102 protein-coding genes, 1 tRNA gene and 1 pseudogene (1 of these 104 running past the window's edge) are annotated in these 115,343 nt (G+C 48.8%); 52 read left to right on the top strand and 52 right to left on the bottom strand.

Annotated elements, in window-relative coordinates; all coding sequences use genetic code 11:
- The 11 genes from OI18_RS16195 to OI18_RS23890 form a co-directional block, all read right to left on the bottom strand.
- A protein-coding gene (locus OI18_RS16195; RefSeq protein ID WP_052273296.1) for a PhoX family protein crosses the window boundary here: on the bottom strand, nt 1-128 show its start. It extends 1,333 nt beyond the left edge of the window; the window shows 128 of its 1,461 coding nt (coding positions 1-128); it begins with the start codon at nt 126-128; the stop codon falls past the left edge of the window.
- Between the two features lie 98 nt (nt 129-226).
- A complete protein-coding gene (locus OI18_RS16190; RefSeq protein WP_039141658.1) occupies nt 227-2,386 on the bottom strand; it encodes a TonB-dependent receptor in 2,160 nt (719 codons plus the stop codon).
- Between the two features lie 54 nt (nt 2,387-2,440).
- Nucleotides 2,441-2,740, bottom strand: coding sequence for a hypothetical protein (locus OI18_RS16185; protein ID WP_039141656.1), 300 nt, complete (start codon nt 2,738-2,740; stop codon nt 2,441-2,443).
- 24 nt (nt 2,741-2,764) lie between these two features.
- Nucleotides 2,765-3,337 carry a DUF2911 domain-containing protein gene (locus OI18_RS16180; RefSeq protein WP_039141653.1) on the bottom strand — a complete coding sequence of 191 codons (573 nt, stop codon included), beginning with the start codon at nt 3,335-3,337 and terminating at the stop codon, nt 2,765-2,767.
- A gap of 16 nt (nt 3,338-3,353) precedes the next feature.
- Nucleotides 3,354-4,565 (bottom strand): efflux RND transporter periplasmic adaptor subunit, encoded by a 1,212-nt coding sequence (locus tag OI18_RS16175; protein WP_039141651.1) that lies wholly within the window; start codon nt 4,563-4,565, stop codon nt 3,354-3,356.
- Nucleotides 4,562-5,692, bottom strand: a complete 1,131-nt coding sequence (locus tag OI18_RS16170) for an efflux RND transporter periplasmic adaptor subunit (protein ID WP_039141648.1) — start codon at nt 5,690-5,692, stop codon at nt 4,562-4,564. Before OI18_RS16170 ends, OI18_RS16175 begins: the two co-directional genes overlap by 4 nt.
- A complete protein-coding gene (locus tag OI18_RS16165) occupies nt 5,689-6,957 on the bottom strand; it encodes a TolC family protein (protein WP_039141645.1) in 1,269 nt (422 codons plus the stop codon). The genes OI18_RS16170 and OI18_RS16165 overlap by 4 nt, the downstream gene beginning before the upstream one ends.
- Nucleotides 6,944-8,869 (bottom strand): efflux RND transporter permease subunit, encoded by a 1,926-nt coding sequence (locus tag OI18_RS25100; protein ID WP_039141642.1) that lies wholly within the window; start codon nt 8,867-8,869, stop codon nt 6,944-6,946. The genes OI18_RS16165 and OI18_RS25100 overlap by 14 nt, the downstream gene beginning before the upstream one ends.
- Complete coding sequence (locus OI18_RS25095) at nt 8,866-10,161, bottom strand: efflux RND transporter permease subunit (protein ID WP_039141640.1); 1,296 nt, start codon at nt 10,159-10,161, stop codon at nt 8,866-8,868. Before OI18_RS25095 ends, OI18_RS25100 begins: the two co-directional genes overlap by 4 nt.
- A 24-nt stretch (nt 10,162-10,185) precedes the next feature.
- Complete coding sequence (locus OI18_RS16150) at nt 10,186-10,818, bottom strand: DUF3347 domain-containing protein (protein ID WP_052273295.1); 633 nt, start codon at nt 10,816-10,818, stop codon at nt 10,186-10,188.
- 85 nt (nt 10,819-10,903) lie between these two features.
- A complete protein-coding gene (locus tag OI18_RS23890) occupies nt 10,904-11,302 on the bottom strand; it encodes an HYC_CC_PP family protein (protein WP_052273294.1) in 399 nt (132 codons plus the stop codon).
- A 129-nt stretch (nt 11,303-11,431) separates the two neighbouring features.
- Between OI18_RS23890 and OI18_RS16140 the strand changes: the two genes are divergently transcribed.
- The 7 genes from OI18_RS16140 (at nt 11,432) to OI18_RS16110 (ending at nt 18,612) form a co-directional block, all read left to right on the top strand.
- Nucleotides 11,432-13,459: a copper-translocating P-type ATPase gene (locus tag OI18_RS16140; protein WP_039141639.1), complete on the top strand. Its 2,028-nt coding sequence runs from the start codon at nt 11,432-11,434 to the stop codon at nt 13,457-13,459.
- A 432-nt stretch (nt 13,460-13,891) separates the two neighbouring features.
- On the top strand, nt 13,892-14,755 hold the full coding sequence (locus OI18_RS16135) for an STAS domain-containing protein (protein ID WP_039141636.1): 864 nt from the start codon (nt 13,892-13,894) through the stop codon (nt 14,753-14,755).
- 6 nt (nt 14,756-14,761) lie between these two features.
- A complete protein-coding gene (locus tag OI18_RS16130; RefSeq protein WP_039141635.1) occupies nt 14,762-15,160 on the top strand; it encodes an STAS domain-containing protein in 399 nt (132 codons plus the stop codon).
- Entirely contained in the window at nt 15,141-15,554 is a 414-nt protein-coding gene (locus tag OI18_RS16125; protein ID WP_205410062.1) for an anti-sigma regulatory factor, read from the top strand. The genes OI18_RS16130 and OI18_RS16125 overlap by 20 nt, the downstream gene beginning before the upstream one ends.
- On the top strand, nt 15,547-16,563 hold the full coding sequence (locus OI18_RS16120) for an ATP-binding SpoIIE family protein phosphatase (RefSeq protein ID WP_039141632.1): 1,017 nt from the start codon (nt 15,547-15,549) through the stop codon (nt 16,561-16,563). The genes OI18_RS16125 and OI18_RS16120 overlap by 8 nt, the downstream gene beginning before the upstream one ends.
- Before the next feature lies 1 nt (nt 16,564).
- Complete coding sequence (locus OI18_RS16115; RefSeq protein ID WP_039141631.1) at nt 16,565-18,211, top strand: PAS domain-containing sensor histidine kinase; 1,647 nt, start codon at nt 16,565-16,567, stop codon at nt 18,209-18,211.
- The gene (locus OI18_RS16110; protein ID WP_039141628.1) at nt 18,208-18,612 is read left to right on the top strand and encodes a response regulator; all 405 of its coding nucleotides are present in this window, start codon (nt 18,208-18,210) and stop codon (nt 18,610-18,612) included. The genes OI18_RS16115 and OI18_RS16110 overlap by 4 nt, the downstream gene beginning before the upstream one ends.
- Nucleotides 18,613-18,630: 18 nt before the next feature.
- On the opposite strand, the gene purE is transcribed toward OI18_RS16110, so the two are convergent.
- The 4 genes from purE to OI18_RS16090 all read right to left on the bottom strand — a co-directional run bounded on the left by purE (nt 18,631) and on the right by OI18_RS16090 (nt 23,965).
- Nucleotides 18,631-19,143 (bottom strand): 5-(carboxyamino)imidazole ribonucleotide mutase, encoded by a 513-nt coding sequence (purE, locus tag OI18_RS16105; protein ID WP_039141626.1) that lies wholly within the window; start codon nt 19,141-19,143, stop codon nt 18,631-18,633.
- A gap of 55 nt (nt 19,144-19,198) precedes the next feature.
- Entirely contained in the window at nt 19,199-20,821 is a 1,623-nt protein-coding gene (bshC, locus tag OI18_RS16100; protein ID WP_039141623.1) for a bacillithiol biosynthesis cysteine-adding enzyme BshC, read from the bottom strand.
- A 63-nt stretch (nt 20,822-20,884) separates the two neighbouring features.
- Nucleotides 20,885-22,135, bottom strand: a complete 1,251-nt coding sequence (locus OI18_RS16095; protein ID WP_039141620.1) for an NAD(P)/FAD-dependent oxidoreductase — start codon at nt 22,133-22,135, stop codon at nt 20,885-20,887.
- 72 nt (nt 22,136-22,207) lie between these two features.
- Entirely contained in the window at nt 22,208-23,965 is a 1,758-nt protein-coding gene (locus OI18_RS16090; protein WP_039141619.1) for a DUF885 domain-containing protein, read from the bottom strand.
- Nucleotides 23,966-24,007: 42 nt separating this feature from the next.
- Here OI18_RS16090 and OI18_RS16085 point away from each other — a divergent pair, with 42 nt between their 5' ends.
- The gene (locus OI18_RS16085; RefSeq protein WP_039141616.1) at nt 24,008-25,279 is read left to right on the top strand and encodes a sterol desaturase family protein; all 1,272 of its coding nucleotides are present in this window, start codon (nt 24,008-24,010) and stop codon (nt 25,277-25,279) included.
- Between the two features lie 3 nt (nt 25,280-25,282).
- On the opposite strand, the gene OI18_RS16080 is transcribed toward OI18_RS16085, so the two are convergent.
- Together OI18_RS16080 and OI18_RS16075 are read right to left on the bottom strand one after the other, a co-directional pair.
- Nucleotides 25,283-26,689, bottom strand: coding sequence for a glycoside hydrolase family 140 protein (locus OI18_RS16080; protein ID WP_052273293.1), 1,407 nt, complete (start codon nt 26,687-26,689; stop codon nt 25,283-25,285).
- A 93-nt stretch (nt 26,690-26,782) separates the two neighbouring features.
- On the bottom strand, nt 26,783-27,436 hold the full coding sequence (locus OI18_RS16075) for a DNA alkylation repair protein (RefSeq protein ID WP_082038003.1): 654 nt from the start codon (nt 27,434-27,436) through the stop codon (nt 26,783-26,785).
- 92 nt (nt 27,437-27,528) lie between these two features.
- Here OI18_RS16075 and OI18_RS16070 point away from each other — a divergent pair, with 92 nt between their 5' ends.
- Nucleotides 27,529-30,069: a DUF3857 domain-containing protein gene (locus OI18_RS16070; RefSeq protein ID WP_039141613.1), complete on the top strand. Its 2,541-nt coding sequence runs from the start codon at nt 27,529-27,531 to the stop codon at nt 30,067-30,069.
- Here the strand turns inward: OI18_RS16070 and moaCB are convergent.
- Genes moaCB through OI18_RS16025 form a run of 9 tightly spaced genes read right to left on the bottom strand, consistent with a single transcriptional unit; the run spans nt 30,063 to nt 37,533 of the window.
- A complete protein-coding gene (moaCB, locus tag OI18_RS16065) occupies nt 30,063-31,016 on the bottom strand; it encodes a bifunctional molybdenum cofactor biosynthesis protein MoaC/MoaB (protein ID WP_240312787.1) in 954 nt (317 codons plus the stop codon). The two genes, OI18_RS16070 and moaCB, sit on opposite strands and share 7 nt — an antisense overlap.
- Nucleotides 30,998-31,444 carry a molybdenum cofactor biosynthesis protein MoaE gene (locus tag OI18_RS16060; protein WP_039141610.1) on the bottom strand — a complete coding sequence of 149 codons (447 nt, stop codon included), beginning with the start codon at nt 31,442-31,444 and terminating at the stop codon, nt 30,998-31,000. Before OI18_RS16060 ends, moaCB begins: the two co-directional genes overlap by 19 nt.
- Nucleotides 31,422-32,552, bottom strand: a complete 1,131-nt coding sequence (locus OI18_RS16055; RefSeq protein ID WP_039141609.1) for a HesA/MoeB/ThiF family protein — start codon at nt 32,550-32,552, stop codon at nt 31,422-31,424. Before OI18_RS16055 ends, OI18_RS16060 begins: the two co-directional genes overlap by 23 nt.
- Before the next feature lie 39 nt (nt 32,553-32,591).
- Nucleotides 32,592-32,831 (bottom strand): MoaD/ThiS family protein, encoded by a 240-nt coding sequence (locus OI18_RS16050; RefSeq protein WP_039141606.1) that lies wholly within the window; start codon nt 32,829-32,831, stop codon nt 32,592-32,594.
- 13 nt (nt 32,832-32,844) lie between these two features.
- Entirely contained in the window at nt 32,845-33,576 is a 732-nt protein-coding gene (locus OI18_RS16045) for a sulfite exporter TauE/SafE family protein (RefSeq protein ID WP_039141604.1), read from the bottom strand.
- 10 nt (nt 33,577-33,586) lie between these two features.
- Entirely contained in the window at nt 33,587-34,780 is a 1,194-nt protein-coding gene (locus OI18_RS16040) for a molybdopterin molybdotransferase MoeA (protein ID WP_240312786.1), read from the bottom strand.
- Nucleotides 34,781-35,761 (bottom strand): GTP 3',8-cyclase MoaA, encoded by a 981-nt coding sequence (moaA, locus tag OI18_RS16035; RefSeq protein ID WP_039141601.1) that lies wholly within the window; start codon nt 35,759-35,761, stop codon nt 34,781-34,783. It abuts the gene before it with no gap.
- Nucleotides 35,742-36,359 (bottom strand): nucleotidyltransferase family protein, encoded by a 618-nt coding sequence (locus OI18_RS16030; RefSeq protein ID WP_039141600.1) that lies wholly within the window; start codon nt 36,357-36,359, stop codon nt 35,742-35,744. Before OI18_RS16030 ends, moaA begins: the two co-directional genes overlap by 20 nt.
- Nucleotides 36,349-37,533: an XdhC family protein gene (locus OI18_RS16025; RefSeq protein WP_039141597.1), complete on the bottom strand. Its 1,185-nt coding sequence runs from the start codon at nt 37,531-37,533 to the stop codon at nt 36,349-36,351. Before OI18_RS16025 ends, OI18_RS16030 begins: the two co-directional genes overlap by 11 nt.
- 64 nt (nt 37,534-37,597) lie before the next feature.
- On the opposite strand from OI18_RS16025, the gene OI18_RS16020 reads away from it, so the two are divergent.
- Both OI18_RS16020 and OI18_RS16015 read left to right on the top strand, forming a co-directional pair.
- Nucleotides 37,598-38,062 carry a (2Fe-2S)-binding protein gene (locus OI18_RS16020; protein ID WP_039141595.1) on the top strand — a complete coding sequence of 155 codons (465 nt, stop codon included), beginning with the start codon at nt 37,598-37,600 and terminating at the stop codon, nt 38,060-38,062.
- Between the two features lie 44 nt (nt 38,063-38,106).
- Entirely contained in the window at nt 38,107-40,284 is a 2,178-nt protein-coding gene (locus OI18_RS16015) for a xanthine dehydrogenase family protein molybdopterin-binding subunit (RefSeq protein ID WP_039141593.1), read from the top strand.
- Nucleotides 40,285-40,348: 64 nt separating this feature from the next.
- Here the strand turns inward: OI18_RS16015 and rimO are convergent, their stop codons facing one another.
- Nucleotides 40,349-41,656, bottom strand: coding sequence for a 30S ribosomal protein S12 methylthiotransferase RimO (gene rimO, locus OI18_RS16010; RefSeq protein ID WP_039141591.1), 1,308 nt, complete (start codon nt 41,654-41,656; stop codon nt 40,349-40,351).
- 322 nt (nt 41,657-41,978) lie between these two features.
- On the opposite strand from rimO, the gene OI18_RS16005 reads away from it, so the two are divergent.
- Nucleotides 41,979-42,494 (top strand): hypothetical protein, encoded by a 516-nt coding sequence (locus OI18_RS16005; protein WP_152616854.1) that lies wholly within the window; start codon nt 41,979-41,981, stop codon nt 42,492-42,494.
- A gap of 82 nt (nt 42,495-42,576) precedes the next feature.
- On the opposite strand, the gene ftsY is transcribed toward OI18_RS16005, so the two are convergent.
- The 4 genes from ftsY to rpmB form a co-directional block, all read right to left on the bottom strand.
- The gene (ftsY, locus tag OI18_RS16000) at nt 42,577-43,539 is read right to left on the bottom strand and encodes a signal recognition particle-docking protein FtsY (RefSeq protein WP_039141587.1); all 963 of its coding nucleotides are present in this window, start codon (nt 43,537-43,539) and stop codon (nt 42,577-42,579) included.
- Nucleotides 43,540-43,635: 96 nt separating this feature from the next.
- Complete coding sequence (locus tag OI18_RS24280) at nt 43,636-43,809, bottom strand: DUF4295 family protein (RefSeq protein WP_072039031.1); 174 nt, start codon at nt 43,807-43,809, stop codon at nt 43,636-43,638.
- A 41-nt stretch (nt 43,810-43,850) separates the two neighbouring features.
- Complete coding sequence (rpmG, locus tag OI18_RS15995) at nt 43,851-44,033, bottom strand: 50S ribosomal protein L33 (protein ID WP_039141586.1); 183 nt, start codon at nt 44,031-44,033, stop codon at nt 43,851-43,853.
- A 48-nt stretch (nt 44,034-44,081) separates the two neighbouring features.
- Nucleotides 44,082-44,318: a 50S ribosomal protein L28 gene (gene rpmB, locus OI18_RS15990; RefSeq protein ID WP_039141583.1), complete on the bottom strand. Its 237-nt coding sequence runs from the start codon at nt 44,316-44,318 to the stop codon at nt 44,082-44,084.
- A gap of 236 nt (nt 44,319-44,554) precedes the next feature.
- Here rpmB and ppk1 point away from each other — a divergent pair, with 236 nt between their 5' ends.
- The 5 genes from ppk1 to OI18_RS15965 all read left to right on the top strand — a co-directional run bounded on the left by ppk1 (nt 44,555) and on the right by OI18_RS15965 (nt 51,863).
- Nucleotides 44,555-46,702: a polyphosphate kinase 1 gene (gene ppk1, locus OI18_RS15985; protein ID WP_082038002.1), complete on the top strand. Its 2,148-nt coding sequence runs from the start codon at nt 44,555-44,557 to the stop codon at nt 46,700-46,702.
- Entirely contained in the window at nt 46,699-47,586 is an 888-nt protein-coding gene (locus OI18_RS15980) for a Ppx/GppA phosphatase family protein (RefSeq protein ID WP_039141581.1), read from the top strand. The genes ppk1 and OI18_RS15980 overlap by 4 nt, the downstream gene beginning before the upstream one ends.
- A 23-nt stretch (nt 47,587-47,609) precedes the next feature.
- On the top strand, nt 47,610-48,425 hold the full coding sequence (gene panB / locus OI18_RS15975) for a 3-methyl-2-oxobutanoate hydroxymethyltransferase (protein WP_039141578.1): 816 nt from the start codon (nt 47,610-47,612) through the stop codon (nt 48,423-48,425).
- A gap of 89 nt (nt 48,426-48,514) precedes the next feature.
- Nucleotides 48,515-50,038: an L-piperidine-6-carboxylate dehydrogenase gene (gene amaB, locus OI18_RS15970; RefSeq protein ID WP_039141577.1), complete on the top strand. Its 1,524-nt coding sequence runs from the start codon at nt 48,515-48,517 to the stop codon at nt 50,036-50,038.
- Nucleotides 50,039-50,150: 112 nt separating this feature from the next.
- Entirely contained in the window at nt 50,151-51,863 is a 1,713-nt protein-coding gene (locus OI18_RS15965; protein WP_052273292.1) for a S8 family peptidase, read from the top strand.
- A gap of 76 nt (nt 51,864-51,939) precedes the next feature.
- Here the strand turns inward: OI18_RS15965 and OI18_RS15960 are convergent, their stop codons facing one another.
- Complete coding sequence (locus OI18_RS15960; protein ID WP_039141575.1) at nt 51,940-52,761, bottom strand: hypothetical protein; 822 nt, start codon at nt 52,759-52,761, stop codon at nt 51,940-51,942.
- 72 nt (nt 52,762-52,833) lie between these two features.
- On the opposite strand from OI18_RS15960, the gene OI18_RS15955 reads away from it, so the two are divergent.
- Nucleotides 52,834-53,352: a DinB family protein gene (locus OI18_RS15955; protein ID WP_039141573.1), complete on the top strand. Its 519-nt coding sequence runs from the start codon at nt 52,834-52,836 to the stop codon at nt 53,350-53,352.
- Between the two features lie 70 nt (nt 53,353-53,422).
- Here OI18_RS15955 and OI18_RS15950 read toward each other — a convergent pair whose 3' ends face one another.
- Entirely contained in the window at nt 53,423-55,609 is a 2,187-nt protein-coding gene (locus OI18_RS15950; RefSeq protein WP_039141726.1) for a carboxy terminal-processing peptidase, read from the bottom strand.
- A gap of 168 nt (nt 55,610-55,777) precedes the next feature.
- On the opposite strand from OI18_RS15950, the gene OI18_RS15945 reads away from it, so the two are divergent.
- From OI18_RS15945 to OI18_RS25035, 4 genes are all read left to right on the top strand, one after another.
- A tRNA-His gene (locus OI18_RS15945) sits at nt 55,778-55,851 on the top strand.
- Nucleotides 55,852-55,895: 44 nt separating this feature from the next.
- Nucleotides 55,896-56,501, top strand: a complete 606-nt coding sequence (locus OI18_RS15940; protein WP_039141572.1) for a DUF445 domain-containing protein — start codon at nt 55,896-55,898, stop codon at nt 56,499-56,501.
- 339 nt (nt 56,502-56,840) lie between these two features.
- Nucleotides 56,841-59,474, top strand: coding sequence for a TonB-dependent receptor (locus OI18_RS15935; RefSeq protein ID WP_240312785.1), 2,634 nt, complete (start codon nt 56,841-56,843; stop codon nt 59,472-59,474).
- 24 nt (nt 59,475-59,498) lie between these two features.
- Nucleotides 59,499-60,074: a GNAT family N-acetyltransferase gene (locus tag OI18_RS25035; RefSeq protein ID WP_072039030.1), complete on the top strand. Its 576-nt coding sequence runs from the start codon at nt 59,499-59,501 to the stop codon at nt 60,072-60,074.
- A gap of 28 nt (nt 60,075-60,102) precedes the next feature.
- On the opposite strand, the pseudogene OI18_RS25030 reads toward OI18_RS25035, so the two are convergent.
- The 5 genes and pseudogenes from OI18_RS25030 to OI18_RS15910 all read right to left on the bottom strand — a co-directional run.
- Nucleotides 60,103-60,660: pseudogene (locus OI18_RS25030) on the bottom strand (LysE family translocator); the annotation flags it as partial.
- Between the two features lie 25 nt (nt 60,661-60,685).
- Nucleotides 60,686-61,744, bottom strand: a complete 1,059-nt coding sequence (locus tag OI18_RS15925) for an ATP-grasp domain-containing protein (RefSeq protein WP_152616853.1) — start codon at nt 61,742-61,744, stop codon at nt 60,686-60,688.
- A 29-nt stretch (nt 61,745-61,773) separates the two neighbouring features.
- Nucleotides 61,774-62,487, bottom strand: a complete 714-nt coding sequence (locus tag OI18_RS15920; protein WP_039141570.1) for an NRDE family protein — start codon at nt 62,485-62,487, stop codon at nt 61,774-61,776.
- Complete coding sequence (locus tag OI18_RS15915) at nt 62,475-62,975, bottom strand: DinB family protein (RefSeq protein WP_039141567.1); 501 nt, start codon at nt 62,973-62,975, stop codon at nt 62,475-62,477. Before OI18_RS15915 ends, OI18_RS15920 begins: the two co-directional genes overlap by 13 nt.
- A gap of 28 nt (nt 62,976-63,003) precedes the next feature.
- Nucleotides 63,004-63,546, bottom strand: coding sequence for a YceI family protein (locus OI18_RS15910; RefSeq protein ID WP_039141719.1), 543 nt, complete (start codon nt 63,544-63,546; stop codon nt 63,004-63,006).
- A 126-nt stretch (nt 63,547-63,672) separates the two neighbouring features.
- Between OI18_RS15910 and OI18_RS15905 the strand changes: the two genes are divergently transcribed.
- From OI18_RS15905 to OI18_RS15895, 3 genes are read left to right on the top strand one after another with little or no spacing between them, the layout of a single operon-like run.
- Nucleotides 63,673-64,452 carry a (Fe-S)-binding protein gene (locus OI18_RS15905; protein ID WP_039141564.1) on the top strand — a complete coding sequence of 260 codons (780 nt, stop codon included), beginning with the start codon at nt 63,673-63,675 and terminating at the stop codon, nt 64,450-64,452.
- A gap of 19 nt (nt 64,453-64,471) precedes the next feature.
- Nucleotides 64,472-65,017 (top strand): HdeD family acid-resistance protein, encoded by a 546-nt coding sequence (locus OI18_RS15900; protein WP_039141717.1) that lies wholly within the window; start codon nt 64,472-64,474, stop codon nt 65,015-65,017.
- A 16-nt stretch (nt 65,018-65,033) separates the two neighbouring features.
- Nucleotides 65,034-65,555: a hypothetical protein gene (locus OI18_RS15895; protein ID WP_039141563.1), complete on the top strand. Its 522-nt coding sequence runs from the start codon at nt 65,034-65,036 to the stop codon at nt 65,553-65,555.
- Between the two features lie 4 nt (nt 65,556-65,559).
- Here OI18_RS15895 and OI18_RS15890 read toward each other — a convergent pair whose 3' ends face one another.
- Together OI18_RS15890 and OI18_RS15885 are read right to left on the bottom strand one after the other, a co-directional pair.
- Complete coding sequence (locus OI18_RS15890; protein WP_039141560.1) at nt 65,560-66,903, bottom strand: sensor histidine kinase; 1,344 nt, start codon at nt 66,901-66,903, stop codon at nt 65,560-65,562.
- Nucleotides 66,893-68,251, bottom strand: coding sequence for a sigma-54-dependent transcriptional regulator (locus OI18_RS15885; protein ID WP_039141558.1), 1,359 nt, complete (start codon nt 68,249-68,251; stop codon nt 66,893-66,895). Before OI18_RS15885 ends, OI18_RS15890 begins: the two co-directional genes overlap by 11 nt.
- 198 nt (nt 68,252-68,449) lie before the next feature.
- On the opposite strand from OI18_RS15885, the gene OI18_RS15880 reads away from it, so the two are divergent.
- From OI18_RS15880 to OI18_RS15790, 19 genes are all read left to right on the top strand, one after another.
- Nucleotides 68,450-69,706, top strand: a complete 1,257-nt coding sequence (locus OI18_RS15880) for an efflux RND transporter periplasmic adaptor subunit (RefSeq protein WP_039141556.1) — start codon at nt 68,450-68,452, stop codon at nt 69,704-69,706.
- Between the two features lie 23 nt (nt 69,707-69,729).
- Nucleotides 69,730-69,939: a hypothetical protein gene (locus OI18_RS15875; protein WP_039141554.1), complete on the top strand. Its 210-nt coding sequence runs from the start codon at nt 69,730-69,732 to the stop codon at nt 69,937-69,939.
- Between the two features lie 19 nt (nt 69,940-69,958).
- Nucleotides 69,959-70,636, top strand: a complete 678-nt coding sequence (locus OI18_RS15870) for an ABC transporter ATP-binding protein (protein ID WP_039141551.1) — start codon at nt 69,959-69,961, stop codon at nt 70,634-70,636.
- 21 nt (nt 70,637-70,657) lie between these two features.
- Nucleotides 70,658-73,015 (top strand): ABC transporter permease, encoded by a 2,358-nt coding sequence (locus OI18_RS15865; protein WP_039141549.1) that lies wholly within the window; start codon nt 70,658-70,660, stop codon nt 73,013-73,015.
- A 9-nt stretch (nt 73,016-73,024) separates the two neighbouring features.
- On the top strand, nt 73,025-75,460 hold the full coding sequence (locus OI18_RS15860; RefSeq protein ID WP_039141547.1) for an ABC transporter permease: 2,436 nt from the start codon (nt 73,025-73,027) through the stop codon (nt 75,458-75,460).
- 12 nt (nt 75,461-75,472) lie between these two features.
- Nucleotides 75,473-77,833, top strand: a complete 2,361-nt coding sequence (locus OI18_RS15855) for an ABC transporter permease (RefSeq protein ID WP_039141545.1) — start codon at nt 75,473-75,475, stop codon at nt 77,831-77,833.
- A gap of 12 nt (nt 77,834-77,845) precedes the next feature.
- Nucleotides 77,846-80,215, top strand: a complete 2,370-nt coding sequence (locus tag OI18_RS15850) for an ABC transporter permease (RefSeq protein WP_039141543.1) — start codon at nt 77,846-77,848, stop codon at nt 80,213-80,215.
- Nucleotides 80,216-80,225: 10 nt separating this feature from the next.
- Nucleotides 80,226-82,643 (top strand): ABC transporter permease, encoded by a 2,418-nt coding sequence (locus OI18_RS15845; RefSeq protein WP_039141540.1) that lies wholly within the window; start codon nt 80,226-80,228, stop codon nt 82,641-82,643.
- Nucleotides 82,644-82,661: 18 nt separating this feature from the next.
- Complete coding sequence (locus OI18_RS15840; protein WP_039141538.1) at nt 82,662-85,124, top strand: ABC transporter permease; 2,463 nt, start codon at nt 82,662-82,664, stop codon at nt 85,122-85,124.
- Nucleotides 85,125-85,286: 162 nt separating this feature from the next.
- Complete coding sequence (locus OI18_RS15835) at nt 85,287-85,958, top strand: ABC transporter ATP-binding protein (protein WP_039141535.1); 672 nt, start codon at nt 85,287-85,289, stop codon at nt 85,956-85,958.
- A gap of 12 nt (nt 85,959-85,970) precedes the next feature.
- Nucleotides 85,971-87,440 (top strand): TolC family protein, encoded by a 1,470-nt coding sequence (locus tag OI18_RS15830; protein WP_052273287.1) that lies wholly within the window; start codon nt 85,971-85,973, stop codon nt 87,438-87,440.
- 63 nt (nt 87,441-87,503) lie between these two features.
- Nucleotides 87,504-88,928 carry a tRNA (N6-isopentenyl adenosine(37)-C2)-methylthiotransferase MiaB gene (gene miaB / locus OI18_RS15825; RefSeq protein ID WP_039141533.1) on the top strand — a complete coding sequence of 475 codons (1,425 nt, stop codon included), beginning with the start codon at nt 87,504-87,506 and terminating at the stop codon, nt 88,926-88,928.
- Between the two features lie 42 nt (nt 88,929-88,970).
- Nucleotides 88,971-90,230, top strand: a complete 1,260-nt coding sequence (locus OI18_RS15820) for a sigma-54 interaction domain-containing protein (RefSeq protein ID WP_039141531.1) — start codon at nt 88,971-88,973, stop codon at nt 90,228-90,230.
- A complete protein-coding gene (gene lptE / locus OI18_RS15815; RefSeq protein WP_052273286.1) occupies nt 90,223-90,717 on the top strand; it encodes an LPS assembly lipoprotein LptE in 495 nt (164 codons plus the stop codon). The genes OI18_RS15820 and lptE overlap by 8 nt, the downstream gene beginning before the upstream one ends.
- Nucleotides 90,718-90,746: 29 nt before the next feature.
- Nucleotides 90,747-91,634 (top strand): hypothetical protein, encoded by an 888-nt coding sequence (locus OI18_RS15810; RefSeq protein ID WP_039141528.1) that lies wholly within the window; start codon nt 90,747-90,749, stop codon nt 91,632-91,634.
- A gap of 3 nt (nt 91,635-91,637) precedes the next feature.
- Nucleotides 91,638-92,012 (top strand): preprotein translocase subunit SecG, encoded by a 375-nt coding sequence (gene secG / locus OI18_RS15805; protein ID WP_039141525.1) that lies wholly within the window; start codon nt 91,638-91,640, stop codon nt 92,010-92,012.
- A gap of 76 nt (nt 92,013-92,088) precedes the next feature.
- A complete protein-coding gene (gene mltG, locus OI18_RS15800) occupies nt 92,089-93,129 on the top strand; it encodes an endolytic transglycosylase MltG (RefSeq protein ID WP_039141523.1) in 1,041 nt (346 codons plus the stop codon).
- A 5-nt stretch (nt 93,130-93,134) separates the two neighbouring features.
- Nucleotides 93,135-94,121: a YihY/virulence factor BrkB family protein gene (locus OI18_RS15795; RefSeq protein WP_039141520.1), complete on the top strand. Its 987-nt coding sequence runs from the start codon at nt 93,135-93,137 to the stop codon at nt 94,119-94,121.
- A 31-nt stretch (nt 94,122-94,152) separates the two neighbouring features.
- Nucleotides 94,153-94,755 carry a thioredoxin family protein gene (locus OI18_RS15790; RefSeq protein WP_039141518.1) on the top strand — a complete coding sequence of 201 codons (603 nt, stop codon included), beginning with the start codon at nt 94,153-94,155 and terminating at the stop codon, nt 94,753-94,755.
- A gap of 9 nt (nt 94,756-94,764) precedes the next feature.
- On the opposite strand, the gene OI18_RS15785 is transcribed toward OI18_RS15790, so the two are convergent.
- Nucleotides 94,765-95,253: a TlpA disulfide reductase family protein gene (locus OI18_RS15785; protein ID WP_052273285.1), complete on the bottom strand. Its 489-nt coding sequence runs from the start codon at nt 95,251-95,253 to the stop codon at nt 94,765-94,767.
- A 119-nt stretch (nt 95,254-95,372) separates the two neighbouring features.
- On the opposite strand from OI18_RS15785, the gene OI18_RS15780 reads away from it, so the two are divergent.
- The 4 genes from OI18_RS15780 to OI18_RS15765 all read left to right on the top strand — a co-directional run bounded on the left by OI18_RS15780 (nt 95,373) and on the right by OI18_RS15765 (nt 103,378).
- The gene (locus OI18_RS15780; RefSeq protein WP_039141516.1) at nt 95,373-98,429 is read left to right on the top strand and encodes an AsmA family protein; all 3,057 of its coding nucleotides are present in this window, start codon (nt 95,373-95,375) and stop codon (nt 98,427-98,429) included.
- A 110-nt stretch (nt 98,430-98,539) separates the two neighbouring features.
- Nucleotides 98,540-100,972 (top strand): sodium-translocating pyrophosphatase, encoded by a 2,433-nt coding sequence (locus OI18_RS15775; protein ID WP_052273284.1) that lies wholly within the window; start codon nt 98,540-98,542, stop codon nt 100,970-100,972.
- Between the two features lie 197 nt (nt 100,973-101,169).
- Entirely contained in the window at nt 101,170-101,553 is a 384-nt protein-coding gene (locus OI18_RS15770; RefSeq protein WP_039141515.1) for a BlaI/MecI/CopY family transcriptional regulator, read from the top strand.
- Nucleotide 101,554: 1 nt separating this feature from the next.
- Nucleotides 101,555-103,378 carry a M56 family metallopeptidase gene (locus OI18_RS15765; RefSeq protein WP_039141513.1) on the top strand — a complete coding sequence of 608 codons (1,824 nt, stop codon included), beginning with the start codon at nt 101,555-101,557 and terminating at the stop codon, nt 103,376-103,378.
- Nucleotides 103,379-104,041: 663 nt separating this feature from the next.
- On the opposite strand, the gene OI18_RS15755 is transcribed toward OI18_RS15765, so the two are convergent.
- Nucleotides 104,042-104,704 carry a WbqC family protein gene (locus OI18_RS15755; protein ID WP_152616852.1) on the bottom strand — a complete coding sequence of 221 codons (663 nt, stop codon included), beginning with the start codon at nt 104,702-104,704 and terminating at the stop codon, nt 104,042-104,044.
- Nucleotides 104,705-104,986: 282 nt separating this feature from the next.
- Here OI18_RS15755 and OI18_RS15750 point away from each other — a divergent pair, with 282 nt between their 5' ends.
- Nucleotides 104,987-105,460 (top strand): LEA/WHy family protein, encoded by a 474-nt coding sequence (locus OI18_RS15750; RefSeq protein WP_160290247.1) that lies wholly within the window; start codon nt 104,987-104,989, stop codon nt 105,458-105,460.
- 88 nt (nt 105,461-105,548) lie between these two features.
- Here OI18_RS15750 and OI18_RS15745 read toward each other — a convergent pair whose 3' ends face one another.
- The gene (locus OI18_RS15745) at nt 105,549-105,914 is read right to left on the bottom strand and encodes a heavy-metal-associated domain-containing protein (protein WP_039141506.1); all 366 of its coding nucleotides are present in this window, start codon (nt 105,912-105,914) and stop codon (nt 105,549-105,551) included.
- A 24-nt stretch (nt 105,915-105,938) separates the two neighbouring features.
- On the bottom strand, nt 105,939-106,574 hold the full coding sequence (pyrE, locus tag OI18_RS15740) for an orotate phosphoribosyltransferase (RefSeq protein WP_039141709.1): 636 nt from the start codon (nt 106,572-106,574) through the stop codon (nt 105,939-105,941).
- 58 nt (nt 106,575-106,632) lie between these two features.
- Between pyrE and OI18_RS15735 the strand changes: the two genes are divergently transcribed.
- On the top strand, nt 106,633-107,265 hold the full coding sequence (locus OI18_RS15735; RefSeq protein WP_039141504.1) for an NUDIX hydrolase: 633 nt from the start codon (nt 106,633-106,635) through the stop codon (nt 107,263-107,265).
- Here the strand turns inward: OI18_RS15735 and OI18_RS15730 are convergent.
- The 8 genes from OI18_RS15730 to prfB all read right to left on the bottom strand — a co-directional run bounded on the left by OI18_RS15730 (nt 107,262) and on the right by prfB (nt 114,098).
- Complete coding sequence (locus OI18_RS15730) at nt 107,262-107,705, bottom strand: hotdog fold thioesterase (protein WP_039141502.1); 444 nt, start codon at nt 107,703-107,705, stop codon at nt 107,262-107,264. The genes OI18_RS15735 and OI18_RS15730 overlap by 4 nt on opposite strands.
- Before the next feature lie 18 nt (nt 107,706-107,723).
- Nucleotides 107,724-108,197 (bottom strand): pantetheine-phosphate adenylyltransferase, encoded by a 474-nt coding sequence (gene coaD / locus OI18_RS15725; protein ID WP_039141500.1) that lies wholly within the window; start codon nt 108,195-108,197, stop codon nt 107,724-107,726.
- Nucleotides 108,194-109,135: an aspartate carbamoyltransferase catalytic subunit gene (locus tag OI18_RS15720; protein ID WP_039141499.1), complete on the bottom strand. Its 942-nt coding sequence runs from the start codon at nt 109,133-109,135 to the stop codon at nt 108,194-108,196. The genes coaD and OI18_RS15720 overlap by 4 nt, the downstream gene beginning before the upstream one ends.
- 19 nt (nt 109,136-109,154) lie before the next feature.
- Entirely contained in the window at nt 109,155-109,676 is a 522-nt protein-coding gene (gene pyrR / locus OI18_RS15715; protein ID WP_039141497.1) for a bifunctional pyr operon transcriptional regulator/uracil phosphoribosyltransferase PyrR, read from the bottom strand.
- A gap of 124 nt (nt 109,677-109,800) precedes the next feature.
- A complete protein-coding gene (locus OI18_RS15710) occupies nt 109,801-110,385 on the bottom strand; it encodes a porin family protein (protein WP_039141495.1) in 585 nt (194 codons plus the stop codon).
- A 160-nt stretch (nt 110,386-110,545) separates the two neighbouring features.
- Complete coding sequence (locus OI18_RS15705; protein ID WP_072039029.1) at nt 110,546-111,124, bottom strand: porin family protein; 579 nt, start codon at nt 111,122-111,124, stop codon at nt 110,546-110,548.
- A 117-nt stretch (nt 111,125-111,241) separates the two neighbouring features.
- Complete coding sequence (pruA, locus tag OI18_RS15700) at nt 111,242-112,873, bottom strand: L-glutamate gamma-semialdehyde dehydrogenase (protein ID WP_039141492.1); 1,632 nt, start codon at nt 112,871-112,873, stop codon at nt 111,242-111,244.
- Between the two features lie 129 nt (nt 112,874-113,002).
- Nucleotides 113,003-114,098, bottom strand: a protein-coding gene (gene prfB, locus OI18_RS15695; protein WP_338030055.1) for a peptide chain release factor 2 whose coding sequence is annotated in 2 segments (ribosomal slippage) — nt 113,003-114,037 and nt 114,039-114,098 — 1,095 coding nt in all. Because the reading frame shifts where the segments join, the coding sequence is not laid out codon by codon here.
- Nucleotides 114,099-114,155: 57 nt separating this feature from the next.
- Here prfB and OI18_RS15690 point away from each other — a divergent pair.
- Both OI18_RS15690 and msrA read left to right on the top strand, forming a co-directional pair.
- On the top strand, nt 114,156-114,611 hold the full coding sequence (locus OI18_RS15690) for a YqaE/Pmp3 family membrane protein (protein WP_072039028.1): 456 nt from the start codon (nt 114,156-114,158) through the stop codon (nt 114,609-114,611).
- A gap of 115 nt (nt 114,612-114,726) precedes the next feature.
- On the top strand, nt 114,727-115,343 hold a 617-nt coding region (gene msrA / locus OI18_RS15685; protein ID WP_240312784.1), incomplete at its 3' end, for a peptide-methionine (S)-S-oxide reductase MsrA.

Here is a 115,343-nt window from a genome sequence, read left to right as displayed (position 1 = left end):
AATTCAATCTTTGGGTTGGGCTTTACACCATCCCAATCGCCGAGGTATTCATTCAATTTATTACATCCATAAATACCGGTGATGGAAACCAGGCCTACCATAACGGCCGTGCTGGAACGAAAATTCATAGTGGCTTATTTTCCTAAAAGTAGACGGCCACTGTTACCTTACTGTTACCCTCATGTGAACGTATTGTAACCAGTAATCACAACCAAAATACAGGTAACTACAACCTCAGTTTAATTCCACCATTCAGCACCCGACCTTCGAGTGGTGCATAGATATCATTGAATACAGGATTGTCAATTGGGCCGGTGTAAATCGGCCCAAATTTCGTTTGCCTTGTATTGGTGAAATTCTCCAGGTTAAGGAAGATCGAAAACTTCTCCCAGATCTTCTCTCCCATTATACCGGCCGTCCAATAGGATCTGCCTGTTGTACCGTCGTTCAGACGCTGCGGACTGACATAATACGCTTCCAGGCCAAATTTGAAATTCTCTTCCTTTTCATACATCAGCACATTGTTCAGGCGATGCCGTGCGGTAAGCGGGAACCATGCTTTCGTGCCATCATAATGCGTATTTACATCAGCGAACGTATAGCCGATGAACAACTTGAGGTCTTCGTACCTGAAACGCAGGTTGGTTTCGAGTCCACGCGTATCAAGGCGACCGTTTGCGTTGACAAATTCCTGTTCACCCTGACCTTTATCTGCCAGCACCAGCGGCCTGTTCAGTTGGGTATAAAAGAACATCTGGTTGATCACGAGTTCCACCTCACCAAGGTGAGTACGATAATTCACATCGAGGTTTCCGCCAACGGAACGTTCATTGCGGGCAGTAGATTCATTAATGGGAAGAATACCCTGGAACTGAATTCGCTCTGCCTCTTCGTTGAATACGGTGGGCGTTTTATAACCAAAACCACCTCCAATCCGCGCAGTCAACTGCGATGTAAGTTTCCACATTGCCGACACCCGGGGCAAAAGTTCGAAACCATATTGTTTTACATAATCACCACGCAGGCCGGTTTCGAGTGAGAATGCATCGCCAGGTCGCCAGGTATTCTGGATAAAGCCGCCAAAAGTGGTGTAATCGTAATTCCGGAGTACAGGCGTACTTTGCCTGTCCTCATCGAATTGGTCAGTGAGCACATTGGCACCGATTATCCAGTCCATTTTTTCAGCGCCTGCCGAGTATGTCAATTCAGAATAGGTGCTTTTTTGTGTACCCATGAACGTGTAGCCAGGTACCCTGATTGACCTGTTGAAATGACTGTAGCTATTCTTGAAGTTCAAACTGCCGTTATCGCTTAGCCGGTGTGTGACAGCAAGCTGGGAGGTAAAACGATCCGTGTTATTCTTTTCATAGTAACCGCTCACATCGTTCTTTATGTAATCCATACTTCCGCCAACACGATCTTCGGTGATATAGCTCACACCGAAATTTGCAGTCGTTCGGTCACCATAGTAAAAGATCCGGGGATTGATCGTATAGCGTTGAAACTCCGGGATAGCGGTCAGCCCGATGTCAGCCGGATCGTAAGGCCGGCCGGTATTCCGGGAACCAAATACGGTCACTCCAATCTTGTTGAAGCGTTGTCCATAAAAAGCGCTGAGGTCCAGTCCACCTGCAGATGTAGCATTTGCCAGGAAACTCAGATCACGCTTTTCTGTCGGCGTTTTACTGACCAGGTTAACCAACCCCGCAATTGCCCCACCGCCATAAAGCGTACTGCTTGAACCTTTGATCACTTCCACCTGCTTCAGGTCAAGCGGAACCAGTTGCATGAGGCTCAGTCCACCTGAGAAACCGGCGTATAGCGGGAACCCATCCTTCAATATTTGGGTATACCGGCCATCGAGCCCCTGGATCCGGATACTCGAATTGTAACTGGTAGCAGAGGTCTGCTGTGTCTGGATCCCGGTGCTTTCGCTCAGCAGCATGCGAATTTCCCCTGGTTTCATGTTTGCCTTTTCTGCAAGCTCTTCACCGGAGATCGTTTCCACGCGGGTAGGAATATCCCGGAACGGCCGGGCTGACCGTGTCGCCTGCACCACAACTTCTTCTTCATGTTCCTCTTCCGCTTTGTGTAGCAGGACTTCAAACAGCTGATCCTGCCCCGGCACACTTATCATGGCCTCCTGTTCTTCGAAGCCAATAAACGAGAAGTGTAATGAATACTTACCTGTTGCCAGGTTGGTGATAACAGCCAGTCCGGTACTGTCGGCTACAGCGCTCCTTTTTAATGAACGGATTTCTACAGTTGCCCCGGCGAGTGGCTCCTTACTTTCTTTGTCTCTAATTGAAATACTTAATGTGTGCTGGGCATAGGTGCTGACGCACGCAACCAGCAGCACTATACAAACGGATAGTACTTTTTTCATCTGTTAAAAACGATGGCTTACGCGATTAATAAAATTTACATGCCTATGGAAAAATCAGGCATTCCGCGGGGGTTGCCACGGAATATCGGCGTGTGGCGGAAAAGTTGTTGAATGGTCAATAATGAAATATTCCCGCAGAGCTCCTGGTGGTGTGGAAACATGAATGATTGAAATAGCCGGTGCAAAGCCATGACAGCCACCACAGGCAAAGAAAGGCGAACAATTGCCTTCAAGATTCTTTTTGGCAGCTTCCTGTTGTGTGGTGGCATTTTCCTGGCAATCATCAGTACAGCAGGGTGTAAACACCGCAATTGCAATAACGCTGAACAATATGAAAGCCAGGATTTTTTTCACCGGGCAAAAATAGGCAATTACAAATTATTTCTTCACACTGAACGGAAATCCTACCCGCTGATTTTCCCAGGCAACATAGATCGAGCCTTTACCAGCAGGATCTGTGTCTATGAAGTACTGCAGCCTTTCCGTGTGCGAAACTTTTGCCGGCTTAACCTGGATGCGAATCACATCGTCTTTTTCGTCATATTCTGAAGCCAGGTGCTGTTCCCAGTTTTTATTGATGATGAATGTCCATGTCTTTTTACCCGGGATAGTGAACAGGGCGTATTTGCCAGCGGGAATCTCTTTTCCATTTACAATAAAAGGAAATGGCATTTCAAGAGTAGTTGCATCATGCGCGCCGGTTACCCATACTTCGTCGTAAGGAACCAGTCCGCCCCAGATCACTCTTTTGCGAACGCCAGGCGAATGGTAAACGATCTTAATGCTATCACTCTTTAGAACCGAAAAGGCCATTGACTTAATACTTTTTTTACTGCTGTCCTTCACGAGGTTTGGATTATAACATACCTCACCCGAGGTCTGTGCGCTTGCACTGAAGCCAGCAATAACTAAAATGACAAGAATTAATGATTTCAAAGCAGAGAAGTTCATATGGTTGATTGTTGTTTTAGTGATTGTGGCCCGTCATGGGATCCGATCCTTTCTTAAAAATATATTCACTGTTTAATAAATAGGCCCCGGAAGTTACAACAGCATCACCGGACGAAAGTCCGGAAAGGATCTCAATGCGATCGCCGCTTTCCATTCCAGTCTTTACCATTACATTTTTGAAACTGCTTTTACCGGTGCGCAACCAGACCGTTGCTGCCGTTCCGTCGCGGATCACAGCATCAACGGGAAGACTGAGCGTGTTACGCGCCGGACTTTGCAGGACAACATACACAGGCATCCCGGGTTTGAAACGATTACCGGGGTTAGGTATGGATACCCGTAATAGGTTGATCCGGGTTTCCGGGCTGACCTCCGGGTTGACCAGGTCGATCTTGCCGGTCACCTCTTTGTCTTCGTCCCCAACCAATTGCACAGTAGCAACACTGTTCCTGTCGATCTGTGCAAGTTGTGATGAATACACCTGCGCTTCTGCCCAGAGTTCCGAAAGGTCTACCAGTTTTACAATTGTACCACCCTCCATTACGTAATCCCCCTCTCGTAGCGCCAGCTCTGCTACATAACCTTCTGCAGTGCTGAAGAAAGTGGTTACCGTTCCTGCATTGCGTGTTTTTTCAAGCACGGCAAGCTGGGCATTGGTCATTCCCCATAACTGCAGTTTATTACGGGCACTTTGAAGCAATTGCCCAAAGTCGATGGCTGTCTCATCCTTGAATGCATTCGCCCTGTCGAGGGCGAGCAGGTATTCCTGCTTTGCAGCGTTCAACTCTTCACTATAGATATCCGCCAACGGTGCTCCCTTTTTTACATAGTCTCCCTGGTTGCGGAAGTATAGTTTTTCAATCCTTCCCATAACCCGGGAACTGACCGCCCTGCTTTTCATCTGGTTGAAATTCAGTGTGCCTGTCAACACCATCCTGTCTCCTATTTTACCATTTCGTATGGTGTCCGTAACAATATTTCCCAGCCTGATCTGCTGCTCACTTAACTGGATCTCATCCTTCTTCTCCCCGTTCCGCTTCTTTACCGGTGTCAGGTCCATTTTGCAGATGGGACATTTGCCGGGTTTATATTCAACTACCTGCGGATCCATGGAACAGGTATAATATACATCGGGATCAACCTGCGCGGATTTCTTCTCGCGGCACGAAGCAGCTGTCAACAGGACTGCCACCAGTAAAAATATAAGTTGTATTGACCGTAACATCATTGCTTGATTTTTATGAAGCTTTCGCTGTCCATCAGGTATTGTGCATTTATAGCAACAGAGTCTGTTTCATCCAAACCTTCCAGTACCTGGACATACTGTTTATTGGATATGCCTGTACTGATTGCCTGGGCACGGAAACCATCACCCACCCGGCGGAAGACGACCTGTTTCAGTCCCAGCGAAAGAACAGCTTCCTTAGGCAGCCAGGAGGCATCACGGGTGTTTCCAAAAACAGTTGCCCGCACCTGGCTGCCGATTGGGATCCGGAGTTCACTGTTATCAAAATGGACACGCGCCGTAAGTGTTTTATTTTCCTTCCGGTAAAAGGGTTCAATGAAATCGATCTTCGCCCTGAAATCTTTTCCCGGCACCGTTTCAGGCACAATCCTTACCGTGTTGCCGGTCCTGACCAGGGACTGGCTTTCACCATAAATATTCAACAGCACCCAGGCGCGATCAGGGTTGAAAATGGAGAAGACCGATTGGCCTTTCTGCAGGTACATGCCTTCCTTAACAGACAGTTCTGCTGTTAACAGGGAGATGTCCTTCATCTTCCCTGCTTCGTCCTCCATAGTACCGTTCGCTGCCTCATGAATGTGCCCGCCGTAGCCACTGTACACGGCCACAACCGGTGAAGCCTTGCCAGACCTGATCACCTGCTGCAATTGCTGGCTGCTCATTCCCAGTAGTATCAGCCGCTCTTTGGCTGCTTCAACAAGGCTGTTGTTTGCAGGATCATTCTTTAACAGGAATAAGAGGTTCTGCTGGGCGGTAAGTACCTCGGGACTGTAGATATCCATGATATGCTGGCCTTTCCGGATCTTCTGGTAACGGTAGCGAACATACAGTCTCTCGATCCTGCCGGAAGCCCGGGCAGCAATACTTCCTGTTTCCTTCGTATCATAGGCGATACTTCCTAAAGCTTCGATCTCGATCTGTTCCTCATGCTTTTGCATGGTGGTTACAGCGATTCCTGAGAGCACGAACTCATCCGTCGGACGAACAAGCGCGTCCAGGCCCGAATCCGAAACGGTAACCTGCTCCACGTGACCGGCATGTTCATCATTACTGTCTTTGCAGGAAAGCGCCGTGACAAAAATTGTTAAAGCGATCAATGCTGTTTTCATTTCTGTTCGATTAATCTTTCAATTGAGACCTGTAGTTTCAGTGCCTGGCCGAGCAATTCTAACTGTTCAATCCTTGCCATGTATAATGTCTCCCAGGCATCAAACAACATGAATAATTCTTCCGTGTTCTGTTCATATCCCAGCTGCATGATCTTATAGTTGTTCTGCAATGCCGGAACAATACTGGAATCGTACAACTGCAGCTGTTTCCTTTTAAGCTCCAGTTCATTGCGCATGCCATAGGCCATTCCGCTGTATTCATTCAGCATCATTTCTTTCTGCGATTGAAGTGCAGTTGCTTTCAGGCGGAGACTTTCCATATTCGCGCGGTTCATTTTGGATGACCACCGGGCCATAGGGAGTTTCAGCATTCCCATGACCGAATACTGCATAGGGAGTCCCCCGAAACCGAACATATGCTCGTACCTGACGCCGAATTGCGGACGAAGACTTTGTTTCTCCGTTTCCTGTTTCAGGTATGTGAGGTTGATCTGGTTGTCAACAGCTTTCAGGTCACTCCGGTTCCCGTAAAACAAGGTACTGTCAAAAGCCATGGAAGAATAATCGGTCAATATGTATGCTGTATCGATTTCGAAATCAGTCATAACATTTCGGTTCATCAGCGCGTTGATCCGGATGCGCTTTTCCCGGATGTCATTATCAGCCATCAGCCGCATGTTCTGGATGTTGCCAAGTGCCGCCTTTGCCTTGTAATAGGCATTGATCTTCTCCAGGCCGTTGCGATAACGGATCTCTGCATTCTTAATCATGAAATCCAGCAGCTTTTCATTCTGTTCGAGAATGGACTGTCTTTTTTTCAATACCAGCCATTCATAATACAATTGTTTCGCATCATTAACCAGTTCGTTCAGCGTGGCATTTTTCTTTTCCTTTTCGACGGAGGACATCGTTTCCATATACTTTGCGTCGGCATCAAGTTTTTTCCTGCTAGGAAACATTTGCTGGCCTCCGATCATGTACTGTCCCATCCCCTCTGTTGTTCCGCCCATGCCATCATCCATTTTTTTCCAGCGCGAAGGATCGTAAGGCACCATCCACAGTCCGCTGCTGAATTCAGGTGGCATCCAGCTCCGTGCACCTTTTGCGGCCGCGTCCATCGACCGGATCTCGTAATCATACATCTTTATAACCGGGTGCACAGCCCGGATACTGTCGAGGATGCTTTCCAGTTTCACTACCTGCGCATTTGCCATGTGTGCAGCAAGCAACATAACTGCGAGGCATAAAAGTTTATTCTTTAACATCGATCAGTTCTATTTTACCGTTACGTTTTAATTCTCTTTCCTTGATGATCTCAAAGATCACCGGCGTGATCAGCAGTACATAAATGGTTGATGAAATGGTACCACCGATCAGGGGCACTGTTATGGGTCGCATAATATCACTGCCTACTCCTGTAGCCCACAGAATTGGAATGAGGCCAAAAAGGCTCACGGACACGGTCATGAGTTTTGGCCGTAATCTTTTGGCTGAACCTTCCACTACATATTGCCTGATGATTTTCGGGGTAAGTGTTTCCCTCGAGTTTCCGTGCTCAGCCACCATCTTTTCCATTGCTTCATTCAGGTAGATGGTCATGAGCATGGCAGTTTCTATTGCCATCCCAAACAAAGCGATGAAACCAACCGCAACAGCAACCGATAAATTAATGCCATAGAAATACACCATGAATACGCCGCCGATCAAAGCGAACGGAACGGTTACCATAGTGAGCAATGCTTCCTTGAGCGAATGATAAGTGAAATACAGGACGATAAAAATGATCAGCAACACAATGGGCAGGATCATCTTAAGAGTCTGGTTGGCGCGGATCTGGTTTTCCCACTGCCCGCTCCATTCCAGGAAATATCCTTTTGGCAACCGGCTGATCAACTGGTTCAGTTTACTCCTCGCCTCTTTGACAGTGCTTCCCAGGTCGCGCTCCCGTACGTTGAAGAGCACTGTTCCACGAAGCATGGCGTTTTCAGAATTGATCATGGGTGGACCATCACTCAACCTGACCTCCGCAACCGCGGAAAGCGGGACCGGCCCGAATTCCATTGTCTGCACCTGTAGTCTTTTCAGTGCTTCCAGGTTGTTCCGGAAATCCTGGCCATACCTGGCGTTCACGGAAAACCGTTGCCGCCCTTCGATTGTAGTCGTGAGTTTCATCCCGCCCAATGCTGTTTCAATCACTGCATTCACATCATCAATGCTCAACCCATACCTGCCGATCTCTTCCCGCCTGATGACAATATCAATGTATTTACCACCGGTGATCGGTTCAACATACAGGTCCTTGATTCCATCTATTCCTTCCAGTTGTTTCTTGATGGTTTGAGAGAAGGCATAAATGCTGTCGAGGTTCTGACCATACACCTTCAGTCCCACGTCGGTACGGATGCCCGTCGACAACATATTGATCCGGTTAATGATGGGCTGGGTCCAGCCATTCGTTACGCCCGGGATCTGCAGTTTGGCGTTCAGCTCATTGATGATATCATCCTTGCTGATGCCTTTTCGCCATTTATCTGCCGGCTTCAGCAAAATGATCGTTTCAATCATGCTGATCGGCGAGTTATCCGTTGCGGTATTCGCGCGACCTGCTTTCCCCAGCACATGCTCAACTTCAGGAACAGTACGGATCAGTTTATCCTGAACCTGCAGAAGACGCTTCGCTTCCGAGTTGGAAACGTCGGGAAGGGTTACAGGCATGAATAACAGCGACCCCTCATCGAGCGGCGGCATGAATTCGGATCCCAACCGGGTCATCATAACAATTCCAATTGCAAGAGCCAGGAGATTTATCCCGATGATCGTCTTCCGCCATTTCAGGCACCATTTGAGAATTGGCGTATAAATATTTTCGAGCGTACGAGTTATCGGGTTGGCGCTTTCTGGTTTCAGTCTTCCTTTCAACATCAGGCTGATCAGCACAGGTGTCAACGTTACTGCAAGCACTGCGTCAATCAACAGAATGTATGTTTTTGTCCATGCTAACGGGTGAAATAATTTGCCTTCCATTCCTGTAAGCAGGAAGACCGGGAGAAAGGAAGCCACCACGATAATCGTTGAATAAAATACCCCCGGGCCAACCTGTTTGGAAGACTTTTCTATCACGGCCATTTTTTCCGCTTCGTTAAGCGGATCCTTTTCACGGCTGAACCACTTTGTCATACTGAGTCTTTTAACTGTCCTGAAATCTTTTGTTCCTGTGCTTCGTTCACATGCCTGTACGCGTTTTCCACCATCACAATACCGTCATCGACTACCACCCCGATTGCCAACGCAATACCGGTAAGTGACATGATATTGGACGAGATGCCAAACATTTCCAGCAGGATAAATCCGGCTGCAACGGAAATAGGAAGCTGGATGAGAATGATCAATGCGCTTCGCCAGTGGAACAGGAATAACAGGACAATGAGGGAAACAGCGATGATTTCTTCGATCAGCGTTGCCTTTACTGAAGCGATCGCTTCCTGGATCAGCGTGCTCCTGTCATAGGAAGTTTTGAATGTCACACCTTCCGGCAGCCCCTTCTGCACTTCAGCCATTTTTTCTTTTACGGCTTCGATCACTTTATTCGCATTCTCGTTGTATCGCATTACTACGATACCGCCGACCACTTCCCCTTCCCCATCCATATCGAAAATGCCTAACCGAAGATCTCCTCCCATCTGCACCGTGCCCACGTCGCGCACCCGTACCGGTACACCCTTGTAATTGCCCAGGGCTAAATTCTCCACGTCTTCAAGCGAGCGGATATAACCCAGGCCACGAATGATATAAGCCATCCCCGACATTTCGAATTTTCGTCCTCCTACATCATTGTTGTTGGCCTGGACCTTATTCATCACATCCATCATGGAGATGTTATAGTACTGGAGCTTAACCGGGTCGATCACCAGCTGGTATTGCTTTTCAAAGCCACCGAAAGATGCCACTTCCGCAACGCCGGGAACTGTCTGCAAGGCAAATTTGATGTACCAGTCCTGCAGCGCACGCTGCTCCCCAAGGTCCATTTTCGGGGCATCGAGATGGTACCAGTAGATGTGGCCAACTCCTGTACCATCGGGACCAAGCGTTGGCGTTACACCCTGCGGCAACAGGCGTTGCGCGAAATTCAGTCGCTCCAGTACGCGGGTCCTGGCCCAATAGGTATCGACATCATCGTCGAAGATCACGTAGATGAAGCTCATGCCAAACATGGAAGAACCACGGATGTTGCGCACATTCGGAATTCCCTGCAGGTTGCTCACCAGCGGGTAGGTCACCTGGTCTTCGATCACCTGTGGACTTCGACCCATCCATTCGGTAAACACGATCACCTGGTTCTCGCTGAGGTCAGGAATGGCGTCGATAGGATTCTTCCGGATAGAAAATATGCCGTAGGCGAACATTGCTGCTGCCAGCAACAGGACGATAAGCCTGTTGCGCAGCGCAAGCTCAATGAGTTTGCGAACCATATTAACTGGTTAAAGGGTGAGGCGTTATTTCACTTCTTCCTCTACTGTTCCACAGTTGAGCATTTCAGCGCCGAAATAGGGATTCGTGACTTCCTTGTTTTCGCTCATCCACATGGCGCCCTGGTTGTTGCGGGCCATGGGGCAATGATCGTGGTACATGGTTCGGCCTGCACCGAAGTTCTTTACCAGTTCATATACAGTTTCGCTGAGGGATGCAAAGTGGGTGCGCTGATCGGCGATTTTAGTCCCGCTTTTGGCGATGACCGCGGTATGTTCTTTCAGCGATTGCTCCAGTTTATCGTAAGCACTTTTCTGGTCCGCGCTCAGGTAGGATTTATCGATGCCGGACACCGCTTTCTGCATGGCCTTTGCGCCATTTGCCGCTTCCGCAGCGTTATCGTTCACGAGAGCATTTTTTACATGCAGGTAATGATCAACCACGGCCTTTAAAGAGGCGGCAGCGTTTGGATCCACTGATGTGAACACTACCGGGATAGTCTTTACATCAGTTTCTTTTGTTTCCTGTGTGGCTGCAGGTTCTGTCGGTTGCGCGGTTATGGTATCGTGATTTTCGTGGCCGGATTTTGTTGGTGAATCAGAACAGGCGGCAAATGCCAACGTGGTGAATGCTGAGATAATAATGAATGTCTTTTTCATTTTAATGAGATGAGAGATGGGGAATGATGGGAATGACGATTAGCCCGGCAAACTGAATTACCCGGCACAATTGAAAAAGACTAAATCAAATCAGGAATGTATTGTCCAGTATGTAAATGTCAACCTTGCTGCTTCGGGGCGGAGCATTGCTGTGTGGTAGGATTTCAACCTCATTACTGGTAGCCGGTGCCTGCAAAACAACATAGATAGGATTAACAGGTACTGCAGTCACCAGCATGAGCTGGACACTTTCCACCAGCTTCTGATCGATACTGCCTTTGATGAATTTATGTTCATCCTTGCAGCAGCCATTATCTGATGAAGTGGATTTCTCCATGCCGCAGTTGCTACATTCGCCGGACTTTTCTGCATGTCCGAGACTCCAGTCGGCAATCTTACCCATGCAGTAATGCAGGTGCACCGGGGCACCGGTAATGGAGCCCAGGTAAAGAATGGCGAGTATGGCGACAATGAATTTCTTCATGCTCTGCAAAGGTATAGGGAATTTTTATTCATTACCAACAACTACCAATAAAGTATAACTATTTCCTACAAAAGTGTACTAGTGGAACTATTGAATACTTCTACTTTTATCCTTATAAAGACAGCAGCCATGGAACATCATCATCACCCACAGCCACAGACACAACAACAGCAGGTGCACGATCACACCAACCCACCAATGGGACATGCAGGTCATGACCATCATGCTATGATGATTGATGATTTCAGGAAAAGATTTTTCGTAGTGCTCATCCTGACTATCCCGGTCATGTTGCTTTCTGAAATGATCCAGCACTGGCTGAACATCCATATCAGTTTTCCGGGTTCTGATTATGTGCTGTTCTCTCTCTCTTCAATTGTATTCTTTTACGGAGGCTGGCCATTCCTTAAAGGATGGGGGAACGAAATGAAAGCCCGGAACCCCGGTATGATGACACTGGTCGGTTTTGCGATAACGGTAGCATACGTGTATAGCGTTGTCACAGTGTTTGGTTTGAATGGAATGGATTTTTTCTGGGAACTGGCTACGCTGATCCTCATTATGTTACTGGGACATTGGATTGAAATGAAGTCGATTGCCGGGGCTTCAAAGGAACTGGAGCTATTGGTCCGGTTAATGCCGGATGACGCCCACCTCGTACATGGCCATCATGTAATGGATGTCAAAACAGAAACGTTGAAGGAAAACGATGTTATCCTGGTGAAACCCGGGGAAAAGATCGCCGCCGACGGCGTTATCGTCGATGGACAGAGTTACCTGAATGAAAGCCTGCTTACCGGTGAATCGAAACCGGTAGAGAAGAGCAAAGGCGACAAAGTCATTGCTGGCTCCATCAATGGAAATGGCGCTATAAAGATTTCTGTTCTGCATGGCGCGAAAGATTCCTACCTGTCGCAGGTGATCAAACTGGTGCAGGATGCGCAGCAATCCAGGTCCAGGACTCAATTGCTGGCCGATACAGCAGCACGCTGGCTGACCCTGATCGCCATCGCTGCCGGCATTGCCACATTTCTCGCATGGTATCTTTCAGGAAAGGACCTTGCCTTTGCTATTGAGAGAATGGTGACTGTGATTGTGATCTGTTGTCCGCACGCATTAGGCCTTGCAGTACCATTGGTAGTAGCAAAGTCAACTGCGTTGTCAGCCAAAAACGGGCTGCTGATCAAGAACCGGACAGCCTTTGAAAACTCGAGGAAGATCACTACGCTCGTCTTCGATAAAACAGGAACGTTGACCTACGGTAAATTTGAAGTGACTAAAATAGTTGCCTTACAGGAAGGCGTAAGTGAAAATGAATTGCTGCGTCTGGCTGCGGCGCTGGAACAAAACTCCGAACACCCGATAGCTACAGGCATCATCCAAAAAGTGAAGGACCTTTCCCTCCAGGTTCCGGCTGCACAAAACTTTAACGCGATTACCGGCAAGGGTGTTGAAGCTACTGTTGAAGGCAAACAGGTTAAAGTTGTCAGTCCGGGTTTCCTGAAAGAAAACAATATTTCCCTGCCCGGTAACTTCCGTCCTGATGCCGCTGAAACAACTGTCTTCGTAATTGTCGACTCCACTCCTGCCGGTTATATTTCACTGGCTGACAAAATCCGTCCTGAATCTGCTGATGCGATACGCACCCTGCACACCATCGGGATAAAATCCATCCTGCTAACCGGAGACAATAAGCAGGTGGCCGAAAGCGTGAGTAAGCAACTTGGGATTGACAAATACTATGCGGAGGTACTCCCACACCAGAAACTGGAAAAGATCAAAGAGATCCAGGGCAAGGGAGAGTTTGTAGCAATGACCGGCGATGGTGTAAATGACGCACCTGCACTTGCGCAGGCAGATATCGGCATAGCAGTAGGCTCAGGGTCAGATATCGCAGCGGAAACTGCAGCAATTGTACTGGTAAACAGTAACCCGCGCGACATAGCCAACCTTGTCATGTTTGGAAAGTCAACCTACAAAAAAATGGTGCAGAACCTGGCCTGGGCGACGGGTTATAACGTGATTGCGCTTCCGTTGGCTGCCGGGGTTCTGTATGGCTCCGGGATTTTGTTGAGCCCTGCCACCGGAGCTGTGCTGATGAGTGTCAGTACCGTTGTGGTGGCTATCAATGCAAGTTTGCTTAAGGTAAAGCAATAGTAGACCCAGACAATTAAACTTATCACTATGCACCGCCTTCATAAAGAACTTCCCCTTCTGTTTTTACTATTCACCCGTCAGATTAGTTGGACATACCAGGGTATAGGATAGGGTAAATTTCAAATATCCCATACTTCCTGCCCCTGGTAAATTGGTGACAAACCACCTCATCATGAGTAAATAAATACTCGATATTTCCCCATCAATTGGCGGAGCGCCCAACACTTAGAGGCGCGTGGAGAAAATCCTGCATCGCAGTACCAGCCTGCATTTCCAATGAGAATGGCCATAGGATAACCGTTTCGGCTACGCGAAAACCAGGACAAACAGTAAATCGCTTGCTAATGGCTCATTTATTGTTTTTCTTTCAAACTTATGGCTTTCACAACGGTTTTCACCAACCCATAAGTTAAACCCAAAACAGCAAAACCAATGAAACAAGACATTTCCAGGCTTCTGCAAAAGAAGAAGAAACAACTATTGGAAGACTGGATGAATTTCCAGCTGAAAGATGCAGGTCTCAGAGAAGACCTCATGTCGAATGAAGAGTTAAGAACACAATCTGACGAACTTCTCGACAGTTTGCTGAAATCATTGACTTCAACTAATATAACCGACCCGCAATCCGCCGATTTTGAAGGGGTGAATGAGATCCTCGCAGGAATTTCGATATCCAGGGCAAGGCAGGGTTATTCGCCCAGGGAAACGGGAACCTTTATTTTCAGCCTGAAGGATGCGGTTTTGAAAACATTGCAGGCTGAGCTGAAAGACGACCCCTTAGCATTGGTTGACGCAACGCTGAACATGAATAAACTGATGGACAGCTTTGGCATAACAACTTTTGAAACCTTTATAAAAGGCAGGGAGGAAGTGATCCTGCGCCAGACAGACGAGATCGCGGAAATTTCAACCCCGGTGATCCGCGTCTGGGATGGTATCCTGGCATTGCCTATTATCGGAACCCTCGACAGCGCCCGCACCCAGATAGTGATGGAAAGCCTGCTTGAAGAGATCGTGGAAAGTGGCAGCACAATCGCTATCCTCGACATCAGCGGTGTACCTGCGGTTGACTCACTGGTTGCACAGCATATCATTAAGACAGTAGCGGCTACCCGGCTTATGGGAGCCGAATGCATCATAAGCGGCATCCGCCCCGAAATTGCACAAACTGTCGTGCACCTCGGTATCGATCTCTCCAACATCGTTACAAAAGCATCTCTCGCAAGCGCACTCAAATATGCGTTTACCATGCTCAAACTGGAAGTAAAAAAATCTCAAAGGGAAAAAGCTATCTAATTACATATGGATCGTATTCCAATACTCCGGATGGGGAAATTTTTGCTGGTCACCATCCAGATTGACCTATACGACCGGCTGGCTACTAACCTGGAATCGGATTTGATCCAGGCTGTAAACAAGACTGAAGCAAGGGGAGTGCTGATCGATATTTCGGCACTGTCCATCGTCGATTCTTTCATGGGCAGGATCCTTGGAAATATTGGCAGCATGGCCAAAATTATGGACGCAGAAACTGTGGTTGTAGGTATGCAACCTGCTGTAGCCATTACCCTTATTGAGCTTGGACTTGAATTGAAAGGAGTGCATACCGCGCTCAATGTTGAAAAAGGCATGGATTTATTAAAAGACAGGATCGGGGAAGAACCGGAAGAAACAGAAGACGATGAGAATAGTACTGAATAAGGATACCATGAAAATCGAGAAGGAACAGGATGTGATCCCTTTTCGGAACCGTGTAAAGGAATATGCGGTGAAAATTGGTATGAGCCTTGTCAATCAGACTAAACTCATAACTGCCGCCAGCGAGCTGGTGCGGAACATGCTGAAATATGCCGGTGGCGGTACCGCTTTAATAGAAGTTGTCAGCGATAACAGGAACAGCGGGATCCGTTTGCTTTTCGAAGACAGGGGACCGGGTATTAAGGACGTTGACCTGGCCATGAAAGATGGCTATTCAACAGGAAAGAGCCTGGGACTTGGCTTGCCCGGTGCGAGAAGACTTGTGAACGAATTTGACATTAAAAGTAAACCGGGTGAAGGAACAATCGTCTCCATACTTAAATGGAAAAATGGGTAATGATACCCATATTGTTTTAAAAGCTCCTGACAGGAGTTACCTGGCCATTTTAAAAAAGGAAATACATAATGTTTGTGTATCGGCAGGGTTTTCTGCAAAAAAGATTAGCGAAATCGATATCATAGTCGCGGAACTCGCAAGCAACCTGGTTAAACATGCGGGAGGTGGGGAACTGCTGGTTAAGCTGGTGGAAGAAAATAATATTGCCGGGATTGAGATCATCAGTATCGACAGTGGTCCGGGTATTGCCGATATTAACCGGGTTATGCTGGATGGCGTCTCTTCCAGGCAAACCCTGGGAATCGGGCTGGGGTCCATCAAAAGGTTGTCTGATGTATTCCAGTTGTATTCCCAAAAAGGCTGGGGAACCATTGTACTCGCCAGGATCTTTGAAAAAGAACGGCCGATGTCACTTAAGAAAACAGTTACTGAGATCAGGTCCCTTGTTTTTCCGAAAACCGGTGAAGAGCTAAGTGGTGACGGCTTTGTATACAAAGTCGAAAAAGATAAGGTAAAGATGTTTCTCGGCGACGGACTTGGTCACGGGCCCGAAGCGGCAGAAGCTGTCAGGCAGGCGGGGAATTCTTTCCTGGACTGCAATTCCTGCGATCCTGTCGAGATCATTCGTTCCATGAATACCGCAGTCAAAAAGACCAGGGGACTGGTCGGAACAGTCGTCATATTTGACATGAAATCCAAATCCTGGAAATTGTGCGGCGTCGGAAACATCAGCACAAGGATAACCGGGCCTACGATTTCAAAAAATTATATCGCCTACAACGGTATCATCGGGATGAATTTGCCGCGAACACTTAACGTACAGGAAATCGAGTATGAAAAAGGACAATTGTTACTGTGCTGCAGTGACGGACTGAAATCAAGATGGGACCTGTTAAGGCATAACGGCATTTTGCGCTATGACTTGTCAGTCATATGTGCCTGCCTTGTGAAGGACTTCGCCCGGCATACCGATGATACATCTGTGGCTGGCTGTAAAATAACTCTGTGACATGGACGAGATAGCAAAAATTGCGTTGGACAATGAAATGGACCTGATCCTCGCGCACAAACGCTCAATGAAGCTGGCCGAGCTTTCCGGACTGTCTTTGTCTGCCCAGACATCATTTGCAACCGCTGTTTCTGAAGTGGCACGCACATCTATTGAGTCAGGTAAAAGAAGTTACCTGGTCCTGGGGGTAAAGTCGGACCTTAAAGATGATTTTATTGTGGCATCGCTTACCAACCAACAAACGGGCGAAAATGCAAAAAGGGGATTGGAATATGCGAAGCGACTGGTAAATAAATACCAGGTTCTCAACAACGGCGGATCCACTTCGATTGAATTATATTATGCTGTTCCTGCCTTTTTAAAAGCAGACATCCGTAAACTCGATGAATGGCGCACGCTTTTCCGCAACGAACCTCCTGTTTCACCTTATGAAGAAATCAAACGGAAAAACGAGCAGATGCAGGAAATGTCTGAGCGTCTTCAAAAAAGCGAAAGCCAATATAAGACACTTACCAATTCATTGCCCCTGATCATCTTTTCCCTCGGGTTGGAAGGAAATTTACTGTATGCTAATGAATGGCTTTCCAAATTTACCGGGCAGACCATTGAAAGCCTGAATACCGATGGCTGGAGGTCTATAGTGCATGAAGAAGACTACGATGCATTCTCACATATCCTGAAAAGTCATTCTGCCAGGAATGCAAAAGTGATTCGGACCCAGGCACGATTCCGCAATGGTAATGATGCAGATTATTTCTGGCACATGGTGTCCATTACTCCTTTTCGGGATGACAAAGATGAACTGCAATACTGGATCGGGTACATGGTTGATATCCACGCGCAAAAGGTCTACGAAGAAACACTGAAGGACAATGTCGAATTAAAACAGGCACAGGTTCAGCTCGAATTGAATCAAAAGATGCTTCAGACTTATGTTGACGAACTCAACAGGAGCAACAAAGAACTGCAGCAGTTTGCATTTATAGCATCGCATGATCTCCAGGAGCCAATCAGGAAACTGTTGTTTTACAGCGATTACCTGCTGAACCAATATGAAACGGTGCTGGATAACCGCGGAAGCGACCTGCTCAGGAATATGCATTCCGCTTCAATGCGTATGAGGGCACTGATCCAGGACCTGCTGCTGTTCTCGCACCTTAACAGCAAACCGTTAGAGTTTAAACCTGTCGATCTCAACATAATTGTGAAGGATGCATTGCAGGACCTCGAAATTGCCATTACGGAAAAAAATGCGCAGCTTAATATTTCATCGCTTCCCACTGTTGGCGGGGATGCAGGCATGATGCGCCAGCTATTTGAGAATATACTCGGCAACTCCCTTAAATATTCCAGCACGTCGCGCACCCCTGTAATCAATATCCGATGCACGGAAAGGAATGGCCAATACGAGATTGTGTTTGAAGACAATGGTATCGGGTTCGATGAAAAGTATCTTCCCAAGGTCTTTACGTTGTTCCAGCGCCTGCATAACCGGGAGGCTTATGAAGGCACCGGTCTTGGCCTTGCCATTTGCCAGAAAATTGTTGAATTGCACCAGGGCAGGATCTGGGCGGAAGCAAGGGAAGATGTCGGGGCAAGTTTTTTTATTTCATTACCCAGTCAACTGGTAAAACGGTCAGAGTTATGAAAAGGTGGAAAATCTTACTTGCTGACGATGATCCTGAAGACAAGGAAATCATCAGGGATGCAATGGAAATGATAAATGCAGGCAACACCATAAACTTTGCTGATGATGGTGAACACGCACTGCAACTGCTTTCCGGGGAATATGACCTCGGAAATATCCCCTGTCTCATTGTTCTTGACCTTAACATGCCAAAGTTGAATGGCACCGAAACCTTGCGCAGGCTTAAACTCGACGACCGTTTCAGGGAAGTCCCCGTTATCATCTTTTCCACTTCCATCAATTCCATTGAAATGGAAAAATGTATGCAGCTGGGCGCACACTCCTACATTACCAAACCAATAACCTTCAACGAATGTCTTGAGACCGCACAGGCCTTTCACAAGTTCTGGAAAGCGTATTAATTCACAAAACCAGCCTTGTCACGCATCGAAATCATTCGGTTGCCCGTCAGCCTTAAGCTTGCTTACTTTCTTCAGCACTTCTTCTTCGAGGGAAGTTTTATAGGCTGCTACTTTGTTGCCAACTTCAGCCTCAAACGCACCGATGATCGAAGCAGCGAGAATGCCGGCGTTTTTGGCCGCATTAAGCGCAACTGTCGCAACAGGAATGCCATTGGGCATCTGGAGAATGGACAATACAGAATCCCAGCCGTCGATGGAGTTCGACGACTTAATTGGTACACCTATTACAGGTAAGGGTGTCAGTGAGGCAACCATACCTGGCAAATGCGCGGCGCCGCCGGCGCCGGCTATGATCACTTTGATACCGCGGTCGCGGGCGGTAGTGGCATAATCAACCATCCTTTTCGGGGTGCGGTGCGCGGAAACCACAGTCAGTTCGTAGGAAATCCCAAACTGCTTCAGCATATCTGCCGCAGCCTGCATCACGGGGAGGTCGGAATCAGATCCCATTATTATACCAACAAGACTCATATAATTTAATTGAGGAGCATTAATCAATCAGAGCACAAAAGAACTGATTTTTTGTTCAAACCTCAAACCCGACTTTCTTTTCCTTCAGCTCCAACAGGACAAATTTCTGCTCCAGCACGGGCGAACACTCGTAAATAGTATCGAAGAATGTCTTGCCCAGCCGTGCATAGTAGGGCATGAAATTCTCCACCCGCTCCTGCAGGTTATCGTTGGGGAAGAGGGCCGCGCGAATCGCCGCAATCTGTCGCGATTGGTCGCCAAACTTCCTGCGCTCGGCACGCAGCAGTTTCTTTTCCAGCTCCTGCAACTGTTTCGTCATCCGCTTCTCCAGCGCAGATACATGCACTTCAAGTGTCTTATCTATCTTGCCGCTGACCTTCCGCAAATGATCATAAAAGGCCCTGGTATCGCGCAGCTCATTCGTAAGGTGCACCTGTGCTGCAGAGTCACGCTTCACAAGCTCATCTGTGAGTTGCTGGGTTGACCTGAAGAAATCTTCCACCCGCAGGTCGAGCGAATTCATTTTTTCTTCCCACTTCTGCTCCACCAGCAGGAAGGAATTGCGTAGCACCTGCACGGGGAATGGCACTTTGTAATGTTCGAACAGGTTCTTGAGCTCAAGCCAGTAGGCAAGTTCTCCCCCACCACCGATAAATGCGATGCCGGGTAAAATGGTTTCCTGGTAAAGACCACGCAGGATCACATTCGGACTGAACCGTTCGGGGTATAATTCCAATTCCTGCAACAATTCCGCACGGGTAAAACGCAGGTCAGTATCCACTACAACAAAGTCATTGCCGTCTTTATCTATGCGATTCCTGATATCATCTTTCAGGTAAAAAAGATTGATTTCGCGGGGACTAGCCTGCACTTTATATTTCTTTGCCAGTTGCTCAGTAGTAGCATTTACTATTTCAGAAGGCTTATGCTGCAACAAGTCGTCAGTAAACACCTGGATCATTTTCCTTTTAAGCAAGGGATGATCAGCAATCAATACAACTAGCCCAAATGAAGCAAACAAATTATGCACCAACCTGAATGTTGCAGTCTGGATATCGGGCGACTGCAGGTAGGCTTCCTTTAATAGGCTTACGAGTTCTGCCCCGAAAGGAAGCACAGAGAGTTCCCCTTCAATCCGGTGAACCAGTTTGTCGAGCCCCTTTGTATTCATCCTTCCAACCGCACCGGTCTGCTTGGTATCCCACACAAGTTTCTCGCCGGAGAGCCAGATCTTTCCCAGCTCATCGAGGTCAGCATCTTCACTGCCCATATAATACACAGGCACAAAATCGTATTCAGGAAATTTTCCTTTCAGGTCATCGGCCAGTTTTATGGCATGAATGATCTTATAAATAAAATAAAGGTAGCCGGAGAAAATATTGGGCTGGTGCGCTGTGGTAATAACAAATGTCTTCTGATCACCCAGCTTCCTGATGTTTGCGTCCACAACCGGATCGATCAGCATCGATTTACTGTACTGCTCCGTCAACACTTCAACAATGGTCTGCCTGTCGGTCGGAAAGATTTCACGGTTCCGGATAGCCGCAGCAATGCCCTCATAACTTACCGGGTGTTCGTAAAAGGGGCCGAGGTCGGCTGCACCCTCTACATAATCAGTTACGATCTGGTTAAATGATCCTGTATCCTTATAGCTTAGCAGTGCGCTACTACATTCCATACTGTCGTGGTTGAAACAGTGATAAAGGTATGATGACACCTTATAAATTCTCGTTAAATGACGTTAGCTGAATCGTTCGGGCAGGTAAGGCGCCAGGTCAACTGATGTCCGCCTCTCTCCTGCCACTTCGCTTACCAGTTTACCGGTACCCGCACCAAGGCTCATTCCGATCATGGCATGGCCGGTTGCTACTACCAGGTTCGGAACATTCCGGCATCGCCCTATGTAAGGCATGCCATCTGCAGAACAGGGACGGAATCCGTACCACACATCCTTCTCCGCCGGCATCGGGATCTCAAATTCCGGCAAGTATCTCTTCACCGCATCGATAATTCCCTGCACCCTGCTCATGCGCGGTGGACGGTTGGTATCAGTGATCTCCATTGTACCGCCAAACCTGATCTTGTTGCCATCCATTGGCGTTATCGCCACCCGGCCTTCCATAAGAACAGCGGGATGGTTTAAAAGGTTGGAAGAATTTTCCATCGTTATCGAATAACCACGGCCCGCCACAATCGGGATACGCAATCCCGCTGTTGCTGCCAGCTCACGGCTCCAGGAACCTGTCGCCAGCACAACAGTATCTGCGTCATGCCTTCCCTTATTGGTGATGACGGTTTTAATATGGCCATCCTGCTTTTCAAAACCCGTAACCATTTCATGTGTCACAAACTTCACTCCTTTGTCGCGCAGGTATTGAATGAGCGACTGCATCACTTTATTCGGGTACACATGGGCGTCACACTTAAAATACAGCGCTCCTTTCACATTCACTTTTGTCTGTGGCTCCAGGGTCTGCACTTCCGCAGCACTCAGCATCACGGCATCCAGTCCCAGTGCCCGTGCATCTTCACAGAAATGATGTGCATGCTCTTCCTTTGCAGCAGTCTGGAAATATTCCATCAAACCCTTATGCTCATACGCCATTTCAAACCCCGGAAGATTGTTCCAATCGAGGTAACATTGCTGGCTCAGCAATGCAATATCACGCAATGGCACCGCTGCTGCTTTAACTTTTTCAGGTGTTGCACTTTTGATGAATTTCATTGACCAGTCGATCAGCGACCAGCTGAGCCGTGGCTGGATATAAAACGGGCTGCGTGAATTCAGCATCCATTTCAAGCCCTGCTGTACAATGCCAGGCGTTGCGAGGGGAACAAAATGCGAAGGACAAACATATCCCGCATTTCCATAACTGCAGTTATTCAGGAAATCATCTTTATCTATAACGGTCACCTGCCATCCGTCCTGCTGCAGGTAGAAGGCGGAACTAAGGCCGATAATTCCGCCACCAATTACTATCGCTTTGCTCAAAGTAAAAAGTAAATATTATAAATTAAAAAATGCTTCAGGCACAATTGTCAAAAATATATAAAAGCGCGCATCTTATTGACTGATTGAAGCTGTGTGGGTAAGTTGTTCACTGATGTACCTGTCAGTCATCTGCTCGAGCAGTTTCATGGTTACAGTGCCCCGGGAAAGGATCATATCATGAAAGGATCGAATATTAAAGCGGTTACCCAGGGCCTTTTCTGTTTTCTCCCTGAGGCGGCGGATCGTGAGCTCGCCTATCTTGTAACTGAGTGCCTGCCCGGGCCAGGAAATGTAACGGTCGATCTCGGTATTGCATTCGTGCAGGCTTAATGCTGTATTCGACGAAAGATAATCCACAGCCTGCTGCCTGGTCCACCCCTTCGCATGGATGCCTACATCAATTACCAGCCTGCATGCCCGCCACATCTCGTAAGTGAGCTGGCCGAACCGCGAGTAGGGCGATTGGTACAGGCCCATTTCGCGACCAAGGTATTCGCAATACAGAGCCCAGCCTTCACCGAAAGCATTTACATAAAAGTTCCTTCGGAACGCCGGAATGCTGTCGAGTTCCTGCGTCAGCGAGATCTGCAGGTGATGGCCGGGAACCGCTTCATGCAAGGTCAGGGCCTCTAGGTTGTATAATGGCCTGCTTGGCAGGTTCACGGTATTCACCCAATATTCGCCCGACCGTGTACTGTTTACCGGGGCGCCGGAATAACGGCCCGCAGTATAATTGGGCGCAAGGTGCGCGGGAACAGGCTGCACGGCATACGGCTGCCGGGGAAGCTTGCCGAAGTATGCGGGCAACAATCCATCAATCTTTTTTGCAATAAAAGAGGCTTCCTTCAAAAGTGCTTCAGGAGTCGTAACATAGAACTGCTTGTCAGTCCGTAAAAAACCAATGAATTCCTGTAGACTGCCCCTAAATCCGGTCGCAGTTTTTACCTTTTCCATTTCTGCTTTGATACGGTCCACTTCCTTCAGCCCGGTCTCATACACTTCTTCATAAGAAACGGTAGATGTGGTATAAAAATTCACCCGCTGCTGGTAGTATGCCCTGCCATCGGGGTATTCACTTGCTCCAATACTTTTACGGGTTTTGGGAATATACTCCTGCTCGAAAAATGCCTTGATGATCCGGTATTGAGGCACAATGTTATTATCGATGAGCTGCAGGCAACGTTTACGGTAAGCATTCCACCGCACATTGTCAACCGAAGACGGCCGCTGATCAAAAGGATGAATGAAAATGCTTTGCTCAGCATCGCTCACAATATGCTTGTCATAACTTGCTGCAAAGCCGCGGATAATAAAATCCGGCTGCGAAAGCCCGATCGACAATCCCTTTCTCAACAACGCAATCTGCTGACGTACATAAACCGGGAATGCCTCCAGCCTGCGCAGGTATTTTTCGGCAGTGGAAGCATTGTTTATTGGCGTGTTGGCAAAGCCCGCAAAACCAATATGAAAGCCATAGTCACTCAACACAGTATTGAGGTACCGCTTCATTTCGTATTCCTTCACTTCATCTTCCAGGGAAAACCGCAGCAGTTCCCAACTGATATAATCATTGAAATCAAGCTTTGCCGTATCGATATTTTGCAGGTCGGCAAGCGTTGATTTGCTGAAAGCATAGCGCCTTTTGAAGTCTTCTTCGGCGTACCTGCCGAGCGGGAAACTGTCGCTTTCATTTTCCCTGCGGTCAAAAGCTTCCATCCTGGCGACCAGGCTTTTAAGTGCCGGTGAATTGAATCCCTCCTGTGCAGTCAGGCCAAGGCTGGTTATCATGAAGGTGATCACGGTCAAGATTCGGGCTGGTATTCGTTTCATCGGCTAAAATCTGTTTAAATTCGTACAAAGGATCGCTGCTATATGGAAACCTACGGAAAGATACTACTCATTGCCATGCCGGCATTCCTGTTACTTGTATTGTTCGAAAAATGGTACGGCTGGAGAAAAGGCTTCGATACCGTAAGGAATATGGACATGATCTCCAGTCTCAGCTCCGGCATAACCAATGTTACCAAAGACGTGCTGGGACTTAGCATCGCCATTATCAGTTATGGCTGGCTTGTTGATCGTGTTGCACTCGTAACAGTTCCTGACGGATGGCTTACCTATGCCATTGCGTTCCTTGCACTCGACTTCTCGGGATACTGGACACACCGCATCGCACATGAGTATAATTTCTTCTGGAACAACCATATCATCCATCACAGCAGTGAAGAATTCAACCTGGCATGCGCCCTCAGGCAAAGCATTTCATCGATAGTCAAGATCTTTATCATCTTCCTGCTGCCGGCAGCTGTACTCGGCGTACCTGACAAAGTTATTGCAGTTGTGGCACCACTGCATTTGTTTGCACAGTTCTGGTATCATACCCGTCATATCAATAAGATGGGCTTTCTCGAACATATCATTGTAACTCCTTCGCATCACCGCGTGCACCATGCGCTGAACCCGGAATACCTCGATAAGAACTATTCACAGATCTTTATTTTCTGGGATAAGTTATTCGGGACTTTCCAGGAAGAAAGGGAAGACATTCCACCTGTATATGGAATCACAAGACCGGTGCGGACCTGGAACCCGATCAAGATCAATTTCCAGCACATGTGGCTGCTGACGAAAGATGCATGGCGGGCGGCAGACTGGCGCGATAAATTCCGCATCTGGTTGATGCCTACCGGCTGGCGTCCTGCAGATGTCGCAGAAAAGTTTCCTGTATATAAGATTGACGATCCTTATCACTTCGAGAAATACGATCCGAAAGTGTCTGTCGCCATGCATGTGTGGAGCTGGATCCAGCTAAGCATGTGCCTGCTCTTCATCAGTTATCTTTTTGGGAATATCGCACAGATCGGATCGCCGGGAATCTTTGTTTACGGGCTGTTTGTATTCCTGCAGGTATATGCGTTTACTGACCTGATGGACAGGAACCCCGGGGCATTGGTATGGGAAGGCATGAAAAACCTGTTCGGGATCAGCATCATTATCCAGCAGGGCGACTGGTTTGGAGTAAGCCAGTATTCGCCATTGGTTAAACCGATGCTGATTGGCTATTTCATCCTATCAATTGTTGTTACCGCCTGGTTCGCATATGCATACCTGCGGGAGAACAGGCAACTGAGCGTTACAGTTTAATCATTATTTTCCGGGTGGACGATACTGGTAGTCAGGATTATCTAATACAAGCACCCAGTCCTGCCCCACTCCTTTCGTCGGTGGTGTTAACTCCAGCACGTCCTTGCGATAAAGGGAGATCCCCCTTACCATCAGGCCGATCCGCGGGTCATACCACCACACTTTTATATCGGAGCTTTTCATGAATTTGGTCTTCACCTTGATGGTCTTGCCAACAGGCATATAGATCATCGCATAGTCGTTGTCCTTTCCCCTGAAAGCGGTAATATATTCCCCTTTCTCGCCCTGTCCTTCAACAATGAGCGAGGGATCATAGATCCTGCCGATAAAAGGCCTGCATTCGATCAGTTTGCGCAGATAGCTTACACTGAAAGCCCCCGGACGATCAAGGCCGTTGGTCCAGCTGCGGTCGGCGAAGGTGATCGGCTCTTCCCTTTCGCTATAGAACTGCCACACACCATGGTGGCCATATGTTACCCCGGCAGCGCCTGCAAAAACGGAACGGTAACATTGCCTGCGAACGTCATAATCGTCAAAGTAGCCATCCTTTTGTTCGGTCCACCTGGGAGACGGGTTCACCGGGTAGTCCTCGAAGTTAGGTTCGACATCGATAGTGGGTTTAGGGCTCGGCAGTTTAAAGTCGCGCTCGATATAAGTCCAGACCGGGATGTCTTTTGAGGTATTACCACTTCGGAAAGTGTTCATATTGAGCCAGGGCTCTTTATGAAGTGACTGGCTGGTACTGCTTTTTTCGCCGACAGTGGAATGATAGGTGATGAAAGCCTTGTAGTCGCTTCCCTCCTGGATCCCACGCGCCATTTCGCGCCAGATCGGGCGCCAGTCATTTGTATCCTTTTGGGGAGCGCGGTCACCGCCGAGCATCCAGATGATGTTCTCATCATTCTTATAGCGGTTACCCAGCCATTTTCCATATTTGTAGGCATTCTCCTTGTTGAAGATCGCGGACCCGGGTTTGCCGGTCACCTTATCGCCCCAGGCCGGCGCCAGCGCCATGAACATGTCGTGGGTTGCAGCCAGTCGTACGACCGTATCCACCAGCGCGAAATAATTATTATTGGGTGTTTCAGGCTTGTTCTGGGTCAGCGGGAGCGCACCATATCGGTTTGGCTTTTTAAGCCCTTCATGTTCTGCAATGATTGACGCCTGGATCACATTAAAACCCTTGGCATACCTGTCCTCCAGGTATACCTCGATTTCTTCAAAACTCAGCCGGTGGAACAGCTCCCATCCGGTGTCGCCGAGCCAGAAAAATGGCCTGTCATTGCTCGTTTCCAGGAAATGTGCATCTGCACTTACCCGCAGGCGGCCGTGCTTCCAGGTTTTCTGGGCGGAAAGCGCAGAGGATATTGCCAGCAGCATAATACAGATAAGGTAACGTAACGTCTTCATGGGAATGAATAACGGTTGGCAGACCTCTTTTATTTCCTGTGGGAAGGGCTACTTAAACATATTTTAAATCATAAGGTTTAGGCGGCCTGGCCTCTACGTATGCTTGAGAGCCTCTCGTTTTGCCAGGCCGGTTATTCCGCTTTCTTCGACGAAGTCATTCACAGCGTCGGGGTCAGTCCGGTAGTACTGCCGCAGGCTCCAGCCAATGGCTTTCTGGATGAAGAACTCCTTCTTGTGCTTCAGGGCGGTGAGGGTTTCGAACAGCAGTTCTTTATCTGTCTTATCCTTATAATTTAGCTGGAACAGGATGGCTGTGCGGTTCTGCCAGGTGTTTTCGCTCTTCACCCACTTCAGCATTACCCTTGGCCGGCGCTCCCCCTGGTAAGATTCGCCGATAAGGCGCGTGGCTATAAAGTCAACCGTATCCCACCACGATTTTCGGGTAACCAGGTCCAGGTAGAATGTAACGCTTTTTTCTGTGCGGCTTTTCCTTGCCGCGTACAGCAATTCCATGGCAATATATTGCGCTTCCCTTTCGGACATTTTCCAGAGCTGGTCCGCCAGTCTCAGCACCTGCTTTTCCTCCAGCTTTTTGTTTGCTTTGATAAATTCCGCTGACAGGGCTTTTCGTACGGGTTGCTTGATCCCGAAAAATTCAAAATGCCCCTTCATATAGGCAGCCATAGCTTTGGCGGCATCGTTGTCGCGGTGAAAATCCAGCGCAGATTTTAATTCGTCGATAGTCACGGTTGAAATTAAAAAGTATAAACGGCTTTTTACTTTTTCCCTTTTAAATTCTGAATTAGAAAATTATCTTGGGCCGGAAACCATCCTAAACCATGCTGAGAAAATTGACCCTGGCCCTGTTAACCCTTACCTGTCATCTCGCAGTCTTTGCCCAGCAACCTTCCATTCAGTCCGCCCCATCATGGCTTTTTACCATTGCGCCCGACCATAACCGTAAGGCAAATGATAAAGAGATCAGCGATGGCTTTTATTACGGCCTGATGGACGTACAGGTGAACATACCTGAGCAAACGGAGTACTCTCATTTTATTCGTCACATCATCAATGAAACGGGTGTTCAGCAAGCCTCGGAAGTTTCCGTCACTTATTCACCGGAATACCAGAAGGTCACATTTCATTATATCAACCAGGTGCGTGACGGCAGGATTATCAGCCGGCTTTCACCAAAACAGATCCGCGTAGTGCAGGAGGAAACCGCGGCCGGAAACTACCAGTACAATAACGAGAAAAGAGCGTTTGTAATTCTTGAAGATGTGAGAAAGGATGACCGCATAGATTATGCCTACTCGGTTACCGGCTTCAATCCAGTGTTTGGAAACCACTTTACAACATCGCAGTATTTCACATACGGCACACCCATCACCAATTTCTTCTACAGTGTATTCAGTTCGCCTGCACAACCCCTCCAGTACGCATTATACAACCAGGCGTCACAGCCCGTAGTGAAGGATCACAATAACCTGAAACTGTATCATTGGAGCCAGCCTGAATTGAAGAAATATGAGTCAGTATCCGGGGCCCCGGCATGGTTCGACAAATATCCTTATACCACACTTACCACTTTTAAAAGCTGGGCTGAAGTAGGCAGCTGGGGGGTAAAAGTATTCAGTAACTACCGGTTCCCGCTTGATGCGCCATTGAAGAAAAAGATCGCCGAATTACGGACGCAGTCAAAAGGAAACAAAGACCTGTATGCAGAACTCGCCACAAGGTATGTACAGGATGAGATCCGTTACCTTGGTTTTGAAGTGGGTGTGTACACGCATAAACCGCACGATCCGAATAACATTTTCCGGCAGGGATACGGCGATTGTAAGGACAAGGCACTGTTGCTGGTGTGCATGCTGCGGGAAGAAGGAATTCAATCTTATGTTGCACTGGTAAATACCAGTCTCCGTGCAAAGGTGGAAAATGAATCTCCTGCCGCAATCATGTTCAACCATGCCATCGTTGCCATTGAACGTTCATCTGGATATGTATTCATCGATGCCACAAACCAGCAACAACGCGGAAGCCTCATTAATATTTACATTCCGCCTTACGGCAAATCACTTGTATTGAAAGAAGGCACAGGTGGACTGGAGGACATTGAAGAAGCTGTTGTCAACAACGTGGAAATTGAAGAAGACCTGTCAGTGAAGGCGGCGGACAAAGGCAACAGTACACTGAAAGTAAAAACAATTTATTCCGGTGGCATTGCTGATGATATGAGAAGCTATTTCAGTTCATCAAGCAAGTCGTCCATTGAACAGCAATACACAAACTATTATTCGGCTATTTATGACAGTATAAAACTCAGCGGCGAGATCGGGTTTGAAGATGACAGTATTGAAAATATTGTCACGGTCACTGAAACCTACGAGATCCCCGGGATCTGGGAGGAAACTGACCACGGCAAAAGGTCGTTCTCCGTTTTGGCCAAGGCAATCTATGAGAAACTGCCTTCAGCAAAAAACCTGGCTGCCAATGCGCCGTTGTCGCTTCCGGATCCAGGCTACCTGAGATATAAAATGAACATTCACATGCCGGAGCACTGGAGCTTCCCGCTTAAACCGTTTAACATCGAGAACGACGCTTACCGTTTCTCTTACAAACCTGAGGTCGCGGGCAACACTATAACACTGACGTACCTCTATAAAACAATAAAAGACCATCTTCCCGCCGAAGAAGTTGCAGCGTACCGGAAAGACTATGCCCGCATAGAGGATGTGCTGCAGTTTGAATTATATCAAACGGATGGCTTTGCAGCGGATGATACCGCCAACACATCGTCCGTACAGAGCATCAACTGGCCATCCATGTTGCTGACCCTGTTTTGTGCTGTTATCGGGCTGACCTTCATCCGGTGGTATAACAACAGGCAGTTCATGATGGAATGGACAGACCTGCCGGAAAAACGCTCGGGAGCCACCGGGTTCCTTGGATTTACATTGGTCGGTGGCGGAATTATCCAGTTGTACAACTTCCTCACGTCGGGATACTATACGCCGGGCACTTACCAGGTTTTTGAAGATGCTGGTGGTGAAATTGCAGTGTATGCCATTTATGCTGAGCTCTTCGTCAGCCTTGCATGGCTCATTGGCGTGGGCGCTTTGTGTTACTGGTATTTTATGAAACGGGATATTTTCCCACGGTTCTTTATCGGTTACGCATTAAGCCTGCTGATCGGCAATCTTGTTTTGCTGACTGTATATAACGTCAGCAAGGTTGATGCACTTGTACCGGACGCGATGACAAACCTTTATAAAGCAATCGGGCGTTCCTGCGTGTATTGCCTTGTCTGGATTCCCTACGTAATAAAATCGCAGAATGTGAAACGCGTATTCGTAAAATCGAAGAGCGACCCTTACTGATTTGAATTTCTACTTTCATCGTGTCGCCCGCCCTTGTTAACGCTAAACACATGCAGCACATGCGGAAAGATCGCCCGCATGTTTTCGGTTACTGCTTTGGGTGAGCCTGGTAAGGTGATCAGCAGCGTGTTGCCTGCAAACCCTGCAATACCGCGAGAGAGCATGGAATAGGGCGTGTAGGATTGTCCATATGACCGTGCATGCTCCATAATTCCGGGCATGGGCCGGTCAATGATTGCCGACACTGTTTCGGGCGTAATATCACGTGGACCGGCGCCTGTGCCACCGGAAAGCAGTACAAGATTATAACCGTCATTGACCAGTTTTTCACAGGTAGAAGTTATAGCCTGCGGATCATCAGCGATAACACTATAGTGCGTGGCAGGAATACTGTATTCTTCCAGCAGTGCCATGGCAGTTTTTCCCGAAATATCTTCTGCATCGCCAGCGGCCACCGAATCAGAGCATACTACCACCGCCGTACGGATTGTAACTCCGGGGGCGAATGCCCGGTCCGACTTCCCTCCTTTTTTTTGCTGCAGTTTGATCTCCCCGATCACCACACCCTTATCGATCGGCTTCAGCATATCATACATCGTCAATGCAGCAACGGCGGCGCCATGCATGGCTTCCACTTCCACACCGGTCTTGTAAATGGTATGCACTTCCACTTCGATGCGGATTGCCAGCCCGTCAATGCTGTGCCGGATAGAAGTGTATTCAACGGGTAAGGGATGACAGTCAGGAATTACTGAGCTGGTATTCTTCACACCAAGCAGGCCGGCTACCCTGCTGCATTCCAGTACGTCGCCCTTGGGCACCCGCTTCTCATTAATAGCTGATATTGTTGCCGGTTCGGAAACCCGGACTTCTGCCGTTGCGATCGCGATCCGGTATGTATTCTGCTTATGCGTGATGTTGACCATGTTCAGGTGTTGACTTTCCATTGGTGACCTTCCCCTTCGAAGATCTCTTTTCCCCACACAGGTAATTCTTTTTTTATCCTTTCCACAAGCTCCTCACAGGCATCAATAGCCGCTTTACGGTGAGGAGCCGAAGTGAATACAAAGAGGCAGATCTGGCCTGCTTCCACCGTGCCGAGACTATGGTAAACATGCATGCAGGTAAGCGCATATTTCGCAATTGTTTCTTCGCGGATAAGGTGCATCTGTTCCAGTGCCATTTCCTGGTAGGTAGTATATTCGATCGCGGCTACTGTTTTGCCATTGATCTCGTCGGCCCGAACCTGTCCCAGGAAAATGCTGTGCCCGCCAATACTGGTCTTAGCCTGGTGACTGGCAATAGAACTGCCGATGAATTCAGCGGGAATAGCCCCTTCCCGGAAAATATTCTTAATGGTTTTCTCTTTGCTCATATTGTTGAAATTGACTCCAGCCCAATACACCACCCTGCAAACTATAGAGTTGGCGGGAACCGTCCAAAAGATTCGAGAAGCGCAGCACTGCTGCTTCACTCCGTTTTCCTGACTGGCAAACAAAAACGATCTTTTCTGCTGTGTCGCCGATATGCTTCGGTAAAAGCTCTGCTGAAGGAATGCGCAGATCTGCCAGTCCTTCGCTTCCGGGCAATTCATGCGGCTCACGGATATCGATCACCAGCCATTCGCCTTGTGCGCGCATTGCTTTCAGCTCCGCTGCGGTTATGTTGTTGACTTTGCCTGTGCCGCAGAACCACGAATAGTCGAACGCTTCCAGCTCCGTCCAGTTTCGTGGCCCCACCCGTCGGGCCTCACCCGTCGGGTGCCACCCGTCGGGTGAATTTTCCATGACCATACTGTTATTGGTCAACAGGTTCCAGAGCAACAGCTTTGCGTATAGCGGCTGGCCGATGCCAGTAATGATCTTGATCGCTTCCTGGGCCATCAGTATGCCGATGAGACCGGGTAACACGCCAATCACGCCCGCCTCACTGCAATTCAAAACAGAGCCGGGTGCAGGTGGGTCAGGGAAAAGATCGCGGTAATGAAAGTCGGGCGTGAATACAGACACCTGCCCTTCGTACTGCGAAATGGCGCCATATACCAATGGTTTGCCGGCTATTACACAGGCATCATTTACGAGGTAGCGGGTTTCAAAATTATCCGTACCATCAATGATTAGATCGTAACCTTCCACCAGTTCACGAATATTCTGGTTACTTACCCGCTGTTTATAGGGAACGATGATAACCCCAGGGTTCAGGGCGGAAATGCGTTCAGCCGCAACCGTTACTTTTGCCCTCCCCAGGTCTTCCATGGTATAAATCACCTGGCGGTGCAGGTTATGGATCTCTACTGCATCATCATCCACCAGTCCAATTCTGCCCACGCCGGCTGCAGCGAGATACGATAACACCGGGCAGCCCAGTCCACCCGCCCCTATCACCAGTACGGATGCTTGTTCCAGCAGCATTTGCTTCTGCTCACCAAACCCCGGCAACATCATCTGCCGCTGGTATCGTTCATATAAATCTTCCCTGTTCATGTTGTTCCTTCCTTAAATTCACTATTTGTTTACTCTCTCTCATCCTCCTGAAAAAGGTGGCAGTAAAGCGATGGTGGCGCCTTCCGGGATCTCCGTTATTCCACTGACTACTTTATTGTTTACAGACCTGACATAAGTGAAACCATTCAGTCGGGGGTACCGGGCTTTTAACAGTTCATCAAGTTGAACCGTATCACGGACATGGGCAATTGTTTCCATGCCTGTTCCCACAGCTTCCGCCAGTTGTCCAAAAAAGAGTATCGTCAATTGTGCCTGCATGTCAATTTAATTTTCAGGTGACCAGCAATTTGATCGCGGCCACCAGTAATACGAGCGCCAGTACATTCCTCAGTACAGACTGCCTGAATTTCAGGGCACCCAGCCAGGCGCCGAGTAGTCCCCCGGCAAAGGCCACCGCAACAAACCCGGCCATGCCACTGCTCCATTCTATGCCTCTTGTCATTTGCCCGGTTAGTCCAGCCATTGAATTCACCAGTATAAACAATGCACTGATGGCTGCGGTTTGCTTCTGGTTGGTATAATGTAACAATAATAAAACCGGTGAAAGTATAATGCCGCCGCCAATGCCAATGAGCCCGGACAAAAACCCGATCAAAGCACCGGTGAGGAACAGGATGGCACGGTCGGCCTCTTTTGTTTCCACTACATCAATCTTCTGGAAAAACCAGAACCGGATCACCGGCAACAACAACAACACACCCAGGAATTTTTTATAGATCTCATCATTAACTTCGACCAGTCCACCCAGGAAAGCAAACGGCACCGAAGCCAGCGCCAGTGGCCAGAACAAGTTCCACCTGAAATGTTTGCCGCGGTAATATTGCAGGAAGGCAGTGAGTGACACGAAGAGATTCAGGAGCAATGCCGTTGGCTTCATGACATCAGGCGCCATCCCGAATAAAGCCATAAGAGCCAGGTACCCGCTTGCGCCGCCATGGCCGACTGACGCATAGAGGAAGGCGACAATGAACAACAAACTAAAAAATAACCATTCGTAGCCCATAAGGATCGTATTACATGGGAATAGGATGAACTTCTACCTGCTCTCCCGCAAGATATTCCGTTTTTCCTTCCTCAAGCTTAATGAGTGCATTGGCAACCGCGAAGGAGCGCAACCGGAAAGATTCCTGGGCGTCAAGCGGCATCACACCGCTTTTACCATCGTAACCTGCCTTTACAAAACAAGTGAGATCAGCTGGTTTGGAATATGCACGTTGCAGCACAGCTGTGATAACAGGTTGTTCGAAATCTTTTCCCATCATGGCGCAGATCGCCGGGTACACATATTCATAAAAACAGGTCAGCACGGATCCCGGGTTTCCGGGCAGTCCGAAGACTATCCCTTTGGAGTGGCGTCCGTAGAACAATGGCTTTCCCGGTCGCTGCCGGATCTTGTGAAAGATTGTTTCAATTCCTGCCCGGCCTGCAGCTCCGACCACATAATCATAATCTCCCACGCTTACGCCTCCGGTGAGTAATACCAGGTCCGAACTTCCGATTGCAGAACTGATGGCAGACTCCACCTGGTCGGGATCATCCTTTACAGGGATGATATTAATATCGTTTATCCCTGCACGTTGTAATGCGGCGCGCAGGGTGTAAGAATTACTTTCGTATACCTGTCCGTGTACCAAAGGAATTCCCGGCGTCTGCAATTCATTCCCGGTGATCAGCAGGCTCACCTGTGGACGTTTATATACCGGCACTTCAGTGATGCCCATCGATGCCAGCAGTCCAAGTGCCGCAGGCAGTAAAGTTGTTCCTTTGCCGATCGCCACTACATCCTTATCCACTTCCGACCCTACCTTCCGGACATTCGTGCCTTCAACGAGTTGTTCGTCGGTTATGGTCAGCAGCCCATTATCACGGGTGGTCTTTTCCTGCATTACAACAGTGTCTGCGCCCGCCGGCAATGCAGCACCGGTGAAGATGCGCATAGCGGTTCCTGTTACCAGGGTATTTACAGCCGCAGTGCCTGCAGCCTGCTCGCCTTCGATCTTCATCGGGCTGCCATTCCAATCTGCAAACCGGAATGCATAACCATCCATGGCAGACTGGTCAAACGGCGGCAATGCAAGTGGGGCTTTAATGTCTTCGGCGAGAGTTAAGCCATCAGCGGCCTCCAGTTTTACCTGTCCGGCCGGCATCAGCGGCACATGCTGTTTAACCAAAGCTTTGGCTGTCGATACGCTTATGATGTTTTTCATTTATCCTCCGATTGTGATCATGCTCCTGTTTTCGAGTTTGCTGGCATCAATATGGGCATAATCGCTGGTAAACTGGCCGCCCAGTTCCTTTGCCTTTTCCGCAATTGATTTCAGGATCAGCGGACGGATATCACCGCCCTGCCGGAATGTGGTCAGCAGGTCGGTTTCCTCGCGGGAGAAGAGGCAATTCTTCATTTTTCCGTCGGCGGTGAGGCGCATGCGGTTGCAGGTGCTGCAGAAAGGCGCGCTCATGGTGCTGATCACGGCAAATGTGCCGGGGCTGCCGGGCACACGGTATTTTTTATCGGTATCGTGCGCTCCGTCGGAAAGACGCTCAACCGGGTGCACGGTAGTAATTACTTCAAGCATTTCCTGCCAGCTGAATACTTTCTCGTGCTGCCATTTATTACCGGCAAAGGGCATAAATTCTATGAACCGCACGTGAACGGGAAGGTCTTTCGTCCACCCCACAAAATCGAGCAGTTCTGTTTCGTTGATGCCCTTCATCACCACCATATTCACTTTCACATGAAAGTGCCGGTTGACCAGCATCTCAATATTGTTCTTCACAGTTGCAAACTGGTTACGGCGGGTGAGCAACTGGAACCTGTCTGCATTGAGGGTATCAAGACTTACATTCACCGACCGGATGCCGGCAGTTTCAAAAGTATCGACAAATTCATGTGCCCTTACACCGTTCGTTGTGATAGTCAGTTTTACCGGCAGCTTCGACAATCCTTCCATTATCGCTTTCGCATCTTTTCTTACCAATGGTTCACCGCCGGTGAGGCGGATCTTATTCACGCCCATCGAAACGAAGATCTCCGATATGGCAAGGATCTCATCTACCTGCATCAGCTTAGAGGCAGGTGTAAATTCATAGTCTTCCTCCGGCATGCAATAAAAGCAGCGAAGATTACAGTTATCGGTCAGTGAGATCCGTAAGTAATCGTGTATCCTGTTATACCTGTCCTGGATCATTCTTCATTTTTAAAAGTGTTTCATAGTCGGTTTCCGTGTCCATGTCGATTTCCCCACCTGGAAATGCGATTCCGCGGGTGTCCGAAGCATGTTGCACGAACAATTCCTTTGCGCCCCTGTCACCCTTCAGCCCTTTCAGTTCATGAAAATATTTGCGGTCGAAAATAGCTGGGGTTGCCATTGTTTGTGAATATACCGATGCAACGATGCCGGCACCTGTCGTTTCCATTTCATTTATAAGCGCCTGCAGGTGGTCAGCTGTAAGCATCGGTTGGTCGCAGGTTGTAATGATTACGCCGGCATCGTAATCTTCACCGGCTTCCAGGTATTCGATGCCTGCAAATATGGATGAAGCCATCCCGGTTTCCCAGTCTTCATTGTGAACCAATGTGACCATCATTCCGGCAATAGCTTCTTCAGTTACTTCTTTGTTTGCACCGGTTACAACCAATACACGGTCACTGACTTCGAGAGCGGCACTTACAGCGTGTTTCACCAGCGGTTCACCATGATACATCAATCCCTGCTTGGGTCGTCCCATCCTTCGCGATGCCCCCGCAGCGAGCACCACCACGGCATATGTATGATCATTTCTCATGATGTACTGGCTTCTGGTCTGGCGAAATATGTTGCTGCCTTACTTCCTGGCTGGCGCGGTCATGGATCGGTGTAGCCATTTCACGCAGGTAGCCGCCTTTGCGGGAAGCGAAAACGGCGCTGATCTCGGCGATCACGGAAACAGCAATTTCCTCCGGCGATTCCGCACCGATATCCAGTCCGACAGGTGCATAGATCTTTGTTTCCTGTTCCGGAGTCAATGCCTGGCCTTCCTCAGCCAGTTGTTCTTTCATCCGCTCGTATTTCTTCCGCGGGCCAAGCATCCCGATATAACTGACAGGCGAGTTGACCAGGTAACGCAACATCGCCAGGTCGTAGTTGTAATTGTGTGACATCAGTACGGCAACTGTATATTCATCAATCGACATCTGCTGAAGCAATGCTTCCGGCTTTGACACCACCACATTGCATCCGCTGCTGAACCTGGTCGTATTGGCATGGGTATTACGTCCATCAGTAACCGTAATTGTCCAACCCAGCATTTCCGATAATGTAACCAGTGGAAATGCATCATTACCTGCGCCTGCCACTACCAGGTGAATCACGGGCGGATGCCATTCCACAAATGCAGTGTAAGCGATCTCGCCACTGGTATAGGTCTTAATCATGCTCTGCCGGGCATTTGCCACAACGGCCATGTCTGCCCGCACATACTGCTCAAGCGATGCCGGCATCGCACCCCAGGAATTATCCCTGCTATCGGCAAGCAGGCAGGTGCCCGCCTGGTTGTTGACCTTATCTTTTAATGAAAACAATGTGACCAGTACCGCTGAACTGCGATTGCTGATCAGCCGCCGCAGCAGCATGACCGGGTTGTTGGAATCCTTAGCGATGATCGGTTCAATCAGGATATGGATCACACCGTTGCAACCGAGTTGTACGCCCAGTGTGAAATCATCTTCATCGGAAGTATCGTAGGTTACCAGCCTGGAGCGGCCGTCGGCAAGTACCATCAGGGCTTTGCGGAGGGCATCGCCTTCGAGACAACCACCACTTATCGCCCCTGTTAACCTGCCATCGTCGGTGACCAGCATCCTTGCCCCGGGCTTGCGGTATGATGAACCTTCCACGTGCACGACAGTAGCCAGAACCGCATCACGGCCCTCAGCTTTTGCAACGTCGTATGCCGCTAGTATATCCCTTATCTCTTTCATCCTACTAAAAGTACGACCTATCAGCAACATTTATTACCTTTTACCCCTAAACAACCAGTTTTGTATGCCCTCCTATCAACTCAACATTAACGGGAAAAATTATGCAGTTGAAGCGACCGCTGACATGCCGCTGCTTTGGGTCATCCGTGACATCGTTCAGCTGACCGGAACCAAGTACGGCTGCGGGATCGCACAGTGCGGCGCCTGTACCGTTCACCTCGACGGAACCCCGGTACGCGCCTGCAGCATGCCGGTGAGCGCCGTTGGAAAAAAACCCATTACCACTGTGGAAGGATTGTCTTCTGACCTCACGCATCCTGTTCAACAGGCATGGCTAACCGAGCAGGTTCCCCAGTGCGGGTACTGCCAGAGCGGACAGATGATGGCAGCAGCCGCATTGCTGAAAAAATACCCAATGCCGACTGATGAACAGATTGACACGGCCATGCAGGGACATATCTGTCGTTGCGGTACCTATCCCCGGATCCGCAAAGCCATTAAAACAGCTGCTAAACTTGCAGCTAAATAATTACGCGTGATTTTTCTTTCACTTCGAAAAAATGATCATTGATTATGCAAAACCCTCCTAATAAATTTTCCCGCAGGAATTTCATCCGCATGTCCGGGCTTACCGGCGCATCACTGACTGTCGGCTTTTTTATGCCTGCAGCCGCCAAAGGCATCCCGGAGCTGTTTACAGCAGGGGATGCGATTGAACAGGGTGTTGAACTGAGTGCCTGGGTATCTATAGATAAAAATGGACTGGTAACCATTATGAGTCACCGTGCTGAAATGGGCCAGGGTGCTTACCAGGCCATTCCGCAGATCGTTGCGGAAGAGCTCGAAGTGGAGCTCGATAAAGTGAAGGTTGCTTTTGCACCTGGTCACCAGACCAAGTGGGGCAGCCAGATCACCGGCGGAAGCTCAACGGTGAGAGGCGGATTCAAGAACATGCTGCGTGCAGGTGCTGCCGCCCGACAGATGCTGGTCATCGCTGCTGCTGCAAAATGGAACACAGCATTTGATGAATGTTATGCAGAAAAAGGATTTGTGATCCATCGCCCGACAGGCAGGAAATTCGGCTATGGTGAACTGGTGGAAAATGCTGCAAAGCTGAAGCCGCAGACCGGCGTTAAACTGAAAGAAAGAAAGGACTATAAGATCATCGGCAAGCCATTGCCGCGGCTCGATACCCCCGCAAAGCTCAATGGCACTGCGGTGTTTGGGATTGATCATCGTCTCCCCGGACTGGTCTACGCAGTCGTGGAAAGATGCCCGACCTTCCATGGAAAAATCAAATCAGTCGACGATAAAGCTGCCCGTGCCTCTGCGGGAGTGAAGGATGTGATCCGCGTGCAGATGCCTGTATTCGCAGGTACGCGGGAAGGCGTTGCGGTGATTGCAGATAATGTCTGGAACGCTTTAAAAGCACGCAAGCTTTTGAAGGTTGAATGGGACGAGACGGGCATCGACCCGGTGGATACCGAACAGTTGTACGACCGCATGCGGAAGGACCTGGCAAAACCCGGACTTACCCAACGGCAACTCGGTGACAGCGAAAGGGTGATCGGCAAAGCGGAAAAGAAAGTAGAAGTGGTTTATGAAACGCCGTACGAGTCACACAGTGCAATGGAACCATTGAATTGTACAGCACATTATACCGACGAAAAGATCGAAGTATGGGGACCGATCCAGGGCCCGGACTGGATCCAGACTGACCTGGCTGACCGGTTCAAAATCCCTGCCGACAAGGTGATCGTAAACATGACCTTCCTTGGTGGTGGATTCGGTCGCAAGGCGTTTACGGATTACACTACCGAAGCTGTGACAATTTCGAAGGCTATTAAAGCGCCGGTGCAGGTTGTGTGGACCCGCGAAGATGATATGACGCAGGGACCGTTCCGCCCGGGTGCCGTATATGGTTGCCAGGCCAGCATTGCCAATGGCAGGGTCAATGCCATGCAGATCAAGATGGCCGCACAGAATATGGATCACCAGTGGGCTCCCATTCCCGATAAGGGTGAGTACAATCGCAGTACGACCGAAGGTTTCCCTGAAGCCTATTTCGATATGATACCCCATTACCGCTTTGCTGATATTCCAACGGAAGCGGCCATCCCTGTAATGTGGTGGCGCTCGGTGTATTCGTCGACCAACGCGTTTGCATTTGAAAGTTTCTGGGATGAACTCGCGATCGCAGCCGGGAAAGACCCGCTCGAGTTTCGCAAGATGCATATCCCCGGCGACAAGGAACGTTACCATGCATTACTTAACAAGCTTGATGAAGTTTCCGGCTGGAGCAAGCGTGGTAAGAATGAAGGCTGGGGTCTCGCAATCGCAGAGTGTTTCGCAAGTATTGTTGGGGAAGTGGTAAAAGTGTCGAAGAACCCTTCAGGTGGAGTGAAGATCGATAAGGTTTACACCGTGATGGATTGCGGCTGGTATGTCAACCCTGATATTATCCGCCAGCAGGTGGAAGGCAGCATCATCATGGGACTAGGAGCCGCTGCAGTTCATGCCACTAATTTCAAGGCTGGCAGGGCTGTTGAAACCAACTTCCATCAATACCGGATGCCGAGAATTTCCGACACTCCTGAGATCGAAGTGCACATCATGGAAAACGAGGAAAAGCCTGGTGGTGTTGGTGAGCCTTCTTTGCCACCGTTCGCACCGGCTTTGTGCAACGCGATTTTCGACCTGACGGGAACGAGGGTGAGGAAGCTTCCGTTCGACCTGAAGAAACTGGGTTAAAATAAAAATTCAAAATTAAAAAGGCGTTCCGGGGAGGAACGCCTTTCATATTTATACCAGTTTTTTATACCAATTCTCCTTCGAGATCGTAATCGTAAGCTTTTGTAATCAATACATCAACAAACTCACCTGGTGTAAGCTTTTTGTTGGTATTGATCACTACTTCGTTATCCACTTCAACGCTGTCGAACTCAGTGCGGCCAAGGTAACGGCCGGCTTCTTTTTTATCAACGAGAACGCGGAAAGTCCTTCCAACTTTCTCCTGGTTCTTTTCGAGGCTGATCTCCTGCTGCACTTCCATGATCTCCTGCGCGCGGGCTTCTTTTTCTTCTGCCGGAATATTATCAACAAGGTCGTATGCCGAGGTATTTTCTTCGTGTGAATAGGTGAAGATCCCTACACGGTCGAAGCGCATGCGGCGAAGGAAGTCTTTCAGTTCTTCCACATCTTCCCTTGTCTCGCCAGGAAAGCCGGTGATCAGCGTCGTACGCAGGCAGATGCCAGGCACTTTCGCGCGGATGTCCGCGATCAGCGTTTCCATTTCTTCACGCGTGATCTGGCGTTTCATTGCTTTCAGCATGTTGTTGGAAGCATGCTGCAGCGGCATATCGAGATAGTTACAGATGTTCTTCCTGTCGCGCATCACGTCCAGTAATTCGATCGGGAATTTAGACGGGTAAGCATAATGCAGGCGAATCCATTCCAGTCCTTCCACATCAGCCAGCTTGTTTAACAGCTCGCCTAACTGGCGTTTCTTATAGAGATCGAGACCGTAATAAGTTAACTCCTGTGCAATGAGCATTACTTCCTTCACACCCTTCTTCACGAGGCTTTCTGCTTCCTTTACGAGTTCTTCGATCGGGCGGCTCACGTGTGTACCGCGCATCAAAGGAATGGCACAAAATGAACAGGTACGGTTACAACCTTCGGAGATCTTCAGGTAGGCATAATGTTTAGGCGTGGCGAGCAGTCTCTCACCAAGTAATTCAGCTTTATAGTCTGCTTCGAGTTCTTTCAGGATGAGGGGAAGTTCCATGGTTCCAAACCAGGCATCCACTTCGGGGATCTCTTTTTCGAGATCGTCGCGGTAACGATGGCTGAGACAGCCTGTTACATATACCTTGTCCAGTTTTCCCTTTTGCTTCAGGGCAACCTGGTCAAGGATGGTGTTTACGGATTCCTCTTTTGCCTTATCGATAAAACCGCAGGTATTAACCACCACGATATTATGATCCAGCTTACCGTTCTCGTGAACCACTTCTATGTCGTTGGCCTTCAGCTGTCCGCTGAGCACCTCACTATCCACCATGTTCTTACTGCAACCCAGGGTAATGATGTTGACCTTGTCCTTCTTCAGCGTTCTTGCTTTCATGCCTTTTCAAATGAGGTGCAAAATTACGCAAATTGTTCAAGGGGCATTCAAAGTAAAAAGCAAAATTTGAAGTCCCACCCGGCGTTTGGCTTCCTAACTACTTGGTTATTAGCACAATATATTTTAAGTGTAAAATGCGCACTTATACAAAGTGCTGATTATCAATTTTATGTACGCTAATCCATGTATTAACCATGTATTAACCATGTATTATCCCTTCTGTCGCAGGTATTTTAAAGCATGGATAATACATGGATAAAGCATGGTTAAGACAACTATAATTGGCCCGTTTTTCGCATTCCCCGGGGCAAAACGTACAGATATGAAAAGATGGATGATGGCCGTGGCCATTATAGCAGCGATGGGATTTGCGCAGGGAACAAATGCACAGTCAATGGGAAGCAGTTACAAAACTGCCCTCGGTGTGAAGTTCTGGCCTGGCGCCGTTACCGTGAAGCACTTTATAAAAGATAACCGGGCTTTGGAAGGACTCGGGTACTTCTGGGACCACGGATTCCGCTTTACCGGGCTATACGAGTTTCACGGAGATTTCAGTGGTGCACCAGGACTGAAATGGTATGCCGGCCCGGGTTTCCATGCGGGGGTGTATAATGAGAATTGGCATCGTCACCACCATAATGGAAACCACGACCATGATGAAGACGATCATTTTGAGGAGGGACGTGGTTCATTTGGACTTGATGGCGTCGTGGGTCTTGACTACAAGTTCAAGGGCGCTCCTATCAACATGAGCCTTGACCTGCAGCCGTATGTAGAATTCGTTGACCACCCCTATATGGATTTGTGGGGCGGAGTGGCCGTAAGGTTCACTTTCTGAGTAACTTTCACCCGTCGGGTACCACCCGTCGGCATTCACCCGTCGGGTCCCACCCGTCGGGTGAAGCTGGGTGAAAAAACGGTTATTTTTCGAGGTTGAAGAGGCTGTCGACGAATTCGTTTTTGTCGAAGATGAGGAGGTCTTCCATCTTTTCGCCCACACCAATGAACTTCACGGGGATCTTGAACTGGTTGGCAATGGCAAGCACCACACCACCTTTGGCGGTGCCGTCGAGCTTGGTGATGGCAAGCGCACTCACGTCGGTAGTGGCGGTAAAATGTTTCGCCTGCTCCAGGGCGTTCTGGCCGGTAGAGCCATCGAGCACGAGCAGAACTTCATGAGGCGCGGCAGGAATAACCTTCTGCACGACCCGGCGGATCTTGCCGAGCTCATCCATCAGGTGAGCCTTGTTGTGTAAACGCCCGGCTGTATCGATGATGATCACATCGGCGCCCCTGGAAACACCGCTTTGAACGGTATCGAAAGCAACGGCTGCGGGATCAGAGCCCATATCCTGCTTTACAATGGGAACACCTACCCTGTCGCTCCAGATCGTAAGCTGGTCTACCGCTGCGGCACGGAAAGTATCGGCGGCGCCGAGCAGTACTGACTTGCCGGCCATCTTGAAATTATGTGCCAGCTTCCCGATTGTTGTCGTTTTGCCCACACCGTTAACACCAACAACCAGGATCACATAAGGCTTTGAAGGAAGTTCAGACTGGAAGGAATATGAATTACCCTGTGGTGCATCAACCAGTACTCCGCGGATCTCTTCCTGCAGAATGCGGTTCAGTTCGGAAGTATTGAGGTATTTATCACGCGCCACGCGACTTTCAATGCGGTCGATGATCTGCACTGTCGTATCGATCCCTACATCCGCGCTCACCAGCGCTTCTTCGAGATTGTCGAGTACTTCTTCATCAACCGTGCTTTTTCCCGCTACAGCTTTTGTGATCTTGGACAGAAAACTATCCTTGGTCTTCTGCAATCCCTGGTCAAGCGATTCCTTTTCTTTTTTGCCAAACAGTTTATCAAACAATCCCATAGTCCAATCAATTTGAGATTTACGAATACAGAAAACAGAAAAAGCTGTCCCGTTGAATACAGAACAGCTCATACTAGTACTTACTGAAACCTATAATTATTTTTCAGCCAGAAAATCCTTGATCTTGTCCTTGTGTACGATAGCCTCTTTGAAAGTGTAGGCACCGGACTTCGGACTGCGTACAGCCTTGATCACTTTTGTCCAGTTCTTAGCTTCTGCTGCTGCCTTCTGGTCTTTGGTCTTGATCGCCGTTTTTGCTGCTTTTGCCATTGTATAATGAATTAGTTGATGAGTAAATCAGGTTATACGCCTTACTTGATTTCTTTGTGAACAGTCACCTTCTTCAGGATCGGGTTGAACTTTTTCAACTCCAGGCGCTCCGGAGTGTTCTTTTTGTTCTTGGTAGTGATATAACGGCTTGTTCCCGGCTTACCGCTGGTTTTGTGCTCGGTACACTCCATAATCACCTGAACTCTGTTACCTTTCTTTGCCATTGTTAATCAATTTTATAATTTATTCCGGAGTCCGGAACGAAGGGTAAATTAGATTTTAGCTCCTTTTGCTCTCAGGTCCTTTACTACTGAATACAAACCATTCTTGTTAATGGTCCGCAGTCCCTCAGCAGAAAGTTTCAGTGTTATCCACTTGTCTTCTTCTGCCAAATAGAACTTCTTTGTCAGCAGATTCGGAAGGAACCTGCGCTTTGTCTTGATATTCGAGTGAGATACGCGGTGACCAGTGATCGGCGTTTTACCCGTAACCTGACATACTCTAGCCATGACTGTCAAAATTTAGGACGGCAAAGGTAGGGAAAAATCAAAAGGAAAAATTCAAAATTCAAAAATATTCTCGGCGCGGTCCGTCCGTTTACCCGGCCGGGTGCAAAAATAGGCCATTGGGACGACCCGGCCCACCCCGGCTGATCACAATCCGCCCTTTTTAAACTATTATTTTCAATTTTGAATTCGGGGGCGCGCAGACATTTGCCTAATTTGAGGGCCAAAGGCAGATAGGAATGGACAATAAGAGAAAGCTCATCCCCCGCGACATCAGCTGGTTATCATTCAACGCCCGGGTGCTGCAGGAGGCGGCCGACGCCACTGTGCCACTACGGGAAAGGATCCGGTTCTTAGGCATATTTTCGAATAACCTGGACGAATTCTTCCGGGTCCGGGTAGCAACCCTGCGGCGCATGATCGAATTCGGGGGTAAGAAAGTGAAACTGAACATGCACCTGGAGCAGTCGCCCGACAAGATCCTTGAAGAGATCATGATCCTGGTACTCCGGCAGCAGAGCGAATTCAACCATATCTGGGAGAATATCCGGCTCGAAATGGAAAAGGAGAAGATCTTCCTGGTCACCGAAAAACAACTGAACCGCGAACAGAAAGTGTTCGTGAAGCAGTATTTCGAGGAGGAAGTGAGGGTCAACACCATTCCCCTGATGATCGAGCAGATCCCCCAGCTCCCCTACCTGCGCGATAAATCCATTTACCTGGGCGTAGTCATGACCCGCCAGAATACCGCATTTGAGCAGAAATACGCCCTGATCGAAGTGCCGTCGAAAGCACTGGGCAGGTTCGTACAATTACCGGCACCAGCAGGCGAAAATCATATAATCCTGCTGGAGGACATCATCCGCTTCAACATTCCCGCCATCTTCTCCTATTTCGGGTATGATAAATACGATTCCTGGGTGTTTAAAGTCACCAAGGACGCTGAGATCGATATCGACAATGACATTTCCACTTCGCTGATCCAGAAGATCGAAAAAGGTGTGCGGAACCGCCGCAAGGGCAAGCCGGTGCGTTTCGTGTACGATAAGGAGATGGACTCAGGCCTGCTGGAATTCCTGATGCGAAGAATGAACCTGGCCCGGAAGGATAACCTCATTCCGGGTGGACGGATCCATAATTTCCGTCATTTTATGGATTTTCCGGACGTATTTCCCAAAAGGTCGCAGCGCAGGAAGCCCTTCCTGCATCCACTGCTCACGGGTACACAACGGGTCACGGATGCGATCCTGCATAATGACGTCATGCTCAGTTTCCCCTATCATTCCTTTAACCCGGTGATCGAACTGCTGCGGGAAGCTGCCATTGACCCGGACGTCGTTTCCATCAAAATAACCGCGTACCGGCTTGCCTCAAACAGCAAGATCGTGAACGCACTCATCAATGCCGTTCGTAACGGCAAAATGGTTACGGTGATGCTGGAACTACGTGCACGCTTCGAAGAAGAAGCCAATATGGAATGGAAAGAAAGGCTTGAAGAAGAAGGCGTGAAAGTGCTGCTGGGCATTCCGAATATGAAGATCCATGCCAAGCTCTGTATCATCCGCAAACGGATCCAGAACCGGACCATCCAATATGGATTTGTAAGCACCGGCAACCTAAATGAGTCCACTTCAAAGATCTATGGCGATCACTGCCTGCTTACATCGCACCGTGGCATCATGGCAGATATCAACCGCGTCTTCCTGTACATCGAAAAACATAAGACACATCCCGACATCCTGAAAGGTTGCAAGACCTTATTGCCATGCCCTGGGACACTAAGGCGTGAATTGCTGAAACTTATCGGCCAGGAGATCAGGGCAGCAAAAAAGAAAAAACCTTCGGGGATCATCCTGAAAATGAATTCACTTTCGGATGAAATCCTGATTGATAAACTCACCGAAGCCGCACGGGCAGGCGTTCCCGTAAGCCTGATTGTCCGTGGCATCTTCTGTATGTATGCAGAGGGTAAAAAATTCCGCAAGCCAATCAAGGCCATCAGTATCATCGATGAATACCTGGAGCATGCGCGGGTGTTTGCATTCCACAACGGCGGCAAAGAAAAAGTTTATATATCTTCGGCCGACTGGATGGTAAGAAACCTGGATCACCGCGTTGAGGTAACATGCCCTGTGTTTGATGAAAGTATCCGCAAAGTGTTGAAGAATATGATGGCTATCCAGCTGAACGATAATGTAAAGGCAAGGGTGCTGGACAATGCACTGAGCAATCAATATGTGCGAACGGATGGAAAGAAGGTCAGGTCACAGCTCGAATTGTACAGTTATCTCCTGTCGAAGAAAAGTAAAGCCATTGTTTTTGAAGAAACACCGGCAACCCCGATGGCCCCCACAGCCGAGGCGTTAAAAATTGAAGAAACACTTTGAGACTCGCAGCAATCGACATAGGCAGTAATGCCGCCCGCCTGCTCATTACAGATGTGGTGCAGGATGGAACCGGCGGAAACCGGTTCAATAAGCTTAACCTGGTAAGAGTGCCCCTCAGGCTTGGTTTTGACGTTTTTGAAACCCAGTCCATTTCCCCGGAAAAGGAAGACCATATTCTCAAAACAATTAAGGCATACCGCGCATTGATCGATGTGTATGGAGTGAAGCATTACATTGCATGTGCCACTTCGGCGATGCGTGATGCAAAAAATTCAAACCGCATCATCGATCGCGTGTTGAAAGAAACGGGTATTGAAATAAAAGTGATCAGCGGCGACGAAGAAGCATCGTTCATTTATGAGAATCATATCGCCGAAAACATGGATACGGATCACTCCTACCTCTACATTGATGTGGGCGGTGGCAGTACAGAGCTCACTTTTTTCAGCGATAACAAACTCATCTTTAAGGAATCATTTAATATCGGCACCATCCGCCTGTTGAAGAACCAGGTTCCTGATGAATTGTGGGATAAGATGAAGGATTATATCCGCATGCAGACCAAAGGTTTCAAAGAGATCACCTGCATCGGTTCAGGCGGGAATATCAACAAGGTGTTTTCTCTTTCAAAGAAAAAAGATGGCAAGCCACTGCCGCTGGAACTGCTGAAAGACTATCATAAGGAATTGAGCAGCTTTTCTGTTGAAGACAGGATGCGGCTGTACAACCTTCGCGAAGACCGCGCCGACGTAATTGTGCCGGCGCTTAGTATATACGTTAACGTTATGCGATGGGCCGATGCCCGCGAGATCTATGTACCCAAGATCGGGCTCGCTGACGGACTTATCCATATTCTTTATGAAAAAGTCCGGCAATCGCAATAATTTTCCACTCTCAAAAACTCACAATGTCTGTTCATCACGAAGTAAAAAAGGTCACCACCAACACCCTTCTCAAAATGAAGGCGGCCGGTGAAAAGATCTCCATGATCACTGCATACGATTATTCATTCGCTCGCATCTTTGATGCGGCGGGCATTGATGTTATCCTGGTGGGAGACTCGGCAAGTAATGTTATGGCCGGGCATGAGACGACTGTCCCCATTACCCTCGACCAGATGATCTATCATGCCCAGTGTGTCGTGAGGGGTATTGACCGTTGCCTCGTGGTTGTTGACCTGCCGTTTGGTGCATACCAGTCGAACTCCGATATCGCGCTGGCTTCTGCTATCCGCATGATGAAGGAGACTGGTGGTCACAGCATCAAACTTGAAGGTGGTGAAGAAGTTGCCGACAGCATCCGCAGGATCGTGAATGCTGGCATTCCTGTAATGGGCCACCTCGGACTGACCCCGCAATCCATTTATAAATTCGGCACCTATACGGTAAGGGCAAAGGAAGAAGCAGAAGCAGAAAAGCTTAAGCGTGATGCCCTTGCACTGCAGGAAGCGGGTTGTTTTGCAATCGTGCTGGAAAAGATCCCGGCGCAGCTGGCCAAGGTCGTTTCTGAAAGCCTGCATATTCCTACCATTGGAATTGGTGCGGGTCATTTCTGCGATGGACAGGTGCTCGTGATGCATGACATGCTGGGGATCAATAATGAATTCAATCCCCGTTTCCTCCGCAAGTACCTGAACCTGCATGAGCAGATAACCCAGGCCGTACAGCAATATGTTAAAGACGTACGTTCAGTGGATTTCCCCAATGACCAGGAGCAATATTAAGTGCGGGGACACTCATTCACTGCTGCCACAATACCGCAGTCCAACCACAATACTATTCCTTACCTTTGGCCGCTAAAAAATAGCTTGTCATGGAATTCCTGAAAGAATTAGGTATTGCTGATAAAAACCTGGGCACTTCTACCGGGTCCAACTGGATCAATACCACCGGATCTGTAATCAACTCTTATTCTCCTGTTGATGGCAACCTGATCGGATCGGTGGTCGAAACAGATAAGGCCGGTTATGAAGAAGTGATTCAAAGCGCCGCAGCCGCCTTTATTGAATGGCGCACCTGGCCGGCTCCAAAACGTGGGGAGATCGTTCGGCAGATCGGTGAAGCTCTGCGGGCAAAGAAGTCAGCACTTGGCCAGCTTGTTTCCTACGAAATGGGCAAGAGCCTCCAGGAAGGCCTTGGCGAGGTGCAGGAAATGATCGATATCTGCGACTTCGCGGTTGGTCTTTCCCGCCAGTTATACGGACTATCCATGCACAGCGAAAGGCCCGGCCACCGGATGTATGAACAGTGGCACCCACTGGGCATAGTTGGCGTTATTTCCGCCTTCAACTTCCCTGTTGCGGTATGGGCCTGGAATTCCATGCTGGCCTGGGTCTGCGGTGATGTCTGCATCTGGAAACCCTCCGAAAAAGTTCCCCTCTGTTCAATAGCCTGCCAGAATATTGTGAATGAAGTCTTCACCAGGAACCTGGTTCCGGAAGGCGTGAGCACGATCGTAAACGGTGGTCGTGAACTTGGCGAATGGCTGGCAAGCGATACCCGCATTCCACTGATCTCTGCAACCGGCTCAACACGCATGGGCAAGGCAGTGGGTGCCGCAGTGGGTGCAAGACTAGGGAAAAGCATACTCGAACTCGGCGGCAATAATGCAATTATAATTTCAAGTGAAGCCGATCTTGATATGGCATTAATAGGTGCAGTATTTGGGGCTGTGGGTACGGCAGGACAAAGATGCACATCAACCCGCCGCCTGATCATTCACGACTCGGTATATGATGCTTTCCGCGATAAACTGGTAAATGCATACAACCAGCTTCGGATAGGCGATCCGCTCGACCAGCACAACCACGTGGGACCGCTCATTGACCGGGATGCAGTCCGCCAATACCAGGAATCCATCGAAAAGTGCAAACAGGAAGGCGGCAATTTCATCGTTGAAGGCGGTGTACTCGAGGGCGACGGCTACGAAAGCGGCTGTTATGTAAAGCCCTGCATCGCCGAGGTGAAAAACCACTTCGCCATAGTTCAGCACGAAACCTTCGCTCCCATCCTTTACCTGATCAGGTACAGCAATATCGACGAAGCAATTTCGTTTCAGAATGATGTGCCACAGGGACTCTCATCCGCCATTATGACCCTAAACCTGCGCGAGGCAGAACAATTCCTGTCGCAGGCAGGTAGTGATTGCGGCATTGCAAATGTTAATATTGGCACAAGCGGCGCAGAGATCGGTGGCGCGTTCGGCGGTGAAAAGGAAACGGGCGGTGGCCGCGAAAGTGGCAGCGACGCCTGGAAAGCGTATATGCGCCGGCAGACCAACACAATTAACTACACGCACAAGTTACCACTGGCCCAGGGCATTAAATTTGATATTTAAGAAAATTATAATCGATCTTCTCGTGAATGGCATACAAGATGCTAAAATTACGGGAACGGTAAACCACATGACCCGAATTGGCGTCTATTTGTATTAATTAAACTCGCACTGCATGAAGCATTTTCTCTTCCTGTCTGCCGGACTTGTTATGGCTACTCTCAGTTTCAACCCGGCAAGCGGACAAGGTACAACCGCACCTTTGAAAAAGGAACTCCCCAAAGGATGGCATCTTTCAGACAAGACCACAGATGGATTTTACGGGATCAGCATGGACAAAGCCTATGAATTTGTTAAAGGTAAAACGTCCAAAACCGTAGTGGTTGCGGTGATTGACTCCGGAATTGATACCCTTCATGAAGACCTGAAACCGATTTTGTGGGTTAACCCGAAAGAAATTCCCGGTAACGGCATTGACGATGACAAGAACGGCTACGTGGATGATATCCATGGATGGAACTTCCTTGGCGGGAAAGATGGTACGAATGTGAAGCAGGACAGCTACGAAGGTGCCCGTGTGTATCACAGGCTGAAGGAAAAGTATTCTGCTCCGGGCTTCGATGCTTCCAAACTGCAGGGCGAAGAGAAGGATGAATACGAAATGTGGAAAAAGGCTAAAGAAAGAGTGGAAGGTGATGCCGGCGGCGGTGGCGCTGACCTCCTGTTCCTGAAACGTGCACTCGAAAGCAGCCAGAATAATGACAGCATCCTGACCAAGGCGATGGGAAAAGACACCTACACCGGGAAAGACCTCGAAACCTGGGTTCCCAGCACATCCGAAGCTCAGAAATCAAAGGCCGGTATGCTGTATATCTTCAAGGCCTTCAATATGATGGAAACCAGCAACAAGGAATTCCTGGAAGGATTTGAGGATTATGTTAGCGGTGAAGAAAGAAAGAAGGAAGCTGCAGAAAAAGCTCCAAAGGACTACCGCGGTGAAATTGTAAAAGATAACTACTACGATTTGAACGATCGCTTCTACGGTAATAATGATGTAATGGCGGGCACTCCCTACCATGGAACACACGTTTCCGGTATCATTGCAGCAAAGCGCGGCAATGACCTGGGTATGGATGGTGTTGCCGACAATGTACGCATCATGATGATCAGGGCCGTTCCTGATGGCGATGAGCATGATAAAGATGTGGCCCTTGCTATCCGTTATGCGGTTGACAATGGCGCAAAGGTGGTGAACATGAGCTTTGGTAAGAGCTTCTCTCCTGAAAAGAAATGGGTTGATGAAGCCGTTAAATATGCCGAATCAAAAGGCGTATTGCTGGTACATGCTGCAGGAAACGATGGAGCCAACGTGGATGAAGTGGACAACTTCCCCAACGCGAACCTCCGCGCCGTGAAGGAGAAAGCCAGCAACTGGATCACAGTTGGCGCCAGCAGCGATCCGCTTTCCGAGCCTGGTTTCAGCAGCTATACAGCATCGTTCTCCAACTACGGTAAGAACGAAGTAGATGTATTTGCTCCGGGCACGAAGATCTATTCAACAATTCCTGGCGGGAACACTTATGGTAACCAGCAGGGAACCAGTATGGCAAGCCCGGTTGTAGCAGGAGTAGCAGCATTCCTGTTAAGCTACTATCCTACCCTCACACCTCAGGAAGTGAAAATGGTGATTGAAAAATCAGCTACCCCTCCTGCAGAAAAGGTGAAAAAACCCGGTTCCGAAGACATGGTATTCCTGTCTGAGATCAGCAAGTCAGGTGGTTTCCTGAATGCCTACGAGGCAGCGAAACTCGCCGAAACCATTAAGGGCACGGCTCCTTCAAAGAAGAAGGCACCCAAGTCCAAGCTGAAGCAGGGCTCACGAGGATAATCCTCACTTCAAAGAAATTCCGTTTTTTCAACATATTTTACCCGACGGGTGGCACCCGACGGGTAATTTTTTTTTGTTACTCTTCAGTGTATTCATAAGAGACCTGGTAACCGGTTCCGATTGTCATGGCAAGCGGATATCCCTGGGTGTTATAGGAATAACCGTAGGTTTCTGTTCGTCCATCCGCAGCTGTCTGAAGGGGGTTATTTATTCCGGCTAAATACAAGGGGCTGGTAAGCGTGGTTGTGTACAAGCTGTTGCCAGTAAGGTACATCAGTGATGCAGGTGTCATCAGGCGGTAAGGATTTTTTCTTCCATCGTTCTTTTCAACCGAATGCCGCTTTACCTTTCCGTTGACCTGGTGGTCGAGATATGCAAGGCCACCCTGGGCGTCATAAGTATACTGGACCAGTTCTTCGTACGGTTGATCGTCAACCTGGTCATGTAAATACTTGCGTATTGATCGCAATTGCTGGCCTTCAAAATTGAAGTACACATATGCTGTGTCAATTCCTCCGTTTGTTGCTTCAGTGGATTGGTCCCACCTGATCGTACTTCCATCTGCTTCCCATATCATTACATTTACCTGGGTTGATATTTTCACACCATTACTCCTGAAACTGGTGGCTTTGTTGACCAGGTCACCTTTGTATTCAAGTTGAAAATAGGTGCCCAGGTTGAGATAGGTAACACGGGTGAGCTGTCTTTTGTCGTTATACACGTAACCAAATGAATCAATGATCTTCTGGCCGTCAGCAAGTGTAGTCTGGAAAATTCGTTTAGTCATCAGCAATCCCGGAGTTTCACCAACTGGATTAATGGGAACGTTTACCGGGTCTTTTGAGCAGGAAATAAAAAAGAGCAGCACTGATGTAGCAGAGAGTACACGAGTTATCATAGATAGGGTTTAGACGCCAAATATAATGCAGCAATTAAATTTTACTAATTTCACTTGAAATAATTTATCGTTATGAAGCAGCCATACAACCTCGTCTATGGAGATTTCTATAAGCATTATGTAAGCCTGGTGCAGGACAAATCCGTAAGGAAAGCAATCAAAAAAAACACCCAGGACTTCCTCCAGCTGCTCGACGACATCCCTGCTTCAAAGATTGACTATGCGTACGCTGATGGGAAATGGACGATCAAGCAACTGGTCCAGCACATCATCGACGCAGAGCGCGTTTTTTCATATCGCGCACTCCGGATTGCCCGCTATGATGAAACTCATCTTGCCGGTTTTGATGAGAACACCTGGGCCGAAAGAACTGATGTCTCAGCCCGCGGCTGGAAAGACATGATCCGCGAATTCAGGCAACTGCGCAAAAGCAATGAACTGATGATTGATGATTTCAACATCGAACAACTCAACTCAACAGGTACTGCAAGTAATCACCCGGTAAGCGTAGCCGCACTTTGTTATATCATGGCAGGCCATGTACAACATCATATGAACATCTTAAAGGAACGTTACCTGTCGAAGAAATAATTCAAATAAAAAAGCAACCCCGTAAGGTTGCTTTTTTGTTCAGGTCATGATCCTGGTCTATAGAACTCGTTTAGTCGTCACCTTTCACCTTCAGGCTGCTGGGCTGCTGCTTTCCGCTCTGCGCCAGGTTCTTCTGGTACACCATGTCGTTCACAGCATTGATCGCTTCATCGAGATAAATATCGTTACGCAGGTTTTTCTTCCACGCCTTGTAACGCTCGAGCTTGTCGGTATCTGAAGCGAAACGGTCTTCATCGCCTGGTACACTTTCCACATCAAGTTCGCGGGAAAGTTTGTACAGGGTTTCGATCTGCTTCACAGTTGAGCTGATCTTCTTTTTATTCTCACGGAATTTTGCGAGGTTCAGAGAATACACTTTATCATTCTGCTCTGCCAGCCAATCCGTATTCGTTTTGATCAGGTTGAAAGCAGGATTATTGTTAACCCGGGTCTGGCTGTTGCGGCTCACCATCGCGAGGTCGTACGGAGCCTTCCAGGTTGTATAAGGAGATCTTGATACTTCATCCCATGGCAATGCATCCGGATCATCTTTCTCGCGCACTTTGGATTTCTCCAGTACGTCAGGAATCACGATGTCGGAACTCACCCCTTTCAGCTGTGTTGATCCACCATTGATCCGGTAGAATTTCTGCAGCGTAAGTTTGATGGTTCCCAGTTCACTGTTGGATGAGAACATACCGGTTTCTTTATCGAGGCCGATATTGCGTTGAACAGTACCCTTACCGTAAGTAGATGTACTGCCAAGCACCACACCACGTTTGTAATCCTGGATTGCAGCCGCAAAGATTTCAGACGCAGAAGCACTGAATTCATTAACCATAACTGCAAGCGGACCATCATATAATACGCTCTTATCGCGATCTTTCAGAACACTTGGTTTACCATCGCGGTCTTTCACCTGCACGATCGGTCCCTCTTCGATAAAGAGACCAGCCATCTGCACCACATCATACAGGGAACCACCTCCATTGCTGCGCAGGTCCATGATGATGCCATCAACCTTCTGTTCTTTCAGCTTAATAATTTCTTTTGCCACGTCAACCGCGCAACGGTTTCCACGCGGGTTATCGAAGTCAGCATAAAATTCTGGAAGGAATATATAACCAACCTTGCTCTTGCCATTCGCTACAATTGCGCTGCGGGCAAAGGTCTCGTCCTGCACAATTTCATCACGGATAATTGAAACCACTTTTACGCTTCCGTCCGTCTTGCGAAGAGTAAGCTTCACTTCGGTTCCTTTTTTACCCCTGATCAGTTTCACCGCATCTTCCACGGCAAAACCAGTGAGGTCAACAGCCTCCTCGTTGCCCTGGGCAACTTTCAGTACCACGTCACCAACAGTCAGTTCACCTGTTTTCCAGGCTGGACTTCCGGTCAGCAGGGAAGCAATTTTAATATTGCCTTCTTCTTCGCGCAGTGAAGCACCGATCCCGAAGAAACGGCCACTCATCTGCTCATCGAAATAGCGTTTATCAACCGGCGGGAAGAAAGTGGTGTGGGGGTCCATTGTATTGGTCACGACGTTCACATACTGGTTGAACCTGTCGTCGTCGCTGTATTTCAGTTTCAGCCGGTCGAACATCCTGTTCGTGATCTTAGTTACTTTATCGCGGGCTTCCTGCTCCAGTTCCTGGTTGGACTTCGCTACAAAACCTGCCTTGCCCTTTGACTTCTCCTGTGTTTCCAATGCATCGGAATATCTTTCCAGCACCAGGTATTTCAGGCGCTTCCGCCAGCGGTCTTTTCTTTCAGCCTCATTTTTGGGGAAGTCAAGCTTTTCAGCGTCCATGGTAACGGACTCGTCCGTATTGAATTCAAAAGGCTTGCTCAGGATCTCTTTTGCCAGCTGCTCAACTTCAAGCACCCTGCTCTTGAAGATCACAGACACTGCCGGCACAAACTCCACATTTCCGCCATTGATCTCGTCATCGAGCTTTGTTTCATACTTTTTCAGGGAAGCCAGGTCAGACTGGAGAAAGATATTTTTCTCCCCATCGATAGCCGGCAGGTATTTAGCGAAGATCTCCTTTGAAAATGCATCATCCACTTTTTTTGGACTATAGTGGACCTGCTGGAGGATATCACCAATATTATGCAGGATCTTCTCATATTTTCCCGGAGGCGCCGATCTGTCTGTTCCACTCGAACTAAACCCAATGAAAAGGGCACAGCACAACACGATCACCAGCACGGGTAAGCTTCTTTTACTAAACATAAAGTCAACCAGTTTTTGCATTGTACCAAAAATAACGATTAAATGACCAGCCTTGTTGCAGGCCGGGGCAATTAACATGTGATTGTGATGAACGGAAATACAGATTTTTTTTTACAGCCTGAGCAGTGATTCATTTTTTTACTTATTTTTGCCACCCCTTCTGAAACAATTATTTTTGAAGTGGAAACGGAGGTTGTAGCTCAGCTGGTTAGAGCATCAGATTGTGGTTCTGAGGGTCGGGGGTTCGAAGCCCCTCAATCTCCCTGAAAGGCCCCCACTGCGGTGGGGGTTTTTAATTTTTATCTCTATGAACTACTGGCTTTTCCTGATACCACTGATCTCCGCATTCATCGGATGGTTCACCAACTGGATCGCAATCAAAATGCTCTTCCACCCCCGCGAGCCTAAAAAGATCCTCGGCATTACATTCCAGGGCATCTTCCCCAAACGCCAGAAAGTATTTGCTGAAAAACTGGGCCGCCTCGTAAGTGAAGAACTGGTTTCGTTTGACGATATCTCCCATAAGATCACCGACCCGAAGAACATAGACCAGATGATCCCCTTCGTCGAAGACCATATTGACAATTTCCTTAAAGTGAAACTAAAGGAAGCGATGCCAATGGTGAGCATGTTCATTGGCGAAAAGACGATCACCCAGCTGAAAGGAATCTTTATGGAAGAACTGCGTACACTCTTCCCTATGATGATGGAAAAATATGCCACCGGGCTGCGCGACCAGCTCGACCTGGAACATATCGTAGTGGAAAAAGTGAGCAGGTTCTCCAGCGACAAACTGGAAAAGATCCTGCACCAGATCATGTCGAAGGAGTTCGTGTTTGTAGAAGTGATCGGAGGCGTGTTAGGATTCATCATCGGACTGATACAAGTTGCAATCACACTGGCGACCAGTTAATAAGTAATCCTTTCCGGTTGCTCTTCAATCTTTTTTAAGCAGTTGACTTGTGAACCGGGTACTATTTTCGCCACCCACCAAATTCACTAATTGCTTTGTTCGCCCATTGCTTTATTCGCCGGCCCATAGCCGTATCAGCAAGGACGCCGTATCACCGGCTCCCCTATTCGCAGACCGCCCCAGGGTCGCAGGTCGCCTATTCACTTATTGACTCATTCACTCATTGACTTATCGACACAATCGCACTGTATATATACATCCCCTTACCATTCATCAATTTGTCGGGTAACTGTCATGAACAAATGCAGAACTTCGCCGCACTCAGAGAAAACCGTAATAATGATTAAACAGATCTTTTTTATCCTTACCCTCCTGGCCTGTACAACCCTCAGTGCCCAGGTTCCGGGCGGAATGCCCCAGGGCGCACAACGTGGCGCCGGCGGGGGAATGAATATCGGCCGCTTTTATGGCCGGATCATCGATGGCACATCGGGCAGTAACAAAGGCCTCGACGCCGCTTCCGTACAACTTATCCAAAGCAAATTCGACACACTCAGCAAGAAAAGAAAGGATACCATCATCGCTGGTATGCTTACAGATAAAAGAGGGGAATTCAGTTTTGAAGGACTGCCAATCGCAGCAAGCTTCCGGCTGAAAGTAACCGCTATCGGGTTCAAAACTATTGAACAGAAAGTTGGATTCGAATTCAAACCTGGCGGCGATATGCAGCGCGCCATGAGTGCGATGGACAAAGACCTCGGTAATATCAAACTCGAAGCAGATCCGAAACTGCTCGAGAACGTTACTGTAACCGCATCCAAACCACTGATGTCGATGGGAATTGACAGGAAAGTATACAACGTGGACAAGAACCTCGTTTCTGCCGGCGGTACAGCTGAAGACGTGATGCGTAACATCCCTTCCGTTTCGGTTGATATCGACGGGAATGTTTCCCTCCGTAACAGTGCCCCGCAGATCTTCGTGGATGGCAGGCCTACTACGCTTACCCTCGACCAGATCCCTGCCGACGCCATCGAAAGCGTTGAACTGATCACCAACCCTTCAGCAAAATTTGATGCATCGGGCGGAACCGCTGGAATCCTGAACATCGTGCTGAAAAAGAACCGCAAGGCAGGTTACAACGGCAGCATCCGTGCGGGCATTGACAGCCGCTTAAAACCAAATGCCGGTGCAGATATCAATTTGAAACAAGGCAAAGTGAACGTGTTTGCGAGCGCCAACTACCGCACCCGCAAATCGATCATGGATGGTAATACAAGTCGTACCACCTTTATTAAAGATCCCTACACGCACCTCAACCAGGATGACCGCAGTGAGAACGAAGGCAGCTTTATGTTCGGCCGTGCAGGCATGGACTATTTCATGAACAACCGGAACACCCTCGGCTTCGCTGTTAACCTCGTCCGCGGAAAGTTCGAGTTCGACAACAAGAGCGATATCCGTACAGACAGCCTGTTCAACACCGGCACTAAATCTTATTACAGCGACAGGCTTTCAGATGGCGATCGTGAGTTCCGCAACATGGGTTCGTCTGTTTATTATAAGCGCCTCTTCACCAAACCGGGCCGCGAACTTACTGCAGACCTCAACTTCAATAAAAGCAAGAACGATAACCTGACCAATATTGCGAACAACGTACTGGACGGACCAAACGGAAACATCACCCGCAGGTACGGCCAGCTGAATACCGGAAACGGCAACAACAGCAACCTTACTTTCCAGACAGATTTTGTAAACCCGCTCACCGAGACTTCAAAATTCGAAACCGGGCTGCGCCTGATCACGCGCAAACAGGAAAGCGTAAACGATATCAGTGTGATCGGTAATAACGGCCAGATCATGTATGTGCCTGAACTGTCTTCACAATTCGATTACACGGAACGTGTTTATGCAGGTTACCTGACTTACACCGGCAAAGTGAGCAAGCTTGGTTACCAGCTTGGTTTAAGAGCCGAAAGTTCGGAGTATAAGGGTGAAATGCTGACCACAACTGCACCACCTGAAAGCAAGGATACCATGATGAACTACGGGAACAGCTTCCCGATCAGTTTCTTCCCGAGCGCGTTCCTTACCTACCAGCTGAATGACAATGATGAGCTTGCCTTCAACATCACAAGAAGGATCAACAGGCCGAATTTCTTCCAGCTTTTCCCTTACACCGATTATTCAGACACGCTTAACCTCACACGAGGTAACCCTGACCTGAAGCCGGAGTTCACGGCATCACTGGAATTCTCTTACCAGAAAAAATATGGTTCGGGCAACAGCTTCATTGCAAGTACTTATTACAAGCATACCACAAACCTGATCACGCGTAACCAGGTAGAAGACATCAACCCGTTCACCGGTAAGGAAGAGATTGTCATCAGCTATATCAACGCTGATTACAGTTACATCACCGGGCTTGAACTGATTGGCCGCAACAAGCTCACCACCTTCTGGGAACTGGTGACAAACTTCAACCTGTACCAGTCGAAGATCAATGCGAACCAGCCGGATATTCCTGACCAGGAAGCCATCACCAGCTTTTTCGTTAAGGTGAACAACAACATCAAGCTGACGAAACAACTGACACTGCAGCTTTCCGGTAACTATACGTCCAAGACCATTCTTCCGCCCGGCGGTGGCGGTGGTGGTGGAATGTGGGGCGCACCGCAGACCACGGCGCAGGGATATATCCGTCCACGCTACGAGGTGGAAGCAGCCCTCCGCTACGAATTCATGAAGGAAAAACGCGCCAACATCACACTGGCGATCAACGATATTTTCCGCACCAACATCAACGACACTTACAGCTCATCACCCGGCTTCGAGCAGAATACCTGGAGACTGCGAGATCCGCAGATTGTGCGCCTGAACTTCAGCTGGAGATTTGGTAAATTCGATACCTCGCTGTTCAAGAGAAAGAACATGCGGGCAGACCAGAACATGGGTGAAGGTGTTCAATTCTGATAATTAAAAGCCGGCTCATCGCTTATGACTACAGCATTTACCATCAGGGAAGCCGTAATGGCAGATGCGGAGGCGATCAGCCGGCTTTGTATTTCAGGGTTTTCGTATATCCATGAGAGTGGATTCCTCCCGGAAGATCTTACGGCCATCTGCGAAGAACTCTTTTCAACGGAACCTGTCAATGCCGATATGTTGCAGGGCGACAGGTTTTACCTCGTACTCGATACGCCCGATGGTGTCAAAGGCTGCCTGAGAATGGCGCCTCCCAGCTTGCACGATGCAAAGTTTGACCGCGGCGGATTCGAGCTATCACGTTTTTATATCGACGAAGAAATCCGGGGTGGCGGCTGGGGAACCAAAATGTTATCCATTGCCCACAAGCGTACCCGGAGCATGGGATTTGAAAGAAGCTGGCTGCACGTATTTATTCCAAATGCCCGTGCGCAGCAGTTTTACCTGCGGCATGGTTACCAGATGATGGGACAGGAAACATTGCATTTCCGCAACAGTGAGCCAACCGGGTATGTGATGATGAAAGATCTCCGCCAGGAAGTGTGTATCGCTGCCCCGTCTTCAGTCTCTTCTCCAATGGATTATTGAGCACCCTCGTAAGCTGAACGATCGCAGACACGAAAAAAACCAGCGCGACGATAAAGTTGATGGTCCGCTGCCCAGTGTTCAACCGCTGTACGATCCATTTGCCTCCGTAAATAAATAACAGCAGGCCGGTAACTGTTCCCACCCCGATACCAAGCGTATAAGCATTGAAATAAAAGCTGTCTGCTTTCAGCAAACCCGTACTGTACAGGTAGCTGCTCCACAAAAACCAGAACGGGATCTGCACCGGGTTTACAGCACTCATGCTGAGGCCGAGCCAGAACCTGTTCACCTTGTTATTCAGCAACAGGTTCTTCTGTTTGCTTTCCGCACGGCGCGACACCATGAAACTGCTAATTGCCAGTACCAGGAACAACACTACGGTCACCCATTCAAGAAAATAAAAGAACTTCCTGTTGGCAATGATCCAGTCAATTCCTTTAAGCGACAGGCGTACGTACAGGATCTCTACAATGGCAACCCCGAGGGCATAGGCAAGCGCGCGGCGGACGGTCTCCTGCACGGCTATCTGCATGGCCGCAATATTCAGCGTTCCCAATGGAAGACTGCCCAGGAAACTGATGACCATTCCTGCAGCGAAAATTTTGATGAAGCTAAACATACAACCGGGCGATCTTCTTCTCGAATTCGCTGTTCTCGCGGAACATCCTGCGACCTTCGCTGAAGCTCATATAAGGTATGCCTTTTTTGTGATTGCGACGGCTGATGCGGAACAAAATGTACCAGTGCCGGATGATCTCTTTCCAAGCGAAGAACAACGAATGCTTCGGATCATACATATGCGTCGGTTCTGCTCCGGCACCGTTCAGTTCTATTACAGAGTAAGATTTGCCCTGCTTCATCAGGTCCCAGCTTTCGAACCTGATGTCCAGCCTTCCATAATGAAACCCTTCGATCTGCCGGCAAAGCTCATCCATTGCATTTAACAATGCATCATCCGCGAGATGCGAATGATCAAGGAATTTTGCGCCCCGCGCATGATTGCCATATGGAACCAGTTCACGTTTCTCCCCTGCCTGCAACACTTCATTCAGCCTGCTTCCAAACATAATTTCAAGCGCGGGCAACTGAAGGATAAATCTTTTCTCCTGCATCACCAGTTCGCGCATGCTATGTACGCCATCACCGGTTACCGCAAGAAATTCCTTACTCACTATGCCGGTTATGCGCCCTTTGCTTTCGCCCGGCATCCGCACATAGAAAATTCCTACTTCGTTCGCAAAGGGTACATATTCCTGTACAAGGAAATCAAGCGCCGACTCCTGGCTATAGCCAACCAACTCTTCTTCGTTGTTCACCTTCCGGACCCCTCTTCCCCTTCCGCCGACATCGGGCTTTGCAATGAGCGGGTATTTCAATCCTGCAGTGCGAACAGCGTTTACCACGCATTCCCCTTTAGCTGGCAGTGCAAAAAATAAAGTACGCGGGTAAAAACCTTCCGGCAGCAGGTCGTAGATCTGCTTCTTCGACTCCATCAAAAAGCCACCGTTCATGATGGTGGGATTTGAAGCGGAAAAAAAGAAAAATGACCTGGCCCTGGCACAAAGTACAAGCCAGATGGGAATGATAGGGCCGTAAACTGTATTGAATGACCAGTATTCCCAGTGAAGAAGTTTTATAAAAAAAGGCTTGCGGAGCAGACTGTTGAGCAAATTCAAAAGTAAAAATTCAAAAGTGAAAATTAATTGACCAGTGAAAAGGAGAAACTGTGTTCTGCGTTGTCAAGCAGGTCGTGGTATTTCATTGTTCCTGACTTTGCAGTCATGTGGATGCTGGTAACACTGACCGTCTTCATGTGATCATCGCGGTTGATGACCAGCCCACAGTCGGAGCTTCCTTCCCCCGCGCTGTGGTGAAAGTCACGAATTTCATTCACTGTCGGCCGGCGATGGTTAACCCTCCATTCTTCAAACCAGCGTTCGCGCTGTTGACGCATTTCCGCATCGTACAGTGTAACCGAAGACCAGATCTGCGGTTCATCAACAGGAAGGTCTCTTACATGCTTTTCGGTGCCATCCCAGCGGGCTTCTGATAGTCTTCCTTTACCGTAAATCACCAGTGTGAATGGTTCTATATCCCGCAGGTCGTAATCGTAAAACGCAACGACCATATCTGCGCCTGAAACGATATCGAGGAATACCAGTCCACGGCTTCTGCCATATGCTGCTTCCGGTTTATGCTTCCGCCAGCCACCATTCAGCAGTACGGCCATTGATCCGTTTTCATTCAGGGCGATCCATGAACCGCCGGCCTTCGGATCCTTCGGGTACACCAGCGTTGAATTGCCAACCTTATATTCTGTGGGTGGAATAGCCCTCGCACGGGTTGTCTTTTCATCGCGGTTTGAAGTGATCACCACTCCTTCGCCCAACGGCAGGTAAGTTACTGTGCACATGCTTTCCGGTACTTCAGTGTTGAGGAAGCTACTCCGAATCCTTCGGGAAGGGAAATATTCGATACTTCAATTACTCCGACCTTGATGAGTGCCATATGATGAATGGCATGTTCAAGGTTATAGGCAATCTCACGGTAAAAATTCGTGTCTAAGTCAACTACTTCGTTGGTATTGTCGCAATAACCAGCATGCAGGATCAATGATTTATTCTCTCGCTGCAACATGTTATAGATCACCTGCAGCAGGCTGGTGGCCACTTCGCGGCTGGTTTCTATATTCACATCACGGTCCCGCTTCTCATAATTAACCACCCCTTCTTCAAATCCATTGATAAGGCATTGAAACATTTCAATGATGTGGCGGGTATGCTGGCCGATCGTGGAATGACTGAGCGTCTTGCATTGCTGTGTATACTGGTGATCCGACAAGAGAACCAGCGTAGCCGTCAATTGCCCGAAAACCTGGTGAACAGCGTGGAGTAAATGCATCCTTTTTTGTTATAGTTCCGAATATAATTCATTTCGTAAATACCTGCAGCACTACTGTGGCCTGGTCGGCCATCGAAATACTGTTTCCGCCTACCTTGTAATCCAGCCGGTTCACCCGGAAGGTTCCGTCGAACTGGTAACCACCATTCTTTGCAACCGCCTTAAACGGGATATCAATGTCCCGAGTCACATCTTTTATCGTGAGTTTCGCATGCAGTACATATGAGCCCTTCTCCTTTCCTTCCGTAACCTTTTCACCTTTAACGTTGATCTTCGGAAAACGCGCCACATCAAAATAGTCATCGGAACGAAGATGCCTGTCGCGCCTGGCTATCCCGGTGTTGATCGAATTTACATCCAGGCTCATCTCGAACGCCGAGGCTTCCGGCTTTGCCGGATCAAAACGCACTTCACCCTGCAGTCCTTTGAAACTGCCGTCGACCGTTACACCGAAATTCTTGATAAAGAACGACACCTTCGACGACTCATCAACGGGATGCATCGCCTGGGCCATACAGGTGTTCCTGCACAGTGTGAAAAGTAGTCCCAGGACAACGAAAGTTGCTTTCATGATGTTGATTTCGTTCTGCAAGGTAGATTGTATCCGCGAATCCTGTGCCAATTACCCCCATGCCCATGCGAAAAGCCCGGTGCAGCTATTTGGTTCAATTCCTCTAGATTTACAAAAAAAATCGACATGCAGGTTCCGACGATGGCTGAGCTTACTGCCAGTGGTGAAACTCCCGAAGTGCTTTTCTGGGTTGGTTGTGCGGGTAGTTTTGACCAGCGTGCCCAGCGGATCACAAGGGCGTTTTCCTTGATCCTGAATACCGTTGGGGTAAAGTTTGCGATCCTCGGAAAAGAAGAAATGTGTACCGGCGATCCCGTGCGCCGCGCAGGAAATGAATTCATGTTCCAGATGATGGCCTACCAGAATATCCAGGTCCTGAATGGTTATGGCATCAAAAAAATTGTGACTACCTGTCCACACTGCTTCAATACCCTGCAGAATGAATACGCCGAACTGGGCGGGCATTACGAAGTGATTCACCACGCCACATTTTTACAGCAGCTGATCGATGAAGGAAGGATCAGGATGAAAGAGAACGGGAACTTCAAAGGCAAAAAGATCACGTACCACGACAGCTGCTACCTGGGCAGGGCGAATGGCATTTACGAAGCACCAAGAAAAGTATTAGAGGCGCTCGACGCCGAACTCATAGAAATGAAACGCTGCCGCTCAAAAGGCTTATGCTGCGGGGCCGGCGGTGCGCAGATGTTCAAGGAGGAAGAAAAAGGAACTACCCGCGTTAACTGGGAACGTACCGATGAAGCACTGGATACAGGAGCTGGCATAATAGCATCGGCCTGTCCTTTCTGCAATACCATGATGACTGACGGGGTAAAGACCAGGGAAAAGGAAGAAAATGTCCAGGTCCTCGACATTGCAGAACTGATTGCAGCCAGCCTCAGCTGAGCAACCAACGCATCAATATATGAGACGTTATTTTCTGGCATATGCCTGGAAGCTGTTGCTGCTCCGGGGCATCATGGCAACCTTATTTGCACTTGTCGCTATATTCCTTCCCGCCATTGCCTTTTCAACGCTTATCCTCCTGTTCGGTGCCTGGCTCATTTTTAACGGCATCCTCACCATTATCGGCGGCATCCGGTCAAGGCACGAAGACCCCCACTGGTGGATCGCGCTGCTGGCCGGACTGGTCGGACTCCTGCTTGGTATCTATACCTACGCCAACCCTATTGTCACCGCAGCAACAATAATGATCCTGATTGGCATCTGGTCAATTTTAATCGGTATTGCCGAGATCATTTTTGCCATCCGCATCCGGAAAACCATCGAAGGGGAAGGCTGGCTGATTGCCGGCGGGGTAATTTCCGTCATTTTCGGCTTGCTGTTACTTGCCAATCCCATCCAGGGAGGTATAACCCTGACACTGCTCCTGGGAGTATATGCGCTCATAATGGGACTCTTTTTCATAATCCTTGGCCTCCGGATCCGGAAGATGGCGAATAAGCCCTAAATAGTACCTTTGCCGGATGAATCTGGCTTATAAAAACTTGTTACCGGAAGATTTTTCTCCCGGATCGCGCGTATGGATCTACCAGTGCAACCGTCTCCTTAGTATGTCCGAAGTGCTCGAAGCTGACGCTATTCTCCAGGAATTTGTCGCCCAATGGAACAGCCACGGCGCCCCCGTGAAGGGATTCGCCTCTATTTTCTTTGGACAGTTCATCATCGTTATGGCTGATGAAGATGTTACCGGTGTCGGGGGCTGCAGCACGGACAGCAGTGTACGGGTCATCAAACAGCTTGAACAAAAATTCCAGGTCAACCTGTTCGACCGGCAGCTGCTGGCTTTGGTAGTAAAGGATAAAATCCAGCTATTACCGCTTGCCCAGCTTAAACCTGCAGTCGACAACGGGTTTGTTACGGGAGACACCCTGTATTTCAACAATACTGTTCCCACAAAAGCTACGCTGGAAGAAAAATGGATCATTCCTGTCAGCGAAAGCTGGCTGGCGACGCGACTGGACCTTACCGGGAAAGCAGCTATATAAGAATCTAAAACTGCAGGCTGAATGCCGTTCCTTCGCCCGGGGCAGATTGCACCTGGATAGTGCCCTTATGCAGCATCATAATCTGTTTGCACAGGCTAAGCCCGATGCCGCTGCCGGTCTTTTTGGTACTGAAGAATGGAATGAAGATCTTATCCATTACTTCCTGCGACATTCCTGCGCCATTGTCGGCCACTTTGATTACCGGCCTGCGGCTACTGGAAACGGAAGCAGATAGAATGACGCGCGGCTGGTCGGCATCTTTCACGGCATCCATGGCATTTACCATCAGGTTGATCAGCACCTGCTCCAACAGGTTGGGGTCTGCTTCAAGTACGAGTTCAGGTTCCCGGATGATCACTTCCAACTCGATCTTTTTCTGCTCAAAGGTCGGCTGCATAAGTTGTTGCAGGTTTTGAAACAGGTCCACGATGTAGATCTTCTCCACATTCAGCTGGGTGATCTTGTTCAGGTTCCGGTATGTTTCCGCGAATCGCAGCAAGCCCTCGCTCCGCCGCTTGATGGTTTCAATGCCGAGGTCCAGGTCTTCCAATGTACCATTGGGGTCATCGATCTCTCCTGCCGCCACATGCAGCCGGTTCTTCAATGTATCCGCGAGCGATGAGATCGGCGCCACTGAATTCATGATCTCATGCGTCATTACATTCAGCAGTTTCTGCCACGCCTTTGATTCTGTTTCATCGAGGGCCTCGTTCACATTCTGGAATGCAATCAGTTTATACTGGCGGCCATCCGTTTGAAATCCCGTGCAGGAAACCAAAACTTTGAATGTCCCTTTATCATTATGCGCAGTAGCCAGCTTCGATTCGCCGGGCCGCAGCGTGGTGATTGATTGGTACAATCCTGCATCCCTTCTCTCCATGCTGTTGACGGTCTTGAGATAGGGCAACTGAAGCATTCGCTTCAGCGATTCATTCATCCACACCACCTGGCCGTCCTCCATATCGTATGACAGGATCCCGGTATCTACGAGCTCGAGGATCTTCTGCACGTACTGGTACTGCGTTTCCTTCTCTTTACTGATTACTTTGAAAGTAGAGTTGATCTCGTTGAATCCATGCCGCAAAGGCTGTAACTCTGCCGGCGCATGCTTCACATCAAAGTAACGGGAGAAATCGCGGTAGTGGACCGACTCCACAAACTGGTCCAGTTCATCCTGCGCCTTACGCTGGTAACGGTATAAGTCTGTCAGCTGCCAGGCAATCAATGGAAGAATGAGAAAAAGATATTTGTACTGCTGGTGCACCACCAGGAAGGCGGTACCACAGAGTACTGCAAACAAGAGCAGTACTTTCAGGAATAACCTGTTCTCTCCTTTTTTAAATATCATATTTGCTGAGTCTACGGTACAGGGCGGTCCGCGTCAATCCCAGTTCCCTGGCGGCGCGGGTGATATTGCCATTGTGCTTTTCTATCACTTTAAGGATGGTGTTCTTTTCGATATTGCTGAGTTTCATTTCATCTGGTTCATCATTTGCCGCAGTGGCAAATTCGATCGGCGAAAACAGCAGGTCTGCAGCCGTCAGCTCTTCGCCTTCAGCCATGATCACGGCACGTTCAATGGTATACTGCAGCTCCCGTACATTCCCTGGAAATGGATATGTCATCAGCTTGTCAATTGCCGATGCATCGAAAGGCAGCTGTGGTTTCATGTATTTACGGCAATACATGTTGTTGAAATGTTTCGCGAGCAGCATAATGTCCTTCCCTCTTTTACGAAGCGGCGGCATAATGATCTCGACAGTATTGATCCGGTAAATCAAATCCTTCCTGAACCGTGTTTCATTGGCGAGTTCTGCGATCGGCAGGTTGGTTGCGCAAACCAGTCTCACGTCAACAGGCACAGGTGTATTTGAGCCGAGTCTCGTTACCGTCCTGTTCTGCAGAACGGACAATAATTTAGCCTGTTGCTGCAGGCTGATGTTGCCAATTTCATCGAGAAATATTGTTCCTCCATTGGCAGATTCGAACCGGCCGGCCCTGTCCTCACGTGCATCTGTAAACGCTCCTTTCTTATGACCAAACAATTCGCTTTCAAACAGTGAGTCTGTCAGTGCGCCCACATCCACTTTTACGAATGGTTTATCGGCCCGCAATGAATGCTGGTGAATGGCTTTTGCGATCAGGTCCTTCCCTGTTCCATTCTCACCAAGAACAAGAATATTGGCGTCTGTCGGTCCCAGTTTTTCGATCTTGTAGAAGATCGCCTGCATGGTTTCCGACTCACCGAGAAGTTCGTTTCCGATGATCGTGGTATTGTCTGTCGTGCGTTCCGAAGATCCCGAGCCCTCCCGCTTTTTAAGCACCTCCTTGATGGTACCGATCAGTCTGTCGTTATGCCAGGGCTTCACCACGAAATCTGCAGCGCCATCCTTAAGTGAGCGTACCGCCAGGTCCACATCACCGTAGGCGGTGATCATAATAACGGCAGCATCCGATTTCAGTTCCTTGATCTTCCTGAGCCAGAACAATCCTTCGTTCCCTGTATTGATGGAACTGGTAAAGTTCATGTCGAGCAGTATCACATCGAACTTACGGGCGCTGAGCAGGGTCTGGAGCATCTGCGGGTTCTTCTCTGTTACCACGTCTTTTACTTCTGTTTTCAACAGGAGGCGAACTGCGGTGAGCACGTCGGTATCGTCGTCGATCACCAGTATGGAGGCGTTCTTAAGTGTCATAAATATTTCGCCACAATGATAACATATTCCCCGCACTGTACGTCTCTATCAAAAGCGGACAGTTATTGTATCGAAAGCGGACAGTACCCTTTCTTATCCTGTTCACAGTCCTTTGATTTTCAACAGCTTGAAATATCGGCACGGGGTTTAGCCTTATTGAAACAAATCTAAAAGAAAGGAAACGAAAACTGATTAACCGTGGATAGAGTCATCGCAAAAAAGAAATGGTCAACTAAAAAGATCCTCACCATCGCAGGAGTAACAGCACTGGTTGCATTACTGGCCGGCAGTTATTATTTCACTTCGGGCAAAAGCCGACTGAACGTGGATACAGAAAGGATCACGATAAGCGAGATCAAAAAAGGGATCTTCCAGGAAAATATCCCGGTTAACGGAATCGTTCTTCCTGTTACCACCATCTACCTAGATGCAACGGAAGGCGGAAGGGTTGAAGAAAAATACGTGGAAGATGGTGCGATCATGACGAAAGGCCAGCCGATCCTGCGCCTCAGCAATACAGACCTTGAGCTAAGCCTGTCGAACCAGGAAACCCAGGTATTCAACGTATTGACCCAGATGCAGATCTCGAAGAACAACGCCGACCAGAATACCATCACCCGTCTGAACCAGATGGCGGAAGTGGATAACGCAGTTAAAGAAGCTGAACGCGTGTATAATGTGAACCGCAAACTGTACGCCCAGAAAGCGATCGGTTCACAGGAATATAAATCCTCCGAAAACCTCTGGAACTACCAGAAAACCCGGAAAGACCTTACCACCGATATCCTCAAGAAAGATTCGCTGAGCAACCGCCAGCAGATCGCCCAGATGCAGCAATCATACGAGCGCATGCAGAACGCGCTCCAGTTGATGCGCAAAAAGGTTGGTGACCTGGTGGTTCGTGCCCCGGTCGACGGTCAGCTTACCAGCCTGGATGCTGAGATCGGCCAGTCGAAGAATAAAGGCGAAAGGCTGGGACAGATTGATGTACTGAGTGGATTTAAAGTAAGGGTGGACATTGACGAACACTATATTTCAAGAATTTTTACAGGTCTTAACGGTTCTTTCACATTTGCAGGCAAGGACTATCGTCTCACCATTAAAAAGGTTTATACCCAGGTGGCTAATGGCAGGTTCCAGGTCGACATGGAATTTGAAGGAGAGGTTCCAAAAGGTATTCGCCGCGGACAGACACTACAGATCAGGCTTGCATTGAGTGATGAAAAACAGGCATTGCTCCTTCCCAAGGGCGGATTTTACCAGCAGACTGGCGGTAACTGGATCTACAAACTGAATGATGCAGGAACAGTTGCCTACAAAGTTGATATACAGCTGGGGATGCAGAGTCCGGACAACTATGAAGTACTGAGCGGTTTGCAGCCGGGTGATAAGGTTATCACCAGCAGCTATGAAAACTATGGAAACATGCAGGAACTCATATTGAAAAAACAATAGCCATTAACCATTAAACCTTTTTTATGAAAAAGCTGCTGTTGGAAAACCCATTGCTGAAAATATGCCTGCTGTCGCTGATGCTGGTACTGTTTTCAACGCCCACCCATAGCAGGATTTATTGTGCTGCCAGTGGTGGTGGCTGTCCCACAAAATCGGCAGAAACCGAGGGAAAAATTTCGGAGTCGATTCCGGAAGTACCATCGTCCCCGTTTGTATTATTGCTTTCTATATAACCAACAAATATCACACAACATGATCAAGATCACTGGTCTGGAAAAGATTTACCGCACTGAGGAAGTGGAAACTGTTGCCCTCAACAAATTATCATTTGAAGTTAAGGAAGGAGAATTCGTGGCTGTAATGGGCCCCTCCGGTTGCGGAAAATCCACCTTGCTGAATATCCTCGGACTTCTCGATGATCCCGATGCAGGCAGCTTCCTGTTCAACGGAATCGAAGTAGCAAAATTCAATGAAAGAAAAAGGGCCGACCTGCGCAAACACAATATCGGGTTCGTATTCCAGAGCTTCAACCTGATCGACGAACTGACCGTTTTTGAAAACGTAGAGCTTCCGCTTATCTATACTGGTGTGAAAACATCCGAAAGGAAAAAGATCGTGGAGAATGTGCTTGACAAAATGCAGATCATGCATCGCCGCAATCACTATCCCCAGCAGCTTTCAGGTGGTCAGCAGCAGCGTGTTGCCGTGGCACGCGCCGTGGTGAACAATCCCAAGCTGATCCTGGCGGATGAACCTACCGGTAACCTCGACTCCAGCAATGGTAACGAAGTAATGCAACTGCTTACCGACCTTAACGAGCAGGGTACCACCATCATCATGGTTACCCACAGCGAACACGATGCACGCTACAGCCATCGCGTGATCAGGATGCTCGACGGTCAGACAGTAATGGAAAACATCATGGCATAATACTGCCTCCAACTTACGGTTATGATCTACAGCTATATCAAGATTGCGTTTCGCAACCTGGTCAGGAATAAAGCATTCTCTTTTATCAATATAGCTGGTCTCACGATCGGCATGTGCTGCACGATCCTGATCTTATTGTGGGTTCACAATGAACGGTCGTGGGACAAAAACAACAGTCGTTACGCAGACATCTACCACATATTCTGCAACCGGAATTTCAATGGTGAAATTTCCACCGGCCCGGATATGATGTATCCGCTTGCCGCTGCACTGAAGGCCGATTTCCCCGAAGTGCAGCACGCAGTGGCTGTCAATTTCGGCGAAACGACCCTCTTCACTTCTGGTGATAAGAAACTTAACCGGCGTACGATCACTTCATCGCCGGAACTTTTCGATGTGTTCACGGCAGATTTTATCCAGGGATCGAAGGCTGCCCTTTCCGACCCCGATGCTGTGATCCTTACCGAGTCCACTGCACGCGCCCTGTTCAACCAGGTGAACGTGGTGGGACAACCGATCCGGGTGAACAATGGCCGCGATGCCATTGTAAAAGCCGTTATTAAAGACGTACCGCGGAATTCCACATTGCAGTATGAAGCTGTCATACCTTATAATCCTTCATCAGAACGCGTACTTGAAGCCAGTTCCGATTGGGTGAATTGCAGCAACCGGGTCTTCCTTGCGCTGCAACCCGGCGCAAACACCGCCGCACTTGAAAAGAATATCCTCAAGCTCGTAGCCAGGAATGCAGGTCATGAAAATCCCACTACAAGGGGAAGCATTATCCTGCACCCGATGAGCAAGTGGCGCCTGTATGAAGAGTTCAATGGTGGCCTCAATACCGGTGGTCGTATCCGTTATGTGAAACTCTTCAGCTGGGTGGCAGTGATCATCCTGGTAATTGCCTGTGTGAACTTCATGAACCTCTCCACCGCACGTTCGGAGAAAAGGGCAAAAGAAGTTGGCATCCGCAAAACACTTGGCTCTGAAAGAAAACAATTGCTGTGGCAGTTCCTGACAGAATCATTGCTGCTGACAATCGCGGCATTTGTACTGGCAGTATTCGCAGTATATGCCTTCCTGCCCGGGTTCAGTAAGCTGTTGAATGCTGACATTCTCGTACCGCTCAATGAACCCAGGACCTGGATCCTCGTAGGTTCGATCATTATCTCAACCGGTGTGCTTGCTGGCAGCTATCCTGCATTGTATTTATCCGGCTTCAACCCGGTGAAAGTGCTGAAAGGAACTTACCTGCCTGGCAGGTCTGCCCTGCTTCCCCGCAAGATCCTGGTTACTTCACAATTCATTGTTTCCATTGTACTCATCTCTGCCACGCTTATTATATATAAGCAGATCCACCACGTCCAGAACCGTGACCTTGGCTATAATCCCGATAATCTTATCATGGTCAACTCTTCACGCGACCTCGACAAGAATTTCGAAGCGGTGAAAAACGAGCTTAACGCTACCGGCATGGTAGCTTCTGTAACAAGAACGTCAGGACCTGTAACAAATCTGTTTGGTTTTACGTCTGGTATAAGTTGGGCAGGCGCGCCGGTGAATACGAACCTGGTGATCGGGTTCATTTTCGCCGACAACGGGCTCGCGCAAACGCTGAATACTGCTGTTATTGAAGGAAGGGATTTCCGCCAGGGCGATACGAACACCGTAATGTTCAACAAGGAAGCGATCAGGCTGATGGGACTCCAGCAGCCTGTAGGCAAAGAAATTACCTGGGGTTCAAGGAAGAAAAGAATCGTCGGCATCATCGATAATATGGTCATGACTTCTCCTTACGAAGCACCATCACCACTGATGATCGCATACGAAAATAAATGGTCGGGATACATGGATATCCGGCTGAAAGACAAAGCAGATGTAAGGTCAGCAGTTGCAGCGATCGGCAATGTATATAAACAATACAGCTCCGACTACCCTTTCGAATACAGGTTTGTGGATGAAGCATTCAACGAAAAGTTTGCGACAGAGCAACTGATCGGTAAACTGTCTGTGATCTTTTCAGGTCTTGCCATTTTTGTTTGTTGCCTCGGACTGTTCGGGCTCGTCAGCTTCTCCATTGAAAGAAGGACACGCGAGATCGGCATCCGGAAAGTATTGGGTGCAAACGTCAGCCAGCTGCTGGTTCTCATGTCGAAGGAATTCTTATGGCTGGTTGGCATTGCATTCCTTGTTGCGATTCCCGCATCATGGTGGGCAATGAGCGAATGGCTGACCAATTTCAGTTATCGCATCACTATCCAGCCGGTAATATTCATTGTTGTCGGTGGACTAACCCTGATAATCGCGCTGGTAACAGTAAGCCTGAATGCATCGAAAGCAGCCCTGAGCAACCCGGTGAAGACTTTACGGTCAGATTAAACCAACCATATGCTCCGAAATGATTTCAAACTCGCCTGGAGAAACCTCCTGAAAAACAGGTTTTTCTCGCTCATCAACATCCTGGGCCTCGCCACCGGTCTCGCCTGTTTCATATTAATAACGCTTTATGTTACTGACGAACTCAGCTACGACAGGTACAACGAAAAAGCTTCCAGGATCTACCGGGTAAATTCAGATATCATCTTCGGCACAACTGAGCTCAAACTTGCTGTAAGCTCCGACCCGATGGGAGCAACCCTTAAGAAGGACTACCCGCAGGTCGAGGAGTTTGCCAGGCTCTATACCTCTTCCGGTTCCAAGCTGATCAAAAAAGGCAACGTTTTTATTAACGAGGGAAATGTGGGTCATGCTGACTCCACTTTCTTCCGGGTATTCACGGTGCCTGCAATTTCCGGTAATACAAACACCGCCCTTAACGAACCGAATACGGTTGTGGTTACGAAGTCTGCCGCGCTCAAATATTTTGGCACTACCGATGTGATCGGCAAAACCATCGAGACCAATGACAATAACGGCACCCTTTACAAGATCACTGCCGTAGTGAAAGACATTCCCACCAATTCACATTTCCACTTCGATTTCATTTTCTCAATGGATAATGTCGACTATAATTTCGGCAATTACCTGAGCCATAATTTCCAGACCTACCTGTTGCTTAAAGAAGGTACTGACCCGAAGGAGTTCGATAAGAAATTCATTGAATTTACCGATCGCTACGTGCTGCCCCAGGCGAAACAATTCATGCAGGTGAACAGCATGGAAGAATTCAGGCAGGCTGGCAATAAACTGGAGTATCACCTGATGCCGCTTACGGATATCCACCTTCGTTCCGACCGGGTTGCTGAGATCAGTGTGAATGGCAATATCCAGTACGTATACATCTTTTCTGCAGTCGCCCTCTTTATTCTCCTGATCGCCTGTATCAACTTCATGAACCTGAGCACGGCCCGTTCGGCCAACCGCGCCAAAGAAGTAGGCATCCGGAAAGTGCTGGGTACAGAACGCAAAACACTTATCAGGCAGTTCCTGACCGAATCAACTACAGTGGCTTTGCTGTCACTGCTGCTGGCAATAGGCATCGCCCTGCTGGCCCTTCCCTATTTTAACCGCATTTCCGGAAAGGAAATGTCCTGGACCCTTATGACCACCACAGGATTCCTCCTGTTACTGGTGATTCTTCCCGTAGTTATCGGCCTCCTTGCAGGCATTTACCCGTCGTTCTATCTCTCTGCCTTCAAACCGATCATGGTGCTGAAGGGCAAGATCAACGCAGGAGCAAAACGAAGCACTTTACGCAGTGTGCTCGTAATATTCCAGTTCGCCACTTCCATCATCTTAATTGTAGGTACGATCATCGTTTACCGCCAGCTCAATTATATCCAGAACAAAAAGATCGGGTTTAATAAGGAACAGGTACTGCTGATTGAAGGCACAGGCGCACTGGGCAATAATAACCAGGCATTCCGGAATGAAGTGATGCGAATCGCCGGCGTAAAATCGGTTGCTACAGGCGGATTCCTGCCGGTGTCCAACAGCTCGCGGAACGACAATACATTTTCGAAGGAAGCAGTAATGGATTCGAAGAACGGCTTCAATATGCAGGTATGGCGCATTGATGAAAACTACATCCCCTTAATGGGAATGGAAATGGCTATGGGCCGCAATTTCTCAAAGGAATTCAAGACAGATTCCAGCGCCGTCATCATCAATGAAACCACGGCTTCCATCCTCGGTTACGATAACCCTGTCGGTAAAAAGATCTATACCAGTGATGTCAATGATCCGGCTCAAAGTATCGAGTATAATATCGTTGGGGTGGTTAAAAACTTCAACTTCGAATCCATGAAACAGCAGATCGGTGCTTTATGTTTCAGGCTCGGCGACGCATACTGGGAAACCGCATTCAAAGTGGACCCTGCCAACATGAAACAACTGGTCAGCCAGGTAGAAAAAGAATGGACCAAACTGGCTCCTTCCTACCCTTTCAGTTACAAATTCCTTGATGAGTCATTTAACAATATGTACCGTGCCGAACAAAGGGCCGGCCAGGTTGCACTGAGCTTCTCCGTGCTGGCTATCGTGATTGCCTGTCTCGGTTTATTCGGGCTTGCATCCTTTATGGCAGAACAACGTACCAAAGAGATCGGAGTGCGCAAAGTGCTGGGCGCATCCATGAATAATATTGTCAGCATGTTGTCCCGCGATTTCCTTCGCCTTGTACTGGTATCAGCAGTATTCGCGATTCCTTTATCCTGGTTCATCATGCACCGCTGGCTGGAGAATTTCGCATACCGCGTCAATATCAGCTGGTGGGTGTTCCTGCTGGCTGCCATACTCGCCGTTGTCATCGCACTCCTGACCATCAGTTTCCAAACAGTAAAAGCTGCACTGACCAACCCGGTCGACAGCCTGAGGTCTGAATAATAAACCAAACTTATGTTGCTGAATTATTTCAAAATCGCATTCCGGAACCTGCTTAAAAGCAAAGGGTTTTCCGTGATCAATATTACCGGCCTGTCTATCGGCATGGCAAGCGCGATCCTGATCATCCTATGGATCAACCATGAAGTACAGTACGACCAGTTCCACGAAAAGAAAGACCGCATCTATGAAGCCTGGAACCGCTCAACTTTCAGCAACAAACTGCAGAGTTGGAACACCACGCCGAAGATCCTGGCAAAGGCTATGCAGCAGGATCTGCCGGAGGTTGAAAAGACTGCACGTGTCAACTGGCAGGACAACTACCTGCTGACCGTAGGTGAGAAAAGCGTTGCGATAGATGGTAATGTGGTTGACTCGACATTCCTGGACGTATTCAGTTTCCCATTATCAAAAGGCAATGTCGCCACAGCACTGCAGGACCCGCATTCCATGGTGATTACCGAAAAGCTTGCCCGTAACCTCTTCGGTGATGAAAACCCAATGGGTAAGATCGTCAAATTAAATAACAGCGAAAACTTCACCGTTACCGGTGTTGCGAAAGACCTGCCGGATAACAGCCGTTTCAAATTTGAATTTCTCATCCCCTGGGCTTACCAGCGTACAATCGGGAATGACGATGAGAACTGGGGCAACAACTCGACACGCACCTATGTACTGCTGAAACAAAATGCCAGTTTTGATGCCGCGCAACAAAAGATGAAAGGCATGCGAAAGAAATACGACCCTTCTGAACCGGAAGGCGAAATGTTCCTGTATCCCATCAGCCGCTGGAGATTGTATTCGAGTTTTGAGAACGGTGTGGAATCAGGCGGACTGATCGAATTCGTCAGGATCTTTTGCAGTATCGCTTTCTTTATCCTGCTCATAGCCTGCATCAATTTTATGAACCTCAGTACCGCCCGTAGCGAGAAAAGGGCAAAAGAAGTAGGCATCAGGAAAGTGGTCGGCGCCCAAAAAGGAAACCTTATCGCACAGTTTCTTGGCGAATCTGTTCTGATCGCACTCATTGCCGGGTTGCTGTCATTGATGATCGTACAACTCAGCCTGCCTGCATTCAATAACCTTACGCGCAAACATTTAATTGTTGATTATTCCAGCATGTCCTTCTGGCTGGCCTTCCTCTCATTCGTTATACTGACGGGAGTTATTGCAGGAAGTTACCCGGCATTCTACCTTTCCTCATTCCGGCCAACAAGCGTATTGAAAGGCACTTTCCGGAAGATCCGGGCACTCGTTACACCAAGAAAAGTACTGGTGGTAGTCCAGTTCAGTTTTGCCATTATTCTCATCATGAGTACCATCGTGGTGCGGAAACAATTGAAGCATGCGCAGGACAGGCAGACAGGATACGAAAAGGATAACCTTGGATATCATTTCCTCACAGGCGACCTTGAAAAAAATTACCTGCTGGTAAAACAGGAATTGCTGGCATCCGGTATCGCATCTTCAGTTAGCAAAACCAGTGCGCCACTTACGGAAGGATGGAGCGACAGCTGGGGTTTCGAATGGGCGGGAAAAGCTCCCGGCGACAAGACCGACTTCGACCGCTTCTGCGTTGACGAAAGCCTGGCTAAAACAGCCGGACTACAACTGGTGAAGGGCCGCGATTTCGACTTACAGCAATTCCCTACCGACTCATTAGCCATCCTGCTAAACGAATCTGCCGCGAAAGCAATGGGCTTTAAAGATCCCATCGGCCAGCTGATCCGTGACAACGGAAAAGAATGGCACGTGGTGGGTGTATTCCGCGACTTCATCCTGCACTCACCCTTCTATCCTACCAGGCCAATGGTGGTGGAAGGCGCCAAAGGCTGGTTCAATGTCATTCACATGAAACTCAACGGGAACAATGGAATGGCAGCCAACCTGAAGAACATGGAACAGATCTTCAAAAAATATAACCCTGCCTACCCTTTCGATTTCAAGTTTGTTGATGAAGAATATGCCAACAAATTCGAAGACGAAAAACGCATCGCAACCCTGTCCGGATTATTTGCGGCACTTACCATTTTCATTTCCTGCCTTGGACTGTTCGGCCTGGCCACGTACATGACCAGCACCCGCGTAAAAGAGATTGGGGTAAGGAAAGTGCTTGGTGCATCAGTCGGATCAATAACCAGCCTGCTGTCGAAGGACTTCATAAAACTGGTGGCTGTCTCATTCGTGATCGCAGCGCCTATCGCCTGGTATGCGATGAGCAAATGGTTGGATGATTACCCGTACCGTACTGCTTTGGAATGGTGGCTCTTTGCAATCGCCGGACTGCTTGCGCTTATGATCGCTTTGGTCACAGTCAGCTTCCAGGCAATCAAGGCAGCAATTGCAAATCCTGTCCACAGTCTCAGGTCAGAGTAAATAAACAAACATATGCTCAGGAATTATTTGCTAACGGCGCTCAGGAACATCAGGAGGAATGCATCCTTCTCCGCCATCAATATTGCAGGTCTTGCACTCGGCATGACCTGCAGTATCCTCATACTGTTATGGGTACAGCACGAGAAGAGCATTGACGGTTTCCATGAAAACAGCGACCGTCTCTTCCAGGTTTATGAACGCCAGTACCACGATGGACAGATCGATGCAGGCTATTTTACCCCGGGGCAACTTGGAGAAGAAATGAGAAAAGTGCTTCCTGCAGTTGAATACGGTACCAATTTAGCGTGGGAGGACAAACTCACATTCCAGGCTGGCGACAAGATCATTAAACAGTCAGGCAACCATGCAGGCGAGGATTTTTTCAAAATGTTCAGCTATCCCCTCATCGCCGGTACACCAGCGACTGCACTTAACTCACCTGTCAGCATTGCCATTTCAAGGAAAATGGCGAATGACTTTTTTGGCAGCCCGGCAAAGGCGATGGGACAAACCCTTCGCTTCGAAAACCGGAAGGACCTGAAGGTCACTGCCGTTTTTGAGAACATAACGGACCTGAGCTCTATAAAATTCGACTACCTTATCAACTGGCAGACCTTTCTCGAGAACAACCAATGGGCAAAGGACTGGGGGAATAATGGTCCGCGTACAGTCATAATGCTGCGTAAAGGCACCAACCCACGCACTTTCGAGGCGAGCATCAAAAAATTCCTTGACGGTTACAACAAGGAGCAAAGCAAGAAATTCTATATCGAAATGGGGATGCAGCCCTACAGCGAGACATACCTCAACAGCCGGTTTGAGAATGGAAAGATGAGTGGCGGCCGGATCGAATATGCCCGCTTGTTCAGTCTCGTTGCCGTGTTCATCCTCGTGATCGCCTGCATCAATTTCATGAACCTAACCACTGCGCGCTCAGTGAAACGTTCACGGGAAATCGGCATCAGGAAGGTTATCGGAGCACGACGAATTTCACTGGTCGGGCAATTTATCGGCGAAGCAATGGTGATCGCCACTTTTGCCTTTATACTCGGCTTCATCCTGGTGTTCCTCCTGCTGCCAGCCTTCAACAGTATCACCGGCAAAGAGATTCACATACCAGTAACCGATAGTGCATTCTGGCTTTGCATTGTATTGCTTGTTGTATTCACAGGCTTCTTCTCCGGCAGTTACCCGGCTTTCGTCCTGTCTGCTTTCCAACCGGTAAAAGTGCTGAAAGGAACCATGAAATTCAGCAACAAATCCATTCTCTTCCGGAAAGGCCTGGTCATCTTCCAGTTCATGCTATCCGTGATCCTGATTATCGGAACCATAGTGGTTTCAAAACAGGTCGGCTACCTGCAGCATCGCAACCTGGGATATGACCGTGAGAATGTGATCTACATTCCCCTTGAAGGTGTGTTGCCGGAAAAATTTCCGCTGTTCAAGGAGGAGATCCTGAAACAACCGGGTATCGCCGGTGTTACCCGCATTTCCGGAACCATTACAGATATCAGCAACGGTACCGGCGGTGTGGAATGGGAAGGGAAAGACCCGAATTCAATGCCCATGTTCACGCAGGCCGGTGTTGGTTACGAGTTTGTGAAGACAATGAATCTCCAGCTCAAGGCTGGCCGCGATTTCAATAAAGACTTCGCCACAGATTCATCAGCCTACATCATCAACGAAGCGGCTTTAAAGATCATGAAGCTGAAGAATCCTGTCGGCAGTCCCATTACTTTCTGGCAAAACAAGGGAACCATAATCGGCGTGCTGAAAGATTTCCATTTCCAGTCGCTGCACGAACCGATACGCCCGATCATCATCCGCCTCATGGAAAAAAATGGCTGGGGAACAGCACTGGTCAGGACAAAACCGGGACAAACAAAACAAGCCCTCGCAGGAATCGGGGAAGTTTGCAGAACCATTAACCCGCAATTTCCATTTTCCTACCAGTTCTCAGATGAAGAATACCAGAAATTATACAAAAGTGAACAGGTAGTAGATAAACTCGCCAACTGTTTCGCCATGCTTGCCATCTTTATCTCCTGCCTTGGCTTGTTAGGGCTCGCCATCTTCGCTACCCTGCAACGTACCAAGGAGATCGGCATCAGGAAAGTGCTGGGGGCAAGCATCACCTCATTGTTCACGATGATCTCCAAAGAATTCATGCTGCTGGTACTGATCGCATTTTTTGTCGCAGCACCGCTTGCCTGGTTTGCACTCGACAACTGGCTGCAGCAATTCGCCTACCGTACCGAGATCAGTGCCTGGATCTTCCTGCTTGCAGGATTTGCAGCCATGTTCATTGCGCTTGCAACAGTAAGCTACCAGGCTATCAAAGCCGCATTAACCAACCCCGTAAAAAGTTTGAAAACCGAATAACACCATAGTCATGCTGAAAAACTATTTCAAGATCACCTGGCGTAACCTTACCCGCCACAGGTCGTACGCGATCATCAATATCCTCGGTCTCGCCATTGGTATCGCCGCCTGCCTGCTCATCCTCCAGTACGTATATTATGAACTGAGTTACGACCAGTTCCATACCAAAAAGGACAGGGTATACCGGGTGATCCAGGACCGTTACGACAACGGTAAACTCAGCACGCAGTGGGCGGCAGGTGCATTCGCAGCCGGCCGGAATTTCAAGGATGCCTTCCCCGAGATCGAAGACTATGTATCCATGACAGGTCGCGGCGCATCTGTGATCAAGGAAGGTGAACGGATCATCAAACTCGAACGTACCTACTTTGCGAGCGAATCGTTCTTCAGGCTCTTCTCCTACCCGCTCGTACAGGGCGATCCGCAGACAGCACTGAAAGAACTGAATTCCGCCGTGATCTCTGAATCTTCTGCCAAAAAACTATTCGGTACTGAAAAAGCGCTTGGCAAAACCATCCGCATCAACCAGAACAACAGTTACACCATCACAGGTGTAATGAAAGATATTCCAGAGAACTCACACATGACGGCTGATGTACTGCTGTCATACAGCACTTTCATCAAACAGGTGGGCCCGGATAATAACCCGGACAATGCCTGGGATTGGGACGGTTGCTTTACTTATGTTCTCCTTAAACCCGGAACCGATGTAAAAGCACTTGAGAAAAAACTGACGCCGCTGGTAGCCCAAAAGAATGGCGACAGCTGGAAACAATTCAATGCCAGTGCTTCATTCTACCTGCAACCTGTAACCGATATTCACCTGTATTCAAACCGGATGATCGAATTCAAGGCCAATGGTGACGGCAAAACGGTATACCTCTTGCTCGGCATCGCATTTTTCGTGGTGATCATCGCCTGGGTGAATTACATTAACCTGGCAACTGCAAAAGCGGTTGGCCGTGCCCGTGAAGTAGGCATCCGCAAGGCTATCGGCTCGCAGCGGAGCCAGCTCATTTTCCAGTTCCTGTTTGAATCGGCATTACTGAACGCTATCGCATTGTTTGTGGCATTGCTGATCATCCTCGCTGTACTGCCGGCATTCAACCGGATGACCGGAATGGACCTCGGGCTGGGACTACTGGCCGGGAAGAATTTCATGCTGCCATTCTTCGGGCTGTTCCTGCTGGGCACATTCCTCTCAGGGATCTACCCCGCGCTTGTGTTGTCCAGCTTCAACCCCATCACTGTTTTAAAAGGAACAATGGTGAGTACCGGCAGGGGCGCACTATTGCGTAAGTCGCTCGTGGTATTCCAGTTCACCGCATCCCTTTTCCTGTTGATCGGAACCCTCACCGTTTCGAGGCAGATCTCCTATATGCAGGGCCAGGAACTCGGAATGAATATCGACCAGACCCTGGTAGTGCGCGGGCCAATTGTAACTGGCCCTGATTCACTATTCGCAGGTAAAACAAATGCATTTACAAATGAATTGCTGAAGATCCCGGCAATAAGTAAAGTAGCGGTTTCCTCATCAATTCCCGGTGAACCTGTTGGCTGGAATGCCGGCGGCATCCGCCTGATCTCCGCGCCTGAAAACACCCAGAAGCAGTTCCGGGTAATTGCAGTGGATTATGAATACATTGACCTGATGGGACTGAAACTCATTGGTGGCAGGAAATTCTCCCGCGACTTCGGCGACAAGAAAGGTGTGATCTTCAATGAGGCGGGACTGAAACTGATGGGATTCGATAAGCCTGAAGAAATAATCGGTAAAGATATTTTCTTCTGGGGCGATACCCTCACTGTTCATGGCATTGTAGGCAATTTCCACCAGCAGTCGCTCCGCGATGCTTTCGAACCCCTGATCCTTCGCCTGATCCCCGAAATGAGGGGCTACTATTCCGTAAAAGTGAAAGCCGCCGACGTCAGCCAAACGCTCACCGCCGTACGAAAATCGTGGGATAACTTCTTCCCCGGAAATACATTCGAATATTTCTTCCTCGATGAACATTTCAACGACCAGTACAATGCTGACCGCAGGTTCGGACAGGTATTCGGCATCTTCACGTGCATGGCGATCCTGGTGGCCTGCCTTGGTTTGTTTGGACTCGCGTCCTTCACTACTATCCAGAAAACAAAAGAGATCGGGATCCGGAAGGTGCTCGGCGCATCGGTTCCGTCGATCCTGAGGTTGCTGTATAAGGAATTTGCTGTGCTGATCGTGGTTGCATTCCTGGTTGCCACTCCCGTCTCCTGGTACGCCGCATCACAATGGCTGCAGGGTTATGCATTTCGGATCAATGTGCAGCAGGGATTATTCCTCATCCCCTTCATGATCATGATGGTGGTAGCTTTGCTCACCGTAAGTATCCAGACGGTAAGAGCCGCGCTGGCAAACCCCGTGACTTCATTACGTACAGAATAATTATCCTTAACCCGGAATATGAACAGGAATTATTTAATCGTTGCACTCAGGAATTTCTGGAAACATAAAGTCCTTTCGCTGATCAATATAGTGGGACTTGCGATCGGTATCAGCGCGTCGCTGGTGATCTACCTGATCGTGAGCCACGACTTCAGCTACGATAAATTCCATCCAGACCGCGACCTTCTTTACCGCGTGGTATCGAAGATCGAATTTCCCGACCTGACGATCCATAATTCGGGGGTGCCCGCTCCCACTGCGGCTGCAGCCAGGCAGGAAATACCCGGACTGGCAACTGTTACCATTTTCAGGACCAACGGCGAAATGAAGGTTTCCATTCCAGCAGCCGACAATCAGAATGTGGGTGTATACAGGAAAGAAAAGGACATCATTTATGCCGACCCGCAATACTTCGAAACGTTTCAATACAAGTGGCTGGCGGGTTCGCGCGCCGCTGCGCTGGCAAATCCACACTCTGTCGTGCTTGCGGAAAGCAAAGCGAAAAAATATTTCCCGGGAATAAAGCCTGCAGACATCATCGGCAGGCAGGTCATTTATGACGATACGATTAAAACCATGGTGAATGGGATCGTGGAAGATTTTAAGGAAACCACACATTTCACTTTTGGTGAATTCATTTCGCTGTCCACCCTGGAGCAGTCGGCACTCGCAGACTTCTACAGCTGGAAAGACTGGAACAGCATCAGTTCCAATACGCAGATGTTTGTGAAACTGGATCCCGGTATGCAGCCGGCAAAAATTGAAAAGCAGCTTGCCGAACTCCGCAACAGGCACCGTGAGAGAAGGGATAAAGACAAAAAGGATGATACCCAGCATTTCCTCCAGTCACTGAACCAGATCCATTTCAACACCGACTATGATACTTTCGAACAGCGCCAGGCCCACCTGCCGACTTTATATGGATTACTGGCAGTGGCTTCATTTCTCCTGTTGCTCGGCTGCATCAATTTCATCAACCTTGCAACGGCACATGCATCAACGCGTTCAAAAGAAATCGGGATAAGGAAAACACTGGGCGGAAGCAAGGCCAATATCAGGATCCAGTTCCTGAGTGAAACCTTCGTGCTCACCTTGCTTGCCACTATCGTATCCATTTTCATCACGCCCTGGCTCTTAATGGTGTTCGGGGATTTCATTCCGCCTGCTGTTACCACCGCATCCGTTTATCAATGGCACGTATGGCTATTCCTGCTTGCATTGATCCTCGCGGTAAGTTTGCTCTCGGGGTATTACCCTGCCTACATTCTCTCGAAAATGCAGCCAATGGCTGTGCTGAACCAGCGCGCCAATGCGCATTCCAGCGGATCAGGAAAGATCTGGTTGCGAAAGATACTTACCACGAGCCAGTTCGTTATTGCGCAGTTCCTGCTCATCGCAACGCTGGTTGTAAGCAAGCAGGTCCGCTATTCACTCAGCAAGGATCTCGGCTACAAAAAAGATGCGATCGTTTATTTTTCCGTCCCCCGCAATTTTTACTCCGATAAAAAAGATGACCGCAGGCTGGTATTGCAACAGAAACTCAAAGCACTTCCCGGTATAGAAAAACTCAGCCTGTCGGCAGAACCACCAGCATCCGGAAGTACATCCACCACTACCATGGAGTTCGCTAATGGTGACAAAAAAATGGAAACCATGGTGGAGGTAAAATTTGCCGACACCTCCTATTTCAACCTTTATGGCATGAAGCTGGTCGCAGGCAATAACCTGCAGCAAAGCGACACTACCAAAGAGTATGTCATCAATGAAACCTATGCGAAACTGCTGGGCTTCAAAAATCCGGCAGATGCAGTTGGGAAATTCATCGAACGCGATTTCCTGGTACCCATCACCGGCGTCATTTCCGATTTCCATACCAAGTCAACCCACGAGGCTATAAAGCCACTGGCTTATTCTTCGGCTACCAAACGCAGTTATACATTCCATCTTGCCCTTCCGACGGGTACACGTAATGCAGCCAACTGGAGTAATACCCTGGCAAAGGTGGAACGCGAATTCAAATCCATTTACCCCGAAGAGGAATTCAGTTACAGCTTCTACGATGACAGCCTTGCAAAAATGTATAAGGCCGAACAGGATGCCACAAGCCTGTTGCAATGGGCATCGGGACTTTGCCTGCTGATCAGCGCCCTTGGTATGCTCGGGCTTGTCATCTTCATCACCAATTCACGCACGAAGGAAATCGGCGTACGCAAAGTGCTGGGCGCATCGGTATCCCATATCGTGATGCTGTTGTCGAAAGACTTCCTGAGTCTCGTTCTCCTCGCCTTCCTCATCGCCCTGCCCTTGTCCTGGATCGTCATGAACAACTGGCTGCAGGACTTCGCCTACCGCACCAACCTCAGTTGGTGGCTGTTTGCGATCAGTGGCTTAGGCATGATGGTGATTGCGGTAGTGACGTTGAGCATTCGTACTATCAAGGCAGCCACAGCCAATCCGGTGGAAAGTCTGAAAGTTGAATGAACGCAGTGCGTCAAAACGTTACATCGATTGTATCAATTCCGAACACAAAAACCTTAGCAACAACCGCAACAAGGTGAATATCAGTTACTTACAATGTTGGCATGTAATTGTGTATGGTATCATTACAAGTTGGTAAATCATCAAAATTGACTTTTTACATACATGATTGCACTTCAACATATTTCAAAATGGGTGACAAACGGGGGTCTGCGGACCTTTCTGCTGAAGGATATCAATCTCCAGATTGAAGAAGGCGAATTCGTTTCCATCATGGGGCCATCAGGTTCAGGGAAATCAACCCTGCTCAATGTGATAGGCATGCTCGACGATGCCGACGAAGGCGAATACAATTTCCTCGGCCAGTCGATTCATACCATGAAAGAGAAGCAGCGTTCGCAGCTGTACAAGGCACATATCGGGTTCGTATTCCAGGCATATCATCTCATCGATGAACTGACTGTTTATGAGAACATCGAAACGCCATTGCTGTACCAGGACACCAAATCTGCAGAGCGGAAAGCCATGGTGGGCGATATGCTCGACAGGTTCAATATTGTAGGTAAGAAGGACCTTTTCCCGAACCAGCTTTCTGGCGGACAGCAACAACTCGTGGGCATTGCGCGGTCGCTGATCGCCAGTCCCAAGCTCCTGCTCGCCGATGAACCTACCGGTAACCTGAACTCGAAGCAGGGCGAAGAAATTATGGACCTGTTTAAACAACTTAATGAAGAGGATGGCGTCACCATAATCCAGGTAACCCATTCAGAAAAAAACGCGGCTTACGGAAACAGGATCATCAACCTGCTCGACGGCCGAATTGAACATCCCAGATAAAGCATCCTGAACATGAAAATTTCATTTTTCTACCTGGTTCGTATAAGCGCAATTGTGACCGGGCTGCTGACCTATAGCAATGCTGTGAACGCACAGGCAGAGACAACTTCACTGCCTGATACAGGAATTCACCTGACCCTGCAGCAGGCTGTTGAAATAGCCTTCAAGAACAACCTCGAGCTGAAGCAGGCGGAACTGCAGTCGCAGTCGCGCAAACTCGATTACAAGGAGGCTAAAGCTATGCAGCTTCCCGATGTGAACGGCTCCATCGAACACGGCCGCAACCAGGGCCGCAGTATTGACCCCTTTACCAATACTTACCTCAATCAGAATATCGATTACGCCAACTATGGACTGAATTCAGGCCTCTTGCTGTTCCAGGGATTGAGTACCCGGCATTTCATCAAACAGCAACAGCTTGCGTCGAAAGCCGGCGAAATGGATGTGCAGCAGAACAGGGACAACCTGACCCTGCAGGTGATCCTCGCCTATTTTGCCGTGTTAAGCGCAGAAGATCTTACCGTGCAGATCGATAACCAGGCCACTGTAAGCCGTAAGCAGGTGGAAAGGCTGACCATCCTCAATAGTGAAGGAACCATCAATCCCTCGCAGCTCTACGACCTTAAGGGCCAGCTGGCAAACGACGAGATCAGTCTCATTAATACACGTAACCAGCTCGAAGCCGCGAAGCTGACCCTGTCGCAGCTGCTGAACCTGCCATACGATTCAACCCTGCGGCTCGAAAGGATCAGTCCCGAACAGTTCCTCACTACCTACGAAGGCACGCCAGCCGGCATTTACCAGGTGGCGCTGAAAGAGCTCGCGATGGTAAAGGCAGCAGAACTGAGAAAGCAAAGTGCCGAAAAAGGAGTGAAAGCCTGGAAAGGACAGTTATGGCCGTCGCTCTCCCTCAATGCCGGGCTATATACCAATTATTCCAGCGCGGCAAGCACGCAGCAATTGCTTAGCTCAAGCGATGTACCATCCGGCGACTATGTGCTCCTTAATGGCGGGAAAGAGCCTGTATATACGACCCAGGGATCTTATGCGCAACAGAAGATCGCTTATGTTGACCAGTTCAAAAACAACTACAGCACCAACGTGAACTTCGGCATCCGCATTCCCATCCTGAATGGCTTTACGACCAGGCTCCAGGTGAGCCAGTCGAAGCTCGATCTGCAGAATGCCGATATCGTGGAGAAGACGACGCGCATCCGCCTGCAGCAATCGATCGAACAGGCCTGGTTCAATATGACGGCAACCTATAAGCGGTACAAGGCCCTGATCGAACAGGTAAATGCGTTCCAGGAATCCTTCCGTACAACCGAAGTGCGGTTCAACGAGGGCGTCCTGAACTCAGTCGACTACCTCGTTGCCAAGAACAACCTCGACCGCGCCAGCACCAACCTGATCGTTGCCCGCTACGAATACGTGTTCCGCACCCGCATCCTGGATTATTACCAGTCCAAGCCGCTGTGGTAGCCAGAAATTTGCTGCCAATTTGGCACAATTTTTCTTTATTTTTGCTGCCTTAATTTGATTTTGATGTTGGATCTATCACCAAAAATCCATGACGAGGCAAGGCAGGGGGAAGCGTACGCCCCCTTTGCGAAGGATGAGAATCCGTACCGCAAACACTTCTATATTGAAAGCTATGGCTGCGCGATGAACTTTGCTGACAGCGAGATAGTTGCATCCATATTAAACGATAAAGGCTTTGGCGCCACCCGCAACGTGGAAGAGGCCGACCTGATCTTTATTAATACCTGCTCCATCCGCGAAAAGGCGGAACAAACCGTCCGCAAACGCCTGACCGAATTCAAAAAGTTAAAGCGCGCGCGCCGGGGAATGCTCGTGGGTGTACTTGGCTGTATGGCCGAACGCCTCAAGGCAAAATTCCTGGAAGAAGAAAAACTTGTTGACCTGGTGGTAGGTCCCGACGCTTACCGTACCCTTCCCAACCTGATCGAAGAAGCGGAAGGCGGACAAAAAGCAGTGAACGTTTTGCTGAGCCGCGACGAGACCTATGCCGACATCGCGCCGGTGCGTCTCAACAGCAACGGAATCTCTGCATTTGTAAGCATCATGCGCGGCTGTAATAATATGTGTTCCTTCTGCGTGGTTCCCTTCACCCGCGGCCGGGAAAGAAGTCGCGACGCAGAAAGCATCGTAGCCGAATGCGCCGGCCTTTACAATGAAGGCTATAAGGAAGTGACGCTGCTCGGCCAGAACGTGGACAGCTACTACCATATCAATGAAGAAAAAGATGAAACAGTCACCTTTGCCTCACTGCTGGAAAAGGTTGCGCTGATCTCACCCGACCTGCGGGTGCGCTTCTCTACTTCACACCCGAAAGACATAACTGATGACGTGCTTCATGCCATGGCGAAGTACGAGAACATCTGCAAGTATATCCACCTGCCGGTGCAAAGCGGTAACTCGCGTATCCTGCAGCTCATGAACCGCACCTATACCCGCGAGTGGTATATGGCGAAAGTGGACCGCATCCGCGAGATCCTTCCGGGCTGCGGAATTTCATCGGACATCATCACCGGCTTCTGTACGGAAACCGAAGAGGACCACCAGGAAACGATGAGCATCATGGAATACAGCCGTTATGACATGAGCTATATGTTCTTCTATTCAGAAAGGCCCGGGACACTTGCCGCGCGCCGCTACCAGGATGATGTTCCGGAAGCGGTAAAGAAGCAACGCCTGGTGCAGATCGTCGCGCTGCAGGGCAAACTCAGCCGCGAAAGCAATGAAAGGGACCTGGGCAAAATTTTCCAGGTGCTTATCGAAGGCGAGAGCAAGAAAAGTGAGAGCGACTGGATGGGAAGAAGCAGCCAGAACAAAGTGATCGTTTTCCCCAAGGCCGGTAACGCCTTCAAGCCAGGAGATTACGCAACAGTTGAAGTAGTTGATTTCACCCAGGCGACCCTGATCGGTCGGAACGTAAGTCAACCGTAACCCTGCTTTTCAATTTTGAATTTTGAATTTTGAATTTGAAAGATGGACCAACAGAATATAAAAAACAGATTTGGAATCATTGGCAACTCCCCTGCCCTGAACCACGCGCTCAACGTTGCTGCACAGGTTGCAAACACCGACCTGAGTGTGCTGATCGTAGGTGAAAGCGGGGTTGGTAAGGAAGCGTTTTCGCAGATCATCCATTCAATGTCTGCACGCAAGCATAACCCCTTCATCGCGGTTAACTGCGGCGCTATTCCCGAAGGCACGATAGACTCGGAATTATTCGGACATGAAAAAGGCGCATTTACCGGTGCAGTCGACAGCAGGAAGGGGTATTTTGAAACGGTAAACGGCGGTACAATTTTCCTCGACGAGATCGGTGAAATGCCATTGGGTACACAGGCACGCCTGCTGCGTGTACTGGAAACAGGTGAATTCATCCGTGTCGGCTCCTCCAAGGTGCAGAAGACGGACGTACGCGTGATCGCAGCTACCAACAAGGACCTGCTTGAGTCCACCCACAATGGCAAGTTCCGCGAAGACCTTTATTACCGGCTCAGTACCGTGCCCATCAGGGTACCGGCACTGCGCGACAGGAAAGAAGACATCACGCTCCTGTTCAGGAAATTTGCCGTTGATTTTGCAGAGAAGTATAAAACACAACCCGTTCAGCTGGAAGAGGACGCAAGGCAATTGCTGGTTAACTATTCATGGCCGGGTAATGTGCGCGAACTGAAGAATATTGCAGAACAGATCTCCGTACTGTCACCCAACAAACAGGTATCCTCAATAGACCTGCGCAGGTTCCTGCCTGACCAGCCAAACCGGTTGCCCATGGTTGTTGGAAACGGAACGCATTCCAATGTGCATGAATTCAACAACGAACGCGAGCTCCTGTATAAACTTTTCTTCGATATGAAGAAGGATGTCACAGAGTTGAAAAAGATGTTCGTGGAAATCCTGCAGAACCCGGGGGAAGCCGCCGCTGCTGCTGCTTACACAAAAGAAAACCTGTTGCGTGAATATCCTGTAACTGCAGACCTGCACCAGGGCGCTGCACTTCCGGCATCATTTGTGCAACCCGTTGGCGCGCAGCAACCAGCCGTACTGATGCCACACGACGACATCCATGAACATGAAGAAGTGGAAGAGTCGCTGAACATCATGGACAAGGAAAAAGAACTGATCGTAAAAGCGCTTCGTAAACACAAAGGAAAACGGAAGGATGCCGCTTCTGATCTCGGCATCAGCGAAAGAACCTTATACCGGAAACTAAAAGAATACGATATCAATGACTAAGCAACTCATTATATTATTCACCACGATTGCACTTTTTAGCGGGTGTTATTCCTTCAAGGATATCTCAATTCCACCGGAAGTTAAAACAGCAAGGATCAACTATTTCGAAAATAAAGCGCGCTACGTGAATCCGATCCTGAGCCCGCAGCTCACGGACAAACTCCGCCAGAAAGTGGTCAGCCAGACAAAGCTCACGCAGATCCAGGGCGATGATGCGCATTACGAAATCTCGGGTACCATCACGGATTATTCCCTTACTACTGTCGGCATTGCAAACCAGCAATCCGCAAGTAACCGCTTAAATGTTTCCGTGCATATTATCTTCAAGAACAGGCTTGACGAAAAGAAAGATTTCGAAGCTGATATTACCCGCAACTTCGATTTCAATGCAAACCTCAGCCTGCAGCAGGCGGAACAACAATTGAATGAAACCATGATCCGCAACCTGGCCGACGAAATTTTTAACCGGATCTTCTCCAACTGGTAATAACCCATTATATTGCCAGCGACCACAAAATGGAATTAACACGGACCATACAATTTTATTTCCGGCAACCCTCGCTTTCCGGCATCACTGTAAGTGAACTTGAGAAGGCTGTTTCCCGGTACCCGTATTGCGGACCACTGCATTTGCTGCTGTTAAAGAAGCAGGTACAGGAACGGCATCCCGATCTGCAGAAACAATTTGAAAAGACATCCATCTATTTTCCGAATAGTTTCCTGCTGAACGAACTGTTACGGGCTCCCGAGGCGCCACCGAAAGTGAAACCGGCTGCAACTCTTGTCGCGGAACCTATAGCAGTTGTTGCGGAACCTACTGTTGAACCACCGGTACCCGAAATTTCAGCAGTTCCTGAAGAGGCCCTGGCATCGGAAACGACTTCCACGCCTCCACCAGTATTTGAACCGCAGGCTGCCGAAACTCCAGCCAAAGAGTCGAAGGAAGAAACCTTCCGCTCCGACATCCTGCAAAAGGAATCGCCGATCCGGATTCCCACGCTGAAGGACATTAACCCGCAGACAGACGAGCAACCCCTGTTTGAGCCCTACCACACGATCGATTATTTCGCGTCGCAGGGAATCAAAATGTCGGCCAACCTGCCTGCTAACGACAAGCTGGGCCGACAGCTGAAAAGCTTCACCGACTGGATCAAAACGATGAAAAAGCTGCCGCAGTCCACCATCGAGAAACAACTCCTCGATTCCGGGAACGGCGAAAGAATAGTGGCCATGGCCGCGGGCTCAGTCGAGCACCGGGAAGTTCTTACCGAAACAATGGCCGAAGTACTTGTAAAGCAGGGCAGTATCGAAAATGCCATCAGCCTGTACCGGAAATTAAGTTTGGCCCATCCCGACAAATCCGCTTATTTTGCGACTCGAATTGAACAATTAAAAAACAGATAAAAGATGACCGTCCTATTCCTGATCTTAGTTTTATTGGCCTGTGTGATCCTGGGTTTGATTATCCTGGTACAAAACCCCAAAGGTGGCGGACTTGCCGGAAATGTTGCCGGATTAAGCAATCAGTTCATGGGCGTGAAACAAACTACTGACGTACTTGAAAAAGGTACCTGGATCTTTGCTACTGTAGTTGCATTGCTCTGCCTGTTCTCTGCGATCTTCATTCCTAAGGCTACTTCCAGGAACAATGGCCTGCTGGAACAACTGAACACTAAACCTGCTGTTACTGCTCCGGCAAACACTCCTGCTACCCAGGGCACACAGCCGGTGACCCCTGCTCCCAGCCAGCAAACTGCGCCGGTAGACAGCAATAAAAAATAATTCAGCTTCTTTCGATAAGGAAACCCTGCTTAATAGGCAGGGTTTTTTGTTTACTTTACACAGCAATCTACGATCCATGAAAAGATTCATATTACTATTTTTCCTTACACTCATCGTATTGGCTGGTATTGGTGCCTGGCTGGTTATCGGTCCCGCCACAGCCTTTGGCGATAAAGTGTACCATCTCGAAATCCCGACCGGCAGCAGATATAATGACGTATTAGAAAAACTTGACACCGGCCACATCGTTCATTATCCCGCAATCTTTAACCTCATCGCCCGTCAGCTCGATTATCCGGAACGGGTTAAAGCGGGCAGGTACAGCATCCGGAGCGGAAGCAGCCTTGTTTCCATCATCCGTAAACTGCGCAATGGCTCGCAGGACCCGGTGAACCTGGTGATCACCAAACTGCGTACGAAAGAAGATTTCGCCGGGCTCGCGGGCAGGAAGTTCGAATTCGATTCCGCCGCCTTCATCAGCTATCTTAACAGCAACGACTCCCTGTCGAAGTACGGACTCGATTCCAATACCATCATGGCAGGCATAATTCCCAATACCTACACCTATTACTGGAATACCACCCCGTCGAAAGTGCTTGAAAAGATCATGCAGTCGAGAAAGAACTTCTGGAACACCGGGCGCATGGAACTTGCTGCAAAGAAAAAAATGACCCCGGAACAGGTAGTGACCCTTGCCTCCATCGTGGAAGAAGAAACAAATAAGAATGACGAGAAGCCGGCAATCGCCAGCGTATACATCAACAGGCTGAACAGTGGGATGCGCCTGGGTGCCGACCCGACGGTGAAATTCGCCTTGCGCGACTTCAGCCTCAAACGGATCTACAACAAACACCTGGCAGTAGAATCGCCTTACAATACTTACCGGGTAACCGGATTACCGCCCGGTCCCATCTGCACACCACAGGCAGTAACGGTTGATGCAGTCCTGAATGCACCGGATACCCGCTACCTGTATTTTGTTGCGAAACCTGATTTTTCAGGTTATCACGTATTTGCAGAAAATTATAAGGAACACCTCCTGCTTGCGCGGGCATACCAACAGGCACTTGATACTTTCATGAAGAAAAAAAACCAGCCTGAAGAAACCGGGAACTAACGGTCATGATCAAGCTAGAACGCATCATAAGGAACAGTTTCCCAGTACAGTGGGTTACCAACAAAAGCAAGAAGATCATCCTTCCCGGGTTTGAAGGTCTTCCGCTTTATGATGTGGTGATCTTTTTCATGCAACAGGTACGCAAGGTGGGACTCAACGACAGGGCTGCTGCTATCAGCTTCAACCTGCTCATGGCCATCCCAGCTGCAACGATCTTCATCTGTACGCTTATTCCTTATATGCCTTTCTCCAGGCAGATCACTGTTCAATTATTGTTGCTGACCCGCGATATAACGCCAAACTATAACACCTTTAAGCTTGTAAAGGATTTCCTGGAAGACTTCCTCGAAACCCCGCGGTCAGGACTCCTTTCAATTGGTTTCTTCCTGGCAGTGTTCTACGCATCCAATGCGGTAATGGGAATCATGCGCACTTTCAATAAATCATTGCTGTACGCAACAAGCAGGAACTTCATTGAAAGCAGGTGGATGGCCGTTCGCATAACCACGGTCCTGATCTTTATGATCCTGCTTGCAATTATATTGCTGATGGCACAGGGCCAGTTACTCCACTGGGTACTCGATAAACTAAATATCAATTCACCAATCGTGAGTTGGCTGGTTACGAATCTCCGGTGGCTGTTCATTTTTTCACTGGTATATTACAGCATAGCCATCATTTATAAATATGTGCCCGCGATCCACGAACGCTGGCAGCTTTCCTCACCCGGAACCATATTCGCAACGGCACTTATTATTCTTACCATGGTCGGGTTTTCGGTGTGGGTGAACAAGTTCAATAACTTCAACAAAGTTTACGGGTCAATCGGTACCATCCTGATCCTCATGCTGTTCATCTATTTCAGCTCACTGGTATTGTTGATCGGTTATGAACTCAATGTCAGTATCCATTCCCTCAAGATCATGGCGTTGGAACGTAACCGCAAGGAAGCCGCCAATGACGGGATTCTTAAAAAAAATCCCGAACTTTAAAGTAAATCCGCTTGCTCATAAAACTACAGCTATGAAAAAATTACTTTCCCTTTTTGTGATGGCCAGTGCTGCCATTGCATTTAAAGGAACAGCAGACCCCCTTCCCATAGGCTCACCTTTGCCTAAGGCATCAGTAAAAATGAAGGATGTTTCCGGTAAGCTCGTCTCGCTCGCAGACCTGAAGACCAATAATGGGTTGCTCGTGATGTTCAGCTGCAATACCTGTCCATATGTGATCAAGAACCAGCAACGTACCAACGAGATCAGTGCTTATGCCCTGCAGAAAGGTGTTGGCGTTGCCCTTCTCAATTCGAATGAAGGCGGCAGGGAAAGCGAAGATTCTTATAAGTCCATGCAGCAATATGCCAAATCACAAAGTTACCAGTGGCCCTATGTGGTCGACAGTAACAACGAACTGGCAGATGCCTTTGGTGCAAGCCGCACTCCCGAAGTATTCCTCTTCAATGGCGATGGAAAACTTGTTTATCATGGTGCGATTGATGATAGTCCCGCCGACATCAGCAAGATCAAACGTGCCCACCTCAAGGAAGCAATAAATGAAATGTTGAGCGGAAAGGATATCGCAGTAAAAGAAAGCCGATCAATAGGATGCAGCATTAAAAGGAAAGGATGATCTGACGAGTTATTCACTTTTTGCAGCTGACAGCAGGTCAAACTCCCTGCTCACTTGACCTTCCGTCATCGGGCGACCAATGAACTTCCTCTGTTTGTCTTTACTTACAAATAAGGTCACTGGCATGGCGCCTTCCCATGAACTGTCGATGCGTGGACAGAATGTATCCGCATTAGTTTCATTCAACCAGAAATTTGTGGCCTTCGTGTAATTACGTTTCTTAATGAAATCAGTCACTTTGGATGGATAAAAATCAGGCAGGTCGAGACTCACAAACACCAGCTCCACATCAGGGCGACGGTTTGCATTCCCGACAAAATAAGGCATCTCTTCAACACAGGGCTTGCAGAATGTAGCCCAGAAATTGATCACCATCGGGGTTTTACTATCATCAATATATTTTTCCAGCTGGTCAATGGACACTTTTTTAACAGTCTGTCCGCTCACGTATGGCCGACCCAATACCAGCATGAATATAATGAGTGCTGCTTTTTTCATTAATACAAAACTAAATCGTTCAGTTTCAATTAACAGCACAACAGTAATGCCGGATTACCGTTTATACTATTTTTGCGCGGCATGGTATTTTCATCATTACCTATTTAAATCGATACCCGATGTTGAAGAAAATCCTGGTTATTACAGGCATATTCCTGCTGGTCCTGGTTGTTTTTGCAGTAGCAGCACCCTTTATTTTCAGTGGAAAACTGAAAAGCCTGGCCAAAAAAGAAATGAATGAAAAGCTGAAGGCGAAGTCCGATTTCAAGGATGTGAACCTCTCTTTCTTCCGGCATTTTCCGAAAGTATCAGTCGGACTCGAAGACATGTACATTACCGGCCCGGATGCATTTGCAGGTGATACCCTGATCGCCGCAAACCGCATCGATGTGGCCGTGAACCTCTTCAGCCTGTTCGGCAGCGGCCCGATGGAAGTGACCCATGTGAGTCTCAACCAGCCCCGCATCCATGCCATCATCGCCAAGGATGGAAAGGTGAACTGGGACATCATGAAAGAAAGCGCCCCGGAAGAGACTACCGACACAAGCAGCTCAGGCTTCCAGATGGACCTGAAAAAATACGAGATCGTCGATGGTTATATCCGCTACGACGACGAGCAGGGCAACATGCACTTCACTGCTGCCAACCTCAACCACGAAGGCAGTGGTAACTTTAGTGCAGACCAGTTCCGGCTCAGCACCAGCACCAAAATTGACGCCGCAACATTCACTTTCGATGGCGTTCCTTATCTCAATAATACCAACACCTCACTTGATGCCGATTTCGATATCAACACCACCGACAGCAAATACAGCTTCAATGATGTAAAGCTTAAGCTGAACGAAATGGAACTGAATACGGAAGGATTCTTTCAACTCGTGAATGATTCCACGTATAATATGGATATAAAATTCAATACGCCCGGCAACGACTTCAAGAATATCCTGTCGCTCGTCCCTGGTATCTATACAAAAGAATTCAAGGACCTCAAGACCAGCGGTACAGCAGCATTTAATGGTTTTGTAAAGGGCATTTATACAACAGGTAAAATGCCCGCTTATAATGTAACGGCAAATATCAGGAACGGATCATTCCAGTATCCCGAATTGCCACAGCCGGTGCAGGATATCAACCTCGACGTTAAGGCTGCTAACGTGGATGGACAACCGGATAATATGGTAATTGAAATTCCACAGGCTACGCTGAAGTTCGGCAAGGAGCCATTCCAGTTCAGGCTATTGTATAAGCAACCCGAGACGGCACAATACGTCGACATGGCGGCAAAGGGAAAGCTTGACCTGGGAACAATCGGACAATTCATCAAGCTGGAAGGAGATACAAAGATCGGTGGACAGGTAAACGCCGACATCGAAGCGAAAGGAAACCTCAACGTAGTGCTGCAGCAGAAGCCCGGGCCATTCCAGGCAAAGGGACTGATCCAGCTAATCAACCTGATGTATGCATCGAAGGAGTTCCCGCAACCGATCAAGAATACGAATGCAACAATAGAAGTCAGCAACCCCGATGGAGTACCAGACCATACGGTCGTGAATATCCCGGCTGGACATGCAGAATTTGGTGACGATAAGGTCGACTTCACCCTTCACCTCACAAATCCAGCTACCGACCCGGCAGTTGACGGATCTGTAAAAGGTGGATTCCAACTGGACCGCGTGAAACAGTTCTACACTTTTGATGAAGGAGAAAGTCTTTCCGGCCGCCTCGCTGCAGACGTAAGTTTCAAAGGCAGGAAGTCCATGGTAGACCAGGAGAAATACGATGCCATCCAGACTTCGGGAAATGTGCAGCTCAGCAATGTATTGTATAAGACCAAAGATTACCCGGCAGGACTGGCCCTCCGGACCGCAAACCTCAACTTCACGCCAAAGGATATCAGCATCAGCAATGCAAACGGAAGTTTCCAGCAGACCAACTTCCAGGCAGATGGCCGGATCACTAACGCCATCGGCTATGCGCTGAAGGATGAACCACTAAGTGGTACCATGAACCTGGCGGCGGATAAGATCAACCTGAATAAATGGATGGGCACACCAACTTCAACGCCGGAACAGCCGGCAGAGGAAGGTCCCTCGAAACCATTCGAAGTGCCGGCCAACATCAACTTCAAGCTCAATGCCAATGCAGGCGAAGTGGTGTACGACCAGGTAAGCTATAAAGATGTGAAGGGCGGCGTGACCATCGCAAACGAAACGGTGAACCTGCAGGACCTTACCATGCAGGCGCTGGGCGGAAGCATCGGGCTGAACGGCTCCTACTCTACCCGCGAAAGCAAACTCAAGCCGGCGGTAAGTCTTGCCTACAAGCTCACCAACCTCGATGTGGAGCAGACTTTTAAATCATACAATACTATAAAGGCGCTGATGCCGGTAGGCCAGTTCATCTCGGGAAAGATCAATTCGGCACTGACCCTGAACGGACGCCTGGGTGAATCCATGATGCCGATACTGGAATCGTTGACCGGTAAAGGCACCCTGGCGCTGTTGCATGGATATATCAGCAAATTCAAACCGCTGGAAGAGATCTCATCCAAACTTAATATAAGCGAACTCGAGCGGATCGAGCTGAATGACCTCAAACAGCAGTTCGAGTTTGTGAATGGAAAAGTACTGGTGAAACCATTTAAGGTTAAGGTAACAGACATTGAAATGGAAGTAGGCGGTGTACATGGCGTTGACCAGTCGATCGATTACCTTATTAATATGAAAGTTCCCCGGGCGAAGCTGGGAAGCCAGGCTAACCAGTTCATTACCGGGCTGGCGGGCGACCTGGCGAAAAAGGGCTTACCTATCCAGCTGGGCGAAACCGTGAACCTGAAACTGGCCCTTGGCGGCACCATCAAGCAACCAAAACTCACCTATAACCTGATGGGTTCGTCGGGTAGTCTCGCCGGTGAGATGGAGCAAAAAGCAAAGAACGTGGCAGACAGCGTGATAGCTTCCACCAAAAAGCAGGCGGCCGATTCACTCGAAGCCGTTAAGCAGCAGGCGATAAAAGATGCAAAAAAAGCTGCAGAAGAGCAGATCTTCGGCAAAAAGGACACCACTTCCAAAGGGACATCCACGCCCAAACGAGCTGAAGAAGCGGCCAAAGGCATCCTGGAAGGACTGATCAAAAAGAAGAAGCCTGCAGCCGATACCACGAAGAAAAGTCCGTAAATAATTAAAAACCTCACTGGAAAGGGCACCTGCAAATAAACAGGTGCCCTTTTTTGGCTTTTCCCCCTTATTTTTGCCCACTCTAAATTTTTGTTAACTAGCTTTTCTTTATGGACAAATTGTTTTACCTGGTCCCGGCAATGGGTGTGATCGGATTGCTGTACACCTTTATCAAATTTGCCTGGGTATCAAAACAGGATGCCGGCTCTGACCGCATGCAGGAGATCAGTAACCACATCGCAGAGGGCGCTATGGCATTCCTCCGCGCCGAGTGGAAGATCCTGACATATTTCGTAGTGATAGTGGCGATCCTCCTGGGCTTCATGGCCAGCCGCAACGAACATTCACACTGGTTTATCGCCATCGCTTTCATTGTCGGTGCCGTATTCAGTGCGCTTGCAGGTTTCATCGGGATGAAAGTAGCCACCAAGGCTAACGTTCGTACCACACATGCTGCCCGTACCAGCCTTGCCAAAGCATTGCAGGTATCTTTCACCGGTGGTTCAGTAATGGGACTCGGTGTTGCAGGTCTTGCTGTACTTGGACTTGGAAGCGTGTTCATCGTGCTGGTTCAATATTTTGCACCTTCTCTCTCTGCCGATAATCAGCTGGTGGCAAAAGCCATCGAAGTGCTGACCGGGTTCTCACTTGGCGCTGAGTCCATCGCCCTCTTTGCGCGTGTAGGTGGTGGTATCTATACAAAGGCTGCCGACGTTGGTGCTGACCTCGTAGGTAAAGTAGAAGCCGGTATCCCTGAAGATGATCCGCGTAACCCTGCCACCATCGCCGATAACGTAGGTGATAACGTAGGTGACGTTGCCGGTATGGGTGCCGATCTTTTCGGTTCCTATGTAGCAACCGTTCTGGCTACGATGGTACTCGGACAGGAAACCATTGCAACCGACAGTTTCAACGGTTTTTCTCCCATCCTGCTTCCCATGCTGATCGCAGGTGTAGGAATCCTCTTCTCTATTGTTGGTACCTGGTTCGTTCGCATCTCTGACAGCGCAGGCATCAGCACTGACGTTGTTCAAAAAGCATTGAACATGGGTAACTGGGGTTCTATCGTTCTTACTGCAATTGCCTCATTCTTCCTCGTTCAATATATCCTCCCTGACAATACGCTCAGCCTTCGTGGCTTCGAGTTCACCCGCATGGATGTGTTCTACGCCATCGTAGTAGGTCTCGTGGTAGGTACGTTGATGAGTATTATTACCGAATACTACACAGCTATGGGCAAGCGCCCGGTGAACACCATCATCAGGCAGTCTGCAACAGGTCACGCCACTAACGTGATCGGTGGTCTCGCAGTTGGTATGGAATCTACATTCCTGCCCACCCTTGTACTGGCAAGTGGTATCTACGGTTCATATTATTTCGCAGGTCTCTACGGTGTTGCGATTGCAGCTGCCGGTATGATGGCTACTACTGCGATGCAGCTTGCGATCGATGCTTTCGGTCCTATCGCTGACAACGCCGGCGGTATCGCCGAAATGAGCGAGCTTCCCAAAGAAGTTCGTGAGAAGACCGACGTTCTCGATGCAGTTGGTAACACCACTGCAGCTACCGGTAAAGGTTTCGCCATCGCTTCTGCTGCCCTTACCGCCCTCGCGCTCTTCGCTGCGTTTGTAGGTGTTGCCGGTATCAGCGGTATCGATATCTATAAAGCGGATGTACTTGCCTGTTTGTTCGTGGGTGGTATGATCCCCTTCATCTTCTCTTCCCTCGCGATCCGCGCGGTTGGTGAAGCGGCCATGGCGATGGTGGAAGAAGTTCGTCGCCAGTTCCGTACCATCCCCGGTATCATGGAAGGAACAGGAAAACCGGAGTACGACAAGTGCGTGGCTATCTCTACAGATGCTTCCATCAAGAAGATGCTTGCTCCAGGTGCATTTGCCATCATCTCTCCTCTCGTGATCGGTTTCATCTTCGGACCCGAAGCACTCGGCGGATTCCTCGCAGGTGCTACTGTAAGTGGTGTACTGATGGGAATGTTCCAGAACAACGCCGGTGGTGCATGGGACAATGCGAAGAAATCTTTCGAGAAAGGTGTTACCATCAATGGTGAAGTATATTATAAAAAGTCAGAACCCCATAAGGCATCCGTAACCGGTGATACTGTAGGTGATCCGTTCAAGGACACTTCCGGTCCGTCAATGAACATCCTCATCAAACTGATGAGTATCGTTTCACTGGTAATCGCGCCGACCCTGAAAGATCTTCACATGACCAACGGAAGCGACGCTTCTGCGCAGGTTGTGGAGAAGAAAATGGAGATCAGGCTTGCAGATGCAGCGAATACTGAACATGCTGAGCACGCAACAGAAGCACTCGCTCCAGTTGCAGCCGACGATGTAAACAAGTTTGCTGAAGTCCTGAAAGCTGACGGTTTTGTGAAAGATGGTAAGCTCGCAGTTGAATTCAAAAAAGGCGAGTTGACGATCAACGGCGAAAAGCAATCTGCAGACGCTGTTAAGAAATACGAAAATTTCCTTTCTGCAGGCAGAGATTTTTCTTTTTCGATTAGCGAGGAAAAGAAATAGTTCGTAGTTTTGATTTAGAAACTAATCAAGTCCAAATACCAAAAGCCCCGATGTGTCTACACCGGGGCTTTTCTTTTGCCCCACCTTCACTTATTCACTTACTCCTGATTGACTCATCGACAAATCGCATCCTTGCAGGCATTTTAACATTTCATGTTTACGAAACTAATCGTATATTGAGGTCAAATTGCATGACTATGGCTGCAACGAAGTATATCAAACCAACTGAAAGCGAACTGGAGATCCTGCAGGTACTGTGGACCAGGGGACTTGCAAGTGTCCGTGAGGTCCATGAAGAACTGGCCCTCACAAAGGATGTCGGTTATACCACCACCCTCAAGCTGATGCAGATCATGCATGAGAAGGGATTGGTAAAACGCGACGATTCTGTAAAAACACATATTTACCAGGCTGCGGTTAGCCGGGAGAAAACACAGAAGCACCTGTTGGGAAAAATGATCGATGGACTGTTTGGCGGTTCATCCACCCAGTTAGTATTGCAGGCGCTCGGTAACCACAAGGCTTCAGCGCAGGAGTTGGAAGAGATTCAACACCTTTTAAACAACTTAAAAAAGCAATAATATGCCAAACCATCCCCAGGCTGCTTTTCTCGAAGCGCTGGGCTGGACTCTTCTGAACAGTTGGTGGCAGTTTGGGATTTTGTGGGTTCTGTATCTGTTCCTGAAAAAGGTCTTGCCGCGACTTACTGCTTCAAATCGATATTCACTTTCCCTGCTTTTCCTCGTAGCAGGGATGGGTTGGTCGGTTGCTTCTTTCCTGCTCCGGTTTACCAACATTCTCGAAAGCGGGTACCAGGTGGGTTCCTACACAAACGATGAGCTGCACGGCGTTTATGCCAGCATCAGCTACTGGATCCAGCTTTCTTCACCTTATATTTCAGTAGTGTACCTCGTTTGGCTGGCGGTACGACTGATACAGTTTTCCAAAATTCTTTATGTAACGGGAAAGATCAGGACGACCGGGCTCCGGAAAGCGCCGGTTGAATGGCGTCTCTACCTTAATAAAATGTGCGGACAGATGAATATCCGTTCCGTGCAGTTCTGGCTGTCCGACAGGATCGACACCCCGCTGATCCTCGGCTGGCTGAAGCCCATGATCCTCCTCCCAGTATCTGCCATAAACCAGTTAACACCCGACCAGCTCGAAGCCATCCTGATCCATGAGCTTGCCCATATTAAACGAAATGATTATTTCTGGAACCTGGTGGTAGCGATAGCAGAAGTGATCTTCTTCTATAATCCATTCACCCGCAACCTGGTTGCTGCGATCCGCGAGGAGCGCGAACATTCCTGCGACGATTGGGTGCTGCAGTTTCCGTTCAGTCCTGACCAGTATGCCTATGCGCTCCTGAAACTGGAGCAGCACCGTACAAAGGACCAATCCCAGTTACTGCTCGCAGCGCGTGGCAGTCACCGGAACGTATTGCTCATCCGCGTACAGCGGATGCTGAAACTGCCCGTTGCACCGCAGCGCAACATGAAGATGGCCGTACTGGCCGGACTCACTGGTATTGTTTGCCTGCTTGCCCTCGTTCAGCCGCAGCGCGAGATCCGCCAGTTGATCCGCAATGTGGTTACACCGCTTGCGAGCCGCGAAAATAGCGACTACATCAGGAGTGTTTCCTTCAACCCGCAGCAGGCCGCCACCCAAATAGTAAATGAATCCAAACCGCGGACAGCCAACCCGGCCTACCAGGTAAACGCGGTTAATACTCAGCCATCACAACCCGCCCTGGCCCTGTCCGTCCCTGCGAAGAATCCGCAATTGGTGCTTTCCCCCGTGGAATGGGTAGCGACAATGGATGAAGACGATGAAGAAGACCAGGCGACCGCCTTTACCCCCGCTACGAATGTGGTGGTTGAAGACCGCTCCTTCTCCCTCCCGGAAAAGCAGGTAGCTCAGCCGGTAGACGTGCTGATCACTACTACCCTGCCCTATGTTCCCCGCAACAGTTTCCAGGCAGGAAGTATCGATACCACTGTTCCTACCTCAGTCCAGGGTCGTGTATCCCTGACCGTGAAGGCTAAGGAAGCAGCTGTGCAGGCGCAGATGGCTCTCCAACAACTGGATTTTGAAAAGCTGAAGATCCAGCTTGAGCTCCACGGCAAAACACCGGAAGCCATCCAGCTCGAGCTCGAAAAAGCCCTTGCCCGGATCGACTGGAACAAAGTACAGCAGGATGCTTCCAAAGCAGTTAAGCAGATGGAAAAGCAACTCGCAGACCAGAAAGTGCAGCTTGAATTGCACCTTAAGAGCCAGCAGGATTACCAGCGCAGAATCCAGCGCGAGCAGGAACGCGAATACTTCCGCGTGAATGAGTGCGAGAGCAAAAAGACTGAAACCAAGAAAGCCACCTGCAACAAGAAGAAAGTGGTATACCTGTAAGAACAGGGATTACGATAAATAAGAATGCTTAATTGATCTCCGCACCGGGCCTGCCAGCCCGGTGTTTTTTTTTTGCGCCTTCATGAAATAGCCAGATTAACCGGTTATAATCGGCTGGGTTTAGCCAATAAGGTTACCTTTCACGTTCAACAATTAAAGTATATGAAGGCGACACTTAAAGTCATTCTGAAAAAAGGCAAGGATGATTACGGTGCCTGGGTGGAAGGCAGAAGTCGATCCGGGAAGCCATAGATCTTTACAAGAAATACAACAGCCAAGTCCCTGAGATATTACTTAAAGACTATAAGATCGTTTTTATAATTCGGAATTAAGAGAGACTATTGAGGGTTACACTGTACGACTTGATTCTTCCAAAGTCCGGGCTTTTACACAAAGTTCCAGGACTTCCAAATCGTAAGTTTACGAACAATGTAAAGGCTGCAAAAATTGAAAGAGCAGGATTGAACTGCGACGTTTTCCCCAAAATGCTGCACCATGTCTACCCCGATTTCTGCTGGGATGATTGACATTAATCTTTAATATCAGCACCCCGTAAACGAAGCTGATTTCAGAAGTTCACCAACCTTGTAAACCCCGAAAATTAAAAAATGGACGGGTCTTTAAATGGTCGAGACACCCCTTGCTGATCCAAAACACCACTTCCTAACGGGCATCCCCAACCAGTCTTTTTACCCCCGACAGCCCCTCGCAAAACATCAGATCGAGGATCGAAAGTCCGGGCAAAAAACCGACCCGGTCTTCAAAAACCTGGGAGTAGCGAAACCGGTTTTCATCACCATGGAGCCAGTTTCCGGAGTTCGAGGGATGAAAATAATCTGTAAAATTTACCACACCGTCCGCGCCTGGGGCACTCTCATTTTCGGGAGCCTGACCACCATTTCCGGGCAGCCTGGCCACGTCAACCGTCACCGGCAGGTCCAGCTTTTCATTCATCCACTCAAAGCAGGCCAGGTTCCAGTCGAAGAGGTAGTCCACCGGTTTCTCATACAATGCTGCCAATTCGTCGCGGTAATGCTCGAACCAGGGTGACCGGTTATAACAGGAGACCAGCGCCCTGAAGTGTTCGGTCTGCCAACGACCCGGAACGATCCTCACGTCCTTGTATACCTGCTTTTCATTTCGCGCATCAACGATGGGGACGGACAAATTCATCCGGCCCTCAGCGCCCGCAATCCATAAACGATTGCGAAAACCCATTTTTCGATGTTTTTCGTATTCACTAAATTCTACATGCGTGTATTTATATACTTTTTTATACCAATAAACACTTCCAAAGTATTGTAAATCAATTATTAACGTACTCATATTTAATCCTTTGAGATGCACTTTAAATCTGTCCTGTTTAACTCCGGTCAAGCGTAAATTGAAGCGACAAATTAAGTACTAAAAAACATCGTTATATCTTGTATTTAATTCTAAATAAACACTTTACGAACTTTTTTTAACTGCTAAGATTATTGGCTTATCCTATTACCCTTTAAATATGAGGTCAACTCCCCGCCTGCCAAATTTCTTGGCGTTAAAGATATGGCATTGTTCCATATTGAATTTGCTGTTAAATCATTTATCTCCTATTTTGCCTTAATTATGATCAACAGCACGAGAAGCCCCAAGAGGGCTACCCAGATCCTCCTGGCAGCAGCTACCCTGTTCGCCTTCGCCTCCTGTAAGCAACCGGAGATCCCGGAGTACCAGGCGTTCGAGAACTTTACCATCAGTAAGATTGGGATGAAAGAATCTGTCGTTTCGGCAGACCTTAAATATTATAACCCGAACAACTACCCGCTGCAGCTGAAGCGTGCAGACCTGGCAATTGCCATAAACAACAAGTCGGTTGGCACCACCACGCTCGACACGCTGATCACCATTCCGAAGAAGGACACGTTTTACGTACCGGTAAAAATGAAAGTAGACGTTAAGCAGTTATTGAGCAATGCGCTAACCCTTCTGATGAGTGACGAGATCGATGTGAAGGTGAACGGAACGGTCCGTTTGGGCAGGTCAGGCTTCTTCATAAACATGCCGGTGAACTATGCCGGGAAGCAAAAATTGGAGTGGTAAAATTGGCCCTAAGGGGCGCAAAATAAAAAACCCGGTCGGAGGTCCGACCGGGTCACAGGAACCGTTTTTAGACGGTTCTTTTTTTGTCCTATTGTTTCTTCATGCCGCCGCCATCTTCCGGCTTTTTGCAGCACTTGGGAAGCCTGTTGTAAGTTTCTTCATTGGCGGTTACATCGTCCGCATCATAGCCAACATTGGCGATGGCGGTCTTGATATTCTCGATGTTTGTACGATCGGTGTAAAAACTCACCTTCGTAGTTTTACGTTTATAATCCACCACGGCAGAAGCCACTCCGTCTTCTTTATCCAGGAAAGCTTCGATCCGTTTTTTGCACATGTCGCACTGAACGGTCGGGGTTTTGATCACAGCCGTTTGCAGCGCCTTTTTGCTTTGCGCCATCGTGGCGGTCCCGATAGCCAGTACGGCAACCAGGAGCAGGTACAGTTTTTTCATTCGTAAGCAATTTTATCCAAGGTACTAAAGTCCGGTCCAGTTTGCGGGGTCCTCCCTCCATTTTAACAGAATCGGTTCCGCAGCACTATCGATAATCCCCTTTTCGAGGGCCAAAGAGATCATGTTTTCGTAGTTGGTTAGGGAACGGTAAGGAACCCCGGCATCGGCGAAAGCCTTGTCGGCCACCCCGAACCCATAGGTAAAGATGGAGATCATGCCCATTACCTCAAGTCCGGCGGCACGGAGAACGTCCACTACCTGCAGGCTGCTCTTCCCGGTCGAGATCAGGTCTTCCACCACAACCACTTTCTGCCCCGGCTCATAGTTCCCTTCGATCTGGTTTCCCAGTCCATGCTCCTTCGGCTTTGGTCGTACATACATGTAAGGAAGCTTCAGTTGGTCGGCAGCCATGGCCCCCCAGGCAATGCCCGCAGTTGCCACACCCGCGAGGACGTCCGAATCCGGGAACTCGCTGAAGATCACATTACACATTTCAGACTTGATAAAATCTCGGATATACGGAAAGGATAGTACCTTCCGGTTGTCACAGTAAATGGGGCTCTTCCAACCGCTTGCCCAGGTGAAAGGCTGGTCGGGACTCAACCTGACTGCATTACTCTGGAGCAAACGCTCGGCGACTGCTTTTTCGTTCGACTTCATATTAACTTTATTCAACTTTGCGTGAAATGATAGTGGCGCAAAAATACCCATAGCCTTTATGTACATCAAAATCTATTTTGGCGATAAACCCCTCTTCCTCTGTGATGACATCACCCCCGACCTCGAACCCTTCCTTCACCACGACGACGCGGTGTTCATCGATGAGTTCTCCACGCCCGCCCTCAAATCGATGATCTACGAAATGGAGCTGCCCGGGATTCATGCGGGAATCCTGAAGCACAACGACCTGCAGGCGCTGAAAAAGGCTTTCTGGAAGAAGTTTACCATCATCCAGGCCGGTGGCGGCGCCGTATGGAACGAGAAGCATGCCCTGCTCTTCATCCATCGCCGGGGGAAATGGGACCTTCCCAAGGGCAAACTCGACGAAGGCGAAACCATCGAGCATTGCGCCGTCCGTGAGGTTGAAGAAGAAACCGGCCTGCAGGGCGCAAGTATCACGCGGCCCCTGCTCACGACCTACCACACCTACCACGAAAGTGGCAAGCACATTTTAAAGGAAACCGTTTGGTTTGAAATGAAGATCAAGGGTGACCAGCACCTTAAACCACAAACTGAAGAGGATATCCATGCCGCCGAATGGCTGGCCAAAAAAGACTGGGGAAAGGTGAATGGGAATACATTCCCCTCCATAAGAGATGTGATAATTGCCTTGGGTGAACGCCGCAGTTAAGTTGGTATGTCCGTGCGCTTTAAGATCGCAACGGTCAGCCGCGACACACAAACCAGCTTGTGCTTCTCGTCAACGATCCTGATCTCCCACACATGTGTAGAGGCGCCACGGTGAAGCGGCTTCGCTGTTCCGATCACAAAGCCATTGCGCGCACTGCGGATATGGTTCGCATTCACCTCAACACCTACGGCCATGAACTTCGACGTATCAACCGACATCGCCGCACCCACGCTGCCAAGGGTTTCGGCCAGCACAACGGACGCACCGCCATGCAGCAACCCGTAGGGCTGGCTGGTACGGTGGTCAACAGGCATGCGCGCACGAAGAAAATCGCCGCCAATCTCTACCCACTCGATACCCAGGTGTTCGGCCATATTGCCGGCACCGAGCCGGGTAAGGTCATCAAGGTTAAGTGATTGATTGTGCCAGATCACGGACATGTTTAACCGATTAAATGGTTAGCTGATTTGATGAAGGCTCTTATATACAGCTTCAGGGATAAACTGGGAAACATCGCCATGGTTCCGGATAATATCGCGCACAATAGTGGAAGCGACAGATGTATACTTGGGCTCGCCCGTTAAAAAGATCGTTTCAATGTTCTTGTCCATCGTCCGGTTCGCATCCGCGATCGTTTTCTCATATTCAAAATCGCTCACATACCGGATTCCGCGCAGGATGAACCGGGCACCGATCTCCTGGCAGAACTTAACGGTCAGCCCTTCATACACCGCACCTTCCACTTTCGGCTCCTTTTCAAAAATCTCGCTGATCCATAACAGTCTCTGTTCGGCAGAGAACATGGGCGCCTTGGCGGCATTGAGGCCGACCCCGATGATGATCTTGTCGAACAATGGCAAAGCGCGGTTCACGATGTCAACATGCCCCAGCGTAATGGGATCGAAGGTTCCGGGAAACAGGCAGATCTTCATATAGTAGTTGGTTGTACTTCTCTTCCGGCCAGCAGGTACAGTACCGCCATGCGGACGGCAACCCCGTTTTCAACCTGCTGGAGAATAAGGGACTGGCCACTATCGGCCACATCACTGTCGAGTTCCACACCCCTGTTGATTGGTCCGGGGTGCATGACAAGGATTTTTTTACCTAGACTGTCAAGCATACTGCGCTTCACACCATAAGCCAGGTTGTATTCCCGCAGCGAGGAGAACAGCACCTGGTTCTGCCGCTCGAGCTGGATCCGCAGCACGTTGGCCACATCACACCACTCCAGCGCCTTGCGGAGGTCATATTCCACCCTCAAATCAAAAGCTTCAGCCATATGTTTCGGGATCAGGGTAGGCGGACCAGCCACTGTTACCTCTGCACCCATTTTTTTCAGGAGATAAATATTACTCAGGGCAACCCGTGAGTGCATGATGTCACCGATGATCGCGATCTTCTTCCCTTCCAGCGAGCCCAGGTTTTCGCGGATCGAAAACGCATCGAGCAGTGCCTGCGTCGGGTGTTCATTGATGCCGTCGCCGGCATTCACGATCGCAGCAGGAATGTGTTTGGCCAGGAAGTGCGGCGCGCCACTGGCACTGTGCCGCATCACAACCATATCCACCTTCATGCTGAGGATATTGTTCACGGTATCGAGCAGGGTCTCTCCTTTTGATACGGATGAACCGCTCGCAGTAAAATTGATGGTATCGGCACTCAGCCTTTTTTCCGCAAGCTCAAACGAAATGCGGGTACGCGTCGAGCTTTCATAAAAGAGATTCACGATGGTAACATCGCGGAGGGAAGGCACTTTCTTGATCGGTCGCTGAAGTACTTCCTTGAACTGGGTGGCCGTATCTAAAATTAATTGAATATCCTGGGGGGAAAGCTCTCTAATGCCGAGGAGATGTTTTGTACTAAGTCGCATTAGGATGCAAAGTTAATCGTTAGAGTAATACCACTTCATCCTTTCCATGATTTTCCTTCCAGTAAACTTTCACGCGCTGCGAAACGATGGAATCGATCGCCTTGCCGGAATAGTCTGGCTGAATAGGAAGCTCGCGGCTGAACCTGCGGTCTATCAGCACACAAAGCTCCACTTTCCGCGGCCTGCCGAAATCAATCAGTGCATCAAGCGCCGCACGGATGGTGCGACCGGTATACAGCACATCATCAATGATGATCACTTTTTTATTTTCAACAGAAAACGGGATATCGGTCTGGTTGGCTACGGGCAGACTATTACGCACGTCATCGCGGTAGAACGTAATGTCAAGAATTCCATATTGAAGCGAAGTCTCTGGCCGCAGGCTGCGGATCTCCTGCGCAATCCTTTCGCTCAGCCACACCCCCCGCGGCTGGATGCCAATGATGCAGACCTCAGACAGATCGGAATTGTTTTCAAGGATCTGGTGACTGAGTCTCTTTATTGTCAATGCCAGCTGGTCACCGGTTAGAATGGTCTTCAATGATTCAAATTTTCGCTAAAATACTAAAGCTGCGCCAACCTGTACCATCTTCCTTAGATATTCAAATGCAAATGGGAGCCGAAGCTCCCATTTACTGTTGTTGATTAAAAAATTAATCGGGAAGTTATTTTCCACCAAATACATAGAAAACGCCAACCTGGATTACGCCGTTGCGAAGTTTGCCATCACCTTCATCAGGCAGGTTGCTAAGGCCGAAATTGTAACGACCATTAACGCCGAAGCCCTGGGCGAACTGGTAACCAACACCAAGTCCCCATGAGAAGTCGATCGACTTCAGGTCTTCCTTGATGTCTACTGATTCACCTTCGCCTTTCATTTTTGCAGAAGCAAGGATCCCCAGTTGAGGGCCTGTTTCAGCAAAGAAACCAGAAGCAGTGTGGTACTGGAACATAACAGGTACGTTGATGTAGCTGAGGTTCATTTTTGTCTCGAATGTTTCTCCTGCGAAGCTTTCCTCGGATTTCGCACCCTGTGTTGAGAACAGGATTTCGGGTTGGATTTTAAAGCTTTCAGCGATAGACAAGCGGGCAAATGCACCTGCATTAACACCAATCTTCATTTTGGCGTCCTCGGCATCTTCACCAACGATGTTGGCGATATTCGCTCCGGCTTTAACACCAAACTGAACCTGGGCTTTAGCAGTACCAATGGCAGCTGCACACAAGAAAACTAAAAACGCTTTTTTCATGATAAGAAATTTATTGCGATGCTATAAACGTAATGCATACCCGAATAGTATGCAGGCTCTCTTAAGAATGTGAAAATAAACTGTTAAAGCGCGGACATATTATAAAAAAAAACGGGAGACCAAAAGGCCTCCCGCTAAATCCAATACGTTATGGTAACGATTACTTTGCGTTGAAGATGTAGAACACACCAGCCTGCAGTACGCGGTTGTATGCCCTTGCATCACCACCATCATCAAGACGGCTCAAACCAAGGTTGAAACGGCCGTTTACACCAAACTGTGGTGTAAAGTGATAGCCTGCTCCGAAGCCCCAGCTGAAATCAAGTACGTTACGGGAATCTTTGATGTCGTGTGAATCACCATCATGCTTTGTCTTTGCAGAAAGCATGAATCCGAGCTGTGGACCAGTTTCGCCGTACAGGCCGAAATCAGTATGGTACTGGAACATTGCAGGGATATTCAGGTAGTTGAAGTTATACCTGATCCTTTCGCCTTCGTAAGTGTTTTCGGTAATAGCACCTTGAGTGGAGAATACCAACTCCGGCTGGATCTTAAACTGTTGGGTGATGGGGATGCGAACCAGTCCGCCAAGATGGAAACCAGGCTTTCCACGCAGTCCGTCAGAATCTTCGCCACCGACAGTGGAAACATTCATACCGCCCTTAACACCGAACTCAACCTGTGCCTTGGCTGAAACTAACGCAGCCGAACACACTAGAACTAAAAATAGTTTCTTCATGGGAATACTTGATTTTTTACGGGCGCAAGAAACACAATAAAATTGAAAAGTAAAAACATTAAGGCAAAAAAAAGACGCTCCACTGCGGAGCGTCCTCTATATTATTCACTTATTGACTTATTGTTCCTGTAAGAACGGATATCTATAGTCAACCGGCGGATTAAACGTTTCCTTAATTGTTCTTGCACTCAACCAACGATAAAGGTTGATCATCGATCCTGCCTTATCGTTAGTACCGCTTCCGCGTGCACCACCGAATGGTTGTTGTCCAACTACCGCACCTGTCGGTTTGTCGTTGATATAGAAGTTACCTGCTGAGTTACGCAGCACATTTGTTGCCAGCTCTACAGCCGCGCGGTCCTGTGCAATGATAGAACCGGTAAGCGCGTAAGGAGAAGTTGTATCAACAAGGTTCAATGCTTTTTCGAACTGGTTCGCATCGTACACATAAATCGTCAGTACGGGTCCGAACAGCTCTTCGCACATTGTCACATACTTCGGATCGCGGGTTTCGATAACCGTTGGCTCAATGAAGAAACCTTTACGTTTATCGCAGGTACCACCAACAAGGATCTTTGCCTTGCGGTCTTTCTTTGCGTTATCGATATACTTCTTCAGTTTGTCGTAGCTTCTTTCATCGATCACGGCATTAACGAAGTTGGTGAAGTCTTCAACGCTTCCCATCTTCATGCTCTGGATCTGCTCAACGAGCTTTTTCTTAACCGCATCTGCAATGTTGGAAGGAATATATGCGCGTGATGCAGCAGAACATTTTTGTCCCTGGAACTCGAATGCACCACGGGCCAGCGCTGTAGCTACCACATCCGGATCCGCACTGCGGTGTGCGATCACAAAATCCTTTCCACCTGTCTCCCCTACTATGCGCGGGTAAGAACGGTACTTCGAAATATTGGCACCGATCGTGGACCACATCGTATTGAATACACCTGTTGAACCGGTGAAGTGTACGCCGGCAAAATCTGGGTGATTGAAACATACTTCGCCGAGGGTCGGACCATCTACATAAATCAGGTTGATCACACCGTCGGGCAATCCAGCTTCCTGCAGAATGCGCATGAACATCTGTGCAGAATAGATCTGCGTGTGTGCAGGCTTCCAAACTACAGTATTACCGCACATCGCTGCTGATGTAGGCAGGTTACCACCGATCGCAGTGAAGTTGAATGGAGTGATAGCGAGCACGAAACCTTCGAGCGGGCGCCATTCCATCCGGTTATGCATTCCGGGTGAACTGATGGGCTGCTGCTTATAGATCTCGCTGAGGAAGTGTACGTTGAATTTCAGGAAGTCGATGAGCTCGCAGGCTGCATCGATCTCTGCCTGGAAAATATTTTTGCTTTGACCGAGCATGGTGGTACCGTTCATATATGGACGATACTTCGTTGCGATCAGGTCGGCCGCGCGGAGAAAGATATTGGCACGGGTTTCCCAGCTCATCGCTGCCCATGACTCTTTAGCTTTCAGCGCTGCGTCGATAGCCTGGCGCACATGTTTTTCTTCACCTTCATGGTAGTACCCGAGCACGTGGTTTCTTTCGTGCGGCGGATTCAATGCAATGCGATTGCCTGTCCGTACCGCCCTGCCACCGATATACATCGGCACATCAGCTTCTTTTTTCTTTAACTCGGCGAGTACTTTTTTCAATCGCAGTTTTTCCGGTGACCCTGGTGCATAGCTCAGCACTGGTTCGTTTACCGGAAGCGGGTAAGAAAAATATCCCAAACTCATGTTTACTGTTTTATAGTTCTGTTAGGTTATTAGTTGACCTCGTCTGCCGAAGCTTTAGCCTACGCCTTCGCTTAAGCTACGGCGTACAAGGAAGGCATATGCGCTTCTTTGCGTCTTTGCGTGAAACACTTAAACTGGTTCCTCTTCTTTCTGGCTCATCAGGTAGGCCTTAATGAAACCATCGAGTTCCCCATCCATCACGGGTTGCACGTTGCCGACTTCAAAATCGGTACGGTGGTCCTTGATCATTTTATAAGGGTGGAAGACATAGCTCCTGATCTGGCTGCCCCACTCGATCTTCTTCTTGCTGGCGTTGGTAGCGTTTTTCGCCTCTTCGCGCCGGCGAAGTTCCTCTTCGTAGAGTCGGCTCTTCAGCATCTGCATGGCCTTCTCGCGGTTACCCAGCTGCGTACGTTCGGTCTGGCAGATCACCACGATGCCTGTCGCCAGGTGGGTAAGCATCACCTTCGTTTCCACCTTGTTTACGTTCTGTCCACCCGCACCACCGCTTCGTGAAGTTTCCATTTTCACTTCACTGTCTTTCACTTCAATTTCAATGGTATCGTCAACGAGTGGATATACGAACACAGAGGCGAATGAGGTGTGCCTGCGGGCGTTGGAGTCGAATGGTGAGATCCTTACCAGGCGGTGTACGCCGCTTTCCCCTTTGAGGAAGCCGTAGGCAAATGGACCATCAAACTGGAAGGTTGCACTCTTGATACCGGCGCCGTCACCGTCCTGCCAGTCGAGTTCGGTAACGCTCCAGCCCTGCTTTTCGCCGTACATGCGGTACATGCGTGAAAGGATCTGGGCCCAATCCTGGCTTTCCGTTCCGCCTGCGCCGCTGTTGATCTGCACGACTGCCGGCAGTTCGTCCTCGGGCTGGTTGAGGGTGCTCTTGAATTCAGCTTCTTCTATCCTTTCGAGCGATGTATCATAAGCCACTTTCACTTCCTCTTCTGCAGCCTCGCCGGCTTTCCAGAATTCGTAGAGCACGGCAAAGTCTTCCACTGCCGTTTCCACTTCGTTGAAGAGGTTGATCCAGTACTCATGTACTTTGATCTCTTTCAGGATAGCAGTTGCGCGCTGGTTATCATCCCAGAATCCGGGCGATAGGGTCAGTTGTTTGTCTTGTTGGATCTTGTCAGTTCGGTTAGCGACGTCAAAGAAACCTCCTTAGAACCGAAACCCGCTCCCGTAATGTTTTCAAATTTTCTTGTGTCATAGCGGTTGCAAAGATATTGGGAAATGCTTTATTTTCATGAGGCATAATAAATACACCATGAAGAAACTGGCTGCCTGCATTGCTGTCATGTTGATTACATATATACAACCAAATGTTAAAGCAGCGGCGGTGAAGCCTCTCCACGAGGTGCCTTCAGCCCAGGCTGATAGCGCCGCGCTGGCAATTGCAGACCAATCCATAGCCGATTTCAAGGCGCTCGATAAAAAGGAAAAGAAAAGCCGTTTCCGGGCAGTTAAAAAATTGTTGAAAGAGTACCGCGCGGAAATGAGGGCCGGGACAGATGACGAAAATTCTTCAGGTGTAGTACTGCTGGCCATCCTTGCGATCCTGGTGCCGCCGTTGGCGATTTACCTGAAAGAGCGCAATTTCACCTGGAAGTTCTGGCTCAGCCTTGCTTTGATGGTGGTAGGCATCATCTTCTTTTCATCACTGGCATTTTTGTGGCTGTTTGCAGCTGCGCTAGCCTTGCTTACAGTGTTCGATATTCTTTAACAGTACTTTCAACTCCACACCGGCAATGCAGTCGTATCTTGCATTGTCATTATATAATACCTGTCAGATAATGCAGAGACTGAAACTATATTTCCCCCTATTATTAATGTCCGCCATGCAGCTGTTCAGCAGTTGTGCGCAGAAAGAAAACCCAAACAGAACCATGAGCAATGATGTCGCTTACGCTTCGTATGGAAGCACGGACACTGCTACACTTGGTGCAGGCTGTTTCTGGTGTGTAGAGGCAGTGTTCCAGCAATTGAACGGTGTACATAAGGTGTCTTCCGGTTATTCCGGTGGCCACGTAAAGAATCCGACCTACGAGCAGGTATGTGAAAAGAATACCGGCCATGCAGAGGTGATCCAGGTAGTATATGATCCGCAGGTGATCAGTTTTGATGAGTTGCTGGAAGTGTTCTGGCAGACCCATGATCCCACCACCCTGAATCGCCAGGGCAATGATACGGGTCCCCAATACCGCAGTGCCATCTTCTATCACAACGAGGAGCAGAAGCAGAAAGCTTTACACTACAAGGAGCAGCTCAATGAGAGCGGTGCCTTCAAGGATCCCATCATCACCGAGATCGCGCCTTTCAAGAATTTCTACGAAGCCGAAGATTACCACCAGAATTATTACCTGAACAACGGCTCGCAGCCTTATTGTTACTTCGTTATCCGTCCCAAACTGGAGAAGTTTGAGAAAGTGTTCAAGGATAAGATGAAGAAGTTCAA

The sequence above is a fragment of the Flavihumibacter solisilvae genome (assembly GCF_000814475.1).
GTDB classification, from domain to species: Bacteria; Bacteroidota; Bacteroidia; order Chitinophagales; family Chitinophagaceae; genus Flavihumibacter; species Flavihumibacter solisilvae.
Note: the sequence above shows the minus strand (reverse complement) of the source record. Positions and strands in the feature narration are given on the sequence as shown.

Coding starts and splice junctions, on each gene's coding strand:
- OI18_RS16070 (WP_039141613.1), top strand. CDS start 27,529: ATGCTGAGAAAATTGACCCTGGCCCTGTTAACCCTTACCTGTCATCTC.
- OI18_RS15780 (WP_039141516.1), top strand. CDS start 95,373: ATGTTGAAGAAAATCCTGGTTATTACAGGCATATTCCTGCTGGTCCTG.
- rpmB (WP_039141583.1), bottom strand. CDS start 44,318: ATGGCTAGAGTATGTCAGGTTACGGGTAAAACGCCGATCACTGGTCAC.
- OI18_RS15795 (WP_039141520.1), top strand. CDS start 93,135: ATGATCAAGCTAGAACGCATCATAAGGAACAGTTTCCCAGTACAGTGG.
- OI18_RS15865 (WP_039141549.1), top strand. CDS start 70,658: ATGATCTACAGCTATATCAAGATTGCGTTTCGCAACCTGGTCAGGAAT.
- OI18_RS16150 (WP_052273295.1), bottom strand. CDS start 10,818: ATGAAAAAGACATTCATTATTATCTCAGCATTCACCACGTTGGCATTT.
- OI18_RS15830 (WP_052273287.1), top strand. CDS start 85,971: ATGAAAATTTCATTTTTCTACCTGGTTCGTATAAGCGCAATTGTGACC.
- OI18_RS16085 (WP_039141616.1), top strand. CDS start 24,008: ATGGAAACCTACGGAAAGATACTACTCATTGCCATGCCGGCATTCCTG.
- OI18_RS15730 (WP_039141502.1), bottom strand. CDS start 107,705: ATGTCCGTGATCTGGCACAATCAATCACTTAACCTTGATGACCTTACC.
- OI18_RS16050 (WP_039141606.1), bottom strand. CDS start 32,831: ATGCAGGCACAATTGACGATACTCTTTTTTGGACAACTGGCGGAAGCT.
- OI18_RS15820 (WP_039141531.1), top strand. CDS start 88,971: ATGGACCAACAGAATATAAAAAACAGATTTGGAATCATTGGCAACTCC.
- OI18_RS16120 (WP_039141632.1), top strand. CDS start 15,547: ATGGGTAATGATACCCATATTGTTTTAAAAGCTCCTGACAGGAGTTAC.
- OI18_RS15920 (WP_039141570.1), bottom strand. CDS start 62,487: ATGTGCACAGTAACTTACCTGCCGTTGGGCGAAGGAGTGGTGATCACT.
- pyrE (WP_039141709.1), bottom strand. CDS start 106,574: ATGAAGTCGAACGAAAAAGCAGTCGCCGAGCGTTTGCTCCAGAGTAAT.
- OI18_RS16040 (WP_240312786.1), bottom strand. CDS start 34,780: ATGAAAAACATCATAAGCGTATCGACAGCCAAAGCTTTGGTTAAACAG.
- OI18_RS16115 (WP_039141631.1), top strand. CDS start 16,565: ATGGACGAGATAGCAAAAATTGCGTTGGACAATGAAATGGACCTGATC.
- OI18_RS15810 (WP_039141528.1), top strand. CDS start 90,747: ATGGAATTAACACGGACCATACAATTTTATTTCCGGCAACCCTCGCTT.
- OI18_RS15775 (WP_052273284.1), top strand. CDS start 98,540: ATGGACAAATTGTTTTACCTGGTCCCGGCAATGGGTGTGATCGGATTG.
- OI18_RS25035 (WP_072039030.1), top strand. CDS start 59,499: ATGACTACAGCATTTACCATCAGGGAAGCCGTAATGGCAGATGCGGAG.
- lptE (WP_052273286.1), top strand. CDS start 90,223: ATGACTAAGCAACTCATTATATTATTCACCACGATTGCACTTTTTAGC.
- OI18_RS16130 (WP_039141635.1), top strand. CDS start 14,762: ATGGATCGTATTCCAATACTCCGGATGGGGAAATTTTTGCTGGTCACC.
- OI18_RS16180 (WP_039141653.1), bottom strand. CDS start 3,337: ATGAACTTCTCTGCTTTGAAATCATTAATTCTTGTCATTTTAGTTATT.
- OI18_RS16175 (WP_039141651.1), bottom strand. CDS start 4,565: ATGATGTTACGGTCAATACAACTTATATTTTTACTGGTGGCAGTCCTG.
- pruA (WP_039141492.1), bottom strand. CDS start 112,873: ATGAGTTTGGGATATTTTTCTTACCCGCTTCCGGTAAACGAACCAGTG.
- purE (WP_039141626.1), bottom strand. CDS start 19,143: ATGAGTCTTGTTGGTATAATAATGGGATCTGATTCCGACCTCCCCGTG.
- OI18_RS15910 (WP_039141719.1), bottom strand. CDS start 63,546: ATGAAAGCAACTTTCGTTGTCCTGGGACTACTTTTCACACTGTGCAGG.
- rimO (WP_039141591.1), bottom strand. CDS start 41,656: ATGAAAGCAAGAACGCTGAAGAAGGACAAGGTCAACATCATTACCCTG.
- coaD (WP_039141500.1), bottom strand. CDS start 108,197: ATGAAGATCTGCCTGTTTCCCGGAACCTTCGATCCCATTACGCTGGGG.
- OI18_RS15890 (WP_039141560.1), bottom strand. CDS start 66,903: ATGATATTTAAAAAAGGAGAGAACAGGTTATTCCTGAAAGTACTGCTC.
- ppk1 (WP_082038002.1), top strand. CDS start 44,555: ATGGACAATAAGAGAAAGCTCATCCCCCGCGACATCAGCTGGTTATCA.
- bshC (WP_039141623.1), bottom strand. CDS start 20,821: ATGGAATGTAGTAGCGCACTGCTAAGCTATAAGGATACAGGATCATTT.
- OI18_RS16140 (WP_039141639.1), top strand. CDS start 11,432: ATGGAACATCATCATCACCCACAGCCACAGACACAACAACAGCAGGTG.
- OI18_RS15785 (WP_052273285.1), bottom strand. CDS start 95,253: ATGAAAAAAGCAGCACTCATTATATTCATGCTGGTATTGGGTCGGCCA.
- OI18_RS15965 (WP_052273292.1), top strand. CDS start 50,151: ATGAAGCATTTTCTCTTCCTGTCTGCCGGACTTGTTATGGCTACTCTC.
- OI18_RS16190 (WP_039141658.1), bottom strand. CDS start 2,386: ATGAAAAAAGTACTATCCGTTTGTATAGTGCTGCTGGTTGCGTGCGTC.
- OI18_RS16090 (WP_039141619.1), bottom strand. CDS start 23,965: ATGAAACGAATACCAGCCCGAATCTTGACCGTGATCACCTTCATGATA.
- OI18_RS15870 (WP_039141551.1), top strand. CDS start 69,959: ATGATCAAGATCACTGGTCTGGAAAAGATTTACCGCACTGAGGAAGTG.
- OI18_RS15935 (WP_240312785.1), top strand. CDS start 56,841: ATGATTAAACAGATCTTTTTTATCCTTACCCTCCTGGCCTGTACAACC.
- OI18_RS15755 (WP_152616852.1), bottom strand. CDS start 104,704: ATGAGTACGTTAATAATTGATTTACAATACTTTGGAAGTGTTTATTGG.
- OI18_RS15960 (WP_039141575.1), bottom strand. CDS start 52,761: ATGATAACTCGTGTACTCTCTGCTACATCAGTGCTGCTCTTTTTTATT.
- OI18_RS15850 (WP_039141543.1), top strand. CDS start 77,846: ATGCTCAGGAATTATTTGCTAACGGCGCTCAGGAACATCAGGAGGAAT.
- OI18_RS15710 (WP_039141495.1), bottom strand. CDS start 110,385: ATGAAAAAAGCGTTTTTAGTTTTCTTGTGTGCAGCTGCCATTGGTACT.
- OI18_RS16005 (WP_152616854.1), top strand. CDS start 41,979: ATGAAAAGATGGATGATGGCCGTGGCCATTATAGCAGCGATGGGATTT.
- OI18_RS16170 (WP_039141648.1), bottom strand. CDS start 5,692: ATGAAAACAGCATTGATCGCTTTAACAATTTTTGTCACGGCGCTTTCC.
- OI18_RS16015 (WP_039141593.1), top strand. CDS start 38,107: ATGCAAAACCCTCCTAATAAATTTTCCCGCAGGAATTTCATCCGCATG.
- miaB (WP_039141533.1), top strand. CDS start 87,504: ATGTTGGATCTATCACCAAAAATCCATGACGAGGCAAGGCAGGGGGAA.
- panB (WP_039141578.1), top strand. CDS start 47,610: ATGTCTGTTCATCACGAAGTAAAAAAGGTCACCACCAACACCCTTCTC.
- OI18_RS16020 (WP_039141595.1), top strand. CDS start 37,598: ATGCCCTCCTATCAACTCAACATTAACGGGAAAAATTATGCAGTTGAA.
- OI18_RS16060 (WP_039141610.1), bottom strand. CDS start 31,444: ATGAGCAAAGAGAAAACCATTAAGAATATTTTCCGGGAAGGGGCTATT.
- OI18_RS15790 (WP_039141518.1), top strand. CDS start 94,153: ATGAAAAAATTACTTTCCCTTTTTGTGATGGCCAGTGCTGCCATTGCA.
- OI18_RS15690 (WP_072039028.1), top strand. CDS start 114,156: ATGAAGAAACTGGCTGCCTGCATTGCTGTCATGTTGATTACATATATA.
- OI18_RS15705 (WP_072039029.1), bottom strand. CDS start 111,124: ATGAAGAAACTATTTTTAGTTCTAGTGTGTTCGGCTGCGTTAGTTTCA.
- secG (WP_039141525.1), top strand. CDS start 91,638: ATGACCGTCCTATTCCTGATCTTAGTTTTATTGGCCTGTGTGATCCTG.
- OI18_RS15900 (WP_039141717.1), top strand. CDS start 64,472: ATGAGACGTTATTTTCTGGCATATGCCTGGAAGCTGTTGCTGCTCCGG.
- OI18_RS23890 (WP_052273294.1), bottom strand. CDS start 11,302: ATGAAGAAATTCATTGTCGCCATACTCGCCATTCTTTACCTGGGCTCC.
- OI18_RS16110 (WP_039141628.1), top strand. CDS start 18,208: ATGAAAAGGTGGAAAATCTTACTTGCTGACGATGATCCTGAAGACAAG.
- OI18_RS15845 (WP_039141540.1), top strand. CDS start 80,226: ATGCTGAAAAACTATTTCAAGATCACCTGGCGTAACCTTACCCGCCAC.
- ftsY (WP_039141587.1), bottom strand. CDS start 43,539: ATGGGATTGTTTGATAAACTGTTTGGCAAAAAAGAAAAGGAATCGCTT.
- OI18_RS15915 (WP_039141567.1), bottom strand. CDS start 62,975: ATGCATTTACTCCACGCTGTTCACCAGGTTTTCGGGCAATTGACGGCT.
- rpmG (WP_039141586.1), bottom strand. CDS start 44,033: ATGGCAAAGAAAGGTAACAGAGTTCAGGTGATTATGGAGTGTACCGAG.
- OI18_RS25100 (WP_039141642.1), bottom strand. CDS start 8,869: ATGACAAAGTGGTTCAGCCGTGAAAAGGATCCGCTTAACGAAGCGGAA.
- OI18_RS16165 (WP_039141645.1), bottom strand. CDS start 6,957: ATGTTAAAGAATAAACTTTTATGCCTCGCAGTTATGTTGCTTGCTGCA.
- OI18_RS16080 (WP_052273293.1), bottom strand. CDS start 26,689: ATGAAGACGTTACGTTACCTTATCTGTATTATGCTGCTGGCAATATCC.
- OI18_RS15895 (WP_039141563.1), top strand. CDS start 65,034: ATGAATCTGGCTTATAAAAACTTGTTACCGGAAGATTTTTCTCCCGGA.
- OI18_RS15940 (WP_039141572.1), top strand. CDS start 55,896: ATGAACTACTGGCTTTTCCTGATACCACTGATCTCCGCATTCATCGGA.
- OI18_RS15840 (WP_039141538.1), top strand. CDS start 82,662: ATGAACAGGAATTATTTAATCGTTGCACTCAGGAATTTCTGGAAACAT.
- OI18_RS16025 (WP_039141597.1), bottom strand. CDS start 37,533: ATGAAAGAGATAAGGGATATACTAGCGGCATACGACGTTGCAAAAGCT.
- moaA (WP_039141601.1), bottom strand. CDS start 35,761: ATGATCCAGGACAGGTATAACAGGATACACGATTACTTACGGATCTCA.
- OI18_RS15750 (WP_160290247.1), top strand. CDS start 104,987: ATGATCAACAGCACGAGAAGCCCCAAGAGGGCTACCCAGATCCTCCTG.
- OI18_RS15855 (WP_039141545.1), top strand. CDS start 75,473: ATGTTGCTGAATTATTTCAAAATCGCATTCCGGAACCTGCTTAAAAGC.
- OI18_RS16125 (WP_205410062.1), top strand. CDS start 15,141: ATGAGAATAGTACTGAATAAGGATACCATGAAAATCGAGAAGGAACAG.
- OI18_RS16135 (WP_039141636.1), top strand. CDS start 13,892: ATGAAACAAGACATTTCCAGGCTTCTGCAAAAGAAGAAGAAACAACTA.
- OI18_RS15770 (WP_039141515.1), top strand. CDS start 101,170: ATGGCTGCAACGAAGTATATCAAACCAACTGAAAGCGAACTGGAGATC.
- OI18_RS15905 (WP_039141564.1), top strand. CDS start 63,673: ATGCAGGTTCCGACGATGGCTGAGCTTACTGCCAGTGGTGAAACTCCC.
- moaCB (WP_240312787.1), bottom strand. CDS start 31,016: ATGGAAAGTCAACACCTGAACATGGTCAACATCACGCATAAGCAGAAT.
- amaB (WP_039141577.1), top strand. CDS start 48,515: ATGGAATTCCTGAAAGAATTAGGTATTGCTGATAAAAACCTGGGCACT.
- OI18_RS15955 (WP_039141573.1), top strand. CDS start 52,834: ATGAAGCAGCCATACAACCTCGTCTATGGAGATTTCTATAAGCATTAT.
- OI18_RS16055 (WP_039141609.1), bottom strand. CDS start 32,552: ATGAACAGGGAAGATTTATATGAACGATACCAGCGGCAGATGATGTTG.
- OI18_RS15875 (WP_039141554.1), top strand. CDS start 69,730: ATGAAAAAGCTGCTGTTGGAAAACCCATTGCTGAAAATATGCCTGCTG.
- OI18_RS15765 (WP_039141513.1), top strand. CDS start 101,555: ATGCCAAACCATCCCCAGGCTGCTTTTCTCGAAGCGCTGGGCTGGACT.
- OI18_RS15860 (WP_039141547.1), top strand. CDS start 73,025: ATGCTCCGAAATGATTTCAAACTCGCCTGGAGAAACCTCCTGAAAAAC.
- OI18_RS24280 (WP_072039031.1), bottom strand. CDS start 43,809: ATGGCAAAAGCAGCAAAAACGGCGATCAAGACCAAAGACCAGAAGGCA.
- OI18_RS25095 (WP_039141640.1), bottom strand. CDS start 10,161: ATGGTTCGCAAACTCATTGAGCTTGCGCTGCGCAACAGGCTTATCGTC.
- OI18_RS15735 (WP_039141504.1), top strand. CDS start 106,633: ATGTACATCAAAATCTATTTTGGCGATAAACCCCTCTTCCTCTGTGAT.
- OI18_RS15745 (WP_039141506.1), bottom strand. CDS start 105,914: ATGAAAAAACTGTACCTGCTCCTGGTTGCCGTACTGGCTATCGGGACC.
- OI18_RS15885 (WP_039141558.1), bottom strand. CDS start 68,251: ATGACACTTAAGAACGCCTCCATACTGGTGATCGACGACGATACCGAC.
- OI18_RS15835 (WP_039141535.1), top strand. CDS start 85,287: ATGATTGCACTTCAACATATTTCAAAATGGGTGACAAACGGGGGTCTG.
- OI18_RS16030 (WP_039141600.1), bottom strand. CDS start 36,359: ATGAGAAATGATCATACATATGCCGTGGTGGTGCTCGCTGCGGGGGCA.
- OI18_RS15950 (WP_039141726.1), bottom strand. CDS start 55,609: ATGCAAAAACTGGTTGACTTTATGTTTAGTAAAAGAAGCTTACCCGTG.
- OI18_RS16045 (WP_039141604.1), bottom strand. CDS start 33,576: ATGGGCTACGAATGGTTATTTTTTAGTTTGTTGTTCATTGTCGCCTTC.
- mltG (WP_039141523.1), top strand. CDS start 92,089: ATGAAAAGATTCATATTACTATTTTTCCTTACACTCATCGTATTGGCT.
- OI18_RS15720 (WP_039141499.1), bottom strand. CDS start 109,135: ATGCGACTTAGTACAAAACATCTCCTCGGCATTAGAGAGCTTTCCCCC.